This window comes from Spiroplasma endosymbiont of Glossina fuscipes fuscipes, assembly GCF_049669535.1.
Classification (GTDB): domain Bacteria; phylum Bacillota_I; class Bacilli_A; order Mycoplasmatales; family Mycoplasmataceae; genus Spiroplasma.
The window spans coordinates 230,687-346,029 of sequence record NZ_CP187162.1 but is presented as its reverse complement, the minus strand read 5'-3'; the positions used below and the strand labels follow the sequence as shown (position 1 = coordinate 346,029).

General features: G+C 28.8%; 138 protein-coding genes, 2 tRNA genes and 6 pseudogenes (2 of these 146 running past the window's edge). 11 read left to right on the top strand and 135 right to left on the bottom strand.

Annotated features, from left to right (window positions below):
* The 8 genes from ACOBWH_RS02110 to ACOBWH_RS02075 all read right to left on the bottom strand — a co-directional run.
* On the bottom strand, nt 1-779 hold the 5' portion of the coding sequence (locus tag ACOBWH_RS02110) for a MurR/RpiR family transcriptional regulator (RefSeq protein WP_070406487.1). It extends 52 nt beyond the left edge of the window; the window shows 779 of its 831 coding nt (coding positions 1-779); it begins with the start codon at nt 777-779; its stop codon lies beyond the left edge, outside the window.
* Between the two features lie 3 nt (nt 780-782).
* Entirely contained in the window at nt 783-1,598 is an 816-nt protein-coding gene (locus ACOBWH_RS02105; protein ID WP_424526860.1) for a MurR/RpiR family transcriptional regulator, read from the bottom strand.
* A gap of 6 nt (nt 1,599-1,604) precedes the next feature.
* Nucleotides 1,605-2,561: a tRNA (adenosine(37)-N6)-threonylcarbamoyltransferase complex transferase subunit TsaD gene (gene tsaD, locus ACOBWH_RS02100; protein ID WP_070406485.1), complete on the bottom strand. Its 957-nt coding sequence runs from the start codon at nt 2,559-2,561 to the stop codon at nt 1,605-1,607.
* A 134-nt stretch (nt 2,562-2,695) separates the two neighbouring features.
* Complete coding sequence (locus tag ACOBWH_RS02095; protein ID WP_070406484.1) at nt 2,696-2,959, bottom strand: HPr family phosphocarrier protein; 264 nt, start codon at nt 2,957-2,959, stop codon at nt 2,696-2,698.
* 159 nt (nt 2,960-3,118) lie between these two features.
* A complete protein-coding gene (locus tag ACOBWH_RS02090; RefSeq protein ID WP_424526859.1) occupies nt 3,119-3,856 on the bottom strand; it encodes a hypothetical protein in 738 nt (245 codons plus the stop codon).
* Between the two features lie 115 nt (nt 3,857-3,971).
* Nucleotides 3,972-6,164, bottom strand: a complete 2,193-nt coding sequence (locus ACOBWH_RS02085) for an ATP-dependent helicase (protein WP_424526858.1) — start codon at nt 6,162-6,164, stop codon at nt 3,972-3,974.
* A gap of 38 nt (nt 6,165-6,202) precedes the next feature.
* Entirely contained in the window at nt 6,203-6,964 is a 762-nt protein-coding gene (locus tag ACOBWH_RS02080; protein WP_424526857.1) for an RDD family protein, read from the bottom strand.
* A gap of 6 nt (nt 6,965-6,970) precedes the next feature.
* On the bottom strand, nt 6,971-7,942 hold the full coding sequence (locus tag ACOBWH_RS02075) for a glycosyltransferase family 2 protein (protein ID WP_424526856.1): 972 nt from the start codon (nt 7,940-7,942) through the stop codon (nt 6,971-6,973).
* A gap of 108 nt (nt 7,943-8,050) precedes the next feature.
* On the opposite strand from ACOBWH_RS02075, the pseudogene ACOBWH_RS02070 reads away from it, so the two are divergent.
* Both ACOBWH_RS02070 and ACOBWH_RS02065 read left to right on the top strand, forming a co-directional pair.
* Nucleotides 8,051-8,284, top strand: a pseudogene (locus tag ACOBWH_RS02070) (hypothetical protein); the annotation flags it as partial.
* Complete coding sequence (locus ACOBWH_RS02065; RefSeq protein WP_424527375.1) at nt 8,199-8,528, top strand: hypothetical protein; 330 nt, start codon at nt 8,199-8,201, stop codon at nt 8,526-8,528. The pseudogene ACOBWH_RS02070 and the gene ACOBWH_RS02065, both read left to right, overlap by 86 nt.
* 52 nt (nt 8,529-8,580) lie before the next feature.
* On the opposite strand, the gene ACOBWH_RS02060 is transcribed toward ACOBWH_RS02065, so the two are convergent.
* The 30 genes from ACOBWH_RS02060 to rpsJ form a co-directional block, all read right to left on the bottom strand.
* Nucleotides 8,581-8,763 carry a hypothetical protein gene (locus tag ACOBWH_RS02060; protein ID WP_231918058.1) on the bottom strand — a complete coding sequence of 61 codons (183 nt, stop codon included), beginning with the start codon at nt 8,761-8,763 and terminating at the stop codon, nt 8,581-8,583.
* A 105-nt stretch (nt 8,764-8,868) separates the two neighbouring features.
* Entirely contained in the window at nt 8,869-9,612 is a 744-nt protein-coding gene (gene map, locus ACOBWH_RS02055; protein ID WP_424526855.1) for a type I methionyl aminopeptidase, read from the bottom strand.
* 70 nt (nt 9,613-9,682) lie between these two features.
* A complete protein-coding gene (gene rplQ, locus ACOBWH_RS02050) occupies nt 9,683-10,042 on the bottom strand; it encodes a 50S ribosomal protein L17 (protein WP_424526854.1) in 360 nt (119 codons plus the stop codon).
* 18 nt (nt 10,043-10,060) lie between these two features.
* Nucleotides 10,061-11,014, bottom strand: coding sequence for a DNA-directed RNA polymerase subunit alpha (locus ACOBWH_RS02045; RefSeq protein WP_424526853.1), 954 nt, complete (start codon nt 11,012-11,014; stop codon nt 10,061-10,063).
* 15 nt (nt 11,015-11,029) lie between these two features.
* Nucleotides 11,030-11,419 (bottom strand): 30S ribosomal protein S11, encoded by a 390-nt coding sequence (gene rpsK, locus ACOBWH_RS02040; protein ID WP_070406476.1) that lies wholly within the window; start codon nt 11,417-11,419, stop codon nt 11,030-11,032.
* Between the two features lie 18 nt (nt 11,420-11,437).
* Nucleotides 11,438-11,803, bottom strand: a complete 366-nt coding sequence (gene rpsM, locus ACOBWH_RS02035; protein WP_424526852.1) for a 30S ribosomal protein S13 — start codon at nt 11,801-11,803, stop codon at nt 11,438-11,440.
* Between the two features lie 17 nt (nt 11,804-11,820).
* Nucleotides 11,821-11,934, bottom strand: coding sequence for a 50S ribosomal protein L36 (gene rpmJ / locus ACOBWH_RS02030; protein WP_004028447.1), 114 nt, complete (start codon nt 11,932-11,934; stop codon nt 11,821-11,823).
* Between the two features lie 40 nt (nt 11,935-11,974).
* On the bottom strand, nt 11,975-12,193 hold the full coding sequence (gene infA / locus ACOBWH_RS02025; protein WP_040092948.1) for a translation initiation factor IF-1: 219 nt from the start codon (nt 12,191-12,193) through the stop codon (nt 11,975-11,977).
* A 24-nt stretch (nt 12,194-12,217) separates the two neighbouring features.
* On the bottom strand, nt 12,218-12,880 hold the full coding sequence (locus tag ACOBWH_RS02020; protein ID WP_424526851.1) for an adenylate kinase: 663 nt from the start codon (nt 12,878-12,880) through the stop codon (nt 12,218-12,220).
* Complete coding sequence (secY, locus tag ACOBWH_RS02015; protein ID WP_424526850.1) at nt 12,874-14,301, bottom strand: preprotein translocase subunit SecY; 1,428 nt, start codon at nt 14,299-14,301, stop codon at nt 12,874-12,876. Before secY ends, ACOBWH_RS02020 begins: the two co-directional genes overlap by 7 nt.
* Complete coding sequence (gene rplO, locus ACOBWH_RS02010) at nt 14,301-14,738, bottom strand: 50S ribosomal protein L15 (protein WP_424526849.1); 438 nt, start codon at nt 14,736-14,738, stop codon at nt 14,301-14,303. The genes secY and rplO overlap by 1 nt, the downstream gene beginning before the upstream one ends.
* 12 nt (nt 14,739-14,750) lie before the next feature.
* Nucleotides 14,751-15,368 carry a 30S ribosomal protein S5 gene (gene rpsE / locus ACOBWH_RS02005; protein WP_424526848.1) on the bottom strand — a complete coding sequence of 206 codons (618 nt, stop codon included), beginning with the start codon at nt 15,366-15,368 and terminating at the stop codon, nt 14,751-14,753.
* 18 nt (nt 15,369-15,386) lie between these two features.
* Nucleotides 15,387-15,752: a 50S ribosomal protein L18 gene (gene rplR / locus ACOBWH_RS02000; protein WP_424526847.1), complete on the bottom strand. Its 366-nt coding sequence runs from the start codon at nt 15,750-15,752 to the stop codon at nt 15,387-15,389.
* A gap of 21 nt (nt 15,753-15,773) precedes the next feature.
* Nucleotides 15,774-16,313 carry a 50S ribosomal protein L6 gene (gene rplF, locus ACOBWH_RS01995; RefSeq protein ID WP_424526846.1) on the bottom strand — a complete coding sequence of 180 codons (540 nt, stop codon included), beginning with the start codon at nt 16,311-16,313 and terminating at the stop codon, nt 15,774-15,776.
* Between the two features lie 24 nt (nt 16,314-16,337).
* On the bottom strand, nt 16,338-16,727 hold the full coding sequence (rpsH, locus tag ACOBWH_RS01990; protein ID WP_424526845.1) for a 30S ribosomal protein S8: 390 nt from the start codon (nt 16,725-16,727) through the stop codon (nt 16,338-16,340).
* A gap of 19 nt (nt 16,728-16,746) precedes the next feature.
* Nucleotides 16,747-16,932, bottom strand: a complete 186-nt coding sequence (locus tag ACOBWH_RS01985) for a type Z 30S ribosomal protein S14 (RefSeq protein WP_070406469.1) — start codon at nt 16,930-16,932, stop codon at nt 16,747-16,749.
* 12 nt (nt 16,933-16,944) lie between these two features.
* Nucleotides 16,945-17,487 carry a 50S ribosomal protein L5 gene (gene rplE / locus ACOBWH_RS01980; protein WP_424526844.1) on the bottom strand — a complete coding sequence of 181 codons (543 nt, stop codon included), beginning with the start codon at nt 17,485-17,487 and terminating at the stop codon, nt 16,945-16,947.
* A gap of 21 nt (nt 17,488-17,508) precedes the next feature.
* Nucleotides 17,509-17,829, bottom strand: a complete 321-nt coding sequence (gene rplX / locus ACOBWH_RS01975; RefSeq protein ID WP_252156452.1) for a 50S ribosomal protein L24 — start codon at nt 17,827-17,829, stop codon at nt 17,509-17,511.
* A 13-nt stretch (nt 17,830-17,842) separates the two neighbouring features.
* On the bottom strand, nt 17,843-18,211 hold the full coding sequence (gene rplN, locus ACOBWH_RS01970) for a 50S ribosomal protein L14 (RefSeq protein WP_424526843.1): 369 nt from the start codon (nt 18,209-18,211) through the stop codon (nt 17,843-17,845).
* A 19-nt stretch (nt 18,212-18,230) separates the two neighbouring features.
* On the bottom strand, nt 18,231-18,491 hold the full coding sequence (gene rpsQ / locus ACOBWH_RS01965) for a 30S ribosomal protein S17 (protein WP_424527373.1): 261 nt from the start codon (nt 18,489-18,491) through the stop codon (nt 18,231-18,233).
* Nucleotides 18,488-19,606, bottom strand: coding sequence for a 50S ribosomal protein L29 (gene rpmC / locus ACOBWH_RS01960; RefSeq protein WP_424526842.1), 1,119 nt, complete (start codon nt 19,604-19,606; stop codon nt 18,488-18,490). The genes rpsQ and rpmC overlap by 4 nt, the downstream gene beginning before the upstream one ends.
* Before the next feature lies 1 nt (nt 19,607).
* Nucleotides 19,608-20,021 carry a 50S ribosomal protein L16 gene (gene rplP, locus ACOBWH_RS01955; RefSeq protein WP_424526841.1) on the bottom strand — a complete coding sequence of 138 codons (414 nt, stop codon included), beginning with the start codon at nt 20,019-20,021 and terminating at the stop codon, nt 19,608-19,610.
* On the bottom strand, nt 20,021-20,779 hold the full coding sequence (gene rpsC / locus ACOBWH_RS01950) for a 30S ribosomal protein S3 (protein WP_424526840.1): 759 nt from the start codon (nt 20,777-20,779) through the stop codon (nt 20,021-20,023). Before rpsC ends, rplP begins: the two co-directional genes overlap by 1 nt.
* Before the next feature lie 19 nt (nt 20,780-20,798).
* Nucleotides 20,799-21,137 (bottom strand): 50S ribosomal protein L22, encoded by a 339-nt coding sequence (gene rplV / locus ACOBWH_RS01945; protein ID WP_070406461.1) that lies wholly within the window; start codon nt 21,135-21,137, stop codon nt 20,799-20,801.
* A gap of 28 nt (nt 21,138-21,165) precedes the next feature.
* The gene (rpsS, locus tag ACOBWH_RS01940) at nt 21,166-21,441 is read right to left on the bottom strand and encodes a 30S ribosomal protein S19 (protein WP_424526839.1); all 276 of its coding nucleotides are present in this window, start codon (nt 21,439-21,441) and stop codon (nt 21,166-21,168) included.
* Between the two features lie 85 nt (nt 21,442-21,526).
* The gene (gene rplB / locus ACOBWH_RS01935) at nt 21,527-22,363 is read right to left on the bottom strand and encodes a 50S ribosomal protein L2 (RefSeq protein WP_424526838.1); all 837 of its coding nucleotides are present in this window, start codon (nt 22,361-22,363) and stop codon (nt 21,527-21,529) included.
* A gap of 55 nt (nt 22,364-22,418) precedes the next feature.
* Nucleotides 22,419-22,706, bottom strand: a complete 288-nt coding sequence (rplW, locus tag ACOBWH_RS01930) for a 50S ribosomal protein L23 (RefSeq protein ID WP_070406459.1) — start codon at nt 22,704-22,706, stop codon at nt 22,419-22,421.
* Nucleotides 22,706-23,332 carry a 50S ribosomal protein L4 gene (gene rplD, locus ACOBWH_RS01925; RefSeq protein ID WP_424526837.1) on the bottom strand — a complete coding sequence of 209 codons (627 nt, stop codon included), beginning with the start codon at nt 23,330-23,332 and terminating at the stop codon, nt 22,706-22,708. Before rplD ends, rplW begins: the two co-directional genes overlap by 1 nt.
* A gap of 22 nt (nt 23,333-23,354) precedes the next feature.
* Complete coding sequence (gene rplC / locus ACOBWH_RS01920; protein ID WP_424526836.1) at nt 23,355-24,125, bottom strand: 50S ribosomal protein L3; 771 nt, start codon at nt 24,123-24,125, stop codon at nt 23,355-23,357.
* A 64-nt stretch (nt 24,126-24,189) separates the two neighbouring features.
* A complete protein-coding gene (gene rpsJ, locus ACOBWH_RS01915) occupies nt 24,190-24,498 on the bottom strand; it encodes a 30S ribosomal protein S10 (protein ID WP_424526835.1) in 309 nt (102 codons plus the stop codon).
* Between the two features lie 310 nt (nt 24,499-24,808).
* On the opposite strand from rpsJ, the gene ACOBWH_RS01910 reads away from it, so the two are divergent.
* Nucleotides 24,809-25,072: a hypothetical protein gene (locus ACOBWH_RS01910; protein WP_424526834.1), complete on the top strand. Its 264-nt coding sequence runs from the start codon at nt 24,809-24,811 to the stop codon at nt 25,070-25,072.
* Nucleotides 25,073-25,342: 270 nt separating this feature from the next.
* Here the strand turns inward: ACOBWH_RS01910 and ACOBWH_RS01905 are convergent, their stop codons facing one another.
* The 8 genes from ACOBWH_RS01905 to ACOBWH_RS01870 all read right to left on the bottom strand — a co-directional run bounded on the left by ACOBWH_RS01905 (nt 25,343) and on the right by ACOBWH_RS01870 (nt 30,386).
* Nucleotides 25,343-25,591: a 23S rRNA (pseudouridine(1915)-N(3))-methyltransferase RlmH gene (locus ACOBWH_RS01905; RefSeq protein ID WP_424526833.1), complete on the bottom strand. Its 249-nt coding sequence runs from the start codon at nt 25,589-25,591 to the stop codon at nt 25,343-25,345.
* A gap of 32 nt (nt 25,592-25,623) precedes the next feature.
* Nucleotides 25,624-25,809 carry a 23S rRNA (pseudouridine(1915)-N(3))-methyltransferase RlmH gene (locus ACOBWH_RS01900; RefSeq protein ID WP_424526832.1) on the bottom strand — a complete coding sequence of 62 codons (186 nt, stop codon included), beginning with the start codon at nt 25,807-25,809 and terminating at the stop codon, nt 25,624-25,626.
* Complete coding sequence (locus tag ACOBWH_RS01895; RefSeq protein ID WP_424526831.1) at nt 25,809-27,023, bottom strand: lipoprotein; 1,215 nt, start codon at nt 27,021-27,023, stop codon at nt 25,809-25,811. Before ACOBWH_RS01895 ends, ACOBWH_RS01900 begins: the two co-directional genes overlap by 1 nt.
* Nucleotides 27,024-27,088: 65 nt before the next feature.
* Nucleotides 27,089-28,462, bottom strand: a complete 1,374-nt coding sequence (gene dnaB, locus ACOBWH_RS01890) for a replicative DNA helicase (protein WP_424526830.1) — start codon at nt 28,460-28,462, stop codon at nt 27,089-27,091.
* 3 nt (nt 28,463-28,465) lie between these two features.
* Nucleotides 28,466-28,918, bottom strand: coding sequence for a 50S ribosomal protein L9 (gene rplI, locus ACOBWH_RS01885; RefSeq protein WP_231918056.1), 453 nt, complete (start codon nt 28,916-28,918; stop codon nt 28,466-28,468).
* Between the two features lie 98 nt (nt 28,919-29,016).
* Complete coding sequence (locus ACOBWH_RS01880) at nt 29,017-29,946, bottom strand: hypothetical protein (RefSeq protein ID WP_424526829.1); 930 nt, start codon at nt 29,944-29,946, stop codon at nt 29,017-29,019.
* 271 nt (nt 29,947-30,217) lie between these two features.
* A tRNA-Ala gene (locus ACOBWH_RS01875) sits at nt 30,218-30,293 on the bottom strand.
* A gap of 16 nt (nt 30,294-30,309) precedes the next feature.
* Nucleotides 30,310-30,386: transfer RNA gene (locus ACOBWH_RS01870), tRNA-Ile, on the bottom strand.
* Nucleotides 30,387-30,621: 235 nt separating this feature from the next.
* Here ACOBWH_RS01870 and ACOBWH_RS01865 point away from each other — a divergent pair.
* Together ACOBWH_RS01865 and ACOBWH_RS01860 are read left to right on the top strand one after the other, a co-directional pair.
* Nucleotides 30,622-30,900: a DNA-directed RNA polymerase subunit alpha C-terminal domain-containing protein gene (locus ACOBWH_RS01865; RefSeq protein WP_424526828.1), complete on the top strand. Its 279-nt coding sequence runs from the start codon at nt 30,622-30,624 to the stop codon at nt 30,898-30,900.
* Entirely contained in the window at nt 30,857-31,036 is a 180-nt protein-coding gene (locus ACOBWH_RS01860) for a DNA-directed RNA polymerase subunit alpha C-terminal domain-containing protein (protein WP_424526827.1), read from the top strand. Before ACOBWH_RS01865 ends, ACOBWH_RS01860 begins: the two co-directional genes overlap by 44 nt.
* 222 nt (nt 31,037-31,258) lie before the next feature.
* Here ACOBWH_RS01860 and ACOBWH_RS01855 read toward each other — a convergent pair whose 3' ends face one another.
* The 7 genes from ACOBWH_RS01855 to ACOBWH_RS01825 all read right to left on the bottom strand — a co-directional run bounded on the left by ACOBWH_RS01855 (nt 31,259) and on the right by ACOBWH_RS01825 (nt 40,861).
* On the bottom strand, nt 31,259-32,344 hold the full coding sequence (locus ACOBWH_RS01855) for a hypothetical protein (RefSeq protein ID WP_424526826.1): 1,086 nt from the start codon (nt 32,342-32,344) through the stop codon (nt 31,259-31,261).
* 148 nt (nt 32,345-32,492) lie between these two features.
* Nucleotides 32,493-33,233, bottom strand: coding sequence for a tRNA pseudouridine synthase A (locus ACOBWH_RS01850; protein WP_424526825.1), 741 nt, complete (start codon nt 33,231-33,233; stop codon nt 32,493-32,495).
* A complete protein-coding gene (locus ACOBWH_RS01845; protein ID WP_424526824.1) occupies nt 33,233-34,198 on the bottom strand; it encodes an energy-coupling factor transporter transmembrane component T family protein in 966 nt (321 codons plus the stop codon). Before ACOBWH_RS01845 ends, ACOBWH_RS01850 begins: the two co-directional genes overlap by 1 nt.
* Before the next feature lie 4 nt (nt 34,199-34,202).
* Entirely contained in the window at nt 34,203-35,120 is a 918-nt protein-coding gene (locus tag ACOBWH_RS01840) for an energy-coupling factor transporter ATPase (protein WP_424526823.1), read from the bottom strand.
* Nucleotides 35,108-35,974 carry an energy-coupling factor transporter ATPase gene (locus ACOBWH_RS01835; RefSeq protein WP_070406445.1) on the bottom strand — a complete coding sequence of 289 codons (867 nt, stop codon included), beginning with the start codon at nt 35,972-35,974 and terminating at the stop codon, nt 35,108-35,110. Before ACOBWH_RS01835 ends, ACOBWH_RS01840 begins: the two co-directional genes overlap by 13 nt.
* A gap of 151 nt (nt 35,975-36,125) precedes the next feature.
* Nucleotides 36,126-39,092, bottom strand: coding sequence for a DNA translocase FtsK (locus ACOBWH_RS01830; RefSeq protein ID WP_424526822.1), 2,967 nt, complete (start codon nt 39,090-39,092; stop codon nt 36,126-36,128).
* A gap of 101 nt (nt 39,093-39,193) precedes the next feature.
* Nucleotides 39,194-40,861, bottom strand: a complete 1,668-nt coding sequence (locus tag ACOBWH_RS01825) for a ribonuclease J (protein WP_424526821.1) — start codon at nt 40,859-40,861, stop codon at nt 39,194-39,196.
* 228 nt (nt 40,862-41,089) lie between these two features.
* On the opposite strand from ACOBWH_RS01825, the gene coaD reads away from it, so the two are divergent.
* Both coaD and ACOBWH_RS01815 read left to right on the top strand, forming a co-directional pair.
* Nucleotides 41,090-41,512 carry a pantetheine-phosphate adenylyltransferase gene (gene coaD / locus ACOBWH_RS01820; protein ID WP_424526820.1) on the top strand — a complete coding sequence of 141 codons (423 nt, stop codon included), beginning with the start codon at nt 41,090-41,092 and terminating at the stop codon, nt 41,510-41,512.
* Nucleotides 41,513-41,532: 20 nt separating this feature from the next.
* The gene (locus tag ACOBWH_RS01815) at nt 41,533-41,895 is read left to right on the top strand and encodes an SDR family NAD(P)-dependent oxidoreductase (protein ID WP_424526819.1); all 363 of its coding nucleotides are present in this window, start codon (nt 41,533-41,535) and stop codon (nt 41,893-41,895) included.
* Here ACOBWH_RS01815 and ACOBWH_RS01810 read toward each other — a convergent pair.
* The 15 genes and pseudogenes from ACOBWH_RS01810 to ACOBWH_RS01740 form a co-directional block, all read right to left on the bottom strand.
* A protein-coding gene (locus ACOBWH_RS01810; RefSeq protein ID WP_424526818.1) for an IS3 family transposase occupies nt 41,857-42,965 on the bottom strand; the annotation gives its coding sequence in 2 pieces (ribosomal slippage) (nt 41,857-42,725 and nt 42,725-42,965; 1,110 coding nt in all). The genes ACOBWH_RS01815 and ACOBWH_RS01810 overlap by 39 nt on opposite strands.
* Before the next feature lie 66 nt (nt 42,966-43,031).
* The gene (locus tag ACOBWH_RS01805; protein WP_424526817.1) at nt 43,032-43,175 is read right to left on the bottom strand and encodes a hypothetical protein; all 144 of its coding nucleotides are present in this window, start codon (nt 43,173-43,175) and stop codon (nt 43,032-43,034) included.
* A 96-nt stretch (nt 43,176-43,271) separates the two neighbouring features.
* Nucleotides 43,272-43,658 (bottom strand): hypothetical protein, encoded by a 387-nt coding sequence (locus tag ACOBWH_RS01800; RefSeq protein ID WP_424526816.1) that lies wholly within the window; start codon nt 43,656-43,658, stop codon nt 43,272-43,274.
* Nucleotides 43,651-44,664 (bottom strand): hypothetical protein, encoded by a 1,014-nt coding sequence (locus tag ACOBWH_RS01795; protein ID WP_424526815.1) that lies wholly within the window; start codon nt 44,662-44,664, stop codon nt 43,651-43,653. Before ACOBWH_RS01795 ends, ACOBWH_RS01800 begins: the two co-directional genes overlap by 8 nt.
* Nucleotides 44,664-44,867, bottom strand: coding sequence for a DUF2649 family protein (locus ACOBWH_RS01790; RefSeq protein ID WP_424526814.1), 204 nt, complete (start codon nt 44,865-44,867; stop codon nt 44,664-44,666). The genes ACOBWH_RS01795 and ACOBWH_RS01790 overlap by 1 nt, the downstream gene beginning before the upstream one ends.
* Before the next feature lie 152 nt (nt 44,868-45,019).
* Nucleotides 45,020-45,478 carry a DUF3627 domain-containing protein gene (locus ACOBWH_RS01785; protein WP_424526813.1) on the bottom strand — a complete coding sequence of 153 codons (459 nt, stop codon included), beginning with the start codon at nt 45,476-45,478 and terminating at the stop codon, nt 45,020-45,022.
* Between the two features lie 235 nt (nt 45,479-45,713).
* Nucleotides 45,714-45,965 carry a hypothetical protein gene (locus ACOBWH_RS01780; RefSeq protein ID WP_424526802.1) on the bottom strand — a complete coding sequence of 84 codons (252 nt, stop codon included), beginning with the start codon at nt 45,963-45,965 and terminating at the stop codon, nt 45,714-45,716.
* The gene (locus ACOBWH_RS01775; protein ID WP_424526751.1) at nt 45,965-46,114 is read right to left on the bottom strand and encodes a hypothetical protein; all 150 of its coding nucleotides are present in this window, start codon (nt 46,112-46,114) and stop codon (nt 45,965-45,967) included. The genes ACOBWH_RS01780 and ACOBWH_RS01775 overlap by 1 nt, the downstream gene beginning before the upstream one ends.
* Before the next feature lie 449 nt (nt 46,115-46,563).
* Nucleotides 46,564-46,704 (bottom strand): hypothetical protein, encoded by a 141-nt coding sequence (locus ACOBWH_RS01770; protein WP_424526812.1) that lies wholly within the window; start codon nt 46,702-46,704, stop codon nt 46,564-46,566.
* 190 nt (nt 46,705-46,894) lie between these two features.
* On the bottom strand, nt 46,895-48,178 hold the full coding sequence (locus ACOBWH_RS01765) for a glucose-6-phosphate isomerase (protein ID WP_424526811.1): 1,284 nt from the start codon (nt 48,176-48,178) through the stop codon (nt 46,895-46,897).
* Nucleotides 48,179-48,237: 59 nt separating this feature from the next.
* Nucleotides 48,238-48,561, bottom strand: coding sequence for a S1 RNA-binding domain-containing protein (locus tag ACOBWH_RS01760; RefSeq protein WP_424526810.1), 324 nt, complete (start codon nt 48,559-48,561; stop codon nt 48,238-48,240).
* Nucleotides 48,562-48,675: 114 nt separating this feature from the next.
* Nucleotides 48,676-50,676, bottom strand: a complete 2,001-nt coding sequence (topA, locus tag ACOBWH_RS01755) for a type I DNA topoisomerase (RefSeq protein ID WP_424526809.1) — start codon at nt 50,674-50,676, stop codon at nt 48,676-48,678.
* An 83-nt stretch (nt 50,677-50,759) separates the two neighbouring features.
* Nucleotides 50,760-52,124: a hypothetical protein gene (locus tag ACOBWH_RS01750; RefSeq protein WP_424526808.1), complete on the bottom strand. Its 1,365-nt coding sequence runs from the start codon at nt 52,122-52,124 to the stop codon at nt 50,760-50,762.
* 419 nt (nt 52,125-52,543) lie between these two features.
* Nucleotides 52,544-53,722: a hypothetical protein gene (locus ACOBWH_RS01745; protein WP_424526807.1), complete on the bottom strand. Its 1,179-nt coding sequence runs from the start codon at nt 53,720-53,722 to the stop codon at nt 52,544-52,546.
* A gap of 710 nt (nt 53,723-54,432) precedes the next feature.
* Nucleotides 54,433-55,403 (bottom strand): annotated as a pseudogene (locus ACOBWH_RS01740) (IS30 family transposase).
* 48 nt (nt 55,404-55,451) lie between these two features.
* Here ACOBWH_RS01740 and ACOBWH_RS01735 point away from each other — a divergent pair.
* Nucleotides 55,452-55,616, top strand: a complete 165-nt coding sequence (locus ACOBWH_RS01735; RefSeq protein ID WP_424526806.1) for a lipoprotein — start codon at nt 55,452-55,454, stop codon at nt 55,614-55,616.
* A 281-nt stretch (nt 55,617-55,897) separates the two neighbouring features.
* Here the strand turns inward: ACOBWH_RS01735 and ACOBWH_RS01730 are convergent, their stop codons facing one another.
* From ACOBWH_RS01730 to ACOBWH_RS01650, 17 genes and pseudogenes are all read right to left on the bottom strand, one after another.
* Nucleotides 55,898-58,096, bottom strand: coding sequence for a spiroplasma phage ORF1-like family protein (locus tag ACOBWH_RS01730; RefSeq protein WP_424526805.1), 2,199 nt, complete (start codon nt 58,094-58,096; stop codon nt 55,898-55,900).
* A gap of 300 nt (nt 58,097-58,396) precedes the next feature.
* Nucleotides 58,397-58,633, bottom strand: a complete 237-nt coding sequence (locus ACOBWH_RS01725) for a hypothetical protein (protein WP_127093491.1) — start codon at nt 58,631-58,633, stop codon at nt 58,397-58,399.
* Entirely contained in the window at nt 58,633-59,007 is a 375-nt protein-coding gene (locus ACOBWH_RS01720) for a hypothetical protein (RefSeq protein ID WP_424527371.1), read from the bottom strand. Before ACOBWH_RS01720 ends, ACOBWH_RS01725 begins: the two co-directional genes overlap by 1 nt.
* Nucleotides 59,004-60,017: pseudogene (locus ACOBWH_RS01715) on the bottom strand (hypothetical protein). Before ACOBWH_RS01715 ends, ACOBWH_RS01720 begins: the two are co-directional and overlap by 4 nt.
* A gap of 353 nt (nt 60,018-60,370) precedes the next feature.
* Nucleotides 60,371-60,574: a DUF2649 family protein gene (locus ACOBWH_RS01710; RefSeq protein WP_424526804.1), complete on the bottom strand. Its 204-nt coding sequence runs from the start codon at nt 60,572-60,574 to the stop codon at nt 60,371-60,373.
* 152 nt (nt 60,575-60,726) lie between these two features.
* Nucleotides 60,727-61,167 (bottom strand): DUF3627 domain-containing protein, encoded by a 441-nt coding sequence (locus tag ACOBWH_RS01705; protein ID WP_424526803.1) that lies wholly within the window; start codon nt 61,165-61,167, stop codon nt 60,727-60,729.
* Between the two features lie 272 nt (nt 61,168-61,439).
* Nucleotides 61,440-61,691: a hypothetical protein gene (locus tag ACOBWH_RS01700; protein ID WP_424526802.1), complete on the bottom strand. Its 252-nt coding sequence runs from the start codon at nt 61,689-61,691 to the stop codon at nt 61,440-61,442.
* A pseudogene (locus ACOBWH_RS01695) lies at nt 61,691-61,841 on the bottom strand (hypothetical protein). The gene ACOBWH_RS01700 and the pseudogene ACOBWH_RS01695 overlap by 1 nt, the downstream one beginning before the upstream one ends.
* A 107-nt stretch (nt 61,842-61,948) precedes the next feature.
* Nucleotides 61,949-62,158, bottom strand: coding sequence for a hypothetical protein (locus tag ACOBWH_RS01690; protein WP_424527472.1), 210 nt, complete (start codon nt 62,156-62,158; stop codon nt 61,949-61,951).
* A 24-nt stretch (nt 62,159-62,182) separates the two neighbouring features.
* On the bottom strand, nt 62,183-63,673 hold the full coding sequence (locus ACOBWH_RS01685; protein WP_424526801.1) for a YfcC family protein: 1,491 nt from the start codon (nt 63,671-63,673) through the stop codon (nt 62,183-62,185).
* A 38-nt stretch (nt 63,674-63,711) separates the two neighbouring features.
* Nucleotides 63,712-64,716, bottom strand: a complete 1,005-nt coding sequence (argF, locus tag ACOBWH_RS01680; protein WP_424526800.1) for an ornithine carbamoyltransferase — start codon at nt 64,714-64,716, stop codon at nt 63,712-63,714.
* Between the two features lie 38 nt (nt 64,717-64,754).
* On the bottom strand, nt 64,755-65,954 hold the full coding sequence (locus ACOBWH_RS01675) for an arginine deiminase (RefSeq protein WP_424526799.1): 1,200 nt from the start codon (nt 65,952-65,954) through the stop codon (nt 64,755-64,757).
* 316 nt (nt 65,955-66,270) lie between these two features.
* Entirely contained in the window at nt 66,271-67,146 is an 876-nt protein-coding gene (locus ACOBWH_RS01670) for a hypothetical protein (protein ID WP_424526798.1), read from the bottom strand.
* A 79-nt stretch (nt 67,147-67,225) separates the two neighbouring features.
* Nucleotides 67,226-67,648, bottom strand: a complete 423-nt coding sequence (locus ACOBWH_RS01665; RefSeq protein ID WP_424526797.1) for a M60 family metallopeptidase — start codon at nt 67,646-67,648, stop codon at nt 67,226-67,228.
* Nucleotides 67,649-67,824: 176 nt separating this feature from the next.
* Complete coding sequence (locus ACOBWH_RS01660; protein ID WP_424526796.1) at nt 67,825-68,178, bottom strand: S1 RNA-binding domain-containing protein; 354 nt, start codon at nt 68,176-68,178, stop codon at nt 67,825-67,827.
* Nucleotides 68,179-68,292: 114 nt separating this feature from the next.
* On the bottom strand, nt 68,293-68,727 hold the full coding sequence (locus tag ACOBWH_RS01655) for a transposase (protein ID WP_424526795.1): 435 nt from the start codon (nt 68,725-68,727) through the stop codon (nt 68,293-68,295).
* Nucleotides 68,728-68,823: 96 nt separating this feature from the next.
* Nucleotides 68,824-69,279 carry a hypothetical protein gene (locus ACOBWH_RS01650; protein WP_424526794.1) on the bottom strand — a complete coding sequence of 152 codons (456 nt, stop codon included), beginning with the start codon at nt 69,277-69,279 and terminating at the stop codon, nt 68,824-68,826.
* Nucleotides 69,280-69,356: 77 nt separating this feature from the next.
* Between ACOBWH_RS01650 and ACOBWH_RS01645 the strand changes: the two genes are divergently transcribed.
* On the top strand, nt 69,357-69,524 hold the full coding sequence (locus ACOBWH_RS01645) for a lipoprotein (protein WP_424526793.1): 168 nt from the start codon (nt 69,357-69,359) through the stop codon (nt 69,522-69,524).
* 312 nt (nt 69,525-69,836) lie between these two features.
* Here the strand turns inward: ACOBWH_RS01645 and ACOBWH_RS01640 are convergent, their stop codons facing one another.
* The 5 genes and pseudogenes from ACOBWH_RS01640 to ACOBWH_RS01620 form a co-directional block, all read right to left on the bottom strand.
* Entirely contained in the window at nt 69,837-72,062 is a 2,226-nt protein-coding gene (locus ACOBWH_RS01640; RefSeq protein WP_424526792.1) for a spiroplasma phage ORF1-like family protein, read from the bottom strand.
* Complete coding sequence (locus tag ACOBWH_RS01635; protein WP_424526791.1) at nt 71,977-72,354, bottom strand: hypothetical protein; 378 nt, start codon at nt 72,352-72,354, stop codon at nt 71,977-71,979. Before ACOBWH_RS01635 ends, ACOBWH_RS01640 begins: the two co-directional genes overlap by 86 nt.
* 11 nt (nt 72,355-72,365) lie before the next feature.
* Nucleotides 72,366-72,602, bottom strand: a complete 237-nt coding sequence (locus ACOBWH_RS01630) for a hypothetical protein (protein WP_004027616.1) — start codon at nt 72,600-72,602, stop codon at nt 72,366-72,368.
* Nucleotides 72,602-72,979: a hypothetical protein gene (locus tag ACOBWH_RS01625; RefSeq protein ID WP_424526790.1), complete on the bottom strand. Its 378-nt coding sequence runs from the start codon at nt 72,977-72,979 to the stop codon at nt 72,602-72,604. Before ACOBWH_RS01625 ends, ACOBWH_RS01630 begins: the two co-directional genes overlap by 1 nt.
* Nucleotides 72,972-73,916 (bottom strand): annotated as a pseudogene (locus ACOBWH_RS01620) (hypothetical protein); the annotation flags it as partial. The gene ACOBWH_RS01625 and the pseudogene ACOBWH_RS01620, both read right to left, overlap by 8 nt.
* 84 nt (nt 73,917-74,000) lie before the next feature.
* Here ACOBWH_RS01620 and ACOBWH_RS01615 point away from each other — a divergent pair.
* Nucleotides 74,001-75,108, top strand: a pseudogene (locus tag ACOBWH_RS01615) (IS3 family transposase).
* Between the two features lie 44 nt (nt 75,109-75,152).
* On the opposite strand, the gene ACOBWH_RS01610 reads toward ACOBWH_RS01615, so the two are convergent.
* From ACOBWH_RS01610 to rsmG, 18 genes are all read right to left on the bottom strand, one after another.
* Complete coding sequence (locus tag ACOBWH_RS01610; RefSeq protein ID WP_424526789.1) at nt 75,153-75,593, bottom strand: DUF3627 domain-containing protein; 441 nt, start codon at nt 75,591-75,593, stop codon at nt 75,153-75,155.
* Between the two features lie 509 nt (nt 75,594-76,102).
* Nucleotides 76,103-76,354 (bottom strand): hypothetical protein, encoded by a 252-nt coding sequence (locus tag ACOBWH_RS01605; protein WP_424526788.1) that lies wholly within the window; start codon nt 76,352-76,354, stop codon nt 76,103-76,105.
* Complete coding sequence (locus tag ACOBWH_RS01600; RefSeq protein WP_004027793.1) at nt 76,354-76,503, bottom strand: hypothetical protein; 150 nt, start codon at nt 76,501-76,503, stop codon at nt 76,354-76,356. The genes ACOBWH_RS01605 and ACOBWH_RS01600 overlap by 1 nt, the downstream gene beginning before the upstream one ends.
* A gap of 320 nt (nt 76,504-76,823) precedes the next feature.
* Nucleotides 76,824-76,931, bottom strand: coding sequence for a lipoprotein (locus tag ACOBWH_RS01595; RefSeq protein ID WP_424526787.1), 108 nt, complete (start codon nt 76,929-76,931; stop codon nt 76,824-76,826).
* A gap of 468 nt (nt 76,932-77,399) precedes the next feature.
* Nucleotides 77,400-77,684, bottom strand: a complete 285-nt coding sequence (locus tag ACOBWH_RS01590) for a hypothetical protein (protein ID WP_424526786.1) — start codon at nt 77,682-77,684, stop codon at nt 77,400-77,402.
* Nucleotides 77,685-78,014: 330 nt separating this feature from the next.
* Complete coding sequence (gene rsmI / locus ACOBWH_RS01585; RefSeq protein WP_424526785.1) at nt 78,015-78,899, bottom strand: 16S rRNA (cytidine(1402)-2'-O)-methyltransferase; 885 nt, start codon at nt 78,897-78,899, stop codon at nt 78,015-78,017.
* Nucleotides 78,889-79,458 carry an aminoacyl-tRNA hydrolase gene (gene pth / locus ACOBWH_RS01580; protein WP_424526784.1) on the bottom strand — a complete coding sequence of 190 codons (570 nt, stop codon included), beginning with the start codon at nt 79,456-79,458 and terminating at the stop codon, nt 78,889-78,891. The genes rsmI and pth overlap by 11 nt, the downstream gene beginning before the upstream one ends.
* Nucleotides 79,459-79,472: 14 nt before the next feature.
* A complete protein-coding gene (gene purB / locus ACOBWH_RS01575) occupies nt 79,473-80,765 on the bottom strand; it encodes an adenylosuccinate lyase (protein WP_424526783.1) in 1,293 nt (430 codons plus the stop codon).
* Entirely contained in the window at nt 80,765-82,066 is a 1,302-nt protein-coding gene (locus tag ACOBWH_RS01570; protein ID WP_424526782.1) for an adenylosuccinate synthase, read from the bottom strand. Before ACOBWH_RS01570 ends, purB begins: the two co-directional genes overlap by 1 nt.
* A gap of 68 nt (nt 82,067-82,134) precedes the next feature.
* The gene (locus ACOBWH_RS01565; RefSeq protein WP_424526781.1) at nt 82,135-83,730 is read right to left on the bottom strand and encodes a CTP synthase; all 1,596 of its coding nucleotides are present in this window, start codon (nt 83,728-83,730) and stop codon (nt 82,135-82,137) included.
* A gap of 83 nt (nt 83,731-83,813) precedes the next feature.
* A complete protein-coding gene (rpoE, locus tag ACOBWH_RS01560; RefSeq protein WP_424526780.1) occupies nt 83,814-84,356 on the bottom strand; it encodes a DNA-directed RNA polymerase subunit delta in 543 nt (180 codons plus the stop codon).
* 18 nt (nt 84,357-84,374) lie between these two features.
* A complete protein-coding gene (locus tag ACOBWH_RS01555; protein ID WP_424526779.1) occupies nt 84,375-85,604 on the bottom strand; it encodes an HD domain-containing protein in 1,230 nt (409 codons plus the stop codon).
* A gap of 5 nt (nt 85,605-85,609) precedes the next feature.
* Nucleotides 85,610-87,058, bottom strand: a complete 1,449-nt coding sequence (gene gltX, locus ACOBWH_RS01550) for a glutamate--tRNA ligase (protein ID WP_424526778.1) — start codon at nt 87,056-87,058, stop codon at nt 85,610-85,612.
* Between the two features lie 21 nt (nt 87,059-87,079).
* Nucleotides 87,080-87,541 carry a 2-C-methyl-D-erythritol 2,4-cyclodiphosphate synthase gene (ispF, locus tag ACOBWH_RS01545; protein ID WP_424526777.1) on the bottom strand — a complete coding sequence of 154 codons (462 nt, stop codon included), beginning with the start codon at nt 87,539-87,541 and terminating at the stop codon, nt 87,080-87,082.
* 11 nt (nt 87,542-87,552) lie between these two features.
* The gene (ychF, locus tag ACOBWH_RS01540) at nt 87,553-88,653 is read right to left on the bottom strand and encodes a redox-regulated ATPase YchF (RefSeq protein WP_424526776.1); all 1,101 of its coding nucleotides are present in this window, start codon (nt 88,651-88,653) and stop codon (nt 87,553-87,555) included.
* 22 nt (nt 88,654-88,675) lie between these two features.
* A complete protein-coding gene (locus ACOBWH_RS01535; protein WP_070406417.1) occupies nt 88,676-89,566 on the bottom strand; it encodes a ParB/RepB/Spo0J family partition protein in 891 nt (296 codons plus the stop codon).
* A complete protein-coding gene (locus ACOBWH_RS01530) occupies nt 89,553-90,332 on the bottom strand; it encodes a ParA family protein (RefSeq protein WP_424526775.1) in 780 nt (259 codons plus the stop codon). Before ACOBWH_RS01530 ends, ACOBWH_RS01535 begins: the two co-directional genes overlap by 14 nt.
* A 58-nt stretch (nt 90,333-90,390) precedes the next feature.
* A complete protein-coding gene (rsmG, locus tag ACOBWH_RS01525) occupies nt 90,391-91,092 on the bottom strand; it encodes a 16S rRNA (guanine(527)-N(7))-methyltransferase RsmG (RefSeq protein WP_424526774.1) in 702 nt (233 codons plus the stop codon).
* A gap of 94 nt (nt 91,093-91,186) precedes the next feature.
* Here rsmG and ACOBWH_RS01520 point away from each other — a divergent pair, with 94 nt between their 5' ends.
* Entirely contained in the window at nt 91,187-91,690 is a 504-nt protein-coding gene (locus ACOBWH_RS01520) for an isochorismatase family protein (RefSeq protein ID WP_424526773.1), read from the top strand.
* A 32-nt stretch (nt 91,691-91,722) separates the two neighbouring features.
* Here ACOBWH_RS01520 and ACOBWH_RS01515 read toward each other — a convergent pair whose 3' ends face one another.
* From ACOBWH_RS01515 to ACOBWH_RS01385, 27 genes are all read right to left on the bottom strand, one after another.
* Complete coding sequence (locus tag ACOBWH_RS01515; RefSeq protein WP_424526772.1) at nt 91,723-92,295, bottom strand: HNH endonuclease signature motif containing protein; 573 nt, start codon at nt 92,293-92,295, stop codon at nt 91,723-91,725.
* Nucleotides 92,296-92,305: 10 nt separating this feature from the next.
* Nucleotides 92,306-92,899, bottom strand: a complete 594-nt coding sequence (locus tag ACOBWH_RS01510) for a DNA-3-methyladenine glycosylase (protein ID WP_424526771.1) — start codon at nt 92,897-92,899, stop codon at nt 92,306-92,308.
* A gap of 49 nt (nt 92,900-92,948) precedes the next feature.
* A complete protein-coding gene (gene nusG, locus ACOBWH_RS01505; protein WP_424526770.1) occupies nt 92,949-93,593 on the bottom strand; it encodes a transcription termination/antitermination protein NusG in 645 nt (214 codons plus the stop codon).
* 34 nt (nt 93,594-93,627) lie between these two features.
* Nucleotides 93,628-94,074, bottom strand: a complete 447-nt coding sequence (secE, locus tag ACOBWH_RS01500; RefSeq protein WP_070406410.1) for a preprotein translocase subunit SecE — start codon at nt 94,072-94,074, stop codon at nt 93,628-93,630.
* Between the two features lie 9 nt (nt 94,075-94,083).
* Nucleotides 94,084-94,233, bottom strand: a complete 150-nt coding sequence (gene rpmG / locus ACOBWH_RS01495) for a 50S ribosomal protein L33 (RefSeq protein WP_071890193.1) — start codon at nt 94,231-94,233, stop codon at nt 94,084-94,086.
* Between the two features lie 54 nt (nt 94,234-94,287).
* Nucleotides 94,288-94,572 carry a hypothetical protein gene (locus ACOBWH_RS01490; protein WP_424526769.1) on the bottom strand — a complete coding sequence of 95 codons (285 nt, stop codon included), beginning with the start codon at nt 94,570-94,572 and terminating at the stop codon, nt 94,288-94,290.
* Between the two features lie 45 nt (nt 94,573-94,617).
* Nucleotides 94,618-94,866 (bottom strand): hypothetical protein, encoded by a 249-nt coding sequence (locus ACOBWH_RS01485; protein ID WP_424526768.1) that lies wholly within the window; start codon nt 94,864-94,866, stop codon nt 94,618-94,620.
* Nucleotides 94,867-94,885: 19 nt separating this feature from the next.
* The gene (rlmB, locus tag ACOBWH_RS01480) at nt 94,886-95,620 is read right to left on the bottom strand and encodes a 23S rRNA (guanosine(2251)-2'-O)-methyltransferase RlmB (protein ID WP_424526767.1); all 735 of its coding nucleotides are present in this window, start codon (nt 95,618-95,620) and stop codon (nt 94,886-94,888) included.
* Between the two features lie 61 nt (nt 95,621-95,681).
* Complete coding sequence (gene trmFO, locus ACOBWH_RS01475) at nt 95,682-96,995, bottom strand: methylenetetrahydrofolate--tRNA-(uracil(54)-C(5))-methyltransferase (FADH(2)-oxidizing) TrmFO (protein WP_424526766.1); 1,314 nt, start codon at nt 96,993-96,995, stop codon at nt 95,682-95,684.
* Nucleotides 96,996-96,999: 4 nt separating this feature from the next.
* On the bottom strand, nt 97,000-98,340 hold the full coding sequence (gene cysS / locus ACOBWH_RS01470; protein ID WP_424526765.1) for a cysteine--tRNA ligase: 1,341 nt from the start codon (nt 98,338-98,340) through the stop codon (nt 97,000-97,002).
* A complete protein-coding gene (mnmG, locus tag ACOBWH_RS01465; RefSeq protein ID WP_424526764.1) occupies nt 98,327-100,231 on the bottom strand; it encodes a tRNA uridine-5-carboxymethylaminomethyl(34) synthesis enzyme MnmG in 1,905 nt (634 codons plus the stop codon). Before mnmG ends, cysS begins: the two co-directional genes overlap by 14 nt.
* Before the next feature lie 26 nt (nt 100,232-100,257).
* Nucleotides 100,258-101,868, bottom strand: a complete 1,611-nt coding sequence (gene metG, locus ACOBWH_RS01460; protein ID WP_424527369.1) for a methionine--tRNA ligase — start codon at nt 101,866-101,868, stop codon at nt 100,258-100,260.
* A gap of 121 nt (nt 101,869-101,989) precedes the next feature.
* A complete protein-coding gene (locus ACOBWH_RS01455) occupies nt 101,990-102,445 on the bottom strand; it encodes a hypothetical protein (protein ID WP_424526763.1) in 456 nt (151 codons plus the stop codon).
* A gap of 185 nt (nt 102,446-102,630) precedes the next feature.
* Nucleotides 102,631-103,629 (bottom strand): type I glyceraldehyde-3-phosphate dehydrogenase, encoded by a 999-nt coding sequence (gap, locus tag ACOBWH_RS01450; RefSeq protein WP_070406403.1) that lies wholly within the window; start codon nt 103,627-103,629, stop codon nt 102,631-102,633.
* A 132-nt stretch (nt 103,630-103,761) separates the two neighbouring features.
* A complete protein-coding gene (locus ACOBWH_RS01445; RefSeq protein ID WP_424526762.1) occupies nt 103,762-104,148 on the bottom strand; it encodes a hypothetical protein in 387 nt (128 codons plus the stop codon).
* Nucleotides 104,111-104,401, bottom strand: coding sequence for a hypothetical protein (locus ACOBWH_RS01440; RefSeq protein WP_424526761.1), 291 nt, complete (start codon nt 104,399-104,401; stop codon nt 104,111-104,113). The genes ACOBWH_RS01445 and ACOBWH_RS01440 overlap by 38 nt, the downstream gene beginning before the upstream one ends.
* Nucleotides 104,373-105,284 (bottom strand): ATP-binding protein, encoded by a 912-nt coding sequence (locus ACOBWH_RS01435; RefSeq protein WP_424526760.1) that lies wholly within the window; start codon nt 105,282-105,284, stop codon nt 104,373-104,375. The genes ACOBWH_RS01440 and ACOBWH_RS01435 overlap by 29 nt, the downstream gene beginning before the upstream one ends.
* Nucleotides 105,285-105,311: 27 nt before the next feature.
* A complete protein-coding gene (locus ACOBWH_RS01430; RefSeq protein ID WP_424526759.1) occupies nt 105,312-106,553 on the bottom strand; it encodes a DnaD domain protein in 1,242 nt (413 codons plus the stop codon).
* A 165-nt stretch (nt 106,554-106,718) separates the two neighbouring features.
* Nucleotides 106,719-107,477: a folate family ECF transporter S component gene (locus tag ACOBWH_RS01425; protein ID WP_424526758.1), complete on the bottom strand. Its 759-nt coding sequence runs from the start codon at nt 107,475-107,477 to the stop codon at nt 106,719-106,721.
* A 4-nt stretch (nt 107,478-107,481) separates the two neighbouring features.
* Nucleotides 107,482-108,606, bottom strand: a complete 1,125-nt coding sequence (locus ACOBWH_RS01420) for a bifunctional folylpolyglutamate synthase/dihydrofolate synthase (RefSeq protein WP_424526757.1) — start codon at nt 108,604-108,606, stop codon at nt 107,482-107,484.
* A 3-nt stretch (nt 108,607-108,609) separates the two neighbouring features.
* Nucleotides 108,610-111,456 carry an excinuclease ABC subunit UvrA gene (uvrA, locus tag ACOBWH_RS01415; RefSeq protein ID WP_424526756.1) on the bottom strand — a complete coding sequence of 949 codons (2,847 nt, stop codon included), beginning with the start codon at nt 111,454-111,456 and terminating at the stop codon, nt 108,610-108,612.
* Between the two features lie 90 nt (nt 111,457-111,546).
* On the bottom strand, nt 111,547-111,870 hold the full coding sequence (locus ACOBWH_RS01410) for a hypothetical protein (protein WP_070406397.1): 324 nt from the start codon (nt 111,868-111,870) through the stop codon (nt 111,547-111,549).
* A gap of 44 nt (nt 111,871-111,914) precedes the next feature.
* On the bottom strand, nt 111,915-112,199 hold the full coding sequence (locus tag ACOBWH_RS01405; protein WP_424526755.1) for a hypothetical protein: 285 nt from the start codon (nt 112,197-112,199) through the stop codon (nt 111,915-111,917).
* A gap of 51 nt (nt 112,200-112,250) precedes the next feature.
* A complete protein-coding gene (locus ACOBWH_RS01400) occupies nt 112,251-112,568 on the bottom strand; it encodes a hypothetical protein (RefSeq protein WP_424526754.1) in 318 nt (105 codons plus the stop codon).
* 21 nt (nt 112,569-112,589) lie between these two features.
* Entirely contained in the window at nt 112,590-112,892 is a 303-nt protein-coding gene (locus ACOBWH_RS01395; protein ID WP_083258381.1) for a GIY-YIG nuclease family protein, read from the bottom strand.
* A gap of 9 nt (nt 112,893-112,901) precedes the next feature.
* A complete protein-coding gene (locus tag ACOBWH_RS01390; protein WP_424526753.1) occupies nt 112,902-114,434 on the bottom strand; it encodes an ABC-F family ATP-binding cassette domain-containing protein in 1,533 nt (510 codons plus the stop codon).
* A 296-nt stretch (nt 114,435-114,730) separates the two neighbouring features.
* Nucleotides 114,731-115,343 carry the 3' portion of an IS3 family transposase gene (locus ACOBWH_RS01385; RefSeq protein ID WP_424527367.1) on the bottom strand. Its footprint extends 188 nt past the window's final position, so only the last 613 of its 801 coding nucleotides appear in the window; its start codon lies beyond the right edge, outside the window — the gene reads right to left on this strand; the stop codon is at nt 114,731-114,733.

Sequence of the window (115,343 nt, the reverse complement as noted above, 5' to 3'; positions counted from 1 at the left end):
TGTCGTTCTTTATCCATTGATAATAACACCTGAATTAAATTATCATTTCAATATATCAATGGTAATAAAACAGAAATAAAAATTTCACTTTTTTCGTATAATGATGATGAAACAACAATATGGTTAACATCAGCATATTTTGATAAATCAGAATTATATTTTGAAGTAACAGCAACAACATTTGCACCATTATTTTTTGCTTCTTTTGCTGCCGCAACAACAGCTTGTGTTTTGCCCTCTAAACTCATACAAATTAATAAATCATCTGGCTGCATTAAACTTGCCCGCATAATGGTATTGTTTTCATCTTCAACCAAAATACTACAAGCAAAACCAAAACTAAATAAACGATTAGCTAATTCTTTTACTGCTAAACCAGTATTACCAACACCCACTAAATAAATTGCTTTTGCTTTTTTTAATAATGTAACTGTTTCTAATAATTTATCACTATGAAAAATTTGATTATTACGTTGTAAAATATCTTGATAATATAGAAAAATATTTTCTGTTGCATCTAAATTTAAATTGTTAGTTTCTAAGCGCTCTTGTTCAGCAACAATTGCAATAATAAAATCACGATAGCCTTTAAAACCTAATTTATCAATTAAAGAATAAATTGGAGAATAACCAATACCTGTTGCCTTTGATAATTCTTCAATCTTAATATTTCGAAGATTGCGAACATTATCACGAATGTAATTAGCAATTCTAACTTCTTTTTTGGTACAACTTCCTTGAATCATTGATAACTTGGAAAGGATTGAAATATTTTCCATTTGCTAATAATCCCAACGATTATCTTGTTGCGCCATAACAAATTCTTTATCAACAATATCTGATGATCAAACTTTATTAATTAAATTATCAGTAAAATACATTCAAGGCAATAGTTTATTGACATAAATTTTATGGTCGTTAGCACGTTGATTAGGAGTAGACATAATATGTGATCAATTTGATAACTGAACCGCTTTTGACATATCCTTTCCAGAAATTGCAACAATTGTAACTCCTTTTTCTTTCGCAATTGTTAAGGCTTTATTAACTGATTCATTATCACCAAATAATGAATAAGCTAAAATTAAATCATTTTTATTCATAAAACGAGAACGGACCATTAAATCCTCTTCATTTTCGTTTAAATTAAAGGCATTAAAACCAAAACGGTATAGTTCTAATGCTAAAGTTTGTGACAAAGCATTAGTTGAGCCCATTCCAATTACAAAAATTCGATATGCCCCTTTAATAGCATTAATTGTTTGATGCATTACATCATTATTAATCATCGCATCATTTTGATTAAGAATATCAAAATATGTTTTTTTCATTAAACTTTCCATGTTCTCAAAATCCAACGATTTGATTTCAACATCTGCTGCAATAGCAATTAAAAAATCACGGTAACCTTTAATTTGCATTTTTCGTAACAAACCATAAATTGCACTATAACCAGTATTAACTTGTTGTGCTAAAATTTCAATATTCATTGTTGTTACTTCTTTCATATTTTCTTTAATATATTTAATTATTTCATTTTCTTTTTTTGTAAAATTTTTTGAATCAAATGTCTCTAATTTTGATAAAAACGAAGCCATTGTAATCTAATCTCCTTTTATTCTATTTTCCATTAATTCTTGTGCTGCTAACCGGGCAATCATTGCCGCATTGTCAGTACAATATTCTAATTTTGGAATGATTATCTTTAAGTTTGATGTTGCTAAAGCTAAAATTGCTGTTCGTAACGCACTATTGGCAGAAACTCCACCAACTAACGTAACCATCTTTGGTTGAAAATTTTCAATTGCTAACTTTGTTTTTCGCATAATAATATCAACACAAGTTTTTTGAAAAGTGGCACAAAAGTTTGGGAGGTTAAGATTTTCCTTACCGTGTTCTTTTGTAATTAAATTAGCTGCCGCTGATTTTAAACCACTAAATGAAAAATTATAACTTTGATCATTTAAAGGCAATGGTAAATGATAAGCAGTTGGCATCCCAGTTCCTGCTAATTTATCAATAATTGGCCCACCAGGATATCCCAGCTCCAACATCCGCGCAACTTTATCATAACATTCACCAATTGCATCATCTAACGTTGAACCTAAAATTTCAAAATCCAAATGTTTTTTCATTAATATTAGTTGTGTATGGCCACCGCTAACAAGCACCGCTAACAAAGGAAATAAAAAATCATTGTCAATTGCACTAGCATAAATATGACCATATAAATGATTTAATGGGAGAATTGGAATCGCCAAATAGCTGGATAACGTTTCAGCTATTATTTTACCAATATGTAAAGCACCAATTAAACCCGGTTTTGCTGTGTAAGCAATGTATTGTAAATCCGTTACTTTTATTCCTGCTGTTTGTAAAGCTTCTAATAAAACATACGGAAAATTTTGTAAATGCAGGCGGGACGCAAGTTCTGGAACAACACCACCATATTTTGTGTGTTCATTAATTTGTGACGAAATAATATTTGCTAAAATTTTTCCATTTTTATAAATCGCAATACTAGTTTCATCACAACTTGTTTCAATTGCAAGAATTACCATTACATACACCTCAAAAATATTATATAATAATTTTTAATAAAATGATAAGAAACCGGTTACTATCAAAAATAATAAAAAAATACTACAGAAGTGTAGTATTTATTTTAGTTTTGTATATTCAATAAAAATCCAATCTAAATAACCTTGTTGTCTTTCATTACTTTTTCAATGCCTGCAATTGCAGCTTCTTCGTCAGCACCTGATGCAACAATTTCGACTTCTGCACCTTGATGAATTCCTAACGCAATAATAGTCATAATTGATTTCAGATTACCAGTTTTTCCGCCTGAGAAAATAGTAATATCTGACTGGTACTTTCCAGCTTCTCCTACAATTAATGCAGCTGGGCGTGCATGCATCCCAACAGGATCAGCGATAACAGCTTTAAATGATGCCATTAAATTTCCTCCTTTAAAATATACTCAATTATTATATCAAAAAAAATTAAAATAACTATATTATCATTCAACAATTTTACCTTTTTAAGCAATAATTTCAATGAGAATTTCTTGTTGCTCATTTGAAATTATCCTTGAATTTAGAAATGTCATCACCTGCTAAATGATTCAATTAAAATTAATTTTAATTGCTTGATTTGATATTAAATAATTAGTTACCAAATTAGGATCAAAAATAACATTAATAATTTTTAAATCTATTTTTTTAATACTTTTAACAAGAAAATAACTCTCTTCATCAACACAAATTACTGTTTCAATATGTTTATCAATTATTGTATTTGTCAATAATGTTAAATTTGTCTCATAATCATCACCAGTTAAAACAAGATAATTTGTCATTAAGTTTAAATCATTGCTCGCCTTAAAATATCCGCAATATAATGTTTTTCACTCTGTTCCTAATGATAAATACAAGATTGCTTTTGCTTGCAAAGCTGTTCTTGTTACTAATTGATACATTATTTTTTCAAAATTAAAATACAACGCTTGAAACTTATTATTCTGCTGTCCAAAAACAAGGATATTTGCATTATTCTCATATTTTTTTAGTAAATTTGAAACATCTTCATAATAACTAGTAAAAATAATTATTTTCATGTTTCATTGCTGTTGCAAGGTTTGCAATTTTAAATCAAAAAGGTTTTTATCTTCATTAACTAATACAATATTGACCACAGTATTTTCATTAGCTAATTTGTTTGCTAAAAACTGGATAATTTGACAAGTTCATTTTGATGTTTTATCAAAAATTAATAATGTAACATTTATTTGCTCTTGATTTTTTTTAAATAAAAAATAATTTTGTTGTAAAATTGCACTAATTCGTTCGCGCATATCATCACTAATTGACCCCCCCCCCGCTAAAATAACGAGAAAATGTTCCAACTCCACAACCGGCAATTTTTGCTAATTCCTTATAATTTTTAATTTTCATCTCGTTCAACCCCCATTATTTTATTTTCTTAATTGCCTGACTATCCGCCGAGATGATTTTAACATTATATGGACTTGAAAAAACAATTTGCACATTTTGAGCAATAATTTTCACAACAACACCAATTCCAAACAAATCATGACTAACACTATCATTTACTTTTCACATGTTAGGTTGAAAAGAAGGTTCAAGATTTTTATTTAAATGAAAAGATGTTGTTGTTTCACCACTTGTCTTTACCCCATCACGACCAAAAAAAGATTTTGGTTTACTAAATATTAATTCACTAGTAACCTTTTGATGAAAATCACTATCTAATTCTTTGATAAAACGGGAAGGAAAGCGTTCATTTCCAGTAATATATGAATAGCCTTCCGGATGACTTAAAAATAGTAATTCTTTTGCTCTTGTAATCGCAACATATAACGTTCGACGCTCTTCTTCAATTTGATCATGTCCCATTTTAATCGCTTGACTTGTTGGAAAAATTCCTTCGTTTAAACCAACAATAAAAACAACTTTTTTTTCTAATCCTTTGGCACTATGAATTGTCATTAAAGAAACAGTATTATCAGTTAAATTATCACTATCACTGTCAGTTTGTAACGAAACTAATTGTAAGTATTCGCTTAATAATTCAACTCCAGTTAAATTATTATTTTGTTGATCAAATTTTGCCACTGAAGCAATTAATTCTAAAATATTCTCTTCACGTTCTTCTTCAAAATTATCACGTAAACGTTGTTGATATCCTGTTTTATTTAGTAACAACATTAAAAGATTTTCAATTGTTTTTGTTTTTGGCAATTCCGTTAAAGCGGCTAAAATTGCTGTGCGCAAATCAGTTAGGTTATGCTGTAAACTTGTTGATAGTAAATTAAAATGTTGTTCTAATAATACTGTAAAAGATAGTTCTTGTTCTTTTAAAACGGTCATAATTTGTTCAAATGCTTTTGGCCCAATTTTTGGTGTTAATAATAATACTCGTTCCACCGCTAATTGATCATTATTCATAATTACTTTTAAGAAAGCAAGAGCATCTTTAATTTCTTTTCGTTCATAAAATTTAAAAGCACCAAAAATACGATAAGAAATCCCATAGTCTGCTAAAGCAATTTCTAAGTCATGCGATAAGTAATTTGCCCGATATAAAATCAAAATATCTTTATAATCATAACTTTCTTGTTTAATCAAATCCTTAATCTTTCGGGCCACAAAATCACTTTCATCAGCACTATTTACAGCATGATATAAAATCGGTAATTGTCCTAATGCCTGATTTGTAAATAAATCTTTTGCAATCCGATCTTTATTATTTACAATTAAATTATTAGCTAATGATAAAATACTTTGACTTGATCGATAATTTTCATTTAAAATAATTGTTTCCGTTCCAGGAAAATATTGCTCAAGATTTAAAATTAACCTAACTTTTGCGCCTCGTCATGAATAAATTGTTTGATCAGGATCGCCAACAACTGTAATATTATGAGCAGCCCCAACTAATCATTTAATAATATCAAATTGTAATTCATTCGTATCTTGAAATTCATCAACTAAAAAATAATCAAAACGATTTTGTCATTTTTCTAAAACTTCAGGATGATGCTTTAATAACTTATATGTTAATAAAATTAAATCATTAAAATCAAGACTCTTCAATTCTTTTAACCGTTCCTCATAATATGCATAGACTTCGGCTCAACGTTTTTCAGCACCAACAGCATTGCTCTTTGCGCTAGCTGGACTAATAAAGTCATTCTTCTGATTACTAATATAACTCTTTACCATTCGACCTTCTTGTGCGTCATATTTAGCATTAAATGTTTTATAAATATTGCGTAAAATACTATCCTGGTCAGCCATATCAATAATATTAAAATCACGCTCATAATTTAAGGCAACAATATCTTCTCGTAAAATGCGCACACATAAAGCATGATAAGTTGAAATCATACAACGTTTTCCATTAACACCAATTAAGTCAACAATTCGTTCTTTCATTTCATTTGCTGCTTTATTAGTAAAAGTCACCGCACAAATTCGTCACGGTTCTAAATTAGCATACTTAATTAAATAAGCAATTTTATTAATAATTACCCGTGTTTTCCCACTACCAGCTCCAGCAATAATTCGAACAGGACCCTTAATTGCTAATACAGCTTCTCGCTGATTTGGATTCAAATGTTGAATAAATTCATTTCCCATACGCTTCTGCCTTTCTTTTCAAACAATTACATTTTACCTTATAATTCATCAATTTCTTTTAAAACTTCATCAGAAATATTCCCTGGTTGGTCTTTTTGCAAATGAACATGTTGTGTCGCTCTTGTTATTGGTTTTTTCGAAACTTTTTTTTGTTTTTTAACAATTGGTTTTGTTTTAACATTAAACAAATGAAAATGACGATCAAATAAAATTTGATGGTTTGGATTTAAAGCAACTGCAAAAATTAATCCTAAATATCATAAAAAATAAGTTGTTGTCACAATTCGAATCACAATTATTGTCACCGGGTTTTTGTTGGTTGTTCGGAATAAATCGCCTAAATTAACATGAAAAATTAAATTTAAACTTAAATTGGTTAATAACACAATAAATCATGGCAAAAAAATAATAAATAGTTCCCGGCTAAAAATAACCCCTAATTTTAACTTTTCTTCTGTATTAACTAATTTAATTTGAAACAAAAACTTACCAACAGTTTTCCCATCTCAAAAATATGGTAAAAGAACAAAATAACAGAAGAACAACAAAAACGTTATACCAATAACAACAATTGGTGCTCAGACAGTACGTTGGGCATCTCAATAATTCATTGTTAAAGTTAAAACTAACGGAATTAAACTAGCCAAAATAATATCAAGAAAACGCACAAAAATAACACGTAATGGTCGTGCTAATGGATGCAAGTTATAATCCTCATCTCGTCTCGTTGCTGTCATTGCCATATCCGTAGCATCTTTGCTCACTATTGAATGATTAGTTTTATCTGCTAATTTTGCCATAAAATCTTATTTAGTATTTTCTAGTTTTCAACTTTTAATAAATCCCTTAATGTCATTAACAATTACTTTAAACTTTGGTTCTTGAATATCTTTAATGTATTTATTTTTAAGAAAACTTTTATATCGTCGTTCTAATTTATTCTCGGTGCTATGAATTGCTTTAATGGATAAGGCTTTATTATTTTGTAAACGAACAAGACGTAAAAATGTTACAAGGCAAAAACGAATAAAAGCATATTCTAATTCTTCTTGATATTCACGATATAAATTTAAATCACGATATAAATTGAAAATATAAATTCATTGTTTAATTAAATCAAAAACGCTATAATTTACAAGCCCTATTTCATAATCAGCTAAAATATCTTCAATTGCTAAAAAGCCGTTGGCATATGCCAAGATATTATAAATAAAAAAGGCATCAGTACGGCGATAATCAAGTAAAGTAATATTTTTTTGTAATACTAATTTACGACGAAAAATTTTAGTAAAAACTAAAGAATGCGTATAAGCTAAAACTTCCTTATCTGTTTTTGGAGATAATAAAACATTCGCCTTATTTCGAATCTCACTATTTCCTTTTGAATGAGGATAATTTAACCGAAATTCAACCATGTCAATTTTCTTGTGTTCAACTTGGTGTTTTATTACATTTTCTTTTAGTACAGCAACAGCTGTCTTGTGAATAATTTCACCTTCATCAACAATCATAAAATAATCACCATGCGCAACACCAATAGCAGTATTAAGCCCATAAGAAAAACCTTGACTTCGTAAATTTGTGATTACTTGCATTTTTTTGCCAACATTATAAAAATGCTCACTCATAACCTCTAACGTTGGTGATTTAGGTTGAAAACCAGTATCATCAACTAAAACAATTTCATAATCATCATTGGTTTGTTCTTTAATTGACATTAATGTTTTCATTAGTTTTACGGGGTTATTTTGTGTTACAATAAGAAATGATAAAAACATACTAGTATCCTCCCTATTTATACTTGTAATAATTATAACATTTTAATTTCTTTTTTAGTACAAAAGAACATAGTTAAACTTAAATGTTCTAAAAATCGAGGTTCTAAAATGGGAAATGAAACATTACAAAAAATTTTACAGAAAAGAGAAATTAAAACAACCGATGATATTATTTTTCGTACAATCTTTGATGTCTTAAGTGCTCTTTTTACCGATGAAAATCACCTTTCAACTTTAAGAAGTGGTTATACTATTAATGATCATCAACAAGTATGATTTCCAAATATTACACTCCCGCAGCGACTTGCAATTGAAATTAAAAAGGGCTATGCCAATTATATGGCTCCTGACGGTCAATATCTTTATCAATTTGATAGTACCAAAGCACTTAGCAAACGAAAAAAAACTTGGTGAACAACAAATTCAAAAGCAAACACAATTTGTCACCTTTGCAAAATTAAATGAAAAAGAAATGGGAATTGGTTATCATTTTGTTGGTATTTTTTGTTTCGATGGTTATACCGATGAAGATTGTCAAACCATGATTTATAAAAAATTGCTGATCTTTATCATTTACCTAATCTAAAACAGTTCTAATTATAAAAAAGAAAAAACCATACTTAATTTTAAGTATGGTTTTAAAAATTATAATTATTATTACGATTTTGTTTTGCTTCTAATCGTTGTTGTTTTGCTTCTTCGCGCGCCATTTTTTTAACACGCCCATAATCAAACGGATCATGCTTTCCTGACCCCGCTTTAATATGCTTACCAAAAATATTAATTTTTCAAGTTCAATTTCTTTGTTTAAATCCCATCATTATCTCCCCTTATAATAAACTATTAAGCCCTATTTCTTTATAATACACGATATTAAATTACTTTTCAATTTTTAAATAAAAAATTCCTAAAATAATAAAAAATTGTTATGTTAAAATCTCAGAACCAGTTTTCGTAATTAAGATTGTATGTTCAAAATGAGCACTGCCTAATCCTAACGCAGAAACGGGGGTTCATCCATCGGATAACATTTTAATTGCCTTAGTACCAATTTGCACCATTGGTTCAATACAAATTGTCATTCCTGCTTGTAACCGCATCCCAGTTCCAACAACCCCAACATTGGGAATCATTGGTTCTTCATGTAAGGCACGGCCAATCCCGTGGCCAGTAAATTCAGTTGGTAAGTAAAAGCCTTCTCCTTCAACATAAGTTTGAATCACCGCCCCAATATCACCAATACGAACATCGGGTTTTAAAATTGCAATTGCTTTTGTTAAAGCAGTTTCCGTAACAGTTAATAATTTAACATGTTTTGGATTTGCTTCATTACCAACAATAACCGTAAAAGCGCCATCACTGTTGTATCCTTTGTAAGCACATCCCGCATCAATAGAAACAAGATCACCCGCTTGGAACGGGACATTGTTAGGAATCCCGTGCACTAAGACAGTATTTAATGAGACACAAATTGCAGCGGGAAAACCATATAATCCCTTAAAATTAGGTTGACAATTATGTGCTGCAATAATTTCTTCTGCCCGTTGATTAAGCATCATTCCTGTTACCCCTGGTTTAATCATTGCTCGTAATTCTTGATGAATTTGTCTTAAAACAGCACCAGCTTGCCGCATGTATTCAATTTCTTGTTCAGTTTTAATTGTAATCATCTTTTAACTCCATTTCTTTTTTTATTTTATCATAAAAAGAAAAAAACTAACGATACTGTTAGTTTTTCTTTTATACTAATTCAATAATCACCATTGGAGCGTTATCTCCTTTGCGATTATCTAATTTTAAAATGCGCGTATAGCCTCCATTACGGTTTTGATATTTTTTTGCAACACCATTAAATAACTTTTGCAATGCTGTTTCTTTTTCATTCGCATCAATATCGCGTAAAAAACTAGCAGCACGACGACGAGCATGTAAGTCTTGACGCTTTCCTAAGGTAATTAATTTATCAACGTGACAACGTAATTCTTTTGCTCGTGTTTCAGTAATTTCTAATCGTTCATTAATAATTAATTCTGTTGCTAAATTACGCATTAAACCATTTCGTCAAGCGGTATTATTTCCTCTTTTTTGTTGGTATGACATAATAAGATTCCTCCTTTCCTAATCACGACGAAAGTGTAAACCTAAATGGGCCACTTTGTCTTTGATTTCTGTTAGTGATTTTTTTCCTAAGTTTCGAATATCTTGAATTTCATCTTCTGTTTTTGAAACCAAATCACGTAGGGTATCAATTTTTGCTCGTTTTAAACAGTTTTGTGAACGCTGCGTAAATTCTAACTCATCAATACTACGGTCTAATTCATCTTCTTCGGTTTCTGTTTCTGATGAAATAATTTGCGTTGCTTTAATTGCGTCATTTAAATTAACAAAGAATTCTAAGTGCTCAGTAATAACCTTTGCCGCCATTGCAACCGCATTAACCGGTGTAATTGAACTATCAGTTTGAATTTCTAATTCTAATTTTTCTAAATCCGCATTTTTCCCAACTTTTGTTGGTTCAACACTATATGCAACACGTTGAATTGGACAATAGTTTGAATCAATCACGATTAAATCAGCATATTTTTTTTCTTTCTTATTGTCCGTAAATGATTTATAACCACGCGAATTACGAGCATGTAATTCTAATTCTAATTCGCCACCTTTAGCAATTGTTGCTAATAATAAGTGTTCATTAATAATTTCAACTCCTGTTGGAACCACTAAATCTTTTGCGTAAACTTCTCCTTCTTTTGAAGAAACAACCTTTAAGATTACTGATTCACCATCTGGAATAATATCTTGGTTAATTTTTAATACTAAATTTTTAATATTTAAAATTATTTTCGTAACATGTTCAACAACGCCGGGAATAGCCGTAAATTCATGCGAAGCCCCTTTAATGCGAACCGCAAAAACAGCAGCCCCTGGTGTTGCTGATAACAATGTTCGGCGTAAGGCATTCCCCAATGTCACCCCAAACCCTCGTTCTAAGGGTTCTACTAAAAACTTTCCATAATTATTTGCTTTATCTTCTGCTTGTAATTTAAATTCTGGTCTAATAAATTGTTTCATCGCCTAATCCTTCTCCTATCCTCTTGGTCTTTTTGGTGGTCTTGCCCCATTATGAGGAATTGGCGTTACATCTTTAATTGAAGTGATTTCTAATCCAATTGCTTGAATACTACGGACCGCAGCATCCCGCCCTGGACCTGGTCCTTTTACTTCAACTTGAACACTATTCATTCCGTGTTCTTGACTTGCTTTACCAGCAGCTTCAGCAACCATCTGCGCCGCATAAGGCGTTGATTTCTTACTTCCTTTAAAACCCATTGCTCCTGCTGATGATCATGAAATTACATTACCTGCTTCATCGGAAATTGTAACGATTGTATTATTGAAAGTTGAATGAATATGCGCAATTCCTTTTAGAACATTTTTCTTAACTTTTTTCTTATTCGTTGTTTTTTTAACAGCCATAATTCTTCTCCTTATCCATTATTTTTTCTTATTAGCAACCGTTTTACGTGGTCCTTTAACCGTACGAGCATTTTGCTTTGAAGATTGTCCGCGTGCTGGTAAGCTTTTACGATGACGCATCCCACGATAACTCCCAATTTCCATTAATCGTTTAATATTTAAAGCAACTTCACGTCGTAAGTCACCTTCGGTTTTTAGTTTTGCAATTTCATTCCTAATTGTTGTTAATTCATCTTCTGATAAATCTTTTACACGAATATCTTTTGATATTTTTGCTTCTTTTAAAATTTTTTGTGATTGTGATTTTCCAATTCCATAAATGTAAGTTAATGCAATTACAACGCGCTTATCATTTGGAATATCCACTCCGCCAATACGTGCCATTTTCTTCCCATCCTTTCTTAACCTTGTCGTTGTTTATGTTTTGGTTGTGAACAAATTATCATCACACGCCCTTTTCTTCTAATTACACGACATTTGTCGCAGATTTTTTTAACTGATGATCTTACTTTCATCGTGTATTCTCCTTTACTAAAGTTTTCTTTTGTTATCCTTTTATTTATGTCTAAAAATAATCCGCCCACGTTCTAAGTCATAAGGTGACATTTCGACAACTACTGCATCCCCGGGTAAAATGCGAATGTAATTCATCCGGATTTTACCCGAAACGTGAGCTAAAATAACTGCCCCATTTTCTAATTTCACCTTAAACATTGTATTTGGTAATACTTCTAAAATTGTTCCTTGTACTTCTAATAAATCAGTTTTGGCCATTTTATCTATTACCTCCAATCCCCGTTATTTTAGAACTGCCATAATTTGATCTCATACAGCATGTCCTTCCATATCAGCATCAATAACGGTTAGTACTTGCTGGTTCAAATAATACTGTACTAAAGGTGCTGTATCATTTTGATAAGCTGCTAACCTAATCTTAATTTTTTCTTCACTATCATCTTTACGTTGTACTAATGGTGTTTGATCATCATCACAAACTCATTGTACTTTTGGTGGAAACGCCGTTTGATGATACGTACGTCCACAAGCTGGACAAGTTAACCGTCCAACAATTCGATCAACCAATTTTTTTTCATCAATTTCAAAATATAAAATATGATCAATTTTACTATTTAACTTTTGTAATAACTGGTCTAATTTTTCTGCTTGCGTAATTGTCCGCGGAAAACCATCTCAAATTAAATCACCACTGATTGTTTGCAAATGTTGTTCTACCATTTGAATCATTAAATCATCAGGCACTAATTTCCCTTGCTCTGAATACTGTTGGCAAAGCAACCCCAATGATGTTTTCCGGTCAATATTATCACGAATAATATTTCCCGTCGAAAGATGCGTAAAGCCAAATTGTTTTACTAAATGCTCAGACTGGGTTCCTTTCCCACTACCTGGCGCTCCTAACAAAATAATGTTTCGCATGTTTGTCCACTGGCTTTCTATCATAAGTATGAATCTTTTGTTTCATCTTCTAATTTTTGTGACTTTTTGTCAATAAAAGCTTGTTGGGTAATACGACCTTTAACTTGACGCATTGTTTCTAGCGCAACTGACACCATAATAATTAATCCTGTTCCCCCAATTGCTAACGCACTTGGTAATGATGTTAACTTACTAATAACATATGGTAAAATCGCAATTGCCGCTAAAAAGAATGACCCCAAAATACTTAAACGATTAATTGTTCCTTTAATGTATTTTTCGGTTTCTTTCCCAGGACGAACCCCCGGAATAAAGGTTCCGGCCTTTTGAAAGTTTTCCGCAATCTTCTCTGGATTCATCTGTACTTGTGAATACAAGAACGTAAATAAAATTGTTAACACAGCATAAATGATAATTCCTGGCCATGTACTAAACGATAAGTAATTATTCGTAAATTGGACAAAGCCATTGGTTGGATTGCTAACACTAATAATTTGAGCGACAGTAATTGGCGCTGAAATTAATGCTGAGGCAAAAATAACTGGAATAACTCCTGCGGAATTAATTTTTAAGGGTAAGAAAGGACGATTATTTTCATCACCCGAGGCTAACCCACTTCCGGTTTGCTGAATTGGTAATTTACGTTCTGATTCATTTAACATTACAACGAACAGAACCACTAATAAGAACATTACAACATAAACTAAGAATTTTAAAATTCCAGTAAATAATAAGTTAATATCTTCTTGTCCTGAAATTCAAAACTTAAATGTTGTTTGTAAATTGTTTGGTAATTGTGCAACAATCCCAGCAAAAATAATTAACGAAACTCCATTCCCAATTCCTTTAATTGTCATTTGATCCGCTAATCATAACATTAACATTGTCCCGGCAATTAAAGCGGTTGGTACTAATAAATAATAGAAGATTGGACTTCCTGTTCCAAAATCAGATGAATCTCATTTTGGTGAAATGATTCCTTGGTTTGCCATAGTAAAAATTGTTGCAATTCCTTGCATAATTGCAAAAGGAATTGTTAATCATTTTGTTAAACGATCTAATTTTTTACGCCCGCGCTCCCCACTCTTCGCTCAACGTGATAGAGGGGGAATAACGTCCGTTGATAACAACTGCACAATAATTGAAGCAGTAATATATGGTGAAACTCCTAAAGCTAAAATTGAAAACTTCCCAAGCGTTCCTCCTCCCAACATTGAAATCAAACTAAAGAACTGATCATTGTTTGATAAATCTTGGAAGTTTTGTGAAATTGTCACACCTGGGACTGTTAAATAACTTCCCAAGCGAATTAAAACTAAAACTAATAAGGTAAAGCCAATTCGTTTCATCAAATCTTTATTTTTAACAAAGAAATTTGATGATTTAACAATATCAACATCACCATTTTTACGGGTTGCTTTTCTTTTTTTCACCTTAGTTTTCACTATATTACCTCCACTTTTCCTCCAGCTTTTTCAATTGCTACTTTTGCAGTTTGTGAAACTTTGTTAACTTTGACATTAACACTCTTAGATATTGTACCATTCCCTAAGATTTTAATTAATTCTTTTTCATTTTTTAGCACTTTTTTTGCAACTAATGTTTGATGGTTAACATCATTTAAACCTAGTTTTTCTAAATCATTTAAATTTAATAAAACATAAGTTTTTGTTGAAATGTTAGTAAACCCAACTTTTGGTAACCGACGAAAGATCGGTGTTTGTCCCCCTTCAAAACCAGGGCGAACTCCACCTCCAGTACGAGCATTTTGCCCCTTATGACCTTTCCCTGAAATTTTTCCAAGTCCTGATGAAGTTCCTCGTCCTAAACGTTTTTTACTGTGACGAGCCCCTTCGGTATATTGTAATTCGTTTAATTTCATCTTCCTTACCTCTTATCCTTGTAATTCTTCGGGGGTTTTACCACGTAATTTAGCAATTTGTTCAACTGTTCGTAAATTGCGTAAACCATCTAATGTTGCTCTAATCATATTAATTGGTGTATTTGATCCTAATGATTTTGTATAAACATCTGCTAAACCTGCTAGTTCAATTACTGCCCGCGCTGGTCCCCCGGCAATAACTCCGGTTCCTTTTCGCGCTGGTTTAATTAAAACCTTGCCGGCTCCAAAATGACCAATAATTTCATGGGGAACTGTTGTTCCAACTAAAGGCACTTTTACTAATTGTTTTTTTGCTTCTTTAATTGCTTTTTTAATTGCATCAGGAACTTCATTTGCTTTTCCAGTTCCAAACCCAACACGACCTTTTTTATCACCAATAACAACAACTGCCGCAAAACGGAAGTGACGTCCTCCTTTAGTAACTTTTGTCACACGACGAATTGCTACTACTTTTTCTTCAAACATATTATCCTCACCACGACGATCAAAGTTTCGTTCTGAACGTTGATGTGGTTGGCGAGGATTATTTCGTGAAAAATCGCCTTTTGGTGGTTGCCCTGATGTTGATGTCCCAGTATTTGGTGTTAAACCTGCTTTATTCTCTGCCATATTTTCTTATTGCTCCTTTTAAAATTTTAATCCTGCTTCACGCGCAGCTTCTGCAAATGCTTTTACTTTACCATGGTATAAATACCCACCACGATCAAATACTACCGTTGTAACTTTTTTATCAAGTGCTTTTTTTGCAATATCAGTTCCAACTTTTTTTGCTGCAACAATATTGCTTGTTGATTTTAAATCTGCCATTTTTAATGTTGAGACAGCAACAATTGTTGTTTGCTTAACATCATCAATTAATTGGGCATAGAAATGCCCATTTGACTTGAACACATTTAAACGGGGAATTGCAGAAATACCATTAATTTTTGCACGAACACGGAAATGTCTTTTTTTACGTTTTGCGCTTCGACTTTGACTTTGTGAATTTACCATTGTTGTTCTTCCTCTCTTCTGCTATTTACCAGCAGATTTCCCTTCTTTGCGAATAATATGTTCATATTTGTATTTAACACCTTTTCCTTTGTAAGGTTCAGGTTTACGATAATTTCTAATGTTAGCTGCTACTTCCCCAACTAATTGTTTTGAAATTCCTTCAACAACAATTTGTGTTGGCTTGGGAAGGGTAATGGTAATTCCTTGTGGAATTTTATATTCAATTGGATGTGAATATCCTAAGTTTAAGGTTAATTTATCACCTGCTAAAGCAGCACGATAACCAACCCCATTAATTTCTAATTCTTTTTTGAAACCTTTGCTAACACCTTCCAACATTCCTTGAATTAAAGAATTGATGGTTCCGTGTAGTTGCTTACTATGTTTCACGTCATTTGCTCTTTCTGTTGTCACAATGCCATCTTTTGCGTTAACTGTAATAACACTTGGAATTGCTTGTTCTAATTGCCCTTTTGTACTTTTGACAATAACATTGTTTGGTTGAATTGTTACTTCGACACCTGTTGGAATTTTTAACTCTCTATTACCAATTCGAGACATTTTTCTGTTTTCCTTTAAAGTTTGCTATCAAATATAAGCAATAACTTCCCCACCTAAGTGAGCATGTTTTGCTGCTTTGTCAGTCATAATTCCTTGGCTTGTTGAAATAATTGCAATTCCCATCCCATTTAAAACTTGAGGTACTTTTTCAACGGTTACATAAACTCTTAATCCTGGTTTTGAGATTCTTTTTAATCCTGAAATAACTTTTGTTTTTCCTTTGTATTTTAAAGTTAAACTTAATTCTTTTTTCACATCTCCTGATACTTTAAAATCTTCAACGTAACCTTCTTCTTTTAAAATCTCAGCAATTCTTACTTTCATTTTACTTGAAGGCATGTTCACACTTTTGTGTAAACGTTGGTTAGCGTTTCGAATTCTTGTTAACATATCAGCGATTGTATCAATCATCATAATTAATTAGTCTCTCTTTCTATCATGAAGCTTTTCTAACCCCAGGAATTTGTCCTTTGTATGCTAAAGTTCTAAAACATAAACGACATAAATTAAATTTACGTAACACAGCATGAGGTCGCCCACAGTTTCCACAACGAGTATAACCTCTTACCTTGAATTTTGGATGGCGTTGTTGTTTAACTTTTAATGATTTTTTGGCCATATTTCTTTCCTCCTATTTTTTAAATGGCATTCCCATTTTGACTAATAATGCATGAGCGTCGCTATTATTAGTTGCATTTGTGACAATTGTGATATCCATTCCGCGAATTTTTTTAACTTTATCATAGTCAATTTCGGGAAAAATAATTTGTTCTTTAATTCCTAGGGTGTAATTTCCACGCCCATCAAAAGCGTCTAAACTAACTCCACGGAAATCTCTTACTCGTGGTAAAGCAATATTAATTAGTTTATCTAAAAACTGATACATTTTTTTACCACGTAATGTAACTTTTGCTCCAATTGGCATTCCTTCACGTAATTTGAAGGCCGCAATTGAACCTTTTGCTTTGGTAACAACTGGATGTAACCCAGTAATTAACGCTAATTCATTTGTAATATCTTCGATTACTTTACTATTTTGTGCTGCATCGCCAGCTCCCATGTTAACAACAATTTTTTTAACAACAGGAACTTGCATAATTGACTGATAACCTTGCTCTTTGAATAACTCTTTAACAATTACATCTTTATATTTTTTTTCTAAATTAACATTCATTATTAATAATTATTCCTTTCTTTACGCTAAATGCGCTTTTGACTTACGAGCAATGCGGACTTTTTTACCACTATCAGCAACTTGATAACTGATTTTAGTAATTTCTTTTTTGTTCTTTGGATCAATTAATGCAACATTTGAAATATGAATTGAAGCAGAAACTTGTTGAATTCCTCCTTCTGTGTTATCTTGTGAAGGTTTAACATGTTTAATGTTGGTAATTCCTTCAATTACAACACGATTTTTTTCACGTAAAACACGGATGATTGGTCCTTCAGTCCCTTTGTGTTTTCCCGTTACAACTTTGACTAAGTCACCTTTTTTAAATTTAACTTTACTCATAACTTAGTCCCTCCTATAATACTTCTGGTGCTAATGATGCGATTTTTCCAAATCCAGCATCCTTAACTTCACGGGCAATTGGACCAAAAATACGTGTTCCCCGTAGTGTTTTATCGTCTTTAATTAAAACTACTGCATTTTCTGAAAATTGAATTTGTGTTCCATCGGTTCTTTTTAATCCGCGTTTTGTGCGAACAATAACTGCTTTAACAATTTGCCCTTTTTTAACAATTCCACCGGGAGTGGCCTTTTTAATGGTACATATAACAATATCCCCAATATTAGTAAACTTACGTCATGAACCACCTAAGTTTTTAATTACTAACACTTCTTTTGCTCCGGAGTTATCGGCAACTTTTAATCTTGATTCTTGTTGGATCATTTTCTTTTCCTCTTCTTAATTAACCAATTGCTTTTTCAATAACTTCAATTAAACGAAAGTGTTTAGTTTTTGATAAAGGTCGTGTTTCCATAATACTTACCTTATCACCAATATGTGCTTGTTCGAGTTCATCGTGTGCTAAATATTTTTTTGAATATCTAACACGTTTCTTATATAATGAGTGGTTTTTGTATGTTTCAACTAAAACAGTAATTGTTTTTTCACTTTTATCTGAAATAACGCGGCCTTGTAGCACTTTTCGACTATTTCTTTCCATTATTTTTTCCCTGTCCCTTTCTTAGTGGTTGTTTTATCATCGGCTTTTTTTGTTGTTTTTCCTACAGTTAAAATTTTATCACGGTTTTCTTTTCAATTTGTCCCATAAGTATACTCTGATGCTTTTGGGTCTTTTGCTTTTAAATCTAAATTGATTTTAACACCTGTGCCGCGACCTTTTGCAGTTCCGATTGAAATTGAACTTTTCATTGCGGCTAATTTTTCTTTAGCATTAAGTTCCACATCTTTTTTTGCAGTATTAGTTCCTGCTGCTTTTTTTGTTACTTTTGACACTTCAATTTCTGCTTTTGCCGAAGTAACTGATTTAACGGTTACTGTTGATTTATTACTTGTTGTTGGAGCAGCTGGTTTACTTGCTGCTTTTGCTGCTTCGTTCTTTTTAATTAAAGATTTTAAAGCAGCATCTTTTGCCCCTGCTGGTTTAGCAGATTCTTTCTTTGCCACAGGGGTTTTTGAAGCTGCTATTGGCGTTGCTTTCACCCTTGGTGCTGCTTTTGACGCCGCTTGGTCAGGTTCTTTCTTTGCCACAGGGGCTACTGATTTTTTGTCCGCTGGTTTTTTTACCACTGGCTCTGTTGTTTTTTCAGCAGCTGATTTACTTTCTTTCAATGGTGCTACTGATATTTTAGCCGGCGCTGGCTCAACTTTTTTTGTTGTCTCTGCTTTTGGCGCTGCTGATTTTTTGTCATCCGCTTGAGCAGATGTTTCAAGATTTACTGCTTCATCACTTATTTCCATCGCATCAGTTAATGGTAAATCCATTAAACTTGCCATGTTATCTTCTGAAGCTTCTTGTGCTGCCATTATTTCATCAATTTTAGCTTTGCGTTGTTTTGCAAATTCCTGTGATTCTTTTTCAATTTTAGCGTATGTTTCACTTAAATTAATTTTGACATTAATTGCCGTGTTTTCACCAGCTTTTTTACGAGAAGATAAGATTGTTAAAATGCGAGCAATTTGCTTTCTTAATTCAGGAATGCGATGTGGTTTTTCCAAGTTTCCCATAGCTGATTGAAATCTTAAAGCAAATAATTCAGCGCGTGATTCTTCTTCCATTTTTTTTAACTCTTCAACTGATTTTTTGTTTAAATCATTCATCTTACTCTTCTCCTTTTTTTATAATCTTACATCTCACCGGTAATTTATGCATTGCTAAACGTAACGCTTCACGGGCTGTTTCTTCTGAAACTCCTGCCACTTCAAACATAACAGTTCCCGTTTTAACTACTGCTACTCATTCTTCTGGTGAACCTTTTCCTGATCCCATCCGTACTTCTAATGGTTTTTTGGTTTTTGCCATATGGGGAAAAATTCTAATTCAAACCTTTCCTCAACGTTTCATATAACGAGTCATGGCAATCCGTGCTGCTTCGATTTGACGGTTTGTAATTCATACTCCGTCTAGTGATTGTAATCCAAATTCTCCAAAATCAACCTTAGTATTCCCTTTTGCTTTTCCTTCGTATTTAATCCGATGTGGACGACGATATTTCGTTCTTTTTGGTACTAACATTATTTTGCCTCCTTAGGAGCAGAATGTGATCTTGGTGGATACTCACGACGATTATTATTTGAACGATCAAAATCTCTTCGTTCAAATTTTGGTTTTTCATCACTAGTTGTGACTAAATCTTTACTTAAAATTTCACCTTTACAAATTCAAACCTTAACACCAATTTGACCATAAGTTGTCAAAGCTTCAACCAAAGCATAATCAATATCACTACGCAAAGTAGCTAATGGCACTGTTCCTTCGGTATATCCTTCGGTACGAGCCATATCAACGCCACCTAAACGTCCTGCGACAGAAGTTTTAATCCCTTGAGCACCAGCTTTCATTGCTTTTTTAATTGCTAACTTTTGCACAGTTCTAAATGATGCACGATTAACAATTTGTTCCGCAATTGTATTTGCGACTAATTGTGCATCAGTATCAGGGTTTTTAATTTCAACAACATTAATTTTTACTTCCATTTTACGATCACCAATTGTAACTCTTACTAGTTTTACTAATTCTGCGATGTTTTTTCCTTCTTGCCCTAAGACAACACCAACACGAGCAGTTCTAATAAAGATAACAATTTCTTTTTTTGTTCGCTCAATTTCAATTTTAGAAACACTAGCTCCTTTTAATTTTTTCATTAGAGCTTTTCTAATTTTGATATCTTGATGCAATCAATTCACATAATCTTGCTTTTCAGCATATCATCTTGAATCTCATGTTTTAATAACTCCAACACGTAATCCAGTTGGACTAACTTTTTGACCCATATCTTGTTATCTTCCTTTCTTATTGCTGTCCATCACTAACAGTAACTGTGATGTGACTTGTTCTCTTTAAAATTTCATATGCTCGTCCGTGGGCACGAGGACGGAATCGTTTTAATGTTGGCCCTTCGTTAACGAAGATTTCTTTAATAAATAAGCGATCAGCATCCAACCCATTATTGTTAACAGCATTTGCTACTGCTGACTTTACTAATTTTTGAACTGGTACTGATGATTTTTTGTTTGTGTTGTTAAGAATAACTATTGCGTCTCCCACTTTTTTGTTACGAATTAAATCGGCAACCAATCTAACTTTTCGTGGCGATATTCGAATACTTCTTAAGTTTGCTCTTACATCCATTTATATAATACTCACTTTCTGAATTTAATTATTTTTTCTTTTTCTTATCATCGCCATGGCCACCAAATTTTCTCGTTGGTGAGAATTCTCCTAATTTATGACCAACCATATCTTCAGTAACATAAACGGGAATATGTTCTTTCCCGTTATGTACGGCAAATGTATGACCAACAAATTCAGGGAAAATAACGCTTCTTCTTGATCAAGTCTTAACAACTTCTTTTTTATTTATTGCATTTAATGCTTCAACTTTTTTTTGCAAATGTTTATCAACAAATGGTCCTTTTTTTAAACTTCGTGACATTGTTGTACCTCCTTTTAAATAATCTCTCTAATTTTAATCTTTACTTTCAACTACTGTTAGTCATATTTGACTCTAATTAGCAAGATTATTTAGTACGTCTTCTAACAATTAGTTTAGTTGAAGCTTTTTTCTTATTACGAGTTTTTACTCCTAATGCTTTTTTACCTCATGGTGTCATTGGTGCTTTACGCCCAACAGGAGCTTTTCCTTCTCCTCCTCCATGTGGGTGATCATTCGGGTTCATAACTGATCCACGAACAGTTGGGCGAATTCCGCGTCAACGGTTACGTCCTGCTTTTCCTCAATTTACTAAGCCATAGTCTTCATTTCCAACTTCTCCGATAGTTGCTCGACATTCAGCTAAAACCTTGCGAACTTCACCAGAAGTTAGTCGAATTGTAACATATTTACCATCTTCATCTTTCCCTAGTAATTGAACTGATGAACCCGCTGCACGCGCTAATTGTCCACCTTTGCCAAGACGTAATTCTAAATTATGAAGTACTGTCCCTTCTGGAATGTTTTTTAATTGCATGCAGTTTCCAACTTTAATATCAGTTTTCTCACCACTAATAATTTGCATTCCAACTTTAATTGTTTTTGGTGCTAAGATGTATCTTTTTTCACCGTCAACATAATTAACTAAACAAATAAAGGCATTACGATTTGGATCATATTCAATTGTGACAATTTTGCCAACAATATCATCTTTATTTCGCTTAAAGTCAATAATTCGATATTTAACTTTATGACCGCCACCTTTATGTCTTGTGGTAATAACCCCTTGGTTATTACGACCAGCATGTCTTTTCCGAGTCTCAATTAATGATTTTTCCGGACGATCAGTTGTTAGTACGGAATAATCTAATGTTGTCATATTACGACGACTCGGTGTAACTGGTTTAAAACTCTTAATTGGCATTTTTATTTATCCTCCTATTTCGCCAATAAACAGTCCCAGATAGTGTCTCCTGGAATTATTTATCTTCTCCTAATAAATCTAATTTTTCTCCTGGTTTTAATTTAATGATTGCACGTTTTGTATAAGTTGTTTCTCCAACAAATTTTCCCATTTTCTTTTCTTTTGGGTCATAATTAATAACATTAACTTTTTCAACCTTTACTTCAAAGATTTTCTCAAAAGCTTTTTTAATTTGAACTTTGTTAGCAGTACGTGCTACTTCAAAAGTGTAAACACCATCAGCCATATTACGATATGTTTTTTCTGATAAAATTGGTTTTTTAATGACATTTGTAATATGCATTATGCGTACACCTCCTCAATTGCTTTTACTGCTTGTTCTGTTATTAATAACTTGTCAGCATTTAGCAAGTCATAAACGTTAATTCCAGCAGATGTAATTATATTTATTTTTTTAATATTACGTGATGATTTAAAATTAACTTCATCACCTTCTGTTGTAATGATTAGTAATTTTTCATCATTAACTTTTAAATTATTTAAAACCTCAACCATTGCTTTTGTTGAAGGTTGTTCAATTCCAAATTGATCAATTACCACTAAATTTTTATCTTGTGTTTTTAATGATAACGCCGATTTAATTGCTAATTTTCTTACTTTTTTATTAACATGTTTCAAGTAATTTTTTTCTGGAGTTGGACCAAATACAATCCCTCCTCCTTTTCATTGTGGTGCTCTAATTGACCCTTGGCGAGCACGACCAGTACCTTTTTGTCTTCAAGGTTTTCTTCCCCCACCAGATACTTCAGTTCTTGTTTTAGTTTTGTGTGTGCCTTGACGCATTGAAGCTTGTTGCGCGACAACAGCATCAAACATTGCTTGTTGATGTGACTCAATCCCTCAGATTGTCTTATTTACACTAATTTCTTTAATGCTACTTCCCTTCGCATCAAGTACTTGTAATTTCATTCTAAAATTCCTTTCTACAAAACTATTCTGCAACCGATGCTGGTGCATCAGTTGCTGGTGCTGCTTCAACAGGTGCTTCAACAACTATGTCAACTGGTTTTTCTGTTTTAATTTCGGATTCTGGTGTTTTTGGGTCAACAGTTCTTTTAATTAGCTCTGTTGGTGTTTTTGGTGTTAAACCTTTGATTGTTTCTTTAATAACTACAAACTGTTTGTTTGGTCCCGGAATTGAACCTTTTACTAATAAGGCGTTTTTTACCGTATCAATTGCAACTACTTCTAAATTTTGAATTGTTACTTTTTCAGTTCCCATATGTCCTGGCATTTTTTTCGATTTTAAAATGCGGTTTGGAGCAATTGGTCCCATTGACCCAACTCCACGGTGGTATCCTGACCCATGGCCCATTGGTCCACGCGAATAGTTGTGTCGTTTGATTGAACCTGTAAATCCTTTTCCTTTTGAAGTTCCGGTTACATCAACGAATTCCCCAGCAGTAAAGATATCAGCTTTAATAATATCGCCAGAATTATAGCCATCCATGTTTCTGATTTCTTTAACGAAGCGCTTAGGTGTTGTATTCGCTTTTTTAAATTGTCCTTGGTCTGGTTTTGAAACCAAGTTAATTCTTTTATCTTCGACAGCTATTTGAAGTGCTTGATAACCATTTTTTTCTTTAGTTAATACTTGTAAAACAACATTAGATTGTACTTCAACTACTGTAACTGGTATTAATCTACCATCGGTAGCAAAAACTTGTGTCATACCAATTTTGCGTCCTAAGATTCCTTTCATTTCTTTCCTCCTTGAAAATACGTCATGTATATCTTGCTGATAAATTAAATTTAAGAATGATTATTTATTTCATTTCAATTTCAACACCACTTGGTAATTGAACACGTTTTAAAGTATCAATTACTTTTGGACCATCAGGATTAATGATGTCAATAATTCTTTTATGTGTTCTCATTTCAAATTGTTCTCTCGAATTTTTGTATTTATGAGTTGCACGTAAAATAGTAATAATTTCACGATCAGTTGGTAAAGGAATTGGTCCTTTAACTTTTACTCCTGCGGCTTGGGCTGCTTCAATGATTTTTTGAATTGATTGATCAACCACACGGTGATCATAACCTTTTAATTTTATTCTCATTTTAGTTTGAGCCATTACTTTTCCTCCTAATTTATTTATATTTTTTGTGTAAACATTGACAACTCCTATCAGTGTATCAAAGATAGACCAAAAAAGATGTTTCCACAGAATATACATGCTAATTTATTTTATTGGATAACAATCAATAATGCAAGTATTTTTTTGAAAAAAATAATAAAAATTAATATCTAAAAAGCAGTTAAATTAATGGTCCTTATTGTGCTCATAATACCCAATAACAGAAAAATATTATCTTACCTTTTATTCTTTTTTTAATCTCGTTATAATTATTATTATATAAAAGTAACAAAAGGTGAGGAGAAAAATGGCAAACAAAAAAGATGATAAAACCATCATATGAAAAAAATCAACAAATGTTAAGCATGATTTACGTTATGAAAAAATCCAGGAATTTAAAGCCCAAATAGTTAAAATTGAGTTTGATAATTTAGCACGTAAAACATCACGAGCCCATGAAGTATACCGCAAGACAACTAAAAAACCACAACTTGATAAGAAAAAAATAATTGATAAAAATAATCCAATGTATAAAATCTTATTAAATGCCAAAAAAATAATAACCAAGTAAGAAAACAAGCTTTTAAAACTGATGACCCTAATTATATTGATGTTAATAATATGACTGTTGCCGACCGTGTTAAAGTTGTTAAACTAGCCCCCCCCCCAAAAAAAAAAAAAAAAGTCCGTATTATCGTCAATTATTATTAGAAAAAAAACAACTGGTCTTTCTGAATTAGCACGAAAACGAAAAATTGAAATGATGAGACAAGGAACACAACCGAAAAAAAGAGTCAAAAAATAAAAAAATATAAAAAGGAGAACTTTTTATACTGCTAATTTATTTATGATAAACTTCATTATTAATAATTTTAAAACCACGATAAATTTGTTCTAATAGAATTAAACGGCATAATTGGTGCGGTAATGTTATTGCACCAAAACTTAATTGAAAAGTAACCTGTGTTTGGATTACCGAATTAAAACCATGACTACCACCAATAATAAACATTAACTTTGCTTTTTTAAAATCTTTGACATCTGCTATTAAAGCAGCAATTTTTTCACTTGTTAATTGTTGGCCATTCAAAACTAATAATACTTTGTAATAATCCGAATAATCTAAAACTTTTTTATGACTAATGCTGTTTGTTCATTAATTGCCACTTGTTCATTTTTATTAATAATTTCTTTAATCTCAATGACTTTTATTTTAGCATAATGTTTGATGCGTTCCAGAAACATTGCACATCCAGTTACCAAAAAAGTTTTATCTAATGAACCAACTGTTAAAATTTTAATATCCATTAATTGTATTGATCTGTCATTGAATCAACATTAATTCTTCATTTTAAATCAGGAAAGGCATAATCTGGTGATAATGTCGAAAATTGACCTTCTTTATCAACTTTCTTATCTTCATCAGCTGTTAAAATCCCATCCTTATCACCCTTTTTAACATATCCTAAGGCAATACTAATATTTGGATCGATATTAAGACCTGGAATCTTAAAATTATAGTCATGATAATCATCATTTTTTAATGTACTAAAATCATAAAAACCATAACTAAGGAAAAACCATTGATGTGCATATGTTGGTTTGTCCGTACTACTATTTGGATTTTTATAAACCAAGTAATTAGCATAAGCAACTAATTTATCAATTGTCGCTGAAAAAGTAAAGCGTTTATGCTCACCCTGAAATTCAAAGCGAATTGTTACATTTGGAATTGTTATTGCAATATAACGAGCTGATTGATACCCACGGTTTTCATTAATTTGGTCAAACCCTTTACTATAATTATTATTTGAATCATTTAATCAGTCTAAAATTGTCGCAACTGGAGATAAAGTTTTTAATGATGGCGGTGTGTATGGCCCCTTCTTAGTACCTCAAGTATGATCTTTCACTCAATCCTTATTTGATGTTTTTTCTGCATTACCAGTCATTGTCATCAAATTTTGATTAGTATGATCTAAAACAGCTGGATTTTCATCTGCAACTACACCTACTTGCTCAAAATATGAATCATAACTAGTTGAATAGTTGGCAAAGAATTCTTTTCATAATGTTTTTTGGTCAATCTTTTTTGTATTATCAAACGGATCAGAACCATCAGTCTTTGCATTTGTAATAATATTATCTTTTTGTCCTTGCAATCCTGCCGCAATTTGTTCAGGTGTTCAGTTTGCTCCTTTTCCCGTTGTCTTACTATTGTCTTTTGTTAAATTTATTCCCGTTAAAAATGGAACAATGACATTACTAATTAATCCCATTCTTCCCCCTTGTAAACCATATTCATAAGGAGCTCCTGTTTCATCTTTCCCGGCTTCAGCGGCATTATCAATTCCATTAACTGACTTTCCAGTTACTGTTGGCGCATGACTGAATTTTTGATTCCCATTATATACAAAAACAGGCACCGGATTTCCTTGCGGTGTTGTATTACAAGCAACAAGTGAAGTTGTTGATGTTGTGATTAAAGTTGATGCTGTAAAAAGTGATAATAATTTACGCATTTTAGACCTCTTTTCCTAAGCGTTTATTTAATATAATTGCATCTGCTACTATCTAAAATGTTAACCTAAATTTTAGAATTTTGCAAACCATAATCAGCAAATGAACCATGTTTTTTTACAAATAATAATTCAACACTACCTGTTGGCCCATTTCGATGTTTTGATAAAATTAATTGTGCTTTTTCTGTTTCCAATGGAACATCTAAATTATTTGGATCATGTGTTGCATAGTAGTCTTCTCGAAATAAAAACATAATAATATCAGCATCTTGTTCAATTGCCCCCGAGTCACGTAAATCTGACATAATTGGCCGTTTATCTTCTCGTTTTTCAACTGATCGTGATAACTGTGATAAACAAATAATTGGTATTTCTAATTCTCGTGCTAAAGCTTTTAATTGTCGTGAAATAGTTGAAACTTCTTGCTGACGTGAATCACCAAAATGTGTTCCTGTACTTAATAATTGTAAATAATCAATGACAACTAATCCAACTTCATTTTCACGACATAGTTTTCGAAGTTTTGATTGTAATTCAATAACTTTTAATCCTGGCGTATCATCAATAAACAATTTAGTTTGTTTTAAAAAATCAGCAGCTTTGGTAATGTTTTCTCAATCACGCGTTTGTAAACCTTTTCCGGTACGAACTTTTGCTGAATCTACGGTCGAATAACTCCCAATCATCCGTTGGATTAATTGTTCTACTGGCATTTCAACTGAAAAAATCGCCACAGCTTTTTTTGATTGTGCAGCAGATTTAACAGCAAAGTTTAAAGCTAATGCTGTTTTCCCCATTGATGGTCGCGCTGCTAAAATAATAAAATCTCCTTTTTGAAAACCTGATGTCATTCGATCTAAATCACGAAAACCACTTGGACTACCTGTTAACATCTCACCAGAATTCTCTAACAATTCAATTTTTTGTAAAACTTTATCAACTTCATCAAATGATGTTTTAAATAAGTTTCCTTTACGTTCTTTTTTAACATCTAAAATTTCTTTTTCAGCTTTGCTAACAACTTCATCAATTGGTTGATGAGTTTCAATTTCACGATGAATATTTTCAAGAACTGCTTTTAAACGACGTGATGTTGTATTTTTAATAATAATATCTAGATACTCTGTTAGATTTGCATCAGTCGTATATGATTGAAATAAATCTGTTAAGAACTCAATTCCCCCAATTTTATTTAACATATTATTTTTTAACATATAATTACTTAAAGTAGTAATATTAATAGCTACTTTAGCCAAGAATTGTTCTTGCAAGGCTTTAAAGATAACTTTATAATTCATTACTGTAAAATCTTCTTCTGTTAAAATTGAAAAAACTTCTTCTGCTGCAGCAATTGAATGAGAAATAATTGCTAAAACATTTTTTTCAGCATCATTAATAACATTAATCTTATTTAACTCTTTTTTGCTTAAGTTATCCATTACCTAACTCTCCTTTTTATCGACCATTACTTTCAAAGTTGCAATTAAATTAGGGGCTAATTTAATTTTTAAATAGTGCAGCCCAAAACTTGTTAAATTATTATTATCAAGAAATTTCTTTTTATCAATCTTTAAATTAAATTCTTTTGCTAAACGATCTTCAATTTGAGTTAACGAGATTGAACCAAAAGTTTTATTATCATGAACTTTTAATTTAAAATTTAATGTCAATTGTTCTAAAGTCGCTTTTAGTGCTTCTAACGTTGCTTTAGTTGCTGCTGCTTGAACCTTTTGTTCGGACAAAACAACATTTAACTTTGCTAAATTAGTTGGGGTTGTTGGAATAGCAAATCCTTCTTTAATTAAATAATTTTTGGCATAACCATCCGAAACTTCAATAACATCATTAATCTTACCTTTTCCCTTAACATCTTTAATTAAAATCACTTTCATCATAATCACCTATTATCAATTATATAGGAAAACTATCTTAAAAAAAGACTTCTTTTATCATTTTAAAAAAAACAATAAAAAACAAATTGTACAATTCGTTTTTAGCCAATATCTAATAAGTATAAACATAAAACGGCTTTTTTAAAAACCTTGTCTAACCGTTTTTCTGCATCAGGATCTTCTTGGTATGTTAATGAATTACGATATTTTGTATGTTGTAAAAAACTAAAAATATCATATTCTAACTTAGGATTAAATTCTTTAATATCTACTCGTTTTTCTTCTAACAATGGTAGTAATTTATTTAACACCGTTAACTTTGCACTGATATCACCATTATTAGCAAAATACTCCGTAAAGATTGCTTCCTTATTAATTTTTTCTTCTTCATCATTATCATTATCAAATGATCGCTTTGATGTAAATTCTGGTTTTCGTCTTAATTTTCTATTACCACCAAAATGATTTTCCTTTACACCAAAACGTTTGACCTTATAACCATTACTAATAGTATCAACAACATCAATTCCAAATCAATCTAATAATTCATGAATTTTAGTTGAGTAACTGCCAAAGGCAATTGACTTATAATTATTTAAAGCAATAATATTTGGACCATCTGTTTCTGTTGATAAATTAACAACATTTAAAGTATATTCACAAAACTTTAACAATTCTGAATCTTCAACAAAAAAAGTATCAATTTGATTATAAATTACATCATAATTTTTTTGTTCTTTTTTCTGGTCTAATTTCTTATTTAAATCTAATTCCAAGTCATTGATTAAATCAATACTATAACTTTCTTTTATAACCCCTAATTCTCGTAGGGTACTATTTAGTTCTAAATTAATATTAAAAAAAATAATTGCCTTATCAACATTCATACCAAATAATTTAGTTGATGAATTATCTAACGACGATTTAATAAATTGATCATTAACCATCACTGACCAATCAGATAAAATTTCTTTAAAATTTGTTAAAAAATATGCATATCTTTCATTTTCATTTTTATCAAAAATTGACATACTTCACCCCTGATTATATTTTTTGTTTCTATATTAAATGTATTATACCAAAAAAACAGGATTAATTAAAGTACTCCCTCTTAAAACTTTTATAACCCCTTAATTAAAATTTATCTACTTGTTAACACTCACGCTTGACCATTTATCTAAATTAATCTTTATTATCTGTCTTTTAATAAAATAACTTTTTCTAAAAAATTAAAAAAACATATCAATGGGAATTTGATATGTTTTATTTATTGTTTCTTATTTAAATTAAATATACTTGAAATGGTGGACCCGAACGGGATCGAACCGTCGACCCCCTGCGTGCAAGGCAGGTGCTCTCCCAGCTGAGCTACGGGCCCAAAATTAGATAAAAAATGGTCGGGCTAAATGGACTTGAACCATCGACCTCACCCTTATCAGGGGTGCGCTCTAACCAACTGAGCTATAGCCCGAAAACCTAAATTATTATAACATTAATTTTGTTTAAAAAACAACTATAAAACCAAAATATTTTAAAAAATAATGGAATAATTTTAATTGCCCTTATCCAATTTAAAATTTTAATATATTACTAAAATTTAAAAAAATAAAAAAGTAATTCAGACTATATAGTTTCACTTAAAAAGTTAAAAATTAAATGCTAAAATATTTTTAATATCAACTATGAAAAATGAAAGGAGACAACAAATGAAAAAAATTTTTAACTTATTAATTATTACAACTATAACCTTTGGAGCTATTCCAAATCTAATAGCTAATAATTCATATGATATTCAAAATCAAACTGTCTTACCAGCAAACACAGAATGAGAAATAATAGAATATCAAGAACGTTTAGAGTTAGAAAATCGTAGTATTGACGATTTAGAAATGACACAACGTACACAAATTTGTTTAAAAGAATCAGGAATTTATACAATACATGATTTTTTGTCAAAAACAGAAGATGAAATTAAAAAACATTAAGAATTTAACAAGAAAATCATTAGCCGAGATTAGACAAAAAATGAACGAATTAGATTGACATTTCAAAGTAACTAATAAAAAGCAAAAAAAACTAAATTGCTATCAATTAGCAAATAATTTTTTAATTAAATTCTAAATTAAAATTAGGTTTAAAAATAAACAACACTGAATAAATTATCGCAAATAATTTATTCATTTTTTTTGCAGAAAGACTAAATAAAATTAGGAATAGACAACACAAATTCTAAACATATAAAAATGTCTCTCCTAACTTTATATATTAATAACAACCTGAAAAGGTTCTTATTAATATATTTTTAGTTAAAAGAAACATTACAAAAGTAATTTAAATTACTTTCTATTTTACAATCGGATTTAAATCTTCAATATCATTAACATTCGCGCGATTTGATTTTTTACGAGTTTGTTTTTCTAACTTTGCTTGTAATTTTGCCGCTTTTAATTCTTCTTTTGCTAAACGTTTTGTTTCTTTCTTTGACATTTCTGGATTATGATTAAAATCATCATCATTAATAAAACTAAAGAAATCATCATCGCTTAAATCAATTGGTTTTACTGCTGCCTGAGATTGTTGTGTTTCATCTTGGTTAATATAAACCGGGTTGGTCACAAAAGCCTGTTCGTAATATTCTGGATTTCCTATACCAGTTTGATTTTGATTTGGTTGTTGTTCTGTGGGTGCACCTTGTTCTGCAAATGTTTGTTGTGTTGGTACAGTGCCCCCAAGTAACTCAGTTCCTTGTTGTTCTAAAGGTGGTTCATTTGTAACAATCGTCGGTGCAGGATTATATTGTTGCTGTGCAGTAACAGGTGTTATTGGTTCTCCTTGTGCTGTTTGTCCTAATTCAGTTTTAGTTTCATTAAGATTTGAGACAACCGTTCCGGTTTTTAACTCATTATTTTCGGCACTAAATCCACGATTACTTTGTTGATGATCATCATCACCATCGCGTTTTCTTAAATCATTATCCCTTCTACTGCCCTGATACTTTTTTTCCGTAGAATCTTTTCTATGATAATCTTCGTATCAATGCTCATTATATCCGCCATGGCCACAAGTGCATCCTCCACCACAACTATTTTGTGTTCAGTTGTTTGGATACATGCCATGATACATTCCTGGGTGCATTCCCATCGGTGGCATTGGTGGCATCATTGGATAATATGGATATGGTGCTGGCGCTGGTTGTTGAATAAAAAAAACTTGTGGCGAAGCACCACTAGCCGCAGGATACGGTGTAACAACTTGTTGTGGCGGTGTTGAATATTGTGGAACTGTTGATATTGATGGTGATAACGTTAGTGTACTAATAAACACTTCGGCATCACGACGACTTCTAAATAATGCTATTTCACTATTGGTATCATGTGACTTTACTAAATATCCTTCTTCATTTGGTAAGATATAAAAGCCATTATTCATTACTACACCTCATTTACCCTATCTTCTGCCCATACTCTATTACATACATTATAGCATAAAAAAAGGAAATAATATATAGTATCATATTTATTTTTTGATTAATAGATTATTGCTTTAAAAAATAAAAAAAGATAAAACCTATCTTTCTCTAATATTTAATCTTTTTTAGACATAAACCATATGGTTTTGCACAATATTTTGTTGTTTGACCAACTGGGGGATAATTTAAATTTTTTGTTAATTGTTCTAAACTAATTTTACCCCAATAACATGCTAAAATATTTTGTGTTAACATCCGAATTTGATAACGAATAAAACCTTTTGCAATAAAATGAATCTCAATTTTTTTTGCTTTGTTTCGTTTAACATAAATTTTTTTAATTATACGACGCGTAGTAATTTCTTCGCCTTTTTTTACTCCTGAAAAATAAGCAAAGTCATGCTCACCAACAAACACCTGACTAATTTGATGTAATTTTTTAATATTCAATAATTCATCAACTTTTAATTCATAGCGATGATTAATGAGATCATAGGCATGATCATTAATCGTATAAACATATTCTTTTAGTTTTGTTGTACGAACACTAAAATTATCAACAACGACTCGATAACCTTTAATATTAATATTAATTGGTAAACTTTTACTAATTGTTTTAATAAAAAATGCTATGTTTCGTGGTTGAAAAGGAATCTTAACTAGAACTTTTTGATCACAAGCATGAACACCAGCATCAGTCTTACTAGCTCCTAATGTTCAAATTGGTTGCTGACAAATGCCAAAAAATGCTCATTCCAATTCCCCTTGAATTGTTCTTGCATTTTTTTGTTTAACTCAACCACTATAATCATAACCATCATATTCAAGGGTTAATAATAACGATAACATTATCATCCTAAAACAAAATCATCAATATGGGGAATGCGAATTTGTAAGAATCCAGTTGGGATTTTTCCAAATGTTCAGCCATTTGTTCCTCAGTATCAAACCTCATAAAAAGTTTGATACTGACCCATTGTCACTGATTGCGCAATAATAATACTTGCAACCCCAACACCAAAAATAAATAATAAAATATCTGGAAAATGAACAAGATAATGACGATAACGTGTTCGTTTAGCATGAGGATCATAACCACGAGCATCCATTGCATAAGCTAAATCTTCTGCCTTTTGGAAAGCTGATACTAATAACGGAATAATCAAAGCTGTTGTTGATTTAATTTTATCTTTAAAGTGACCATTACGAAAATCAACCCCTCGCGAAGCTTGGGCCTTCATAATTCGACCAGCCTCTTCAATTAGTGTTGGAATCATTCGTAATGCAATCGAAATAATTGTTGATAAAATATGAACCGGGAAACGAACTAATTTTAAAGGACTTAATAAATCCTCTAATGCTAATGTTAAATCCAATGGTTGGGTTGTTGCTGTTAAAATTGTTGTAATCATAATCATTAAATAAATCCGACAAGCCATATATAACGCATTAAAAACGGCTTTTTCCGAAAAAGCAAATCAGCTCTTTCCATCTGGTGCAAAAGGACCAGTTGCTGTCGCTTTTCCACCTCAGTGTCAACCAATATAACCATCGGTTACTAAAAAACAGTTAATTAATAATAAAACGACAAACATAAATAAAATTGGTTTTAATAATGATACTAACAACCGTGGTGGTAATTTTGCTAAAAAAAACAACGTAAAAATGGTTAATCCTAGAATGGCATAGCCAGTAAAACCAGTTGAAAAAAAGATTGATATCATTAATGATAACAACATAAATAGTTTTACCCGTGGGTCCATTCGATGAACAACGGAATTATAGGCAATATAACGTCCAAATGATAAGCGCATCTTTTTATCCCTTTCCTTTTTGACCTTTACGTTGAATAATTTCTTTTGCTAATTCATCAATGTTCCGGATGTCAGCATCTGATAAATCAAATCCTTTTTCTTTTAATTGATAAATTAAATTATAAATCTTTGGTGGTTCAATTAAAAGTGTTTGTAATAACTCTTTGTTTTTAAAAATTTCAAAAGGTGTTCCAATTTTAACAATTTTCCCATCTTTTAAAGCAACAACTTCATCAGCAATTTCTAACACATGATCCATATTATGAGTAACTAAAATAATTCGTTTATTTTGTTCTTGATTAATCCGGGAAAATAATTTAATAAAGTCTTCTTCTCCTTCAGGGTCTAATCCCGCTGTGGGTTCATCTAAAATTAACGTATTTCCTTCCATTGCTAAAATTCCAGCGATCGCAACTCTTCGTTTTTGTCCTCCTGACAAGTCAAACGGTGAACGTTCTAGATAATTTAATGGTAAACCAACCATTGTTAAATATTTCTTAGCATTTTCCCGAGCAACGTCTTTACTCTCCCCCAAATGAACTGGACCAAACATAATGTCTTTTTCAATTGTTTCTTCAAATAACTGATATTCGGGAAACTGGAATACTAAACCAATTGATTTTCGTAATTGTTTAATATTTCTGATCCGTTTTTGCTTTGCCTTGATAATAAAACCATTTGCATCAACAACTCCGGTTGTTGGAATTAATAAACCATTAATGTGCTGAATTAAAGTTGATTTTCCACTTCCAGTTGAACCAATAACAGCAGTAATTTTCCCGGGTTTAATAACTAAATTAATATCTTGCAATGATTTATATTCATATGGTGTTTTTGGTGCATAAACATAAGAGACATCGGTAAATGTAATGTCAATGTTTTGTAAGGCCTCAATTTTAGTTTTCTTTTTTACTTTTGACATATTTCATCCACCAACTCTCTAAGATCTAGCGTATTTTTAACATTTAATCCATTTAAACGTAAACTATCAATTACTCGCGAAACAAAGGGCACATCTAAATGAATTGATTTTAGGAATTCTTCATCATACAAAATTTCATGTGGTTTTCCACATTTAACCATTTGCCCCTTATTCATTACAATAACTTTATCAGCATTTAAGATTTCGTCCATATCATGGGTGATTGAAATAATTGTTTTTTCACGTGATTCTTTTAAATCAACCATAATTTGTTTAATTTCTTTCCGTCCTTTTGGATCTAACATACTTGTTGCTTCGTCAAAAATAATGATATCAGGTTCTAATGCTAACGCCGAAGCAATCGCAACACGCTGTTTTTGTCCCCCCGATAACATTAATGGTTCATGGTCAAGAAAATTAGTCATTCCTACTTTTGCAGCAGCTTTGTCAATAATTGCTTGCATATCTTTTTGTGGTATTTGGCGATTCTCTAATCCAAAAGCAATATCATCGCGCACAGTTGACCCAATAAATTGGTTATCTGGATTTTGAAAAACAATTCCTAAGAATTTACGGATTCCAGTCAGCGTTGATGAATGAACTTCATTGCCAAAAACTTCAATTTTTCCTTTTTGGGGACGTAAAACACCAATAATAATTTTACTAATTGTTGATTTTCCACTCCCGTTATGGCCAATAATCGTCACATATTCACCATGTTTGATTTCAAAACTCACTCCATCAACGGCATTAGGATGATTTTCACGGTAGCGAAATTCAACATCAGTTAATTTTAATGAAATATCATTTAGTTTCTCTAATTTTGAATTTGTTTTCTTTGCTTTTTTTGCCATTTTTTCTCATCCTCAATGTTAATTACATAATAGTTTAATTATATCTTAATATTTTTAAATATTAATTGAAATTTTATCTTTCCAATTTCATATTTAATTATATATAAATATTATAAATAAAAAACAAAAAATTTATTTTTCACAATAGCAACTACCACTGCCCGTTATTATTAAAATCATTATCATCTAAGTCAATATTTTGAATATAAACATCGCGTGGTTTCGCACCATTTTGTGGTCCAATAATCCCATTGTCTTCTAAGGCATCAATTAACCGGCTTGCACGATTATAACCAATTGAAAATTTCCGTTGAATTAACGATGTCGATGCTTTTTGATTTAAGATTACAAAACGTTTAATTTCATTATACATTGGATCAATGTCTTCCCCTTCATTTCCACCACCAACTTCATTAGAATTTTCGATATTTAAGAATTCCTCATCAAAATCAGGTTCTTGTTGAGCGTGACAAAAATCAACTAATCGTTGAATTTCATCATCAGAAATAAAGGCTCCTTGTGCTCGCGTTGGAATATTCTGCCCAGCCGGAGCATATAACATATCACCATAACCAATTAATTTTTCAGCGCCACCTTGATCCAAAATTGTTCGCGAATCAATTGCAGAAGCAACAGAAAAAGAAATTCGTGATGGAATGTTTGTTTTAATGACCCCAGTAATAACATCCGTTGAAGGACGTTGCGTTGCAATCACCATATGAATGCCTGCTGCTCGGGCTAATTGAGTAATTCGCATAATTGAGTCTTCAATATCTTTTCCAGCTGTCATCATTAAATCTGCTAACTCATCAATCACCACAACAATGTATGGTAAACGTTCTTTTGGAGAAACTTTATTATTAAATGTTTCAATATTTCTAACCCCACGTTCTGACAACATACTATAACGGCGTTCCATTTCTGCAATAACTTTTTTCAAAGCTGCATTTGCAAATTTTGTATCAGAAATAACTGGTGCTAATAAATGTGGTAAGTTATTATATACGGCCAATTCCACCTGTTTTGGATCAATTAATAATAATTTAACTTCTGATGGTTTTGTTCGTAATAATAATGATGATAAAATCGTATTAATACATACTGATTTTCCACTTCCTGTTGACCCCGCAACTAATAAATGCGGCATTTTATCTAATTCCACAAAAATAATTTCACCATTAACACTACGACCAATTCCCACTAAAAGCTTCTTATTTTGTTTTTCTAATGGCACTCGTTCCATAATTTCACGTAATGTTACTTTGTTACTAATTTCATTTGCAATTTCAATTCCAACTGCTGACTTACCTTGAATTGGTGCTTCAATTCGAACATTTTGGGTCGCTAAAGCATATTTTAAATCATTTTCTAAATTCATAATTTTATTAACTTTAATACCTGGTTGCATCTGAACTTCAAACTTAGTAATTGTTGGACCAATGTTAACTCCTTGGACACTAGCAGCAATATTAAACTGATGAAAAACCTCATTAATTTTGCCAGCCTTTTTTTGAGCCGAAGTTTTATTACGTTCATTGTTCCGACGGTTATCTTCTTTTGGACTTAACAACCCCAAATTTGGTAATTTATAATGGGGATTATTAAAACTACTACGTCGCGGCGCAGCTTGACTAAGTTTTTTATTAACTTCAATTGTTTTTGGTTTTGAAGCACGGCGTTGTTGTGGTGGCATGCCAAAATTATTCCCGCTCATTAATGGTGGTTCATAAGGGGGATAATATTCTGACTGATAAGGGTCTGGTTCATTAAAAATTGGTTGATTACTCTGACGATGATAAATCCCATCATCATTAAGAACAGTTGAATCAAATTGGTCATAGTCTTGTGGTTCTGAATTAAAATCTTCAACCTGAACATAATCATCATAAAATGATGTTTGTTTAACTTTAGTTGGATTAAGATTGCGATTAATTTTCCCAAACGGCGTGATATTTGTTTCCGAATTCAGCTTATCACGAGCAGCATCAATATTAACGTCTTTACCATAAGCAGAACTATACACTGGTAAATCGTCAATGTTTTTATTAGAATAATTATTGTTTTGACGATTACGTGGTTGAATATATTGTTCTGGTGCGAAAGGGGCGTTTGGTGCACGTTGCAATGCTGTTGGATTATAATCATTAAATTTATCAGAGCGCATTCCTGATTGCCTTGCTTCTTGTTCATCAAAACGAACATAATTTTGTTTCCCTTTTTTCTTTCCAACAAAATCATCAGCAATTAAATCATCAATTAACCGTTGGTCATGTAAAGCAGTATAAGAAGGCATTTGAATGGTAATATCTGACGCTTCAGTTGTATGCATTACTTGCCGTGCTGAAAATAATTCCTCGTCAGGAATGTTAAACGATTGGTAAATATTTTGTTTTTGCCGACGATTAGCCGATAATCTTAACACTCGTAATCCTTGTTGTTGACGTTGTATTTTTAACAAAAATAACCCCCAAGCTGTCCCAGTTATTACTCAACTTCCTCATAATAAAAACGCTAATAAACAGAAAATTAGTGAACCAAAAATTGTCGTATAACTAAAAATTCCCGCCAGGAAATTTCCAATAATTCCGCCACCAGCATATAAAGTAATTCAAGCACCATTAAACCCAATAAAAGTAATTGGATGACTCGGATTAGAATTAAAAATTGAAGCATCTTGTCAATGTTGTAAATAATTATTAATAACGTCTAAAAAAACAGTTTTATTAAAAAAAGCAATTTGACCATTAGCATATTGATAAATCAATAAAACACTACTTACTAATCAGCAAGATAAAATGACAAAACTAATAATCATTCAACATACCCGACGTTTTAATTTAATTCGTACACCAATAAAAATGGTAACCCCTAGAATTAAGCATACTAAATATAGTAGATACTTAAATCAACCAAAGGCAAAAGTAAATAAAACATCATCCAAAAATTGCCCAATTAAAGTAATTCGGCCCACCGCAAGAATCGTAAAAAAAGTAACTAACAATGCACTAATTACTCACCCGATTGAATCATTGCGGCGTTGTTTTTTTTCGACTTTTAAGATTGCAGTGTTCTCATTATGATCATTTAAAAGGTGATCATCATAAGATTTCTTTTTCATGGTGCAGCCCTCCTAAAATCCTAAATATTTAAGAATTACTTTAAATATGACCATACATTTAAAAGTTTCAAATATTTATCTACTATAAATATATCATAAAATTAAATTTCATTCACAATTGCTAAAATAATTGGTGTTTTTCCTGTTTCAGTTTTAACAAATGAACTAATTGTTGATCTAATTTCATTTTTAACTTCATTAACATCATACATTTCACCAGCAACAGCTTTTTTATAATGTTTCTCAATAATTTCAGTAATTACTCTTTGCATCTTACGAAAAATATCATTATTTTCTTGAATATAAATTACTCCTCGCATTTGTGTATCAATTAATGAAACTAATTCTTTTGTTTTACCATCAATTGAAACACCAATAATAACAACACCATCAGTTGCCAATTGTTTTCGTTCATTTAAAACAACAGCGCCAATATCACCGACTCCAATTCCATCAACATATAAATCAGCTGTTTTTACTTTGTTTGTTGTTTTTGTATATTCACCATCAACAAATTCAACACCATCCCCATTATCGACAATAAAAATATGTTCTGGGTTAATTCCAGCTTCAATTGCAGCAGTTTTTGCTTGAACGAAATCTTTGTATAATCCTTTGACCGGAATAAAGTATTTTGGTTTAATAATTGAACTCATTAACTTAACATCTTCATAACTCGCTGTCATTGTTCAAACTTTTTTATCCGATAAAGCAATTGTTTTTGCAACAGTTCGTGCTAATTCATCTAAAACATTCGCATGGTTTAATTCACTTCCTGGATTTGGTGGTGTCGCTAAAATAATCATATCACTTTCTTTAATATCTAAAATATCATCATTTCCAGAAGCAATTTTAATTAAACGACTATATAAACGTTCACCACTACCAGTTACAATAATTAAAGATTTTTCTTCTTTAGCCGCTTCTTGTAAAACTTTAATATTAATACCATTAAAGTTTAATTTATTACTATCTGATAGCACTTTTAATGATTCTAATAAAGTTTGACCATAAATTCCAACTGAAATATTATTTTCTCGTACTAAGTCAAAGAGTTCACTAATTTTATGTAAATCTTGGTCAAAACAAGCTAAAATAATTCGCCCTTCTGCTTCTTTCACTGCTCGCTCAATATAATTTTTAATTTTATGGTTTGGTGCAGTATAATCGCGGCGTGATGCTGTTGAAGCTTCTGATAAAAATAATAATACCTTATTTTTAGCAACAATTTGATTTAAGTGTTGTAAATCAGTTGCAAAATTTGAATCAGCTTTAGCATCAAAAATATAATCTCCCGTATAAATAATTGTTCCATCTGATGTGTGTAATGCAAACCCAAAACTATTAGGCATATTTGTTGTTGTTGAAAAAACTTCAACTTGACATGTCCCAAAATCAAGGACATCTTTTGCATTAATAACTTTAAAACATTCTTCTTTACCACGTACTTTAAAACGTTGTAAGTGGAATTTTAAAACATTACATGTTAAATCACTACCATAAACTGGTACTGGTAATTCTTTTAACATATAAGTCAATCCTTCTGAACACTCATCAGAAGGTTTCGTAATAAAAAACCCCTTAATACGAGCACGATTTTCTTTTAAATAATCAAAATTTGATATTACTACATCAATTCCTAAAATCCCCCGTTCAGGGTTCTTTGTTCCTGCATCAAAAATAAAAATATCTTGTTCTACTTCGATACAGTATAAATTCTTACCTCGCTCATCTAGACCCCCAAGAGCGAAAAAACTAATTTTTGCCATAATTAAAATCTACTTCTTTCTATTCTTTTTTGTTTAATACGCATTTATATTTCATTATTTAAATGTTTTTTACATTGTTTTCTTAAATTAAATAAATGTAATCTTAATTATTATACATTAGTATTAAAAAAATACACAAATAATTAAAAAAATATCTTATTACTATTATAATAGCACATTTTTTCAGTTAAAATAATAAAAGTATTAATAAAGGATGTGAAAATAACATTGAAAGCAATATTTCCAGGTAATTTTGACCCCATTCATGATGGGCATCTTAATATTATTAAGAAAGCAAGTGTTCTCTTTTCAAAATTATATGTTATTGTTACAAATAACTTAGAAAAAACAGGACAGACTGACATTAAAATTCGAGCAGCAAAAGTTACTGCTGTTTGTCAAGAAATTAATCCTCGCATTGAAGTTGTCATTAATGATGAAATGTTAACTAGTGATTTTGCAAAAAAATTAAAAGTTAACTATATTATTCGAGGATTACGAAATAATAATGACCTAAAATATGAAATGGAATTAGCCTTTGCCAATAAAAAATTAAATGAAAATGTTGAAACAATTTTTTTTGTTGCTGATTATGGTTTAACTGAAATTTCTTCTACCTTTCTAAAGCAAATTGAACAACTAAAAAAATAACACATAAAGGAGATGTTAAAATGAAATTAAATAACATTAAAAATGTTTTTATTTCAGGAGCAAGCAAAGGAATTGGTTTTGAGTTAGCAAAAAAAAAAAAAAAATACTTAACCAACCATATTAATGTTTTTTGTGTTGCAAGAAACACAACACCAATTGCCACATGAGCAGAAGAACAAGATCTAAGTGATTATGTCCAAACATTTAATTGTGATTTAAGCGAAATTTCAGCAAACAGAAAACTAATTTCTGAACTTAATAAAATTAATTTTGATATCATGATTAATAATGCTGGTTTTAGTGTTTTTGGGATGTTGGAATGGCAACACTTTTTAGGACACTTTTTATGTAGACTTCTGATTTCTAAATTCAACTGGAGTTAAGTAATTCAAACTACCATGAATTCGAATATTGTTGTATCAATTAATGAAATTAAATAGTTCCAACTTTAATTGTTCTAAATTTTTAAATTTTCGACCATTAATAAATTCAGTTTTAAAAGCTTTATAGGCTGTTTCAGCTACTGCGTTATCGTAAGGGCAACCTTTTGCACTTAATGATCTTTTAATATTAAATGTTAATAAAATTTCTTCAATAATTTTATTTTTAAATTCATTACCACGATCTGTATGAAACAACCTAATTTGATTTAGTGGTCATGTTATTTTATAAAATGCCTGCTGAACTAGTTCAGCAGTTTTATTTGTTCCAGCGCTATAGCCAATTACTTCACGGTTAAATAAATCAATTAGTAAGCAAATATAATGTCATTTTGAACCAACTTGAACATAGGTTAAATCGCTCACAATAACTTCATTTTGTCTTTTATTACTAAACTCACGATTTAGAATATTACTAATTTGATCATTATTTACAGGAGATTTATGATTGCGATATTTTAATTTAGTATATTTTGATACTAAATTATTTATTGCCATAATTCTTCTAATTTTTTGTCGAGATAAAATAATGTTCTTTCTTGCTAAAATAATTTTAATTTTTCTAGCACCATAAACTTTATAGCTTTCTTTAAATGCACTGATAACTTCATTTTCATAAATATTAATTTCAGTTTTAGTGATCTTATTAATTTGATAATAATACTTTGATTTTGCTATTTTTAATATTTGACACATTTTCCTCACTGAATATTTGTCTTTATTGTTAGTAATTAATATTACTTTTTGCCTATTATCAGTGCTGCTTGCTTTAAAATATCATTTTCCATTTCTAGTTGCTTATTTCGTTTTCTTAGTTCAATTAACTCATTTTCTTCTGGTGTTCTGTTATCTTTTGCTTTAAATGATCCTGAATTGTTAAATTCATGCACTCATTTTCAAACAATGGATTTACCAATTTGATAGTCATTAGATAATTGACCAGATGTTTTGCCTGATTTATAAAGACCAACAATTTGTTGTTTAAATTCATCGGTATAATGATTCTTTGCCATATAATTACACCTCCATTGTAACTTAATTATAATCTTTTACTCTACATTATTGTTGTCCAATTTATCTTAACCCATCCAATACAATGTTTTTGAAACAATAAACCCAACTATATATAAACTTGATATCGTTAACATTAATGGATGACTAAACAAAATTGCCATTTTACCAAATAAAGAAAGTAAAAAAGTGTCTGAATTATATAAATCCATAATAATATTTTTGCTGATGTAAGTTGATTAATAATAACTGTAATAAAACCAGTACCAAAATAGCAATTGCAGCAACCAATAAAACTAATCTAATCATTACTTATTCACTCTCCTATATCCTTGTTCTCTTGTTTTTGCTTGTTTTGCTAAACTTGATAATTGTTGTTTATTACGATTAATTTTAAACTGTTTACGCTCTTTAATATGTTTTTGCATACCTTGTTTAGTATCTGAAACTCCACGAGCAGTTACAGAATAAATATTTGATACACCTGTTTGTACTGTTGAACCTAATTCGTTGTATTGAGTTCTTGTACCGTGAATTGCATAAATAGATAACTTAACAACCAAAAAAAAAAAAAAAAAGATAATAAAATAAGCAATTGTCGTATTTGTCATTGGCAATTTAGTATTTCAAATCACATCAAAAATAAAACTAAAAATCTTATCTCAATTACTATTTTCTGATAATAAATTAATCATTTTTACCACTTCCTTTTTCTTTTTTAGGTTTTAAATTCTTTTTCAAAATATCAATATCAAACAATTCTAAACGCTCTTTAACACTCAATTTAATAATTTCTGACCAATAATATTCTTTATAATTAACTATTTCATCATTTTTTAAATCACGCACAAACTTTAATCATTGACTATCATATTTCTGTGCAAATTCTAACAGAATAATTATTTTAAAAAACCGAATTCCTAACCCAACATCCGACTTATGTTTTGCTCGTTTACCTTCTGCTGTTCGTTCTACTGATTTTGTTTTTCAAATTTCATAATCAATAATATCTTGAAAAATGCCAATTCGCATAATAAAGAATCGATTAAAAAAATTAAATCCTTTTTTAGCAATCGGTTTTTTCAGTGAAATTGGAATAATAATACCACTTGCTAATTGGCGAATATTATTTCAAATCATACCCTCACGCTGAGCTGTAAACAAAGCACGATTACCAAAATGTCTTGCTAAAACAATTCACGGAATTTTACCACTATGAACCTTTTTCTCATCGTGCGGACTAGTTTCGTCAATATATAAATAACTTTCATCAAATAAAATAACACTATCATCAAGGGGAACTGGTTTTGTTCTATCGGTAAAATCTAAATTTTTAAATGTTAAAACTTTAACTTTTTCATCTTCTAACGGATAATTACTATAAATTTTATCTGTTAATAATTTCATAGTTTGTGATAAATAAGTTAAAAGTAAATTTTTTCCAGTTCTTAATTTACCAAAAATAACTGATAATGGATTATCTCAAACAAAATTTACTAACCTAAACGCATTTAACTGATAAAAAATATTTTTTCATAATCACCAAACAAAATAAATACACTGCAAAGCAAATAAAAGTCAAAATACTAAACCAGTATAATTTAATGAAATTATCCAAAATAATAAATCAATTAAACTAAACAAAATCATTGAACCACTAATATAACAATAATTTTTTAACAAAAATATAAACTTTTTCATTACTTAAAATACCCAACTATTTTAAAAACCATTCATAATAAAAACCAAGTTAAAAATAAAATAACAATTCAAATGCCAACCATCAGAGTTAAATATTCATTTTGCGTTAAATTCCAAGTTGTAATACTTTCAACATTTGTTTTATTTATAAACAAAAAGACATAAATAAAAAACTTTTTTAATTTTTCTCAATCATTTTGCATATTTAAAAACTCCACATTTTTTGAATAAGTTTAAAAAACATTCCAAAAAATAAAACTATAAATAATACAAACGATATCACATATAAAAATTCAGGGGCATTTGAACCAATAATATAACTAACAAATTGAACTCAATAATCATATAAACTCATTTAATTTAAACTTTCTAAGTCATTAATTAATTGTTGTACTTTTTCATCATTTCAATTTATTAAATTACTATTGTTATTAGTTGTTTTTACTTTTTTAGGTTCATTTGAAAATAATACTTTGTGCATACTTTTAAAATAATTTTGTTTATATTGATTATACAAATTAATTAATTCTGTTCCAGTTAAATATTTTCAAATATGGTGTTTTAAATTTTCATCATATTTTACAATAGGATAAGAATTATCATAAATCAAACCAATAGCTACTTGATCAGAATGTTTTTTACTAAGATAAATAAACTTATTACTCAATCAAAAACCAATATGGCGATTATGATTAGGTAAATTTATAAAACTTGCTTTATCTGTTTCAAAAACTATCAACTCTTTACAAATAAAATAATTTTCTACATTTTGATTTTTCTTAACAAAATTACTTAATTTTATCAACTCCTTCATAAACATTGTTTCTAATTAACAATATTATAAATATTGTTAAAATATTGTTTATATATTGCTAAATAAACACGGTTAATAAACATTGTTAAATATATAAAATATTAAAAAATTGGCACACTGAAAAATACTATTAAGTTTTAAAGTAATAGTTATATAAAATAAATTAATAAAATATAAATAAACTAGTGTGCCTTAGTTTTGTTTAAAATAACTTATAATATAATGTTATATTCTATTAAAATCCTTTAACCATAACACGGAAAAAGTTTAAAATCTTAACAATAACAAAAATACCAAATGGAATTAAAATAATTCACGCATCACCTAAAAAGGTCATTAATTGTGGCAATACAGCATAAATTGCTTCTTTAACTTTCATCATTGCTTGTCCTAAACCACTTCAAATAGAACCCATTCCATCTGAAATAGTAGGCTTATCACCAACTGCTAAAAAAATAATTGCTGTTGTTAAATACATCCCTAACATTATTTCGTATCCTCCTTGTTTTCAATTTCTTTTTTATCTTTTTTCTTACCTCGAATTTGGCGAATTTTTTGATAAATTGACAAACCAATTCAAGCAAAAATACCTAATATAATAACAACACTAAATATTGTCGTTAATCAAACTGGCATAATATATCTCCTTTCAATAAATTAAAAAATTGAAATTTGCAAACTCGCTCCGCTCGTTGTCGCTTTGCTCCACTTAAAAAACATTATTGAATAAATTATCCCGCTAATAAATTACGCGGAATAATTTATTCTTTTACTTTTTAATTTCAATATCATTTGTAATCTTATTGACAGTATTAATAACATTATCTTTCCCATACTTTTTCACTAACGACCACAAAATAAAATATTGCTTTGTTTGCATAATTTCAACTCCTTAAAACTAACTTAAAAAAGTTAACTAAATTGATAGTTAACTTTTTATGGTTTGGCATTTACAATTTACAGTTTAAATGTATTTTCATCCGAAGAGTGTATATAAAAAGCGGTCACCTTGGTAATTGGTGTTTCTAATTCAAAATCTTCGATAAAACTAGGACTTTCTTGATTTATATTAGTTTCTCTTTTTATTAATTTTTTTCTTGTTTATTAGTTTTAAAATTAGTAATTTCCAAATTATTTTTTACATCATATAAACTCATGACATTTAATGTTAACATTGGAGCACCAGCAATTGTTAATACACTCACTAAACTTAAAATTTTTTTCACTTCAAATTAACCTTTCTTTCTTAATTTACACTAATATAGTATTATTCTATGTTAAAAAATAAGAAAATCATTTTTTGATATGTAACTTAAAATATCCTCTGATTTAATTAATGGTTTTATGCCTCTTGTATTTACAATTTAACTTTTAAAAAATAAAAAAAATATTGAATTCAATATTTTTTTTATTTTGTTATTTTGAATTTTTTCCTAACAAACTAAACATATTTTTTTTATAAATTTCAACACCAGGTTGATCAAACGGATTTATTTTTAATAAATAAGCTGACATTGCACATGCTTTCATAAATCAATATGATAAATAACCAAACATTTTGTCATCCATTGTCTCAAATTCCAAAATAATGTTAGGAATATGTCCTACTTCGGAATGAGCTGCAATAACACCTTGTATCGCAATTGTGTTGACCTCATGCAATGTTTTTCCTGCTAGATAGTTTAAATCATCAAGGTCTTGCTCTGCTTTGGTTAAAGCAAGATCTAATTGTGGTTTTTTAATTTCAATAACTGTTTCAAATAAGATGTTTTTTGTTCCTTCTTGAATAAATTGACCAAGAGAATGTAAATCTGTTGAAAAAATGCATGATAAAAGTAGTAATCCTTTTGAATCTTTTCCTTCTGATTCTCCAAATAATTGTTTTCATCACTCAGTAATCATCTGCATTTGTAATTCATAACTTACAAGCATTTCAGCTTTATATTTCTTTTCGTGATTCAAAATATAACGCCCAACAGCATATTTATAGGCATGATTAGTTAAATCATCAATTAAAGTGTCTTGATAAGCCTGTTGTGCCCCTTTAAAAACATTATCAACGTCAATGCCACTTACGAGCATTGCAAAAACCCCAACCGGAGTTAAAACTGAATACCTTCCTCCAATATCATCAGGAATGACAAAGGTTTGATATCCTGCTTCATCAGCCAATGTTTTTAATGCGCCTTTATGCTTATCGGTAATGGCAACAATTAATTTTGCCGCTTTTAAAAACCCTTCTTTTTTCTCTAAAAGCTCCTTACATAGACGAAATGCAACCGCTGGTTCTGTTGTTGTTCCAGATTTAGAAACAACACAAATTCCAAATTTCTTATTTTGAAGATACTGTAAAACTTGTGCCGTATAAGTTGAAGACATTGTATTACCAATATAAATTACTTTGGCTTTTTGTTGACTATATAACCCATTAATCATTTCAATCGCAGCACGAGCACCAAGATAACTCCCACCAATTCCAATTACTAATAAAACATCAATTTCATTAGCTAATTGTTTTGCTGTTTGCTTCATTGCTGCAAGTTCTGCTTGATCATAAGTATTTGGTCATTCAACCCAACCTAAAAAATCACTTCCTAGGCCAGTTTTGTCATGAATCATATGGTGAATATCTTTAACTTGTCCTAAATACTTTTCGAAAACAGTTTCACTTAATGCATTAGTAAAATTTACTTTGATCATTTTAATAATATTGCCTGCTTTCTATCTAAAAATTCCTTTGTTTACAAAATTTAAACGTTTTATTTACTTGTTAACGAAGTAATTTTTTCACGTAAAGGTTGAAAACCTGCTCCTGTCTCTTGAATTTGACTGTTGTTCTTCTTCAATAATTCAGGTCGGCAGTTTTTATAACTTAATTTAACCTGTTTTTTAACTGGATCAAAATCAAGTACTTCCACTTCAACATTGTCGCCAACATTAACAAATTCTTTAATATCTCTTACAAAGAAATCTGAAAATTCACTAATATGGATTAAACCAGCAGCATTTTTTAACTCACAGAAAGCACCAAATGGTGTAATATTTGTTATTTTAGCAATAACTTTACTTCCTTTTTCATACATAATTAGTCACATCCCCTTTCTAAAACTGTAATAATTACACCACTATAACTATGAAAATCATTTTCTAAATCAGAAAATATTTTATCAACCTCATATAAAAAGGATTATATTGCCTTACTTTAATAAATTAATGCGATATAACCCGTTATTTTCATTATTATCCCCAATATTCCCCGCTTGATCAGGTTTTGCTTCTTTGTAAGAAGCAGTATACTGACAATTAGGATAATTAGTACATGCTTTAAAACGTTGATAACGTTTATTAAATTTTAAAATAATTTCACCGACTCCACACTCTGGACATGGGCCAAATTTAGGACCAGTTTGGTGAATGTAACGACATTTTGGAAAACCAGAACAAGCAATAAATTTTCCGTATTTTCCATAACGATATACTAAATCACGACCACACTCTGGACAATCAATCCCTGCTTTTTCAACCGGAATCTCTTCCATTAGTTCCATTGCTGCTTCAATTCGTGGTTCAAACCGTTCTCAAAATTCTTTTAATAATGGTTTAGGGTCTGCTTCACCATGGGCAATGACATCTAAACTTTCCTCAATTGTTGAAGTATATGTTTCATTAATAATATCATTAAAATATTCTTGCAACTTGTCGCTTGTTAAAATCCCTTTTTCTGTTGCTTTAATAGCTTTATTTTCTACAATAATATAGCCACGATCTTTTAAAGTTCGCATAATTGGAGCATAAGTTGAAGGACGACCAACACCAATTTCTTCTAATGTTTTAATTAATTTTGCTTCAGAATAACGACTTGGTGGTTTTGTAAAGTGCTGAATCCCAAATAATTCATTTAAATTAATAACTTGGTTTGGTTTTAATGCTGGTAATTTTGCAATTTCTTCATCATCCAATGCTGAACATTTTAAAAAACCATCAAACTGAACCGTGCTTCCAGTCATTCGAAATTCATAATTATTATTATCTAAAATAATTGCTTTGCTTAGTAATTTAGCATTCGCCATCAAGCTAGCAAGCGCACGATTATAAATAATTTTATATAAACGTAATTGATCACGACTTAAATATTCTTTTGCCATATCAGGAGTCATCATCAAATCAGTTGGTCGAATTGCTTCATGCGCATCTTGTACATTTTTTTTGTTTTTAGCAGGAATTTTAACTTCCCCTAAATATTTTTCACCATAGTTAATTGTAATATAATCAAATGCATCTTGAATAAATTTGTCACTTAAACGAATAGAGTCTGTTCGGGGATAACTAATAAATCCCGTAATATCATCTTTTGCCTTAATTCCTTCATATAGTTGTTGAGCAATTAAAGAAGTTTTATTTGAAGCAAAACCTAATTTGCTACTTGCTTCTTGCAACATTGTTGATGTTGTGTGTGGATTAGGGGATTTTCGTTGTTTTTCTGTTTTCTTAATTTGGACAACAACAAAATCTTTTTTTAATGCCTTTTTAACTTTTAAAACATCAGCTTCGACTTTTAAATCAATCTTTTCATCCATAAATTTAGTTAATTTAACAACCGCTTTTTTATACATTCCTTCAACAGTTCAATATTCTTCAGGAACAAAATTTTGTCATTCTTTTTCACGTTCAACGACTAATTTTAACGCAACAGATTGTACTCGTCCCGCTGATTTTGATTTAATCTTTTTTTGTAATAATTTGCTTAATCGAAACCCAATAAAACGATCAAGAATCCGACGTGCTTCTTGTGATTTTACCAAATTCATATCAATATCAGTTTGATGATTAAACGCTTCTAAAACAGCATCTTTTGTAATCTCATTAAAACGAACACGACGTGATTTATCATTACAGTTTAAAACTTCATTTAAATGATATGCAATCGCTTCTCCTTCACGATCGGGATCTGTTGCGAGAATAATTAAATTTGCCGCTTTAGCTTCTTGTTTTAATTTTTTTACCAGTTCTTTTTTCCCACGTTCCATCTTGTAAGTTGGTTCAAAAGTTTCAATATCAACTCCCAGACCATACTCACCCTTTGTTGACAAGTTTTGAATGTGTCCTTCTGAAGATAATACTAAATAACCATCACCAAGATATTTTTCAACTGCCTTTGTTTTTGTGGGGGATTCCATTATTACCAGCGTATTCGCCATTTTTTCTCTCCTTTAAATTGGATAACATTACAATAATTATTATACATAATATTTCAAAAACTATTTAAATTTATTTTTCCAAACTAAAATAGACTCCGAATTTTATTAATAATCATATCAATTGTATTCGCAACACTTGGAACGGTAAAATAAAGAATAACAGCAATCCCAACTAGTAATAAAATTATGCCAATAACAATCATACTAATTCAAAAAGCTTTAACATTAAACTTTGAACGAATTACAACTCCAAGTTGTTTTTCATCAATTTTTTTGTTTCGATTTTTCTTTACTTGATAAAAGTTATCAATTAATTTATCGTATTGCTTTGGTGTAAGACCAAATTCATTCATAACTTCAAACTGATCCATCTTGCTATGACCAAATTCATCAAAAATTTTATCATAAATATCTTGCGCTTGAATTTTTCCCATTAAAGTATTAATTGTATAATTTTTATATGTTCCCTGTATTGGTATCGTGTCAAGAACACCCTTTGTGAAACTATTTTTTAATTCTACTTCTGTTTTATCATCTGCCAATACTTCAACCTTTGTTGAATCTAAATCAATTACGGGTGCATTTGTGTCAAAAAAATCATTTAAATCTTCAGTAAAACTATTATTTAAAGTATCATTATTTTTTGATTCATCAACAATTGATGTGGTTGGGTCATTAAATTCAGTATTGTCAAAAAAGAAATTATGTTCATCATCATCTTCATCAAAGTGATTATCAAAATCATCATCAAAATTAAATAAATCAAAATCATTATTTTCAGACAGGGCATCGATTTTTAATTTTGGTTCAGGTTTAGCAGTATCTTTTACTTCGGATTGATTCTTCACATTTAAACTAGATGGTGAGTCATTTTTTATTACTTCTTCAGTTTCATCTGTTACTGATGTTTCTGGTAAAATTATTGTTTCTGAACTAGTTACAGTTGGAAGTGGAACTTGTTTTTCATTTCGTTTTTCCCAAGCATTAATTAAAGTTTTGTTCAAAGCTTCAGCTTCTTTTAAATGACGAAGCGAAGTATCTAACGTATTTTTTAATTCTTTGTACTCACCACTAGTTGACCTTGGTTGATTACGATTACGACTAATAAACTCATCTAAAATTTCAGAAATATGAATTGCTCAATTGTATTCATCTTCCGCACTAAGGGGACCAACAGGACGACGAAAATCATTATTATAAGTACCTTGGCTTGCTGGTGGACGAGAATTATAACGTGGCGAATAATAATCATCCAAATATTGCTGATTATGATAATCGCCGGGATTACCATACGACGGTGGATTTGTGCCATCACTTCCAGACATTAGATTTGGTGCCGAAGGAAGATTTGAACCCTGATTAATGTTTTGCAAACCATTAGGATTTAACATATTTTGATACGGTTGTGCTGAATCTAACACCGGCGGAGATTGTTGTTGTGATGACATTGGTTGTTGAATTATTGGCGAATAATGGTACTGTGTTAATAATGGGGGATATAAATTTTGCGGTAGGGTATACTGCACTACTGGTGGGGGAGTAGGATATGGATAAAACGGTGAATATGGATATTGATATTGATAATAATTAAAAAAATCAGGATTATGATGAATCCGACAATTATTATGACAAGTTTTACTACGCCCCTCTTTTTTTTTATGTTTTCACCCATATAATTATTCACCCTATTCGCAATTTAATAACTTACATTAATTATAACATAAAAACCAAGAAATATCATTGTCCGACCCTCTAGTGATGGCATTAGGATTATGGTATAATAATTGGCAAAAAGAAATAAATAAAAATAACTGGTTATACCAGTTATCATAACAAGATTCTCATCTAACTACATTAAATAAATTAATTATAAATTTGTTAGGTCGTCTTTTTTAGATTTAAATTTAATAACAACTAAAATTATAATAATTAATAAAATTATTAATCCAAGTATTATTCATATTCAATATAAATTTGTAGTTTTATGATAAGAAAATAATTTATATATTTCATCCTTATTTTTACTATAAAATAAGTTACCTTTAAACGTAGTTAAATTATTAATATTGCCAGTAATCCCTTTTAATTTCGTTGCTTTTTGAGTATTAAGTTGTAAATTATACATGTTTTGACTTGTTCCAAAATAAACATTATTGTGATAATAAACAGCACTTCGGGCAATTTCCGTTTTATTATAACCTTTTATATCAGAATATTGTTTTTCTTTATTATCATAAACAGTAAAAATGTTACCTTCTAAAACATAAATATAATTATTTATAATTACTAAATTACTTACAACATTTTCAAAAGCCAACATCTTATTATTATTTTGATGAATTACGGGAGTAACTTTTTTTGAATTATTTTCTAGTTTATATAAAATTGTATCAGTAAATACACCACTAAAATAAACATTATCATTTTGATCAATTTTCATAGCATAAACATCAAAATAACCAGAAAAACCAGATATTAAAATAACATTATTAATATCTGCATTTAATATTTTTCAAACAATATTTCCTGCAAAATAAACATTATCAGCACTGTCAATTTCAATCGTTCTAATTTCGCCAGTAATCCCACCAACTGATATTACTATGTCAGAACCTTGCTTTAGAACAAAGACACCATTATCAGCACCAAAATAAACATTATTATTACTATCAATAGCAATTGCATTAACAGAATCACTAATTCCACCAATTTTGGTTGGTATTGTTGAACCTTGTTTTAACACAAAGGCTCCATTCTTGATACCAAAATAAATGTTATTTTCACCATCAGCATTAATTATAGTAATAGTACTATCAATATCATTAATTTTTTTAGCAATATTGCTATCATTTTCCAATACATAAGCCCCATTATCAGTATCAAAATAAAGTCTATTTTCATTGGAAAAAGATCCATTTATTGTTTTAATATTATGATTAAAAGAAATTTTTTGTTCTTTTATCTCTTTATTACTGCAACTAACAACATTGCTCGCCCCTATTGTAATTAAACTTATTATTGATAATATATTCAATACTTTTTTCATAATGAAAGCTCCTTTTTTATAATTGTTAAATCGGGTTTCAATTTATTTAATAAGTTTGATATTTAATTTATAATTAATATATGACATAAATCCACCTTTCTAATTGATTTTTCTTGAATAAACTAATTAGAAAGAAGGTCATCCTTTTTTATTCTCTCCCAAAATTACAACACCATCCCCAAAAATAGCGATTGCTTGGTTTTTCAGAAAATATAATAGCATTAGGTTGGAAACAATTAAAAAAGTGAGAGTTAGCCACTCCACTATATGTCTAAATTATTCTATTCGGATGATTCTTTATATATGTAAATAATTTGTAATAGGAGGGTGATTATTTTAAGAATGTCACAAATGATTTATAACAATTCCATTAAATTACCGCCTAACTATTTGGAAAAACAATTATGAAGTAGTTAAAACTCTTAGCATAATTATAACATAGCAAAGTTAAAAACCATACTCGTTACATTTCTTGAATTATATTGTAGTTTTGGGATAAAAAAATAAGGGAGCGCCCCCTATCTAATTAATTTATTACTATGGAATTATGTAAAATGAAGTGCAACAAATCTTATTAGTCAAATAATATAATAAAAATTATAAAAAATCAATTATAAATTTTTAAAAATCAAAATATTTATAATTTTTATTTCATTTTAAAGAAAATTAAGCATACTGAAAAATAATTTATTAAATTACTTCAAATAAACTTATCTAAAATTCTCTAAAAATACCTCTTTTGCTGTTCTTCAATTTAAAATAGGCCTTAATTTTCATTTATAACATTAACTACTCAATCTATTTTTTGTTGACTAATAGGATTAAAATCAGTTCCCTTAGGATATCATTCTCTAAGTTCAGAATTCATATATTCAATTAATGGTTTTTGTTGTGGTTTACCAAGATCGCAAAAATAAATTTGTGTTTCAGCAAATATTTCTAATTCTCTTCATTTGCTAAATTCTTTTCCTCTATCAGTTATTATTCCTTTAATTTTCCCAATTAAATTATTTCTTATAACAATATCTTTAAACTTTTCTACAATTTCATTAGCAGTATGATTTTTTAATTTCATAACAAAATAATTTTTACTATTTTGTTCAACTAAAACCAAATTACTAGATTGATGGTCTTTTCCAACTACGGTATCCATTTCAAATCAACCAACATCAGTCTCTTTATTCTTAATATCTCATATTGATTTAAAATTAATTAATTTACCACGATTATCAAATTTTCCTTTTGTTTTATATTTTTTACCACGATGACGTAAATTCTGTTTTAAAAAACCATAAAAACCCAAACGAATTCATTTATACAATGTTTTAACACAAACAGGAAATTTAATACCAAACTTTATAAAATAACAATGAATAAGTTGTGATGGAGAATCACGATAAACATTAAATCTTATATTAATAAAATTTAATTGTTCTTCTATAAACTTATATCTTTTATTATTCTTTTTTCTTTTCTCATAATACATTTTATCTGACTTATAAGCACTATATTCATTAATCGTTTTAAAACGCTTAATTTCTCGCAAAATAGTACTACGATGTTTATTCAAACATTTAGCAATCTGTGAAATATTTATTTCACCATTCTTTTTTAAAAATAATTTTGATAATAATAATTTTTCCAATTTAACCTTATCAATAAAACTTAATTGATATATGATAAAATCAACTATAGCATTCAAGTAATTTTAATAAAGGAGAAGTAAAATATGAAAAAATGACTTAACATTTTAGGAGCAATCGGATTAACAACAACAAGTACAACATCATTAATTAGTTGTGAAAAACCAAATAACAATGAAAACGGGGGGGTAATAAACCAGAACCCATACCAGACCCACAACAACCACCAGAAAATAGTAATTGAAAGTTAATTAATCAAGAAGAATTTTTAAATTTAGATCAAAAATGAGCTGTTGTTATTTTAGATGATGGTGAAGAAAATATTTGAAGAATTATTAAAATTGATATTATATGAGAAGGATATGCAACTAGATTAAAAGTTTTAAATAATTTAATATCGGCCAATCATTCTAAATATAAACCTAAATTTTATATGTGAAATCAAAATAATGAACCTGAAACACCAACAGCTGATAAAGATACTGGTAAAATTACAAACTGAAAAGAATAAAAGGAACTTAATAGTTCCTTTTTAAATTAATCGTACAAATTTCATAAAAATAATTAATAGGAATATATTTGTTATTGTATTATATAATGCTGGACTAAATTTTCACACCTCAAATGTCTGACTAAAAAAACTATATATTGTTTGAAAAATCTTACCAACACCACTTGCTAATTCATTTACTTGTTTTACACCAGGAATATTATTTACAATTCATATTGCCGCATTTCTGATATGACACGCTAAATTATACCAACTACAACTTTCATATTGTGCTTGTCATCATTGCCCATCAGGAAATAATCCACCATTATTTATTTCTTGTCAGTTATAAATACCAAAATTAAAATCATAATATCGATACATATCATTTTCTTTTTGTGCTTGTAATTCAAAAACATTATAACCGATTTTTTGTTCTTCAATTTTTTTGTATTTTAAACCATATTTATCTTTTAAAGCACCTTCAAAAACATAACCCTCATTTTGATTAATATTATAATTATTTGCAACTGAAAAATCATAATTAAATACATTACCATAATTTGTATTATAAAATCGATTTTTAAATGCTGAATACAATTTAATATCCAACTGATTATATTTATCTGAAAAATAAAAATAACGAGGATAAATCTTAAAACCATTATTTGCTAATAAACCATACTTTTTATTATATCCTTGTACATAAGTATTATTTTCTAAATCAAAAATCGTTCGTAAATAATCTTTATAAAAATTTTGAGAAACTGTAAACATACTATTTAATAATTTTTCAAATTGACTTTTATTAGTATTATTTTCATCAATTAAAACATCTCTAAAATTAACTAATTTCAAACCAAAAAAGTTAATTAAAACAGTATCATATTGTAAATTATCAATATACCCACTTTCAATAAAATTACTACGATTTTGAAATACAGGCACCAAAGCGTGTGCAAAAAATGCTTTTAAAAACTTATTAATATCAATTTGACTTTTCATCTGTTCAAAAACGTATTTACCAGTATTAGGAGTACTACTTTGATTATAATTATAAGTTTCAGCACTAAAATTAAAGATACTATCTTTTTCTTTCATAAAAGTAAACAAAAAACCTAAATCATCAGTATATCGATAACTATTTGCATTATTACCATCCCAATATTGTTTAAAATGTGTTAATTCTAAACTACCAGCAACAATATTTTTATGCTCATCAATGGTTAAAATCATTCGATAAATTGATTTTCTAGTTAAAATAATATCAGGTTTTCAATCTAATTTTTCCATATTATTAATAATTTCAAAATCAAAAATTATTCTTTGACTACCTAAATTTGGGTCATCATAATCGGGGTTACCACCTTGCTGAACTCGAATATTTTCTTGCACAATAGCATTAATATACTTTAATAAAAAAGAGCGCGTATTTTGATACTGATTGTCAGTATAAAAGATTACTTTACCAGTATCTTTATCAGCTGTTGGTGTTTCAGGTTCATTATTTTGATTTCACATATAAAATTTAGGTTTATATTTAGAATGATTGGCCGATATTAAATTATTTAAAACTTTTAATCTAGTTGCATATCCTTCTCATATAATATCAATTTTAATAATTCTTCAAATATTTTCTTCACCATCATCTAAAATAACAACAGCTCATTTTTGATCTAAATTTAAAAATTCTTCTTGATTAATTAAACTTCAATTTTGAAACATTAACTTAACAATTTGTAAATTATCAACACTTTTTTCTAATTTATTAATAACTTCAACAGTATTAAAATACTTTGCAAAAGAATAAGAAAAATTAGTTAATTCTTTTAAAAATTGTTTTTTATCAATGTCATAAAATTTATCAATATTATACTGCTTAACATAACTATCTCAATTTTTATATAAATCCATAAATTCATCACTCGGCTTATCAAATGAAATTCCCGTTGAATAACTATCCTTTAAAAAATCTAAATATCATTTATCATTATAAATTAATGATTGTGATGTTTTTAAAGTCGGATTAATAAAATAATTTGTTTCAGACCAATTTTCAAAAAAACTACTGCGTAAAAACATTGTATTAATAAAATCAGTTTCATTCATTCCCGTTGTTTGTTGATTAACAGTATAATTTTGCTGATTTAATGGTTTAAATGCTGTTAAAGTAATAAAAGGAATAATTAACCCTAAAATACCTAAAATAGATATAACAAATAAAGATAATGACTTACGCATTATTTTTTACCACCTTTTCTTTTTTTCTTTTATTAATTTAATAATTTGAGTAAATAGATAACCATAAAAATAATGAATTACTAAAATATATCATAATATATCAAATCATAAACCATAAATTATATAACCATTTATACCAGCATATTTCTCTTTTAATTCATCAATAGTTGAAACTGCATCTAAGACACATACAAGCGTTAATGAAAAACTTAATAATAAGATACAAAATTAAATCAACCCAAAAAATAAATAAACCATTTTTATGTTTCTTTTCATTTTTATTATCCATAAATTCAACTCCTAACTATACAATGTTTTTGAAACAATAAACCCAACAATATATAAACTTGATATCGTTAACATTAACGGATGACTAAACAAAATTGCCATTTTACCAAACAACGAAAGTAAAAAAGTGTCTGAATTATATAAATCCATAATAATATTTTTTGCTGATGTTAATTGATTTATAATGACTGTAATAAATCCTGTTCCAAAAATAGCGATTGCCACAACTAACAAAACTAATCTAATCATTATTTATTCACTCTCCAATATCCTTGTTCTCTTGTTTTTGCTTGTTTTGCTAAACTTGATAATTGTTGCTTATTACGATTAATTTTAAACTGTTTACGCTCTTTAATATGTTTTTGGATACCTTGTTTATTATCTGAAACTCCACGAACTGTTGCAGAATAAATATTTGATACACCCGTGTGTACTGTTGAACCTAATTCGTTGTATTGGGTTTTTGTTCCGTGAATAGCATAAATAGATAACTTAACAACCATAAAAAAGATAATAAAATAAGCAATTGTCGTATTTGTCATCGGTAATTTTGTATTTCAAATTACATCAAAAATAAAACTAAAAATCTTATCTCAATTACTACTTTCTGAATAATAAATTAATCACTTTTACCACTTCCTTTTTCTTTTTTAGGTTTTAAATTCTTTTTCAAAATATCAATATCAAACAATTCTAACCGCTCTTTAACACTTAATTTAGTAATTTCTGACCAATAGTATTCTTTGTTATTAATTATTTCATCATTTTTTAAATCACGAACAAACTTTAATCATTGACTATCATATTTTTGTGCAAATTCTAACAGAATAATTATTTTAAAAAACCGAATTCCTAACCCAACATCCGACTTATGTTTTACTCGCTTACCTTCTGCTGTTCGTTCTACTGATTTTGTTTTTCAAATTTCATAATCAGTAATATCTTAAAAAATGCCAATTCGTATAATAAAGAACCGATTAAAAAAATTAAATCCTTTTTTAGCAATAGGTTTTTTCAGTGAAATTGGAATAATAATACCACTTGCTAATTGTCGGATATTATTTCAAATCATACCCTCACGTTGAACTGTAAACAAAGCACGATTACCAAAATGTCTTGCTAAAACAATTCACGGAATTTTACCACTATGAACTTTTTTCTCATCGTGAGGACTAGTTCCATCAATATATAAATAACTTTCATCAAATAAAATAACACTATCATCAGGGAGAACTGGTTTTGTTCTATCTGTAAAATCTAAATTTTTAAATGTTAAAACTTTAACTTTATCATCTTCTAACGGATAATTACTATAAATTTTATCTGTTAATAATTTCATAGTTTGTGATAAATAAGTTAAAAGTAAAGTTTTTCCAGTTCCTAATTTACCAATAATAACTGATAACGGATTATCTCAAACAAAATTAACTAACCGAAAAGCATTTAACTGATAAAATATGTTTTTTCAAACTCATCATACAAAATAAACACATTGCAAAGCAAACAATAATCAGAATACTAAACCAGTATAATTTAATGAAATTATTCAAAGTAATAAATCAATTAAACTAAACAAAATCATTGAACCGCTAATATAACAATAATTTTTTAGAAAAAATATAAACTTTTTCATTTTACCTCCAATAGTTATTTACAATTAAACTAATTATTATTATGGTTTTCTCTCCCCACAAATCAAAAAGGAGAATGATAAAAATTAAGAAAATTTTAAAAATAATTTCAATATTATTGCCTATTTATTGTAATTATAAACTTTTTAATTAATCCTATCGGAAAATTAATTACTACAATTAATTTTGTAGAATGAATATTTAAGAATATTAGTCAAATAAATGCAAAAGAAATATTTTTTACAACATTATTTATATTAATAATTACTGCATTCATAATGAAAATATATATTATATTCAAAAAAGATTTTAAAATTTTGTGGGGAGAGAAAACCATAATAATAACAAAATTTAATTATTTAAAACAACTGACTATTTTAAAAACCATTCACAACAAAAACCAAGTTAAAAATAAAATAACAATTCAAACACCAACCATCAGAGTTAAATATTCATTTTGCGTTAAATTTCAAGTTGTAATACTTTCAACATTTGTTTTAGTTATAAACAAAAAGATATGAATAAAAAACTCTTTTAGTTTTTCTCAATCATTTTGCATCTTTAAAAACTCCACATTTTTTGAATAAGTTTAAAAAACATTCCAAAAAATAAAACTATAAATAATACAAACGATATCACATATAAAAATTCAGGGGCATTTGAACCAATAATATAACTAACAAATTGAACTCAATAATCATATAAACTCATTTAATTTAAACTTTCTAAATCATTGGTTAATTGTTGTACTTTTTCATCATTTCAATTTATTAAATTATTATTGTTATTATTTGCTTTTACTTTTTTAGGTTCATTTAAAAATAATGCTTTGTGCATACTTTTAAAATAATTTTGTTTATATTGATTATACAAATTAATTAATTCTGTTCCAGTTAAATACTTTCAAATATGACGTTTTAAATTTTCATCATATTTTACAATAGGATAAGAATTATCATAAATCAAACCAATAGCTACTTGATCAGAATGTTTTTCACTAAAATAAATAAACTTATTACTTAATCAAAAACCAATATGTTTATTATGATTAGGCAAATTTATAAAACTTGCTTTATCTGTTTCAAAAGGGATAAATTCCTTAGAAATAAAATAATTTGCTATATTCTGATTTTTCTTATAAAAATTACTCAATTTTATCAACTCCTTAATAAACATTGTTTCTAATTAACAATGTTATATTTAATGTTTATATATTGCTTATTTATTGATAAAAACATTAATTATTAACAATGTTATACATAATGTTAATATATTGTTTATTTAATGTTTAATAAACACTGTTAATAAACATTGTTAAATATAAAAATAATAAAAATTGGCACACTGAAAAATACTATTAAGTTTTAAAATATAAAATAAATTAATAAAAAACGAATAAACTAGTGTGCCTTAGTTTTTTACTACTAAAATCCTTTAACCATAACACGGAAAAAGTTTAAAATCTTAACAATAACAAAAATACCAAATGGAATTAAAATAATTCACGCATCACCTAAAAAGGTCATTAATTGTGGCAATACAGCATAAATTGCTTCTTTAACTTTCATCATTGCTTGTCCTAAACCACTTCAAATAGAACCCATTCCATCTGAAATAGTAGGCTTATCACCAACTGCTAAAAAAATAATTGCTGTTGTTAAATACATCCCTAACATTATTTCTTATCCTCCTTATTTTCAATTTCTTTTTTATCTTTTTTCTTTCCTCGAATTTGGCAAATTTTTTTGATAAATTGATAAACCAATTCAAGCAAAAATCCCTAATATAATAACAACACTAAATATTGTCGTTAATCAAACTGGCACAACTTAATTCCTCCTAAAATCTAATTTTCGCGACACGCTCCGCGTGTTCGCTACGCTCAAAATAAACAATATTGAATAAATTACCGCTAATAAATTACGCGGATAATTTATTCATCTTCTTTTACATTATTAATTACAATATTATTAACAGTATTAATAACATTATCTTTTCCATACTTAATTACTAAGGACCACAAAATAAAATAATGTTTCTTTTCAATAAAAAATCAACCCCTTTCTGAGTTGATTTGTTGCACTTCACTTACACGATGCCTTCCTAAAGCGTTTCCCCCTAACGCAACAACTATTCTTGACATAAATTTACATATCCTTTCTTATTATTAGAATCAAGGCCCAGTATTTGAAATTGGTAATAAAGTACCAATTGCCAACAAGACAATTGACCCAACAGTAATCCCAACAAGTAACGGCCATGATGCTTTAATAAAGCGATCATATGGAACTTTTGAGATTGATAATGCTGCCATTAAAATTGCACTAGTTGGTGAAATTAAGTTAATAATTCCATTAGCAAATGAAAAGGCAGTAATTGTTCCTGATGCTAATCCAGTTGAAACTCCATTCGCAACTGGTCCTAAAATTGGAAAGACCGCTGTTGCAAATCCTGAAGTTGATGGAATTACAAAGGAAATAATTAAGAAGAAGAAGAACGCCACCATAATAAAGCCAGTTTTTTCTAATGACGACATTGGTGAAGATAATCCACTAACTAATTTAGTTTGCATTCCAGTATTAGTCATAATGAAACCAATCCCAGCAGCAAACGCAATAATTAAACACACTGATAAAATATCAGCTGATCCACGAATAAAACTATTAACAGAGTTTTCTTCTCCTTTTCAGTTAATTAATGCAATAATGATTGACGCAATAAAGAATAACGCCGAAATTTCCATAAAATATCATTGGCCTAATGGCGCAAAGAAATGTGCAATTCATGGAGCGTGTTTGCTAACTAACTCTGTAAAATCAATAAATATCGGAATTCCAAATTTATCTCACCCAATTAAGGCAAAAATCATTAAAACAAAGGCAATCATAAAAATGGCCATAATTGCTTTTCGTTTCTTATTATATTCAGGTAAATCAGCAACAATTGCAAATTCTGCTTCATAGAAATCTTTTTTATCAAATAATGGTGATTCCCCTGGAGTACGACGAACTCGTAACGCATATCAAACAACAAAGGCAATTCCCCCTGCCGTTAGTAATAATCATGATACTACTCTTCAAACAATTCCTGTTGATGATGTTAAATCAAGAACACCAGCATTAGAAACTGCAATTTGAACTACAAATGGGTTTAAAGTTGACCCAATACATCCAATTCCAGCTCCCAACAAAATTGTCATAACAGCTGTCAAGACATCAAATCCAGCAGCTAATAAAACCGGAATAATAACAGGATATAACGCAATCGTTTCTTCTCCCATTCCGTAAGTTGTTCCTCCAACTGAAAATAAAAACATTACAATTGGAATAATTCAAATTTCGCGACCTTTCATTTTTGCTACTAATCGCCCAATTCCGGCATCTAATGCTTTGGATTCAATAACAATTCCTAAGAATCCTCCCAGCACTAAGATAAAGACAATAACATCAACTTTATCTTTAAATCCTTCCATTGGGGCTAAAAATAAGTCAAAAATCCCAGCTGGTCCTCCAGCATGCGTTTTTCCATCCGCATCAGCATAAGACCCTGTTGTTCCTGGAATTCAAGAAATAATAATAATTAACAACGTAATTCCTAATAAAATTGTGAATGCTGTTGGTAATTTAAACTTAAACTTCTTTTTCTTTTTTACATCCATTTCTGTAAACCTTTCTGAATTCTATTTTTCAATAAATTCTAACCACAAATTGTTGCTAGCATTACTGCTTTAATAGTGTGTAAACGATTTTCCGCTTCTTCAAAAACACGTGAATATTTTGATTGAAATACTTCATCAGTAACTTCCAATTCACCAGTTCCTCCGAATTGTTTAATCACTTGTTGTGCAGTATCAGTTTCAGCATCGTGGAAACTTGGTAAACAATGCAAGAAAATAACATCTTCTTTTGCTTGTTTCATTTTTTCCATTGTTACTTGGTATGGTGTTAAATCTTTAATTCTTTGGCCTCACACTGATGGATCTTCTCCCATCGATACTCATACATCAGTTGCAATAGCATCAGCATCCTTTGCTGCTGTTTTATGATCTTCAGTCAAAGTAATTGATCCACCATGTTCTTTTGCAATAGCTTCTACTTTTTTTAACAATTCTTTGTCTGGTCATAAATCTTTTGGTGCACAAGCAACAAAATGCATTCCTAATTTAGCACTAACAACCATATAACTATTTGCCATATTAAAACGCGAATCTCCAAAGTAAACAAATTTTAACCCCTTCATGTTACGACGACCTTTTTCTTCTTGCAATGTTAAAATGTCAGCTAACATTTGTGTTGGGTGAAATTCATCAGTTAAACCGTTTCAAACTGGTACTCCTGAATATTTTGCTAAAGCTTCAACATCAGTCTGTTTGAAACCACGGAATTGAATTCCATCAAACATTCTTCCTAATACTTTTGCTGTATCTTCAATTGATTCTTTTTTCCCCATTTGACTACCGCTTGGTCCTAAATAAACGGGGTGCATTCCTAAATCAAATGCTCCTACTTCAAATGCACATCTTGTTCGTGTTGAATCCTTTGCAAATAACAAAGCAACAGATTTACCAGCTAATGGTTTTTGTTCTGTTCCAGCATATTTTGCATCTTTCAATTGTTTTGCTAAATCTAATAAATAATAAATTTCTCTTTGTGTGAAATCTAATAAAGTTAAAAAACTTCTTCCTTTTAAATTTACAGCCATATTATTTTTTCTCTCCTTTTAAATATAATATTAATGTTTTAAATATCTTCTCTTCAAATTGGCATTGACATACAACGAGGTCCACCACGTCCTCGTGATAATTCAGATGAATCAATGACATGAACTTTAACTCCTGCTGCTTTTAATTCTTCAATCGTAATATGATTACGTGAATAAGCAATTACTTCACCAGGGCGAACTGTAATTACATTTGTTCCATCATTTCATTGTTCTCTTGCTTGGGCAATTGGGTCTTCTCCACCACATTTAAAAATATGTACTGGTTTCCCTACTTCTGCTGATAAATAATCTTTAATTGTTTCTTTAATTTCTGTAACCCCATTTTTTGTGATCTCAAAAATTTTAAATTCACCCATTGCTTCAAAAATTAATGGATGAGCAATAAATTTATCATAGTCAATGTTTGTAAAAACAGTATCTAAGTGCATAAAAGCACGATTTTTTGTTTTTAAATCTAACGCAATTACTTTTTCGTAACTAACTGAATCATTTTCAATTAAATTTTTTGCTACCTTTTTAATTGCTTCCATTGATGTCCGTTGTGATGCACCAATAATTAATGTTTTTTTGTTTAAGACTAAAATGTCTCCACCTTCTAAAGTTTCTTTTTCATCACGACTATATCAATAATTAATTTTATCTTTAAAACGTGGGTGATGTCTTAAAACAACATCAGAAAATAATGTTTCACGATTTCTTGTTACCGTAAACATTTTGTGGATAGTTGCTCCATTCCCAATTGATGCAAATGGATCACGTTGAAATAAAATATTTGGTAGAGAATCAACCGCTAACGGATAATCATCAGTTATCTCAACTCCTAATTCATATTTTGTCACTCCCGCAATCATTTTATTAACAAGAGCTTGATTATCTAATTTGTCTAAATAAGTACGTAATTTACTAATATACTCTGCTTTTGCACCAGATTCTTTTAAAAATTGGTCTAGTAAAGTTTGCCGCATTTTTGAATCAGTTTCTAAAACTTCAGCGACTAATTTTTCAATATATAAAACTTCTACGCCTAAATCTTTAAAAACTTTTGCAAAAGCATCATGTTCTTTTTGCGCAACTGCTAAATCTGGTGTATCATCAAACAATAACCTTTCTAACAAATCTGGTGATAAATTAGCCAATTCATCGCCAGGTCAATGTAATAAAACGGTTTTTAGTTTACCGATTTCTGAGTAAACATTAATACCATATTTTTCTGCCATGTTACATTTCCTCTTTCTACGTTAATCTTTAATAAAATACTTTAACAAAAATATTTTATTAAAAAATTTTAAAGATAAAGATGCAAAAAAGTAAAAAACAAGTTGTTTTTAAATATGCAGGATGCTTATCAAGTTGTAATATTTTAATATCATTTAAATAAATATACTTTTTTGTATTCGTTGTTCTCCTAGCACGATATATATTTATTGAACAATATGACTTTTACATATTGCAGAAGTAAAGATGCCATTCCTTACTTTTTTATCCTTATATGTTTTTAATATACTCTTTTAAATAAAAAAAACAATAAATTTCTTATTGTTTTGCAGTATTGATAATATTAGTTGAAGTTAAAATATTCATTAACAAATCATGTAAACACTGAATAATTTGCACTAATGGAACAACTTTGTTTCGATAATCTGCTGTTTTTTGAGCAATTTCTAATCGTTTTTCTGGGGTTAAACCAAGAACAAACTTATGATAAGCTTGTACTTCCTCAATAATTTTTGTTTTATTAAATTCTGGTAACTTAATTTTTCCCTCATTAAAATCTTTTTCAATTTTATCAATATTTTCTAATTGTGCTTTTAATTTTTCTTCTTCTTGATCAACTGAAAATTCAGTTAAAACAATATCACGCTGTAAGAATAATCCTAATTGGTTTACTAAATTTCAAATTTCTAACGCATCAGTTGCTTGGTTAATATCTTCTAAACATTTATCAAGGGCTGAATCTAAACCTTTAATTTCCTCATCATAAATTTTTGTTAATTCAATAATTTCTACTTTCATCATATCTACGAAAAGTTTATTTAAATCAACTGGACTTGATTCCTTGGCACTAGTCATAAAATCATTTAAAAAACGAGGTAGCGGAATAATTGCATTAAATAATTTACTTACTTCAATTAATGTTGTCACTTTTTTTTGATCAACTTCTTCTGGTTTTTTGTCTTCTAAATATTCAGTCCTAATATCATCAAATAAAGGTTTAATTTCTGTTTTAACAAAATTAAATAAATCTTCAAAATTAGTTTTAAATTTAGCTCCTGCTAAAAATGCCTCAATTTTTTGATTTTTTTCTGCCGTATCCTTTTGATAATCTGCTTCAAAAAGATTAATATATTTTGTTAAATAATTCATCATTCCTTTTTCAACATCTGCTCAGAAATTATTCTGTTGTGTCATAATATCATATCCCTCTATTTCTATAAATTACTATGTACTTCAATTTTACCGTAAAATAAGAATTTATACCATTTTTATTTTATTCAATTTCAACTAGTTTAAATGACACCATTTCTTGAATAATTGGGTCAAATTCTGTTTTTAACTCAGCAATATTATTTCAAATTGGTTTTGTCAAAGGTTTATATTTACTAATAATATTTTCTGTCTCTGCAGTTAGCTTTATTCCCCACTCATTAAAAAATTGTTTTAAATTATAATCAGTTACATATGAAGTTATTCTAAAAAACATTTGTATTTTTTTCTCATCAGTATCAAAACGAAGCATTGATTCAGAATCTTTACCATTATTAATTTGACGATATATTTTATTTAATACTGGATAAAAATTATGACCAAATCCCATTTGCAATTGTCAAAACATTCCTAACCTAATTCAACTACCAATATCACCACTAAGATTATTACTGACTTCAGTTAAATCATGTCACTTATATTGCAATGTCTGATAGGTATGGCCAGTTTCATGCCATAATGGTCATTGATCAGTAATTTGATTGTATACTGTAAAACTAAACGATAAAAAGTTATAATTATATTAACATATTAATTATGAAATACAATAAAAAAGTAAAAAATAGTATAAAACTATTTTTTACTTTTTTTATTTTTATTAATTTATTCATTTTCGTTTGTTTTACTAATATTTTCAATATTGTCTGTTTTATCTTGTTTTTTATTTAAGTTTTGGAATGCTGTTTTTATTTCCTGAATTTCTTTATCATCATTTTTTAATAATTCAGGGTGACAATTTTTATAACTTAATTTAAGATGTTTTCTAACTGTATTAAAATCAAGCACCTCAACTTCAATTTCATCACCAATATCAAAAAAATCTTTAATATCTTTAACAAAATAATCTGAAACTTCACTAATATGGATTAAACCATCAGCCTTTCCTGCTCTACAAAAAGCACCATAGGGAGTAATATTTGTTATTTTTACAATAATTTTGTTATTTTTATCATACATAATATTTTTTTCTCCTTTACTAAACCTAATTATATTATTAAAGTGCTGAAAATAATTTGTTAAACACAAAAATAATTAATAGATTTTATTATTTTTATTATATACATTAACTAATTAATGAACAAATATTTTTTTAAAATATTGCTTTGATGTAAAATTACCTAAACAAGGTCTAATGGTAGCGTTTAATATATTTAAAACATTTTTTAATCTAGTACGAATATTAATCAAAGGTTCATTTGTTCCAAACCATCGCCTTATATCTCTATTTATCCGTTCAACTAATGCTTTTTGTTTTAGTTTACCAGGATCACAAAAATAAACTCTTATTTTAAAAGATTTCTCTATTGATTTTCATTTATAAAATTCTTTTCCTCTATCTGTCAAAATACAACTAAATTTATTACTACCAATTTGTCTGATCATTTTCATTAAAACTATCAACACAATACTTGCTTTTTTAGTAAATAAAATATCATAAAAAACTATTTTAGATTTCCGATTTACTAAAACTAACAAATGAAAATTACCACAATCAATAGTATCCATTCCCCATATTCCACTAAAATTCAAATCATCACCATAATCATTTAAAAATTGTTGATAATCTTTAACATTAATTAACTTCCCACGATTATCATTTTTTTAACCGTTTTTTATTTTTCGCTTTTTATTTTTAAAATACAAATTATCTTTTGATAAATTAAAATAACCTAATCTAATATATTTATATATTGTTTTAAAACACACACCAAATTTTACATTATATTGTAATTCATATGACGTAATAATATTTTGTGGTGAACGACCAAAATTATTATATTCATTAGAAAAATGACTTAATTCTTGTGAATTTAACATTGAATATTTACGACATTGTTTTTTCTTTTTATCGTGTATTTTTTGTGCTTTTGTAGCATTATAATCATTAATATTATCAAACATATTTAATTCTTCTCAAATTACAGAATAAGACCTATTCATTTGCTTAGAAATTTTATTAATATTAATCATTCCATTTTTCTTTTTAAACAAATCATTATCTTTTAATTTTTCTAAATTTACTCTTTCATTAATATCTAATCTTTCATATTTTTTCACACTCTACCTCCTAAAAAATAAAATATGTTATAATACATATAAAGTAATTATAACATTTTAAATAAGGAGATAAATATATGAAAAAATGACTTAGCATTTTAGGAGCAATCGGATTAACAACAACAAGTACAACATCATTAATTAGTTGTCAAAAACCAAATAACAATGAAAACGCGGGGGCGGTAATAAACCAGAACCACCATATAATCCACAACAACCACCAGAAAATAGTAATTGAAAATTAGATAATAATCCAAATTTTATTAATTATAAAGTTGATAATAAATGATATATTGCAATTTTTAAAAATTATACAAAAGATTGATATATTGTTAATTTTTTAAATGATAGTAAAAATGAAAAATTTTAGGTAAATTTTGTTTTGATGATACTTGTCAAAATCTTTATTTATCTAGTCTTAGAGAATTTTTTAAACGGGGTGATGTAAAAACAGTTTATCAATGAGATGAAAATAATGAACCAACAATACTAATAATTGATAAAGATACAGGTAAAATTACCAATTGAAAAGAATAAAAGGAACTACAAAGTTCCTTTTATATTAATCTTACAAATTTCATAAAAATAATTAATAGGAATATATTTGTTATTGTATTGTATAATGCTGGACTAAATTTTCATACTTCAAATGTTTGACTAAAAAAACTATATATTGTTTGAAAAATCTTACCAACACCACTTGCTAATTCATTTACTTGTTTTACACTAGGAATATTATTCACAATTCAAATTGCCGCATTTTTCATATAACACGCTAAATTATATCAACTACAACTTTCATATTGAGCTTGTCATCATTGCCCATCAGGAAATAATCCACCATTGTTTATTTCTTGTCAATTATAAATTCCAAAATTAAAATCATAATAACGATACATATCATTTTCTTTTTGTGCTTGCAATTCAAAAACATTATAACCGATTTTTTGTTCTTCAATTTTCTTATATTTTAAACCATATTTATCTTTTAAAGCACCTTCAAAAATATAACCCTCATTTTGATTAATATTATAATCATTTGCAACTGAAAAATCATAATTAAATACATTACCATAATTTGTATTATAAAATCAATTTTTAAATGTTGAATACAATTTAATATCCAACTGATTATATTTATCTGAAAAATAAAAATAACGAGGATAAATCTTAAAACCATTATTTGCTAATAAACCATACTTTTTATTATATCCTTGTACATAAGTATTATTTTCTAAATCAAAAATCGTTCGTAAATAATCTTTATAAAAATTTTGAGAAACAATAAACATACTATTTAATAATTTTTCAAATTGACTTTTATTAGCATTATTTTCATCAATTAAAACATCTCTAAAATTAATTAATTTTAAACCAAAAAAGTTAATTAAAATAGTATCATATTGTAAATTATCAATATAACCACTTTCAATAAAATTACTACGATTTTGAAACACTGGTACCAATGCATGAGCAAAAAATGCTTTTAAAAATTTATTAATCTCAATTTGACCTTTCATCCATTCAAAAACCTTTTTACCAGTATTAGGTGAATTACCCTGATAATAATTATAAGTTTCAGCACTAAAATTAAAAATATCGTCTTTTTCTTTCATAAAAGAAAATAAAAAACCTAAATCATCAGTATACCGATAATTATTATAATTACTACCATTTCAATATTGTTTAAGATGTGTTAGTTCTAAACTACCTGCAACAATATTATTACTTTTATCAATTGTTAAAATCATCCGATAAATTGATTTTTTAGTTAAAATAGTACCAGTACTAGCTTTATCTAAATTATTAATAATTTCAAAATCAAATATTATTCTTTGACTACCTAAATTTGGATCATCATAGTTTGGATTTCCGCCTTGCTGAACTCTAATATTTTCTTGAATAATAGCATTAATATATTTTAATAAAAAAGAACGGATATTTTGATATTCATTATCAGTTCAAAAAATAACATCACCAGTATTTTTGTTGATTTCTGGCGTATTTGGATTATTAATACCATTTCATTGATAAACTGTTTTTACATCACCCCGTTTAAAAAATTCTCTAAGACTAGATAAATAAAGATTTTGACAAGTATCATCAAAACAAAATTCACCTAAAATTTTATCATTTCTACTATCATTTAAAAAATTAACAATATATCAATCTTTTGTATAATTTTTAAAAATTGCAATATATCATTTATTATCAACTTTATAATTAATAAAATTTGGATTATTATCTAATTTTCAATTTTTAAATTTTAAATTAACTATTTGTAAATTATCAACACCTTTTTCTAATTTATTAATAACTTCAACAGTATTAAAATACTTTGCAAAAGAATAAGAAAAATTAGTTAATTCTTTTAAAAATTGTTTTCTATCAATGTCATAAAATTTATCAATATTATACTGTTTAGCATAATTATCTCAATTTTTATATAAATCCATAAACTCATCACTAGGTTTATCAAATGAAATTCCCGTTGAATAACTATCCTTTAAAAAATCTAAATATCACTTATCATTATAAGTTAATGATTGTGATGTTTTTAAAGTCGGATTAATAAAATAATTTGTTTCTGACCAATTTTCAAAGAAACTACTGCGTAAAAACATTGTATTAATAAAATCAATTTCATTCATTCCCGTTGTTTGTTGATTAACAGTATAATTTTGCTGATTTAATGGTTTAAATGCTGTTAAAGTAATAAAAGGAATAATTAACCCTAAAATCCCTAAAATAGATATCGCAAATAAAGATAATGACTCACGCATTATTTTTTGCCACCTTTTCTTTTTTATTTTCTTTTATTAATTTGATAATTTGATTAAATAGATAACCATAAAAATAATGAATTACTAAAATATATCATAATATATCAAATCATAAACCATAAATTATATAACCATTTATACCAACATATTTCTCTTTTAATTCATCAATAGTTGAAACTGTATCTAATATACATACAAGTGTTAATGAAAAACTTATAATAAGATACAAAATTAAATCAACCCAAGAAATAAATAAACCATTTTTATGTTTCTTTTCATTTTTATTATCCATAAACTTAACTCCTAACTATACAATGTTTTTGAAACAATAAACCCAACAATATATAAACTTGATATTGTTAGCATTAACGGATGACTAAACAAAATTGCCATTTTACCAAATAAAGAAAGTAAAAAAGTGTCTGAATTATATAAATCCATAATAATATTTTTCGCTGATGTTAATTGATTAATAATAACTGTTATAAAACCTGTACCAAAAATAGCGATTGCTGCAACTAATAAAACTAATCTAATCATTATTTATGCACTCTCCTATATCCTTGTTCTCTTGTTTTTGCTTGTTTTGCTAAACTTGATAATTGTTGTTTATTACGATTAATTTTAAACTGTTTACGCTCTTTAATATGTTTTTGCATACCCTGTTTAATATCTGAAACTCCACGAGCAGTCGTAGAATAAATATTTGATACACCCATTTGTACTGTTGAACCTAATTCGTTATATTGTGTTCTTGTGCCGTGAATTGCATAAATCGATAACTTAACAACCATAAAAAAGATAATAAAATAAGCAATTGTTGTATTTGTCATTGGTAATTTAGTATTTCAAATTACATCAAAAATAAAACTAAAAATCTTATCTCAATTACTACTTTCTGATAATAAATTAATCATCTTTACCACTTCCTTTTTCTTTTTTAGGTTTTAAATTCTTTTTTAAAATATCAATATCAAACAATTCTAAACGCTCTTTAACACTCAATTTAGTAATTTCTGACCAATAATATTCTTTATAATTAACTATTTCATCATTTTTTAAATCACGCACAAACTTTAACCATTGACTATCATATTTTTGTGCAAATTCCAACGGAATAATTATTTTAAAAAACCGAATTCCTAACCCAACATCAGATCTATGTTTTGCACGTTTGCCTTCTGCTGTTTGTTCTACTGATTTTGTTTTTCAAATTTCATAATCCATAATATCTTGAAAAATACCAATTCGCATAATAAAGAAACGATTAAAAAAATTAAATCCTTTTTTAGCAATCGGTTTTTTCAATGAAATAGGAATAATAATACCACTTGCTAATTGTCGGATATTATTTCAGATCATACCCTCACGTTGTGCTGTAAACAAAGCACGATTACCAAAATGTCTTGCTAAAACAATTCACGGAATTTTACCACTGTGGACTTTTTTCTCATCGTGAGGACTAGTTCCATCAATATATAAATAACTTTCATCAAATAAAATAACACTATCATCAGGGAGAACTGGTTTTGTTCTATCTGTAAAATCTAAATTTTTAAATGTTAAAACTTTAACTTTATCATCTTCTAACGGATAATTACTATAAATTTTATCTGTTAATAATTTCATAGTTTGTGATAAATAAGTTAAAAGTAAAGTTTTTCCGGTTCCTAATTTACCAATAATAACTGATAACGGATTATCTCAAACAAAACTTACTAACCGAAAAGCATTTAACTGATAAAATATGTTTTTTCAAACTCATCATACAAAACAAACACATTGCAAAGCAAACAATAATCAGAATACTAAACCAGTATAATTTAATGAAATTATTCAAAATAACAAATCAATTTGGATAGGTTACAATAACTTGGACCATATTTATGTAGACTGTAAAAAATAAGCTAAAATTATTAGGAAAGCAGGAATATAAAAATGGCAAAAAACCAGTACACCGATGAATTCAAGAAACAAATCGTAATGTTATATAAAAATGGTAAAAGTAATATTGAAATTGTTAACGAATATAAAATTTCAAAGGCAGTTCTTTATCAATGAGTAAAAAATTTGAGAATTCTGGTTCTTTTAAAGCTAAAGACAATCGCTCTGTTGAAGAAAATGAACTTATTCAGTTGCGAAAAGAAAACAAACAATTACGAATGGAAAATGATATTTTAAAGCAAGCAGCACTGATAATCGGCAAAAAGTAATATTAATTACTAACAATAAAGACAAATATTCAGTGAGGAAAATGTGTCAAATATTAAAAATAGCAAAATCAAAGTATTATTATCAAATTAATAAGATCACTAAAACTGAAATTAATATTTATGAAAATGAAGTTATCAGTGCATTTAAAGAAAGCTATAAAGTTTATGGTGCTAGAAAAATTAAAATTATTTTAGCAAGAAAGAACATTATTTTATCTCGACAAAAAATTAGAAGAATTATGGCAATAAATAATTTAGTATCAAAATATACTAAATTAAAATATCGCAATCATAAATCTCCTGTAAATAATGATCAAATTAGTAATATTCTAAATCGTGAGTTTAGTAATAAAAGACAAAATGAAGTTATTGTGAGCGATTTAACCTATGTTCAAGTTGGTTCAAAATGACATTATATTTGCTTACTAATTGATTTATTTAACCGTGAAGTAATTGGCTATAGCGCTGGAACAAATAAAACTGCTGAACTAGTTCAGCAGGCATTTTATAAAATAACACGACCACTAAATCAAATTAGGTTGTTTCATACAGATCGTGGTAATGAATTTAAAAATAAAATTATTGAAGAAATTTTATTAACATTTAATATTAAAAGATCATTAAGTGCAAAAGGTTGCCCTTACGATAACGCAGTAGCTGAAACAACCTATAAAGCTTTTAAAACTGAATTTATTAATGGTCGAAAATTTAAAAATTTAGAACAATTAAAGTTGGAACTATTTAATTTCATTAATTGATACAACAATATTCGAATTCATGGTAGTTTGAATTACTTAACTCCAGTTGAATTTAGAAATCAGAAGTCTACATAAAAAGTGTCCTAAAAAGTGTTGCCATTCCAATTATATAAACTCATTTAATTTAAACTTTCTAAATCATTAATTAATTCTTGCTCTTTTTCAACACTTCAATTTGTTAAATTATTATTGTTATTATTTGCTTTTACTTTTTTAGGTTCATTTAAAAATAATGCTTTGTGTATACTGTTAAAATAATTTTGTTTATATTGATTATGCAAATTAATCAATTCTGTTCCAGTTAAATATTTTCACACACAACGTTTTAAATTTTCATTATATTTTACAATAAGATAAGAATTATCATAAATCAACCCGATTGATACTTGTTCTGAATGTTTTTCACTAAAATAAATAAATTTATTACTCAATCAAAAACCAATATGGCGATTATGATTAAGTAAATTTATAAAGCTTGCTTTATCTGTTTCAAAAACTATCAACTCTTTACAAATAAAATAATTTTCTACATTTTGATTTTTCTTAACAAAATTACTCAATTTTATCAACTCCTTAATAAACATTGTTTCTAATTAACAATGTTATAAATATTGTTAAAATATTGCTTATCTAGTGTTATATCTAATGTTTAATAATGTTTATATATTGTAATAAACATTATTAAATATATAAAATAATAAAAATTGACACACTAAAAAATACTATTTAATTTATAACTAATAGTTATTAAAATATAAAATTAATAATTTATAATTAAGTCTATATTTTTACACTATATACTGCCTACAAGTTTTTAGAAAAAGAAATATTTTTTACAACATTATTTATATTAAATCCTACTAATAAACAATATAAATGTAACTACTATTGGCGATATAGTCATATTTATTTCAGTTAACATTATCAATAATAACCAAAATAATTAAATTTATTTAAAAATAAATTTGTAGACAGTGTATAGTGCAAAAATAAACAACAAAATTATTTATTCAACTCACATAAAAGCTAGTGTGCCACAGCTAAAATATATGATTAGTTGTAATAAATATTAAAATCCTTTAACCATAATACGGAAAAAGTTTAATATCTTAACAATAACAAAAATACCAAATGGAATTAAAATAATTCATGCATCACCTAAAAAGGTCATTAATTGTGGTAATACAGCATAAACAGCATCTTTAACTTTCATCATTGCTTGTCCTAAACCACTTCAAATAGAACCCATTCCATCTGAAATAGTAGGCTTATCACCAACTGCTAAAAAAATAATTGCTGTTGTTAAATACATCCCTAACATTATTTTTTATCCTCCTTGTTTTCAATTTCTTTTTTATCTTTTTTCTTACCTCGAATTTGGCGAATTTTTTGATAAATTGACAAACCAATTCAAGCAAAAATACCTAATATAATAACAACACTAAATATTGTCGTTAATCAAACTGGCATAATATATCTCCTTTCAATAAATTAAAAAATTGAAATTTGCAAACTCGCTCCGCTCGTTGTAGCTTTGCTCCACTTAAAAAACATTATTGAATAAATTATCCGCTAATAAATTACGCGGAATAATTTATTCTTTTACTTTTTAATTTCAATATCTTTTACAATCTTATTGACAATATTAATAACAATATCTTTACCATACTTTTTCACTAACGACCGCAAAATTAAATATTGCTTTGTTTGCATAATTTTAACCTCCTATAATTAACTTAAAAAAGTTAACTAAATTAATAGTTAACTTTTTATCGGTTGGTATTTACAATTTACAAACCTAAATTAATTCTTTCATTATATGAACTTACAGCAACTACGGTTGGAATACTACTTCCAATTATTGTCATTGTTCCTAATAAACTCAATAATTTTTTCATTATTTTTCCCCACTTTCATCTTAGTTTTATTGATTTAAAATTTAAAAAACTAACATATTGGCGGAGTGTACTCCTTTCAAAGTAAGACTAAATATTTGACATGCAAAAAATTAATCAAAAGATTAATTTTATAATAAAATCTATTATTAGTAATCAACATAACTCTTCATCTCAATTTCTTTTAGATAATTGATATTTTTGTTAAGTTATTTAAAAACATAATGATTTTTTATTAATATGTAATTTAATTTTACCGCAAAATAAAAATTTATATCCTTTTTATTTTATTTAATTCTAATAATTTAAAATGATATCTTTTCTTGAATAATTGGAGCAAATTCTATTTTTGAATTAGCAATATTATTTAAAATTGGCTTTGTCAGTGGTTTTAAAACACCAATAATATTTTTATAATTATTAGTTCTCTTGGTATGTTTTAATTTTTTTGGCGATTAACTAATAAATTGTTTAAATTAATAACAATTGAAACCATAGGGCAATAATTAAACCCAAGACAATCAAATATAAAATATAATACTCTGGTTTCCGAAAATCTTGAAAAAAATATGGAACATAATAGTTTTCCGCAGGAGCACTATAATTTCATAATTTTTCATCAATCGGGGTTAACAATAATACCATTTGTCGTAAAGCAATAAAAATTGTGTAAAAAACAGGATGCAAATAAAACTTGTATAATTTTCGAACATAAAAATCCCGATGATTAATTAGTTTTTTTCAAACTTTAAACAAAAGTAGACAATAAAAATAATTGAACAAAGTCAATGTTGAACAAAAAAAGTTAGCAATGCAGCAAAAACAATATATAGAACGAAAAGATGATTTGTAACAAAATAACAATATTTTTGTCTACTAAAATAAATTAAACCACCTAGTGCAAATAACAAAATTAATAAATCAGTTTGTACACTTCATCAACTAATAAAATATCATGAGTAACTTAACCAATTTAATTGATAATGAAATAGACTATAAAAATAAGTTAAAGTTAAAATAATAACTTCCAAAGTAAAAAGAATACTACAGTAAATTAAATTTTTAATCTGTGCTGTTTTCAACATATTACTCCTTGTGATGATGATATTTATTATACAAAATATTTTTACTAATTTGGTACTTACTTGCAACAAAATCGATTGCTTGTTTAACCCGATAATTTTCTTTTTTAATTAATTGGTCAATCTCATTAATTAATATTTCATCAGGCACAACTCATTCTGGTTCAGAAATAAATCCATCAACAACAATCACATATTCACCAAAAGCAACATTTTCTTCTGTTGTTAAAAATGTTGAAACTTCTTGGCACGAACCACGATATCATTGTTCATAAATTTTGGTAAGTTCCTTCCCTACTGCAATTTGCCGATTACCTAGAACAGTAAAAATTAGTTTTAATGTTTCTAGCAAACGATAAGGCGCTTCATAAAAAATAACTGGATATGGTAATTTGGCAATTTGCTCTAGTTCCTTGGTCTTCTTTGTTCTAGCTTTATCTAAAAATCCAAAAAATAAAAAATGTTTTGGATTAAGACCTGAACTAACAATTGCATTTAAGGCAGCATTTGCCCCACTAATTGGTACAACATCATAAGGATATTCCGCTAAAATTTTATGGACAGCATAATAACCAGGATCACTAATTAAAGGATAGCCCGCATCGCTAATAATCGCAATCGATAAATTAGCGGTTAAATCATTAATCATTTCGGTAAATCGTTCTATTTCATTTTCTTTATTTAATGAAACTAATTTTTTCTTTAAATTAAAATAATTTAACAATTTTAAAGTGTTACGAGTATCTTCACAATAAATTTTTTGCACATTATTTTTAATAACATCAATTGCTCGTGGTGTCATTTCTTGTAAATTGCCAATTGGTGTTGCAATTAAATAAACTTTTGGTTGATTACTTTTAAAACTATATTGTTTAATTTTATTTGCCATTATAAAGACTCATTAGTTTATCAAAACTATCACCCTGCACTAAGTATTGTGACATAATTTGAAAAACTCTTTCTAGTAAATCATTATTAATGATTGTTAACTGATCAGCAGCAAATTTTCCTAGTACTCAATTACTAAGGGGGATTTGGTCATGTTTACCAATTCCTAATTTAATGCGCAAAAAATTTTCACTTCCTAACTTGTGAATTAAATCTTTAATACCATTATGACCTGCACTTGAACCATTCTTTTTTAATTTTAAAACATTAAAGGCGAGATCTTTATCATCATAAATTACAAGAATATCTTCTAACGCCAATTTATAAAATTGTTTAATTAATAAAACTGCATCACCACTTAAATTCATAAAAGTTTGTGGTTGACAAAAAAGAACTTTTTCATTGTTAATTGTTGTTTCTCAAACAAAAGCATTAAAAACATTGCGGGGTTTTGTTAGATTAAACTTAACAACCAATTTATCAATTGCCAAAAACCCAATATTATGTCTTGTATAAGTATATTCACCACCTGGATTACCCAAGCCCACAATTAACTTCATAATTTCGCTCCTCTTTATTTCAGCACTCGTTGATAAATTTTATCAACATTACGTAAAAAATAATTAATATCAAATAACTTGTCTAATTCTGACAATGATAAATATTTTGCAACATCATTTTTGATTAGAACCGTTTTAAAATCAATTTGTTGTTGTTGGGTAAGTAACGTACACTTTTGAATAAAATCATAAATTTCTTCACGCGAATAATTAGTTTCTTTTAAAATTTTTGTTAAAACAACCTGACTAAAATAAAGATTATTTGCTTGTTGTAAATGCTCATTAATTTTGACAGGATTAACAACTAAATCATCAAGAACAGTAATCATCCGTTTTAAAAGATACACAACTAAATGATAGGTGTCTGGAATAATAATCCGTTCATTACTGCTATGTGAAATATCGCGTTCATGCCATAATAAGTTGTTTTCAAAAGTAACATTCATATTGCTACGAACTAAACGAGCTAACCCCGAAATATTTTCCGCACTAATTGGATTTTTTTTATGTGGCATTGATGATGATCCTTTTTGGGTTTTACTAAAGCCTTCTGCAATTTCACTAACCTCTGAACGTTGAAAGTGACGAAACTCCAGAGCCATTTTCTCTAACAAATTAGCAATTTGACCAAAACTAGAAAATAATGCAACATGATAATCCCGTGAAGTAACTTGGGTTGCAATTGGATCAATTTGTAAACCTAACTGTTGAGCAACATATTCTTCTACTGCCACTTCAACATGAGCAAAATTACCAACAGAACCAGAAATTTTTACAACTTCAATTCCTGTTGCTGCTGTGTTAAAACGAATTATGTTTCGTTCTAACTCAGCATATCAAAGTAAAAATTTTAGTCCTAACGAAGTTGGCTCGGCAAACATCCCATGAGTACGACCCATAATTAATTGTTTTTTATATAAAAGGGCTAATGATTTTAAAACTGTTTGCAATTGCTGCAAATATTTTTTAACAACTTCATTTGATGCTTTAATTAAATAATTTTGACTAGTATCAACAACATCAGTTGATGTTAAACCATAATGAATTCATTTCTTTTCTGATCCTAATGTTTCTGACAACATTCGGGTAAAAGCAACAACATCATGTTTTGTTTCAGTTTCTAATTCTAACATTCGTGGTAAATTTACGGTTAAATGTTCTTTAATCTTTTTAATATCAGTCGGTGGAATTAATCCAATTTTAGCTCAACCTTCACAAACTAATAATTCTACTTTTGCTCAAATATTATATTTATTTTCATCATTTCAAATTGCTTCTAATTCTGGAACAGCATAACGATTAATCATTAGAAAATTTCCTCATTCATTAAAATAGTTTGTTCACGATCAGGGCCAACAGAAAATAAACTAATTGGCACCCCAACAATTTCTTCTAATTTCATTAAATATTGTTGAGCATTATGTGGGAGTTCTTCAAATGATGTTACCTTGCTAATATCTTCTTCTCATCCTGGCATTGCAATTAAGATTGGTTGACATACATCATATTCTTTAATTGTGCTTGGAACATAATCAATTTGTTGACCATTATATTCATAACCAATACAAATTTTTAATTCCTTAATTGATGATAAAACATCTAACAACATTATTGCCATACTAGTATAACCACTAATTCGCAATGAATGTTTCATTAAAACACCATCAAACCATCCAATCCGACGAGCACGGCCAGAAACAGTACCATATTCGCGTCCTACTTCTCGAATATATTTTTCTGTTTCTCCAAAAATTTCTGATGGGAACGGACCAGTTCCAACTCGCGTATTATAAGCTTTTACAATTCCAATCACGTTATTAATATAACGCGGTGCAATTCCGACACCAACCGGAATTGAAGCAGCCGTTGGATTAGAAGATGTTACAAAAGGATAAGTTCCGTGGTCTAAATCTAACATCACCCCTTGTGCCCCTTCAAATAAAACTTTTTTATGCGCATGAATTGCATTATCAACTAAAATTGAAGTATCAGTTACTAATCCTTTAATTTGATGAAATAAATCTAAATATTCTTTTCAAATTAATTTTGGATCAAATCCCTCACTATTAAAAACCTTTGTTAAAATTTCATTTTTAAATTTTAAATTATTTTCTAATTTTTGTAAAAATCCTGCTTCATCAAACAAATCGCCCAACCGAATTCCAATTCGTTCTGCTTTGTCTTGATAACAAGGTCCAATTCCTTTTTTAGTTGTTCCAATCGAATCTTTTTGGCGATATTCTTCTTGTAATTCATCAATTTTCATATGATATGGAAAAATTAAATGTGCACGATCACTAATCCGTAGATTACTACAATCAAAGCCATTTTCTTGTAAATAGTTAATCTCACTAACTAATTTTCGTAAGTTAACAACACAACCATTCCCAATCACATTAATTGAATTTTTATTAAAAACACCAGAAGGAACAATACTTAATTTATATTTTGCCCCCTTAATCACAATCGTATGCCCAGCATTATCACCACCCGCTCAGCGCACAATAACATCAGCTTTTTGGGCAAAATAATCGGTAATTTTACCTTTTCCTTCATCACCTCATTGACTACCAACAACAGCTAATGTTCGATAATTTGTACCACTCATAACTCACTTCCAACCTTTCTACCTTTTAATCTTAATATAATTTTTGATGATTTCACAACTTTTTCCACTTATTTAGTTTTAATTACCGCTTGAACAAAACCATTAAATAACGGGTTTGGTTTATTTGGTCGCGAAATAAACTCCGGATGATATTGAGCAGCAATATAAAACGGATGGTCTGGCAATTCAATGACTTCAACCAAGTTCTTTGTTTCATAAAGACCACTAAAAACTAGCCCCGCTTGTTCTAATTGTTGACGATAATCATTATTAAATTCATAACGGTGACGATGACGTTCTAATACTTCATCTTTACCATATAACTGACGAGCCAATGTATTTGGAACCAATCTTGTTTTATAGTTTCCTAATCGCAAAGTTCCACCAATATGTTCTGTTTTGTCTTTACCACGAATCAGATCAATAATAGCGTTGTTGGTTTTAACTAATTCGGAAGAATTTGCATCTTTAATATGACAAACATTACGAGCAAATTCAATCACTGCCGCTTGCATTCCAAAGCAAATTCCTAATAATGGAATTTTATTTTCACGCGCAAACTGACAGGCTAAAATTTTACCCTCAAACCCCCGTTCACCAAAACCACCAGGAACTAAAATTCCTTTTGCATTTTGAAATAATTGTTGATAATTATCAACAGTAACATCTTCGGCTTTAATTCAATCAATTTTAACTTGGACACTGTTTTCATAACCAGCAATGCGTAATGATTCACTAACTGACAGATAAGCATCTGGCAACTCAATATATTTTCCCACTAATTTAATTTTAATTGTTGTTTTTGAATGATCAATTTTTTCCACAAATCGCTTCCACTCCGCAATATCTGTTTTTGTAATGTTTAAATTTAACAATTTACTAATTACTTGTTGGGCATTTTGTTGATACATTTTCATTGGTACTTCATAAATACTTGCCGCATCAGTTGCAACAAGAACATTATTTTTTTCAATATTGCAAAATAAAGCAATCTTTTCAACCAAGCTATCGTCTAATACTTGTTCGGCACGAGCAACAACGATATCAGGTTGAATACCCAATGATAATAATTCTCGTACTGAATGTTGTGTTGGCTTTGTTTTTGATTCCTTTGAAGCCGCAATATACGGTACTAATGAAACATGCATATATATCACATTTTTACGACCCTGTTCCATACGTACTTGTCGAATTGCTTCAATAAAGGGTAACGATTCAATATCACCAACTGTTCCACCAATTTCAGTAATAATAATATCAGCTTTTGATGTTTCTGCTGCATGATATACTTTCTTTTTAATTTCATTAGTAACATGTGGCACAACTTGAACTGTCCCACCATCATATTCACCACGACGTTCTTTTTCAATCACATTTTTATAAATTTGTCCCGAAGTAATATTTGATTCTTTTGTTAAATTCTCATCAATAAAACGTTCATAATGCCCTAAATCTAAATCCGTTTCTGCCCCATCGGCTGTGACAAAAACTTCCCCATGTTGATAAGGACTCATTGTCCCTGGGTCAACATTTAAATATGGATCAAATTTTTGCATAAAAACATTTAATCCACTTGCTTTTAATAAGACACCAATTGAAGAAGCAGTAATTCCCTTCCCAAGGCCACTTACAACTCCTCCCGTTACAAAAATATATTTTGCCATCGTATTTTCATCCTTTCATCCCCAAATAAAAAGAGTTTAGAAATTAACAGGGTTGTCAATTCTAACACTCTTCAATCTTGGTATTAATTATTTTCTTCCATTTCTTTTTCAAGAGCTTTTCAGTCAATTTCTTCTGTAATACCCAATTTAGCTGCTACTGTTTCATCGTCATCATCAACAAAATAATCATTAGAAATTAGGTCATCATCCTCAACCTCAATTTCAACAAAATTATCCTCTTCATTGTCGTCTTCATCTAAAGTATCATCAAAATCAAGAGTGTCAATTAATGTTTCCTCATCTTCGTCCTCTTCCTCTTCATCTAAATCAATATCTTCAAATTCTTCTGTTGTTTCAAATTGATCAGTATAATCATATTGTTTTTTAATATCATCATACTTTAAAAATTCACGTAACCCTCACATACCTTCGCTTGTTAAGACAAAACAGTTATCTAAAACTAAATCAGTATATAATTCCGCAATAACGTCTTCCTTACTTGTTCCGTGTACTGTTACATCACTTTGTGAAGCAATCTCATTTCAAATATTTTCAAAAGTATCACTTCCGCCTTTTTTCTTTAAACATGAATACACTAACTCTAATAATTCTACACTATCGTTCATTCATTTAAACCTTTCTTACTAACTACTTTCATATTTTTCACCAATTGAAAACCAAATTGTTGTTGCAGTTTCTTTGTTATTATTTTTAAATGCCAAAACTTCTGATACTTCCATAATGCATTTTACACCAGCAGGAGTATCAATATAAATTGGTTTTGTATTACTATCATATAATGTAACTGGTTTCAGGTTATATTCAACCATAAAATAATTATAATGGTTTTTATATTTTTTTATCAAATTATTTTTAATTTCTTCCAAATTTCTTTTATTTGAGTTGATTTTTCGTAAAAATTCTCGATTTGTTAACATTTTAATTAACGTAACTAATATTTCGTCATTTTCATACTCTAACATTTTTAAATAAGTAAATAAAGTGTAATCATCCAGTAAGCAATATTCCTCTGCCTTCATCATTTTGCCATTAAATAATGGACTTAATAATGCCACAATTTCTTTATTTTTAAAAGCATAGTTTTCGTGGTACAAATCACATAAACGTTTAAACATCATTTTAAAAGTTAAATCAAAACCAATACTTAATGGATGTAAATAAATTTGTTTATACATATGATAACGACCAATTAGAAAGGATTCAATTGCATATTGAACTTTTAATGGAAAAATAATTTTTTTATCTTTGATAAACAAATGGCGAATGATTCATTGTGTGTCAACATGACTATAACCAACACCGCTTGTTTGACCATCTCGTAATAAGTAATCCATCCGGTCAGCATCTAGTTGTGATGAAACTAATGATGATAAAACACTATCATGATGTTTTCCTTCAATAATCATACATAATTCATTAATTTCATCAGGACTAAATTCTTCGGTTAAAATCTTATTAATGTTTGTGGTTGGACTTTTAATTAACAATGTTGAATAACTTTCATGACTAATATTACTATTTGTAACTTTATTAATCATTTCAAAAGTGTGTGAAAAAGGACCATGCCCAATATCATGTAACAATCCTGCTAATTTAACCAATAATTGTTCATGTTTGCTATACATTTCTTGAAAACTTGGTGTTTCCAACATTTTACTAACCAAATGATAAACTCCAATACAATGTGAAAAACGCGTATGAAACGCACTTGGAAAAACATATTGTCCCCCCGCCAACTGACTGATTCGGCGTAAACGCTGAAATTCTGGGGTATTAATTAATTTAACAGCAATTTCTTCAGTAACTTCAATATCACCATGAACACTATCCCGAATTGTTAAGGGTAATTTCATTGTTCTTATTGTAATTTTGTAATATTACTAATTACTTGTTCCTTTCCTAATAAATAAATAACCTTTGCTAGTTCTGGTCCGTGTTCTTGATGAGAAGTAAAAATTCGAATTGGCATAAATAGATTCTTTCCTTTCATTTTATACTGATCACCCATTTTTGTAATTAGGTCTTTAATACTTGTTTCTGTTCAATCTGATAACTGGTCTAACTGTGCTTTAAAAGTTGCAATCATTGCTTCATAATCAGTTAATTCTGTTAACACCGTCATTGTTGCTGATGTCAACTGCTCAACTGGCTCAAAGAAAGATTTTGCTAACGCAACAATTTCCGCTCCATATTGAAGTTCTTTTTTATAAATTAATAATAACATATTTACTCATTCTGTCCCCTTTTTTGTTAAATCATATTTTTGGGCTAAAAAAGGTCGAACAAAAGCAAGATAATCTTCATCACTAAGTTGTTTAAGATAATAATTGTTCATTCAAGTTAATTTTTTAACATCAAACATGCTTGGTGATTTACTAAATCGTGTTTCATCAAATAACTTAATTAATTCATCATGTGAGAAAATTTCTACTGTTCCTGATGGCGATCATCCTAATAAACTAATAAAATTAAAAATTGCTGATGATAAATAACCTAAGGTACGATACTGACTAATAAATTGCATTAAATGACTATCACGTTTTGATAATTTTTTATGTTGTTCATTAACAATTAAAGTCAAATGTGCAAAAATTGGTGGTGTTACTTTAAAAGCTTGATAAATCATTAATTGTTTTGGGGTATTAGAAATGTGTTCTTCACCGCGAACAACATGACTAATCGCCATTAGCATATCATCAATTACCACGGCAAAATTATAAGTTGGAATCCCATTTGACTTTAAAATAACTCAGTCACCAAGGTCTTTTGATTCAAAATGAACTGGACCACGAACTAAATCATCAAAATCATAACTCGTATTACCAGGAACAAAAAAACGCAAATTATATGGCATTTGATTTGCTAATTTTGTTGCAACTTCAGTTGCTGATAAATTTCAGCATTTTCGATTATAACGTGGTGAAAGATGCCCGGCCGCTAACTGTGCTTCGCGATCTTGTTCTAATTCCGCTGGCGTACAAAAGCAATAATATGCTTTCTTCATTTTCAATAACTCTTGAGCATATTTTTGATAAAGGTCCAATCGTTCTAACTGACGATATGGCCCATAAGCGCTCGGGCGATCAATTGTTTCGTCTGGTTCAATTCCTAATCAACGTAAATTGTCTAATTGTGATGCAATTGCTCCATCAACATTTCGTTCTGTATCAGTATCTTCAATCCGCAAAACAAAAACACCTTGATAATGTTTTGCAAATAAATAATTAAATAAGGCTGTTCTTGTATTTCCAATATGTAAAAACCCAGTTGGACTTGGGGCATAACGTAATCTAATCTTTTGACTCATTTTAATTCCTCATTCTAACTTCTAACGATTCTCGCTTTTGACCAACAGTAACGTTGTATAACTTTGAATAATATTGCTAAAGTTCTTTTCTGTTGTTGTTGCTTTAATATTAATATTTTTATCTTCTAATTGTAATAAGTGCTTTAAGTTCATCTTAATTGCTGTCTTATATGCTTTTAATTTTGGTTCATCAACAATAATTGTTGTATCAATGTTAACAATTTGATAATTTTGATTAACCATTAAAGTTAGTGCTTGTTCTAAAATTACTTGTGAATTAATATTTTTGTTTGTTTCATCAAACCAGTCCCCTAAATCACCAAAACCCAATGCCCCAATAATTGCTTCACTAATTGTGTGTAACAAGATATCACCATCAGAAACAGCGTCAACTTGATATTGACATAGAATAAAAATTCCCCCCAAGAAAAATCCTGTTCCTGCTTTTAAATTATGTAAATCATAACTATTACCAACACGCATTATTATTCTCCTTAAACATTAAATTTAAAAAAACAAATATCACCATCTTGCATTATATAAGTTTTTCCTTCACTTCGTAAACGCCCATTTTCTTTGACTGCTTTTTCACTACCATATTTTATTAAATCAGCATAGGAATATATTTCAGCCCGAATAAACCCACGTTCAAAGTCAGAATGGATAATACCAGCACACATTGGTGCTGTTGAACCTTTTTTAAAAGTTCATGCTCGAACTTCTTGTTTTCCGGTGGTAAAAAATGTTTGTAATCCTAATAACGCATATGATTTTTTAATTAATTGGCTTAGTCCCGCTTCTTTAATTCCATAGTCACTCATCAGCAACGCACGATCGGCTGCATCTAACGCCGATAATTCTTCTTCAATTTTGGCACAAATAACAACAACTTCAATCTCGTTTTGTTTGCCATATGCTTTTACTTTTTCAACATATGCATTATCTGATTGATTAAGATCTGTTTCCGCAATATTAGCAACATAAATAAATGGTTTAATTGTTAACAAATTAAAACTTTTCACAACTTTTAATTCATCTTCTGATAAGGCAAGATCTTTTAATAATTTATTTTTTTCTAATTCCACTGCTAACTTTAATAATAACTCATATTCAAGGACATCATCTTTTTGCTTTAATGTTTGTGCTTTTTTTACCACTTTATCAATTCGCTTCTTAATTTGTTCTTGATCAGAAATAATTAATTCCAAATTAATAATTTCAATGTCACGAATTGGATCAATTGTTCCCTCAACATGCGTAATATCTTTATTATCAAAACAACGAATAACCATACAAATTGCATCAGTTTCACGAATATTTTGTAAAAAAGCATTTCCTAATCCTTCCCCTTTGCTAGCACCAGCAATCAATCCTGCAATATCATAAAATTCAAATGTACTATAAATCGCTTTATTTGGTTCACAAAGATTAATTAAGGTCTCCATCCGTTCATCGGGAACTTCAACTGTTCCAACATTAGGATTAATTGTTGCAAATGGATAATTTGCTGCTTCAACTTGTGAATTTGTAATTGCGTTAAATAAAGTTGATTTACCAACATTTGGTAAACCAACAATTCCCATTTTTAATGCCATCTTTTTTCTTCCTTACTATCAATTAATCTTCTGTTAAACCTAATAATTCTAAAATTCGATTTAAATCTTTTAATCCGTGGTAATTAATAACAACTTTATCCGTATCAATAACTACTTTTGTTCCTAACTTTCGCATAATTTTATTTTCTAAAAATTCATTAACAGTTCGTTTTGGCGGAACTTTCTTATTATCTTCTTGCGTTTTTGTTGGTTTTACACCATAAGTTTTAACTAGTTCTTCAACTTGTCGTGCATTTAAATTAAGACTTACAATTTTATCAACAACTTTTTTAAATTCACTTTTATCAATGTGAAGACTAACTAATGGTTTAACTTGTCCCATTGTTACTTTATTTTCTAATAATAATTTTTGAACATCAGCTGGTAAATTTAATAAGCGTAAGGTATTTGTAATATGACTACGTGATTTTCCAATCCGTTTTGCTAATTCATCTTGTGTTAAATCTAATAATGCAATTAATTCTTTATAAGCATTTGCTTCTTCAATCGTATTCAAATCAACTCGTTGAATGTTTTCAACCAATGCCACTTCTTTCATTTGTTGATCATTAAAGTCAACAATAATTGCTGGAATTTTTGTTAATCCCGCTAATTTAGCAGCACGACTACGACGTTCTCCAGCTACTAAATAATAACCATTACTTGTTTTTTTAACAATAATTGGTTGAATCAAACCATATTCTTTAATTGATTGTGCTAATTCTGCCAACTCCTCATCATTAAAAGTTTTTCGTGGCTGATGTGGATTTGGAAAAATTTCTGTTAACGTAATTTCATTAGCCGCTGCTTTTAATTCGTCGCTACTTTCAATTTCCTTAATTACATCGTTAATTCCTTCACCAAAAATTTTATCTAATCCTTTTGAACTTAATCGACTCTTATTGTTTGCCATTGTTTGCCAACACCTCTCTCGTTAATTCTTCATACGCAATTGCACCCGCTCCACCTCTATCATAATCAAAAATACTTAATCCATGCGAGGGTGACTCACTAATTTTAATATTTCGAGGAATATGCGTTCGATACACTTTTTCATTAAAATACTTTTTAACTTCCGACATTACTTCAAATGATAGTTTTGTTCGTGAATCAAACATTGTTAAAACAATCCCTTCAATTGTTAAATTTTTATTAAACATTTTTTGTACAAAGCGAATTGAAGTTAACAACTGGGCTAAACCTTCTAATGCATAATACTCTGCTTGAATTGGAATCAAAACAGAGTCAGCACAAGCTAATGCATTTCGATTAATTAACCCTAATGAAGGTGGACAATCAATTAAAATAAAATCATATTTATCACGAATTGGTTTAATCCGATCAAGTAAAATACTTTGATTGTCATCTAATTTTTCCATTAAATACACATCTGCTCCAGCCAATGAAATTGTTGCTGGTGCTAAATCAACATTATTGATAACTCCTGGAACAATAATATTTTTTAACGGTACCTGGCCAACTAAAACATCATACATACTCATCCCATCATGAATTTCATCTTTATTAGCACCCGTTCCAGTTGTTGCATTCCCCTGGGAATCAATATCAACTAATAAAACCTTCCCCCCACTTCGTGCTAATCCAGCTGCTAAATTAATTGAAGTTGTTGTTTTTCCAACCCCACCTTTTTGGTTTGTGATTGCAATAATTTTCCCCATAATTTTCCTCTCTTTGCTCTGTAACTAATAATTTTATATACTACTATTATATAACACTTTACCCAATTGGAAATTTTTTTATTTGATTAAAACTTCGTGGATATGGTTTTATTGTTGGTGCTGTTTTAATAAAATAACAAATATTACGTTCCCCCAAAGGAGGGATGTTTTCATATTGGGTTTGTTCCAGTTCCAAATTTAGAACCTTCAATGTTGCTTGCGCTGTTGCCAATTCGTTAACAATATTAGGTCCTTTATAACAGATGACCCTACCTTGCACCTTAACCATTCGCACAACTAATTCTAACAACAGCCCTAAATTAGCAACTGCTCGTGAAACAACAAGATCAAACTGTTCAGAATGTTCTCAACTATAACTTTCAGCACGAGCATGAACAATTTCAACATCATCTAACTGTAACTTGGTAATTAGTCGTTGTAAAAACAAACAACGTTTTTCTACTGCTTCAATAATTGATAATTTAATTGTTGGACAAAAGATTTTTAAAATAATCCCAGGAAATCCAGCCCCGCTTCCAACATCAGCAACTTTTGTTTTATCATCAAACGAATATTTTTTTAACAATAATGCTGAATCAAGAAAATGTTTTATATAAACATCCTCGCGACTAACAAGCGTTGTTAAATTCATTACCTTGTTTTGTTCGACTAAATATTGATAATATTGTTCTAATTGTTTTTCTTGTTGCTGACTAATAACAAGTTCAGAAAAATAAGCATTAATTAGTTTAATCATCATAACCCCTCATAACTTTTAATTGCGTTAACATTATAACAAGATATTTGTTAATATATAAATAGATAGCAAAAAATAGGAAAAAGGAGCTTTAAATATGAATAAAAAAGCATTAATTGTTATTGATTATCAAAATGATTTTGTTGATCCAAAGGGATCATTATATGTTCCTGGAGCAGAAAAAATCCACCACCAAATTTTAAACCTAATTAAAAGTTTCCAAGATAATAAAGACTTAGTTATCGCCACAAAAGATTTTCATCCCAAAAATCATTGTTCATTCACAAAATGACCACCCCATTGTCTTGCCAATAGTTTAAGAAGTGAACTTTATCAATTACCAGAAAGTTATTTTGATAAAATTATTTTAAAAGGAACCCACCAAGGCCTTGACAGTTATAGTGCTTTTTTTAGTGACGATCAATCTTCCAACGGTTTACATGAATTCTTGCAAGAGCAAAATGTTACTGACCTTGTTCTAGTTGGTGTTGCTTTAGATGTTTGTGTTTCAGCAACTTTAACTGATGCTATTAAACTAAATTATCATGGTTTTCTTGACCTAAGATGTACTGTTGGTCTGAAACCTCATATTACTTTTTAAAAAAAGTTATTATTTTCAAAATAATAGCTTTTTTAAAAATCATCATCATTGTCAAAATCAATGTTTTTTACCCGCATAATGGTTTCACCATTTGGCAATTGACCAATACGCCCACTGGCACTACCTCTTCATTTAACTTGATAGTAAATAATTCCTTTAGCATGTAGGATTTTTAATAAGTCAATCCAATTGTATAATTGATCGCGATACATTCAACGTTTTTCGCTATGTGCTTCTATTAAATTTCGATTGTAAAAACTATGCGGATGTGACCACATTCGAATTTGACGCATTGTATTTTCCCGTTTTGATACAATTTCAAGATTTTCGGCACGATTATCCCGTGGATTACCATTAATATGATCAATTGTCATATTCGGTGGCACTTGACCAATAAATAACTCAACAACTAATTTATGCAGCGGTTTTGTTTTTGTTTTTCCTTCTTCACGACGACGAATTAAAAAATAATTCGTGTTTTTAGGTTTTTTTAATTCCTTAAATTTCTTGGTCACATTATTACGAACACGACCCATATTACTAATTTCAAGATAAGGAAAATCAGGATGAATTTTTCAAATTTCTGTGTTTTTTGTTTTACTCATTTTTAGCCTCTTACTTTTTCGAAACTGCCTTATGATTTGTAATATAAAAACGATATGGTTTTAACTTAAAATTAGTTGCATAATCAATATTAACCCGTGGGGTTGTTGTAATGTCAAAAACACTCGGGATTGTTTCTTGTCCTAAATATAATGTTGAACTTTTAATAAGGTCAAGACCATCATCAGTTTTATTAATTTTTAAATAACGTGATAGTTTTCCGGGGCCGTTTGCTAAATTAGGTTTACTAATAAAATTAGGAATTGTTTCATCAAGAATAATTTCACCAGCCCGCAACAAAACAGCACTAGGGTAATCGACTTGATCAGTAACAATATTAAAACAAAAATACATCCCATAAATCATAAAAATATGAGCATAGCCACCTTGTCAAAATAATGTTTCATTTCGGAGACTTCGTTTATTATTAAAACCATGATTAGCATCATCAGCTGGCCCATCATAAGCTTCTGTTTCAATAATTTTACAAATAATTTGTTTCCCATCAATAATACGAATTAAATACTTCCCTAATAATTGTTGTGCAACAATAACAGCATTTTGCGAAAAAAAAGCAGGATCTGCTAACCGTGTTAAATTTAGCATTTCTGTGAAAAAAGCATAACAAAAATTATTGCTAATTTGTTATGCTTTCTTAACCAATCTTTTCACATTGGTCGAAATCAACCTCGGTAGGTGTTAAACGACCAAACATCTCTAAGTTTACCGTTGCAATTCCTTTTGAAGTATCAATTTTTGTGACTTGTCCTTCCATTTCAACAAAAGTTCCTGATAAAATACGAACATAATCATTAACTTCAAAGTTAGCAACAAACACTTTTTTAACTTTTTTTCCTTGTTGTGCTGCCGCTTTTTTAGCTGCTAGTGATTTTGAAAGCATTGTCTTTGCTTCTTGATCAGTTAATGGAAACGGTTTTGTTCCACGTCCTGATGATCCAATAAACCCTGTAACACCAGTTGTATTTCGGACAATATATCAAGCTTCATCATTCATAATCATATTAATAAAAATATATCCTGGATAAACATTTTTTTCTGTTGCTTTTGTTTTTTTGGCAAGTACTGTCTCTTTTACAACTCTAATATCAAAAACAACATCTTTCATATTTAATGATTCTACCCGTTGAATTAAATCATCACGGACACGATCTTCGTGACCAGAATAACAATTAATTACATATCATTTTCCGGGATACTTCGTAACATCTTCTAAATCTTTACTATTATCCAATTTATCATTATTCGCCTCTAGTTCTGTCATTGTGTTTTGTTCTGTCATTATTTTGCTCCTTTAATTCTTACCTATCATATTATTATATAATGCGCGCAACAGTTAGTAAATGGTGTAAAACTAAATCCAATACTAAATAAAATATCGCAAAAGCAATAATAAATAAGATTGTTATTAAAAACTTGCGTCCTAAACTACCTTTGCTTGTCCAACGAATTCTTGTTACTTCTTTAGCCATTTTAACGGGAAATTCACGAAATGCTAATTTTCAATTTGTTCTTTTACTTTTATCTGAATGTTTACGCTTAAAAAGACCTTTTTTAATTGGTTCACCATTTTCATCAATTTCTGGTGCAATAATTTCTTTTTTTGTTCCAACTTGAATTGGCGCTGTTTTACTTGCTTTTTTTTGAAAAATTAGCGCTGCTTTCTCATTTTTCTTTTGTAATTTTAACGCCTTTTTTTCTTCCTTTGTTAAAATTGGTTTAATTTCTTTTTTTGCATTCTCATCTTTCGCTTTTTTAGCCATTACGAGCACCTACCTTGTTTCTTTATGTTTCGTATGCTTGTTACATGTTTTACAAAACTTATTTATTTCTAATCGCTCTTTTTGTGTCATCTTATTCTTAAATGTTGAATAATTCCGGTTTAAACATTCCGAGCATACTAATATGATCTTTTCACGCATAATATTCACCATATTTAATTATAGTATATTAATAAAAATATTGATATAGTTAATTTAATTATTTTTATAAAAATTTTTTGTTTTTTGCATAATTCGTTGCATTGCATTATCAACTTGCCGATAGTCTAGTGCTAAAAGTTGATGAATATTATAAATATTTTCCCCCGCATACCACAACCGAAAGACTTCTTTTTCTAATGGTGATAACTGTTGATAAAATAGTTTAATAACTTGTTTTTGTTCATCAAAACGCGCAAGTTTTGATGAAAAATATTCTTCATCACTTGTAACATTATCATTTGCTAATTTAACATAATAATTTAAAACCCGATTTTTCATATTTAAACATTGGCGAATTTGTTTATGAATATCTCATGTATAACGTTAAAAAATAAAATCTTTTAATTTTTTGCGTGATTGGGGATTATACATTTTTGCACTTTCTAACACTAAAAAATATTTTAAACTTTCTAAATCGGATAATTCAATTGGTAAGACAAAATACTTATAAAAAGTTCGCCGCTTTACTTCTTCTAAAAAGGGCCCATATAATTTATATAAATTAATTATTGCTTTATTATTGTGACCTTCTTGAAATAAATAGAGTAGTTCATATTCATTAATAAGAATCAATTCCTTTCCAAATGTTAACTTATTGTTGTAGCATTTTAATTTGATAAATTAAAATTGCACTAGCAACTGATACATTTAAAGAATCTAGATGTCCTGTTGTTGGAATATAAAGGTTAAAATCAGAATGTTTTAGTAACTTAGGACTAATCCCCATTCCCTCACTCCCAACAATTAAACAAACAGGAGTATCATAACTTAATTCATTCACTTTTTGTGCTTCTGTTGTTAAACTGGTAGCATAAATTCAAAAACCTTGTTTTTTTAAATATTCAACAGCATTTGTCAAATTATTTACCCGAGCAACAGGAACATAATTAAAAGCTCCTGCCGAAGTTTTTGCAACAGTGGCATTAATATCAACTTGCCGCTTATCCAAAATAATGACCCCATCAACATTAAACATATCACAAGTTCGGAGAATAGCCCCAAAATTATGCGGATCAGAAATTTGGTCAAGAACTAATAAAAATGGATGCTTCTTTTGTAAGGAATGTTCAGTTATTGTTTCAAGCAAATAATTTTGCGGTTTTAAAATTTCTAGCATTAAGTTTTGATGCTTATTTGTTTTTACTAAAGATGTCATTTTATCAAAGGAACAAAAAACAACCTTCAGATGACGATCTTGTGCTAATTTTAAATAATAATCATTATTTTTATTTTTATCTAATAAATATAATTTATTAGCCTTCATTGTTGGACTTAATAAGGATTCAACAACTGGATTAATTCCATAAATGTATATATATTCTTGCATATTATCTTCCTTTTCCTATTTTATTATGCATAACCAATATTAATAAATTATTCTACAAATATTATATTTCAATTTGATACTTTTTAATAGTTTCTTTTAATTTTTCCATTGCCCGTTGATAAATTGCCAAATTTTTTGCCGATTTACTTGAAAATTTAGTGTCTAATGTTGGTAGAATCCCGATATTTGCTTTCATTGGTTTTAAATCTTTTTGTTTTGGATTAGTAACATAATTAATTAATGAACTCAAAACGGTTTCTGATGGTAATTTAATTAAGGGTAATTCCATCATATATTGATAAACATTAAGAGCACATAATAATCCTGATGCGGCTGACTCTAAATAACCTTCAACACCAATAATTTGACCAGCAAAAAAGATGTTACTATTTTGTCTAAATTGTAAATACTGATTTAAAACTTTTGGGGCATTAATATAATTATTTTTATGCAAAACACCATAACGAACAATCTCAACATCAGCTAAACCAGGAATGAATTGCTTAATAATTCGTTTTTGCTCTGATCATGTTAAATTTGTTTGTCAACCAACCAAATTATATAAACTATCAATGACATTGTCTTGTCGTAGTTGGACAACAGCAAATGGTTGCTCACCATTTTGATTTAAAAGTTTATTACTACTCATTGGTCCATTTAATAAGATTTTCTGTGATGTTTGCGCCATAATTTCAATTGGCTGACAACCTTTAAAATATTTTTCAAAAGCAGGGATAATAACGCGCTTCGCATTAACCAATTCTGTCACTAATTGTCTAAATTCTTGCTCAGTTAATGGACAAATAATATAATCCTTTTGATCGGAATGGCGTGCACCATAATATGCTTTAGTAAAATCAATTCCGGATTTTGTAATAATTGGTACTGAACCATCATAATAATATAACGCTTTGTTCCCAATTAATTTTTTTAATTCTGTTTCAAAATTTGGACTAATTAACGGTCCTGCTGCAATAACAGTAACTTGTTGTGGGTCAATCGTTGTAAATTCATCATATATAATGGAAATATTAGGATGATTTAATAATGTTGCTGTAATTTTTGCAGAAAACAACTCACGATCAACACTAAGAGCATCATCTCCCAGCACTTGCACTTTATATGCTGTTTTTAAGATTAATGAATCCAATAGTTTTAATTCCTCTTTTAAAATACCAATTGCATTTTCTTTTGATACACTACGAAAAGAATTAGAACAAACTAATTCCGCAAAAGTTTCTAATTTTTGAACTGAATTTTTGTGCTTTCCCTTTCCTTCATATAAGTTAACTTTTAATCCTCGTTTCGCTAATTGATACGCAATTTCTGAACCAGCTAAGCCTGCCCCAACAATATTAATTTCTTTTGTTTTCATTGGTTTAAAGAATATCTTTTTCTAATAAAACTTTTCGAAGTTCATCAGCTTTAACAAAATCTTTACTATCTTTAGATTTAATTCATTCTAATAAATATTCACGAATTTCACCACTAATAACTGGTAATTTAAAATTAAAATTCATAATATTAAAAATTATGTTATAAAAATCACTCGCTAATTGAAGATCTAACATTTTATTACGTAATTGGGTGTTAATCATTTTTATCATTTGACTAATAATTGTTAAAACATTAGGACTATTTAAGTTATTTTCTAACTCAACAAGAACCTTTTTAACATGGTCACCATGTTTTGCTAAATTGTAACTTAAATCATATTCTGCTAAAAATAAATTAATTGCTTTTAAAACTTTTAAAATCTTGTCAATTTCATTTTGAACAACTCCAATAATAGTATCAGTAACATTTAGTGGTTGAGTATAGTTAGTTGCATATAACAAATAGCGCAATGTATTAGCACCATATAATTTAATAAAGTCACGAACTAAAATACTATTATCTAATGACTTACTCATTTTTTCATTTGCAACGTTTAAATGTCCATTATGCATCCAAATTTTACTAATTTCTTTCCCCTCATTTTTAGCAAAAAACTGAATTCGTTCATTCTCGTGATGCGGGAAAACCAAGTCAATCCCACCAGCATGAATATCAATGGTTTGATTGTTAAAGAATTTATCAATTAAAACAGCACATTCAGTATGTCACCCTGGACGACCCATATATTTTTGACCATTAAGATCATAAAATGGAAATGAAAGTCCTGTTGAAGTATTTTTTCATAAAGCAAAATCATATTGACTATGCTTATTTTCATCATGGTCAATCCGTGCATTAACTTCTAATTCTGCTAACTTCTTGTTAGCTAAGCAACCATAAACCTCTTGATATTTTTTAATATTAAAATAAACGTTACCCTTAACTTCATATGCTGCTCCAATTTTAATTAATGCTTGAATAAAAGTAACAATATCATGGATATGATCAGTAACCCGTACCCACTTTGTTGGCATTTTAATATTTAAATTAGTAACATCTTCTTCAAAAGCCTGAATATAAAATTCCGCAATTTCTTGTTCAGTTTTATGTTCTGCAGCAGCTTTATTAATAATTTTGTCATCAATATCAGTATAATTTTGGACATAATTAACTTCAATTCCTTGAAATTGTAAAAAACTAACTAATAAATCAACACTAATAATAGCACGAGCATTGCCAATATGAATATAATTGTAAACCGTCGATCCACAGGCATAAATATTAACTTTTTTTGTTTGACCATAATCTGTAAAATCACGAGTCAAAGTATTATATAATTTCATACTTCACCCTCTTATCTATTTGATTCAAATTCCATTTTTTTAAATGAAACAAAAGCATTTGAATATCCGCTGGATTAATCCCCGAAATCCGATTCGCTTGCCCAATTGAAATAGGGCGAATCTTTTTAAATTTTTCTCGTGCCTCAAGTGCTAAATTATCCACTAAATCATAATTTAAATTAGCAGGAATCAATTTGTTTTCCAATTTAATTGTTTTTAAAGCAATTTCTTGTTCTTTTTTAATATACCCTTCAAAACGAATATTGATTAACAAATTTTGTTTTAAAAAGGATTTTAAATTCTTTAAAGATAATAACTCCTCTTCCAAATATTTTAACTCTATATTTGGTCGTTTTAACAAATTATATCCCGAGATTCGTTCGGTAATATTCGTAATTCCTAACGTTGCTAACTTTTGAATGATTGGTGACTTTGTAGTAAAATAAGTATCTTTTAGTAATTGGATTACTTCATTATAACTTTTGACATTTGCTTGATATTCGTTTCAACTTTGTTCATCAATTAAACCAAACTGGTGAGCATATTTTTTTAAACGTTCTTCCGCATTATCATTTCGTAATAATAACCGATATTCTGCACGAGAAGTTAATAACCGATAAGGTTCTTCTGTCCCCTTTGTAATTAAGTCATCAATTAAAACGCCAATATAAGCTTGATCACGACGTAAAATAAATGGTTGTTGGTCATTAATACTTAATACCGCATTAATTCCTGCCATTAATCCTTGACAAGCAGCTTCCTCATAACCGCTTGTTCCGTTAATTTGTCCAGCCGTATATAGGTTTTTAATTCGTTTTGTCTCTAATGTGTGCGCCAACTGTGTTGGAACAATCGCATCATATTCAATTGCATAAGCTCATTTTAAAACCTCAACATTCTCAAAGCCAGGTAACGAACGTAGCATTTTGTCCTGAACATCAATTGGCATTGATGTTGAAAATCCTTGTACATAAATTGTATCTAAACTTTTTGATTCTGGTTCTAAAAAAATTTGGTGACGAGGTTTATCGGCAAAACGAACAATTTTATCTTCAAAACTAGGACAATAACGTGGGCCAGTCCCTTTGACATTTCCAGAATACATTGCTGATAAAGGTAAGTGGTCTTGCACAATGGCATGTGTTGTTGGTGTTGAATGAATTAATCAACATAATTCTTGTTCTTGTAGCGGTGTAAATTTTTTTGTTGCATAAGAAAAAGCTAATTTCATATCAGTTCCTGGTTCTGGTTGAGCTTTTGTATAATCAATTGAAGTATTAAGCACACGAGCTGGTGTTCCTGTTTTTAACCGAAATAATTCAAATCCCAAGTGTTTTAATTGTGTTGATAATCCTGCTGTTGTAATATCTCCGTCGGGTCCCTGTGATTTTTTTTCTTTTCCTTGCAAAACCAATGATTGCATATATGTCCCTGTTGTTAAAATAACTTTCTTCGCAAAAAATTGGGTTTGATCTTTTAAAATAACACCATAACAAACATTATTATCATCAACCAACAAACTTTGAACTGCTCCTTCATATACCTCTAAATTAACTTGGTTTTCAATAACGGTTTGCATATATTTTGAATATTTAATTTTATCTGATTGTGCTCGTAATGCTCATACTGCAGGTCCGCGAGAAGAATTTAATAGTTTCATTTGTAAAGCAGTTGCATCAGCAGCTTTTGCCATTTCACCACCAATAGCATCAATTTCACGAACAACAATCCCTTTTGCTGGGCCACCAATTGAGGGATTACATGGCATTAAGGCAATTTTATCTTTATGTAAAGTAATTAACAATGTTTTTTTCTGCATTCTAGCCGAAACTAAACTTGCTTCAACACCAGCATGACCCGCGCCAATAACAATTACATCATATTCTTTCATTAGAATCCCTCCTTTATATTATTTTACTAATTTAATTCTGTCTTAATTAGTTTTAATTCTTGTTCAACATTTAAACGCTCAAATAAATTTTCTTTTTTTTCTATCCTTTTATTATATATCATTTCTTGACTTAAAATTGTTGAAAATGTTAAATTTTGTAAATCAATATTAAAGTAATCCGCAATTTTTTGCGCATGATCAATTAATACTGGTTGTAATAAAAAAGCACTAACAACAATGACATAAGCTAACGTTGCTAACGTTGTATGTAATTGTGCTGTTTCTTGATTCTTTTCTAATTCTCATGGTTTACTTTCTTCAATATATTTATTTGCTTTATTACATAATTCTAAAACAATACTTAATGCTTTTGAGATTTGATAATTATTCATTGCCACCTGATAACTTTTAATTGCCAAAAGACAACTATCAATTAAATCATTTTTTAATAGTCCTTGTGATAGAAGTTCCCCATTAAAATATTTACTAATCATATTGCTTACACGTGATACTAAGTTACCAATGTTATTAACTAGATGGGTATTATATGATTCGAAGAACATTTCATAAGAAAACTTTCCATCATTATCCGTTGGAATTTCATATCCTAAATAAAATCTTAAAACATCACGACCATATTGATCAATTAAGTATAATGGATCAACAACATTACCAATTGATTTACTCATCTTGGTATCTTTAAATAAAATTCAACCGTGTGATAAAAGTTTGTTTGGTTGACGTAGTTCCAAACTTTCTAACATACTTGGTCAATAAATTGTATGAAACCGCGCAATCTCCTTCCCTAACAACTGCAAAATCTCAACATCTGGATTATTTCAAAACTTGTTAAATAATGTTTCATCATCTGATAAATAACCTAATCCTGTTAAGTAATTGGATAATGCATCAATTCAGACATAAATAATATGCTTATCATTTTCTAATGTTTTAATTCCTCAGGAAAAAGTTGTTCTTGTTACTGATAAATCAGTTAATCCTGGCAAAATAAAATTATTTAACATTTCATTTTTTCTTGCTTCTGGTTCAATAAAGTCTGAATGCTCATTATAATAATTAGTTAAAAACTGACTATATTTTGAAACTTTAAAAAAATAAGTTTCTTCCTTAACTTTCTTTGGTTTGTTCCCACAAACCAAACATTGTTGGGTTGTTTTATCTAATTGTGATTCTGTTAAAAATTCCTCACAGCTAACACAATACAAACCCTCATATTCACCTAAATAAATATCCCCTTTATGATATAACTTACTAAAAATCTTTTGAACTCCAAGTTCATGAGTCTTATCTGTTGTTCGAATAAACTTTGAATACTCAATGCCTAACTTATTTCATAGTAACTTGAAATTGTTAACAATCATTGTTGTAAATTCATATGGTGTAATACCTGATTCTTTTGCCTTCTTTTGAATCTTTTCACCATGCTCATCACTACCAGTTAAAAAAAAGGTTTCATAACCATCTAACTTTTTATAACGGTTCAAAATATCCGCCAAAGTTGTTGTATAAGCATGACCAATATGTAGCTGGGCGCTTGGATAATAAATTGGTGTTGTGACATAAAATAATTTCTTGTTTTGGCTCATAATATCCCTCTCATTTTTGTAATTGCTAATATAAATTATATCGCATTTTCTGTTTGAAAATAAGGTTCTTTACTCTGATTCTTAACTTTCAGTAAACCATGGTGCAAATAAAAAATAGTTATCAACATAACTATTTTTGATTGTCAATAATTTATCTTGTTACTTCACTTAGTTTCCGAGAAGAAATACTACGTAAACCTTCTCCTAACATTTCTGTCATTTGATAAGCAATATAAATAAAATCAATGTCATCAATACGATCACTATAACTTGCCTTTAAAATTTTAACTGCCTCTTTATACAATTTATTATGGTAAACTTTAATGTCCAATTTTTCTTTAAAATAACTATAAGATAACGTTTTAGCATTTAACAATAGAGAATCAATTCGTAGTGATAATGTTTTATAAGTATCAGCTAACGCTAACTCCAAACGATATGTAAAATCATCTTCAGTAATAACACGACCGCTATTTCGAATCCAAAGTACATTGTCATATAACAATTGAATCGGATTAGTTGAATCGTGAATTTTTTCAATACTTAGGACTAATTTTAATTGGTCACGAATATTATGAAAGTGTTTTTCTAAAATAGGATTTTTCATTTTAATAATCTCCTTCAATCCTTAAACTTTTTATAGCACTGGCATAAATACGCAAAAGGTATCATTATTCAGTTTTATATATTATAAGATTATTTTCTTATATATAATTATCATAACATAAGAAATATCTTTTTCTAAAAAAAAAAAAAAAAACACTAAAGATTCTTAGTGTTTCTTGCTTTCAATTAAACTGTTGCAAAGTATAATAATGTGCGCACCATTTGTGATACATATGACATTTCATTATCATATCATGCATATACTTTAACTAATTGTTTTCCATCAACTTCAATAATTTTTGTTAATGTTGCATCAAAGATTGATCCGTGTGATTCACCAATAATATCTGATGAAACAATTGGTTGTGTATTATAACCAAAAGTTTCTGATGCAGCTGCTTTCATTGCATTATTAATTTCATCAACTGTTGTTGTTTTTTTCAATTCAACTGCTAAGTCAACGATTGACCCTGTAATTGTTGGTACACGTAATGCCATTCCATCAAATTTACCTTTTAATTGTGGTAATACTAATGCTACGGCTGCTGCTGCTCCAGTTTTAGTTGGAACAATATTAGAAAAGGCAGCACGCGCTCTTCTTAAATCATCATGAGCTAAATCTAATAAACGTTGGTCATTTGTAACAGCATGAACAGTTGTCATATATCCTTTTTCAATTCCAAATTTTTCGTCTAGAACCTGAGCCATTGGTGCTAAACAGTTTGTTGTACAACTTGCTCCTGAAATAACCGTATCATCTTTTGTGATATCTTTATGATTAACATTATAAACAATCGTTTTAACATCAGTTCCTTTTGCTGGCGCTGAAATTAAAACTTTTTTTGCTCCTGCTGTAATATGTTGTGAAGCTCCTGCTTTATCAGCAAATCTTCCTGTTGATTCAACAACAACATCCACTCCCAATTTCCCTCATGGTAAAGCGGTTGGATCTTTTTCTGCACAAACAATTACTTTTTTCCCATTAACAATAATAGCATTTTCTTCTGAAGAAATTTTTCCTCGCATTCATCCTCCTTGGGCTGAATCAAGTTCTAATAATGTTGCTAATGTTTTTGCATCTGTTAAATCATTAATTGCGACAATTTCAACATTTTTTTCTTCAAATAATTTTCTAAATGCTAAACGACCAATACGTCCGAACCCGTTAATTGCAATTTTTGTCATCTACTCTTTCTCCTCTACTACTTTAATAACTTAGTCTGCAATAAAACATTGCATACTTGCTTTTATTTTACAACCTCATCTCCTAATTTGCAAGAAATTTAGAAAATATCCAAATAAAGCAAACACAAAAAATTAGAAATCTTCATTATGAATTAAAAATTCATTTTGATCATCAACTGTTGCTGCAAAAAATAATGGATCACCATATAAGTCTAATGCAATCGCTTCAAAAGCTAAAATTGAATTTGTTTGTTTTAGTTTTTCAAATTCCTTCATCTCCGCTGTATAATATTCTGCCATTTCTGTTAATTCATGTTCTACTTCTGTTCGTGGTTTATGTTTCAATAAACTAAAAGAAGCTTCTAAACTACGATATGCCGGATCATCTTTTGCTGTTAAACCATGAACAGTCAAATATTCTGCAAGAACTTTTTGTTTTTGTTCTTTTAAGATATTAAATTTTTCTAACGGTAAATAATGTTTATCAATAAATGCTTTTTTTGTCTTGTTGTCATTCATTTAAAAATAAAATTGGATGTAAGTCACGTTCAAAACATTCAAACTTAAATTTATCATCTGGGTCTGGTTTATCATAATCAAACCAATAATTTTTAATCAAATATTCTTTTTTGTCTTTTGTTATTACTTTAATTCCAGTTTGGGGCTGATACTGATATTTTTGAACATTCAAATATAAAATATCTTGCACATTATTTTTTTGATCATATCCTTTAAAAAAATATTTATGTAGTTCATACTTTGGCATAATCATTATCACTTCTCCTACTATTTCCAATTAATTCTAATTCTGTTGCTAATCCTCGAATCCGATCAACAATACGAAGTGCTTTTATATTATTAATCTCCTTATTACCAATTTCATTTTTAACATTAGCATAAATTGTTGTTAATGCAGTTGTTGTAAAATTAGAAGAAAAAAAAGTTGGTAACTGGCGACTAATCCGATCATTTAGAATTCGAAATAATAAATCATCGCGAACTCATGGTGAAACGGTTTCCCCTCCAATATCATCTAAAAACAAAACATCAGCACGCAATAAATCATCAATTAATGAGGATTCGTTATTAAAAAGATTAAAGGATTCTTTCACTCTGTTAATTAAATTAATTACTGAAATAAAAGCAACTTTTCGATTATTGTTTGCTAAAACATTAGCTAATCTAATTAATAAATAAGTTTTCCCTACCCCCGGTTCACCATAAATGTATAATCCTTTTTGTCGTTGTCCTTTGACAAATTTAACCATTTCGCCAATAATCTGATGCATATTATTAAAGTTTTCATCTTTCTTAATATCATTTAAACGAAGTTTTAATAACTCATCACTAAAATCATAATAGAGATAATTATTTTTAACTTTATTTACTTCATTCAATGTTATCATATGGTTACACTCAACACGAGTTAAAAATAACTTATCAACTTCTTTTCTAAAATAATATTTATAACCCTTAAATTGTTGTTGACACAATGACAAATTTGACATGGATTCACAATAATGATAATTATTTAAATACTCTTCAAAGAGCAAACTAAACTTTTCATAATCATTAACATCAAAAGAAATTGCTTGCAAATTAAACATTAATTCTTCATTATTCTTAATCTGTTCCAACAAATTTAGTTTTGTCATTCCGACGCCTCCTTTTTTCAGATTATCTTATAAGTTTTTTAAATCATCTAATAATTGATTAAGATCAACTTTTTTCTCTCCACGTTGTTGGCGTTTTTGCTCATAAAGCTTATTATATTCTAATGTCGCCATATTATTTTTCACTGTTGGTTGTTTAAATTGATAAGTACTACTCTTAATTGTTTCCTTTGCAATTTTATTTTTTTGTGTTTTTGCATAAGCGCTACGCAAATGTTGCATTGCCTTATCAACAGTATCAATTTGTAATTGATTAAAAGTATTGGCAATTTTTTCACAATATTTTCTTTCAATTCGACGTGAATTTTTAAACCAAACATATTCAATTAAACAATTAACAACACCTGGTTTTAATGAATAATTAATAATTAAATCACGAATTAAATCAACTTCCATTGGTGTTGGTTTTGTATTTTCTCGTAATAAGGTTAAATATTCAATCGGATCAATTGATGTCATTTCATTAATTTTTGCTTCTAACATATTTGTTGGTCTTACAATATTTTCTTCATTAACAATTAACTTTAATTGCTCTCCGGTTATTTGTTTTTTCAAAATTGTTTTCTGATGAAAATCAGATAATAAATGTTGAAATTTTTCATAATTAAAAATGCGTTTTTGATCAATTAACTCAATACTCTTATAAATAAAAATAGCAAGATTATTTGTTAAAACATGATAATAATTTGCTAATTGAATAATTTTTTCACGATATGGTAGATACAATTTATGATTGGCATTTTTGGTTGCTAAGTACTTATCAATATAAACAAAATCTAAATTAACATTAGCAATATTTAATTGTGGTGATATTTTATCACCAGTCTTAGGGTGCTCCTCTTCAATAAATTTATCTTTAATAATTGTAAAACACTTTGTACCAACAATATTTAATAAGTAATCACTTAAGATTTTATTTTCAAAAAAAGCAATTGCAGAAATAGGTAATTGTGGTTTTAAAATATGATGTTTCCCTTTTTCACGTTTCAACATTTTTAACAACCCAATTGTTTCTAATGTATTTTTTGCTGTTAAAAACTCTTCATATGTCATTTGTAATAATAATAAAAGATGGTCTAATTGATACTTAATATTTAATTCTAAAACAAAATCTTGTGCCGTAAAAGCAATATATAACATATGTGCTTTATCCCCAATAATTGGACGATATAAACATAAAAGGAGCATACGTTCATCATCTGATAATTGGCTTTCTTGTTTTATTAAATATGTAGCCTCTTTCCCCAACATTTTTTCACATTCCTTCACTTAATCATTAATAATATTACAACTAACAAATAATAAGTAAATATAAATTAACAAAATCATAATATCTTTTTAGTTATCCACAAATGTTTTTAATAAAAATCCCTATTCTTATTAGATTTTTAGAAGTTTTACACATATAAACAATTTTTATTTATCAGGAGACTTATATTTTTTAAGTTTAATTGGTAGTAATATTGAAGTTCAAAATCAAATTGCTCAAAAACAACTGATACGTTTTTTAAATCTAATTAATATTAATTTTAAAGATCTATTTTCTGCACATCATAAATTAATGCTGTGACGTGATGTAATTAATTTATATAAAATGGTAAAACTAGAAATTGCCATTGGTAAATAAATTGCCATTTGAATTGGAAACTTAATTGCTTTTGCAATAAACGTTGTTCCTAACACAACAAAATTTCAACCAATTGAATATAATCATAAAACATTAAATCCAAATGAAATTAACACAAACGTAATAATATATAACATAATTGTTTTTATAATTCAAAATCTTTGATTCTTAAACAAAAAAACAACACTACCCATAAAACCATAAAAAGCAAGATTAAAAGCAAAACCAGCATGATAAGTCCCTTGAATATTAACCAACGCTCCTAAAGTATCGGTTGCAATTCCACTCATAACACCAAAGAAAGGTCCAAATAACATTCCAACAACAAAAATCAAAAAGTTACCCAATGCCAATCGAATTCCTCCTGTAATTGGAATTGTATATCCGATTAAATTTGTTAAAATAACTGATAATGCAATCAATAGACTTGTTACGGTCATTGTCAAAATATTAATTTTTTTTAAATTTTTATAATCCAATAAAACGCCTAAACCAAATAAAATGGCAATTCCTAATCAAGCACCAATATTTGTTAGTAAATATAACATAATTTTACATCCTTTCTAAATAAAACTGATATACTAACGGAATAAAATATAACGACCCACAAATTAAAATATTTTTTGTCTTATTCTGTAATAATAATTTTTTTCAATTTTTAACTTTATTATGAAAATTAATGTCCGTAATATCTCAGGACATTGGATGCTTAAAAGCAGTAATATACAAATTTGACCCAAAATGTTCTTTTAATAACATTAGATTTTGTAAATAATCTTTCTTTTGGGATGATGCATATAATACTAACACTTCATCATGGTTTAAATTATTTAACATTTCAAAGGTATGAATACAGGCACGAATTCCTTCTGGATTATGTGCACCATCAATAATAAAATACGGATTTTTACTCAATTGGGTAAAACGACCCAAGACCGGATTTACTTTAAAAAGTGCATAATTAATTTTAAACTTAAAAACTGTCAGAAATTTAATTACTAGTCCAACATTAAATTCTTGATAATAATTAATTGCTTGCGGGTAAACTTCGCTTGTAATAATTCTATCCGAATTAAGATATTTTGCAATAACAGAAAAATATTTTTGACAACTTGCGCTAATAAAAAGTTGACAATCATTTTTAACAATACCAACTTTATTTTGAATAATACTTTCTAATCTTGTTCCTAAAACTTCAGTGTGATCATAGTCAATTGAAGTTAATAACACTGCTAGTTGGTTATTAAAAACATTAGTTGCATCCAATCGTCCACCAATTCCAGCTTCAATAACAGCAACTTTAATTTGTTGTTCTAAAAAATATTTAATACAAATTAAAACTCAAATTTCAAAAAAAGTCAACTGATAAGTTTTAATCTCGTCTTTAATACTTTTAATAATTCGTTTTAAATCATTATTACTAATAAACTGATTATTAATTTTAATTCTTTCATTATGCTTTAAAAATGCGGGTGAAGTAAAAAGACCAACTTTTTTATAATTTAACATTAATTGTCGTTGCAAATAATTAGAAACAGAACCTTTCCCATTAGTTCCAACAACATTAACAACTTGAATTTTATCTTGAGCATTATGATATTTTTCTGCTAATAGTTTTCCTAAATTATATTCTTTCTTAAACAAAGCAGCTTTAAAAAGTTGTTTCTTAACATCCATCAATTATTTTTCCTTATTCAAAAGTGGCGTTAAATATTGTGCCGTATAACTAATATCACTTTTTACTGCAATTTGTTCTGGAGTTCCTGTCGCAATAACAGTTCCTCCGCCAACACCACCTTCTGGTCCTAAATCAATAATATAATCTGCCACTTTAATCACATCTAAGTTATGTTCAATTGTAACAACAGTATCACCATTATCAACAATTTTATTTAAAACCAACAATAACCTCTTAACATCGTCAACATGTAAACCTGTTGTAGGTTCATCTAATAAAAATAATGTTTTTCCTGTTGTTCGTTTTAATAAGAAAGTTGATAACTTAACCCGTTGTGCTTCTCCCCCTGATAATTCGGTTGCTGATTGTCCTAACTTAATATAACCCAAACCAACTTCTTGCATTGTTGCTAACTTTTGGCTAATCTTTGGTTGCTTTGCAAAAAATTCACAAGCTTGATCAACTGTCATTTCTAAAATATCATAAATATTTTTATCTTTAAACTTAACTAATAATGTTTCATCATTATATCTTTTTCCTTCACAAACTTCGCAAGGAACATAAACTGTTGGTAAAAAGTGCATTGATATTTTAATAATTCCATCACCTTGGCAATTCTCACAACGTCCACCAGGCACGTTAAAAGAAAAACGTCCTTTTAAATAACCTCGCGCTTTTGCTTCATTTGTACTTGCAAATAAATCACGTATATCGTCAAACACCGAAGTATATGTCGCTGGATTACTCCGTGGTGTTTTTCCAATTGGATCTTGTGAAATATTAATAACTTTATCAATGTTATCAATTCCAACAATCTTATCATGGGCACCAGGACGATCAATTGCTAAACCAAGATTCTTTTTAATTCCTTTTCATAAAATTTCATTCATTAAAGTTGACTTTCCACTACCAGAAACTCCGGTTAAACAAACAAATTTATTCAAGGGAATTGTTACATTAATATTTTTTAAATTATTTTCACGTGCTCCTTTAATTTCTAATGTTAAACCATTACCACCACGACGTTTGCTTGGAACAGTAATTTCTAATTCACCAGTTAAATATTTTCCGGTAATTGAATTTGGGTTTTGTTTAATATCATCAATACTTCCAGCCGCAACAACTTCACCACCATTAATTCCTGCTTGTGGACCAATATCAACAACATAATCACTAGCACGAATAGTGTCTTCATCATGTTCAACAACAATTAAAGTATTCCCTAAATCACGTAAACTTTTTAACGTTTCAATTAGTTTATCATTATCACGTTGGTGTAAACCAATTGATGGTTCATCTAATACATATAGGACTCCGGTTAGCTGACTTCCAATTTGTGTTGCTAATCTAATCCGTTGTGCTTCTCCCCCTGATAAAGTTGAGGCATTACGTGACAATGTTAAATAACTTAAACCAACACGATTTAAAAAATCAAGACGGTTAACTAATTCATTAATTACTAATCGGGCAATTTCTTGTTGTGATTCAGTTAAAACTAAATTTAAAATCTCTTTTAATTCATCTTCAACTGATAAGTCGGTAAAATCAGAAATACTAATATTATTAATTTTTACTGACAATGGAATTTCATTTAACCGTTTTCCCTGACAAGTTCCACATTTTTTATCGGTCATGAACTGTTTATAATATTCCCGAGCAGTTTCACTAGAAGTTTCAGTATAACGCCGCTCAATTAATTGACCAACTCCTTCAATATAATCATATCCACGCATAATATTACCACTTGCTGTTTTAAAATTATATTCAATTGGCTCATCACTACCACGCATTAAATATTCTAATTGCCCTTTTGTTAAATCGCTAACTGGTTGTTCTAAAACAATATGATAATGTTCTGCAAGAACTTTAAATTTTTGCCATTCAATATTTGTTGTGTTAACAATATTTTTTAAATAAACAATTGCCCCTTGTAAGATTGATAATGATCGATTCGGAATTAGTAAATCTTCATCAACTTCTAATTTTACTCCTAACCCTTTACATTCATTACAAGCCCCTGCTGGTGAATTAAAAGAAAATAATCGTGGTTCTAATTCTGGAATCACAAAACCACAAATATTACATGAATAATTTGTTGAAAATAATGTTTCTTTTTGCTGATCAACAAAATCAATTTTTACTAAAGCATTCCCATACTTTAAGGCAACTTCAATTGCATCATGAATCCGACTTAATAACTCTTCAGAATTCTTGTACACTAACCGGTCAATAATAATATCAATGTTTTGTCGTTTATTTTTATCTAACTCAATTTCTTCATCTAATGTTTTAATTTCACCATTAACTTTTACCCGAATAAAACTTTCTTGTTTTAAGCGTGCGAATAAATCTTTAAAACTCCCTTTTTTATCACGCACAACTGGTGATAAAATCATAAACTTTTCGCCTTCATTTAACAATTGTTTTAAATTATTAATAATCTCTTTGATCGTTACTGACTTAATAACACCATGGCCATTAATACAAGAAGGAGTTCCAACCCGTGCATATAATAGTCGTAAATAATCATAGATTTCAGTTACTGTTCCAACTGTACTTCGTGGATTATGACTAGTTGTCTTTTGATCAATTGAAATTGCTGGTGATAACCCATCAATTGCATCAACATCTGGTTTTTCATTACCACCTAAAAATTGACGAGCATAACTCGACAAACTTTCAATATAACGGCGACGACCTTCCGCATAAATAGTATTAAAAGCTAGTGATGATTTTCCACTCCCTGACAAACCAGTAAAAACAACTAATTTATCTTTTGGAATTTGAACATCAATATTCTTTAAATTGTTTTCACGCGCTCCTTTAACAACAATTCAATCTTTTCCCATTTTTTCACCTTCTTAAATTATTATTTTGTAAAAGTAACATAATAGTTAATAGTTTAAAAAAATCTAACATTTGCTGTCAGATTAATAAAATTAGTTAAGTTCTGTAACAAATTGGCTTACTTTATTTTCAATAAAATAGGCATATTCTTTAACTAATTCTTCTTGTCCTTCTAAGAAGAATAAAATTTTCATGATTTTTTCTTTTAGTTCTGAAACTTCTTCATCACTGCTATAATTTTCAATAAAATAGATTTCAACTAATTGCTCAGCAATTTCTTCATCCGCAACTGATTGTTCATAATAGTTATTGTAATTAGCCTCATTTAAAATTTCACCAACAAAATCTCGAAAAATTTTATCATCATTAATTTTTGTTTTAATTTCTAATAATAACTCTTTTAATTCTGGTTTCATATTTTCCTCCCTTAATTTTGACTACTTATATTGTACTATATAAATTAATTATTTTCTTGTTTAAATAATTTGTTATATTGTTGCAAATAATTTTCTTGTTTAGTTATAGTTTCGACCAAATATTTATCAATCATTGCTTGCTTTTCTAAAAATTGACTTTTTTCACTTTCAAATGGTTTTAATATTCGAATCACAATCTTTTGTAATCGTAATACTAATTCTTGGCTATCCACTAATTGGATTGAATTTGTTAGTATTTTCTCATAATTAAAACCAGCTAAAGAACTATTTACCGGTCCAACTAATTTTGTTCCATTTTTTAAAATCATCCGTTGCAAGCGTTCATATTCATCATCAAAATAATTTCGTTTAATGTAAAATTAAACTTCATTTTTAAATTCTTGACCATTCTTACCAACTTTACGGCGAAAAATATTCCGGTTATTACCTGTTGTATATCCCTTTGCCATTAAATTCGATAAGTCAGTTGTTAAATCAATATTTTGTTCAAGTTTTGCTTTTAAAATATAAAATACTCGTAAAACATAACCAATAAAAACCCGATTATTTTGATCACTAAAATCATAGTATTTTAAAATATCTAAGCAGATCATAATATCATTTTGCAACGCTTGTGCTTGATAACGTTGATATAATTGTGTTAACTCATCAACTAAAACTTGAATATTTTTATCCATCCTACCTCCGCTTTAATATTCTTATTTTGATTTTACCACATCTGTTTTCATCGCAAAGGGTAAATCAATATTTTGTTTTCGTAAAAAATTAATTTTATCAACCCGCGATAACTGTTTAAAAGCTGCTTCGCGTTGCATCGCAACTGAACGTGTTTTATATTCCTCCCAATAAATTATTTTAACTGGTCTTCGTTTTGATAAGGCCGTATATTTGGCCCCTATTCCAAGGTTATGTTCTTGCTCACGGCGAACCAAATCAACCGTATATCCAGCATATAATGTTTTATCAGCACAAACCAACACATAAAAATAATGTTTTTTCACAATTAGTTCTTATACCATTTTCTCAAAGTCAAGCACTTTATCGGCTCAATTAACATTAAAATTAATATCATGGGTCGTAATTAAAACAGTTCCTTCAAACGCTTGAATTGCTTCTAATAATGCTTCCTTTGCCAAAACATCAATATGGTTTGTTGGCTCATCTAAAATTAATAAACTACACGGTTCTAATGATAATGCTGATAACCCAACTTTTGTTTGTTCACCTCCAGATAACTTTATCATTTGGTTCTGCATTAAAGTACTTTTAACCCCAAAGTTTGCTAAAATACTGCGAATCCGTCCTTCTTCAAAGTCAGGATATAAATTTTTTAAATACTCAATTGGTGTCATCTCCATGATTGCTTCAATTTGATGAAAATAAGCAATAACGACGCCATTGCCAAGTTTTAAAGTTCCCCCTAAACTTGGAAGATTTCCTGCTAAAGTATTTAAGAAAGTTGTTTTTCCAATCCCATTATACCCACGAACAATACATTTTTCTCCATCACGAATATCAAATGTTAAAGGTTGAATTAACGGAAACTGATAACCAATCTCTAATTTTTCAGCACTAATAATTGTTGTACTTACTGGGCGTTTGTATTTAAAACTAAACTTTGGTTTCATCAACTCATGGCGTTTTTCAATAACTTCCATTTTATCAATTTGTTTCTGGCGTGACTGAGCACTTTTTGCTGTTGAAGCACGCGCTTTATTTTTTGCAACATAAGTTTCTAATTTTTTAATTAATCGTTCTTGTCCTTTTTGGGCCTTATCATATTGATCGTTTTTTAATTCACTTAATACTAAATACTGTTGATAGTTTCCAACATAACGATTAATTGTTAAATTTTCAATCGCATAAATAACCTTTGCAACTTTATTAATAAAATCAATGTCATGGGAAACCACTAAAAAAGCTTTCTCGTAATTTTGTAAAAACCTTGCCAATCACTCAACTTGTTCCAAATCCAAAAAGTTAGTTGGTTCATCTAATAACAAAAAATCATTTTCTGATAATAATAATTTTGCCAAGATAACTTTCCCCCGTTGTCCTCCCGATAACTCTGATAACTTGGCATTTAACCTTGTTGAATCAATCCCTAATCCATCAACTAAACTGCGAATTTCTTTATCAATTGTTTCAAACCCATTTTGATCTAAATGTTCTTGTAATTTTAACGCTTTGACTAACTCATCTTCATCATAATTAACACTCATTTTTTCATAAATATCATGAATTTTTTGTTCAATATCAAATAAATGTTGATATGTTAATTTTAAAAACTGATCAACTGTTAAACTACCATCTAACGCTTGGTGTTGATCTAAATAACCAATCTTAACCTTTGGGTGTAATTCAATTATCCCTTCGTCAGGTGCAATTTTTCCATAAATAATACTTAATAAAGTAGTCTTCCCTGTTCCATTCGCCCCAATTAACGCTAGATGTTCCCCCTTATTGATTCGAACTGTTGCGTTTTTATATAAAATCTTTCCACCGTTAGCATGACTTAAATTTTCAATATTAATTAAACTCATTTTAACCTCAATCCCTTATTACAATTTATAATTATACCTTATTTTAAAATAGAAATAAAATAAAACTTTTATATGGAATAACACTAATACATAAATTGTTATATTTAGTAAAAAGTCAACTTTGATTTAAAAAAATTTGAAATTAATGTTTAAAAATGTATCTGCCAATATGTAATACTTAGTTTTACTAAAGGTGTTAAGTTCATTATGCCTTTACATTTTTAAAAAAGTTATAAAATAAAGCCACAATAAGTATATAAAGGAGGCTGAAATAGCAAGGATTTTTTGGACAAATTTTATATAGAGTAAAGATTTTTATATTGGATTGGTGATAAATAATTTAATTTGCTATGAATACGAGTATTATTATATCAATTAACATAATCAAATAATTCTAATTTAAATTCTTCAATACTTTTAAATTTTTTATTTTTGACTAATTCAGTTTTTAAAATTTTATAAGTAGATTCAGCTACTGCATTGTCATAAGGATATCCAGGTTTACTATAAGATTTTTGTACATTGTTCTTAGTCAAAAGTTTATAAATAGTACTATTGTTAAATTCACTTCCTTGGTCAGTATGAAATATTTTAATATTTTCTAAAGAAAAATTAAGTTTGTTAAAAGTACTTTCAACTAATTTTGCATCTTTATGAGAACTAACATCATAGCTAATAATTTCACGATTAAACAAATCAATCAATAAACATACATAATATCATTGATTATTAATTCAAACATAAGTTAAATCACTGACAACAACTTCATGTAATTTATAATTATCAAAATCTTGATTTAACAAATTATTATATTTGTAAGTGATATCTTTGTTATTATGATGTTTATATTTAATTTTTGTATAATTTGAAATTAAATTATATTTTTGCATTATTTGACTAATTTTTATT